Origin of the sequence: Xanthocytophaga agilis, assembly GCF_030068605.1 — a bacterium.
GTDB classification, from domain to species: domain Bacteria; phylum Bacteroidota; class Bacteroidia; order Cytophagales; family 172606-1; genus Xanthocytophaga; species Xanthocytophaga agilis.
Genome location: NZ_JASJOU010000017.1, coordinates 57,672 through 173,014, shown reverse-complemented (window position 1 = coordinate 173,014; position 115,343 = coordinate 57,672). Strand labels below are relative to the sequence as shown.

Annotated in this window: 75 protein-coding genes (1 of these 75 only partly in view); 38 read left to right on the top strand and 37 right to left on the bottom strand. The window is 40.2% G+C overall.

Annotation, left to right across the window (positions count from 1 at the left end):
- The 4 genes from QNI22_RS33700 to QNI22_RS33685 form a co-directional block, all read right to left on the bottom strand.
- Window positions 1-5,232: the 5' portion of an Ig-like domain-containing protein gene (locus tag QNI22_RS33700; protein ID WP_314517984.1), read on the bottom strand. The gene continues 654 nt to the left of window position 1, outside the view; the window shows 5,232 of its 5,886 coding nt (coding positions 1-5,232); the start codon lies at window positions 5,230-5,232; its stop codon lies off the left edge, out of view.
- A gap of 487 nt (window positions 5,233-5,719) precedes the next feature.
- Window positions 5,720-7,177, bottom strand: a complete 1,458-nt coding sequence (locus tag QNI22_RS33695) for a DUF5712 family protein (protein WP_314517982.1) — start codon at window positions 7,175-7,177, stop codon at window positions 5,720-5,722.
- A gap of 114 nt (window positions 7,178-7,291) precedes the next feature.
- Window positions 7,292-7,903, bottom strand: coding sequence for a BfmA/BtgA family mobilization protein (locus QNI22_RS33690; RefSeq protein WP_314517981.1), 612 nt, complete (start codon window positions 7,901-7,903; stop codon window positions 7,292-7,294).
- Window positions 7,904-8,474: 571 nt separating this feature from the next.
- Window positions 8,475-9,374: a DMT family transporter gene (locus QNI22_RS33685; protein ID WP_314517978.1), complete on the bottom strand. Its 900-nt coding sequence runs from the start codon at window positions 9,372-9,374 to the stop codon at window positions 8,475-8,477.
- A 928-nt stretch (window positions 9,375-10,302) separates the two neighbouring features.
- Here QNI22_RS33685 and QNI22_RS33680 point away from each other — a divergent pair.
- Together QNI22_RS33680 and QNI22_RS33675 are read left to right on the top strand one after the other, a co-directional pair.
- Window positions 10,303-13,317, top strand: coding sequence for a fibronectin type III domain-containing protein (locus QNI22_RS33680; protein WP_314517976.1), 3,015 nt, complete (start codon window positions 10,303-10,305; stop codon window positions 13,315-13,317).
- A 326-nt stretch (window positions 13,318-13,643) separates the two neighbouring features.
- A complete protein-coding gene (locus QNI22_RS33675; protein WP_314517974.1) occupies window positions 13,644-15,647 on the top strand; it encodes a mechanosensitive ion channel family protein in 2,004 nt (667 codons plus the stop codon).
- Window positions 15,648-15,730: 83 nt separating this feature from the next.
- Here the strand turns inward: QNI22_RS33675 and QNI22_RS33670 are convergent, their stop codons facing one another.
- The 10 genes from QNI22_RS33670 to QNI22_RS33625 all read right to left on the bottom strand — a co-directional run bounded on the left by QNI22_RS33670 (window position 15,731) and on the right by QNI22_RS33625 (window position 27,985).
- Window positions 15,731-16,018, bottom strand: a complete 288-nt coding sequence (locus QNI22_RS33670; RefSeq protein WP_314517972.1) for a zinc-binding dehydrogenase — start codon at window positions 16,016-16,018, stop codon at window positions 15,731-15,733.
- A gap of 92 nt (window positions 16,019-16,110) precedes the next feature.
- Window positions 16,111-16,461, bottom strand: coding sequence for a hypothetical protein (locus QNI22_RS33665; protein ID WP_314517970.1), 351 nt, complete (start codon window positions 16,459-16,461; stop codon window positions 16,111-16,113).
- A 216-nt stretch (window positions 16,462-16,677) separates the two neighbouring features.
- Complete coding sequence (locus QNI22_RS33660) at window positions 16,678-18,345, bottom strand: tetratricopeptide repeat protein (protein ID WP_314517968.1); 1,668 nt, start codon at window positions 18,343-18,345, stop codon at window positions 16,678-16,680.
- 185 nt (window positions 18,346-18,530) lie between these two features.
- Window positions 18,531-18,845: a hypothetical protein gene (locus QNI22_RS33655; RefSeq protein WP_314517966.1), complete on the bottom strand. Its 315-nt coding sequence runs from the start codon at window positions 18,843-18,845 to the stop codon at window positions 18,531-18,533.
- Window positions 18,846-18,968: 123 nt separating this feature from the next.
- Entirely contained in the window at window positions 18,969-20,354 is a 1,386-nt protein-coding gene (locus tag QNI22_RS33650; RefSeq protein ID WP_314517964.1) for a HAMP domain-containing sensor histidine kinase, read from the bottom strand.
- A 47-nt stretch (window positions 20,355-20,401) separates the two neighbouring features.
- Window positions 20,402-21,079 carry a response regulator transcription factor gene (locus tag QNI22_RS33645; RefSeq protein WP_314517962.1) on the bottom strand — a complete coding sequence of 226 codons (678 nt, stop codon included), beginning with the start codon at window positions 21,077-21,079 and terminating at the stop codon, window positions 20,402-20,404.
- A 180-nt stretch (window positions 21,080-21,259) separates the two neighbouring features.
- On the bottom strand, window positions 21,260-22,351 hold the full coding sequence (locus tag QNI22_RS33640; protein ID WP_314517960.1) for an efflux RND transporter periplasmic adaptor subunit: 1,092 nt from the start codon (window positions 22,349-22,351) through the stop codon (window positions 21,260-21,262).
- Window positions 22,352-22,415: 64 nt separating this feature from the next.
- Window positions 22,416-25,697 carry an efflux RND transporter permease subunit gene (locus QNI22_RS33635; protein WP_314517959.1) on the bottom strand — a complete coding sequence of 1,094 codons (3,282 nt, stop codon included), beginning with the start codon at window positions 25,695-25,697 and terminating at the stop codon, window positions 22,416-22,418.
- Between the two features lie 18 nt (window positions 25,698-25,715).
- Window positions 25,716-27,050: a TolC family protein gene (locus QNI22_RS33630; protein WP_314517957.1), complete on the bottom strand. Its 1,335-nt coding sequence runs from the start codon at window positions 27,048-27,050 to the stop codon at window positions 25,716-25,718.
- A 143-nt stretch (window positions 27,051-27,193) separates the two neighbouring features.
- The gene (locus tag QNI22_RS33625; RefSeq protein ID WP_314517955.1) at window positions 27,194-27,985 is read right to left on the bottom strand and encodes a hypothetical protein; all 792 of its coding nucleotides are present in this window, start codon (window positions 27,983-27,985) and stop codon (window positions 27,194-27,196) included.
- Window positions 27,986-28,334: 349 nt separating this feature from the next.
- Between QNI22_RS33625 and QNI22_RS33620 the strand changes: the two genes are divergently transcribed.
- Window positions 28,335-29,402: an NHL repeat-containing protein gene (locus tag QNI22_RS33620; RefSeq protein WP_314517953.1), complete on the top strand. Its 1,068-nt coding sequence runs from the start codon at window positions 28,335-28,337 to the stop codon at window positions 29,400-29,402.
- Window positions 29,403-29,696: 294 nt separating this feature from the next.
- On the opposite strand, the gene QNI22_RS33615 is transcribed toward QNI22_RS33620, so the two are convergent.
- Window positions 29,697-31,682: a DUF4476 domain-containing protein gene (locus tag QNI22_RS33615; protein ID WP_314517952.1), complete on the bottom strand. Its 1,986-nt coding sequence runs from the start codon at window positions 31,680-31,682 to the stop codon at window positions 29,697-29,699.
- 324 nt (window positions 31,683-32,006) lie between these two features.
- Between QNI22_RS33615 and QNI22_RS33610 the strand changes: the two genes are divergently transcribed.
- Complete coding sequence (locus QNI22_RS33610) at window positions 32,007-36,338, top strand: hybrid sensor histidine kinase/response regulator transcription factor (RefSeq protein WP_314517951.1); 4,332 nt, start codon at window positions 32,007-32,009, stop codon at window positions 36,336-36,338.
- Window positions 36,339-36,504: 166 nt separating this feature from the next.
- On the opposite strand, the gene QNI22_RS33605 is transcribed toward QNI22_RS33610, so the two are convergent.
- Complete coding sequence (locus tag QNI22_RS33605; protein WP_314517950.1) at window positions 36,505-36,687, bottom strand: hypothetical protein; 183 nt, start codon at window positions 36,685-36,687, stop codon at window positions 36,505-36,507.
- Between the two features lie 309 nt (window positions 36,688-36,996).
- On the opposite strand from QNI22_RS33605, the gene QNI22_RS33600 reads away from it, so the two are divergent.
- The 3 genes from QNI22_RS33600 to QNI22_RS33590 are packed head-to-tail and all read left to right on the top strand — an operon-like array spanning window position 36,997 to window position 43,308.
- Window positions 36,997-40,212, top strand: coding sequence for a SusC/RagA family TonB-linked outer membrane protein (locus tag QNI22_RS33600; protein WP_314517949.1), 3,216 nt, complete (start codon window positions 36,997-36,999; stop codon window positions 40,210-40,212).
- A gap of 34 nt (window positions 40,213-40,246) precedes the next feature.
- Window positions 40,247-41,890, top strand: coding sequence for a SusD/RagB family nutrient-binding outer membrane lipoprotein (locus QNI22_RS33595; RefSeq protein ID WP_314517948.1), 1,644 nt, complete (start codon window positions 40,247-40,249; stop codon window positions 41,888-41,890).
- Window positions 41,891-41,943: 53 nt separating this feature from the next.
- Entirely contained in the window at window positions 41,944-43,308 is a 1,365-nt protein-coding gene (locus tag QNI22_RS33590; protein ID WP_314517946.1) for an aryl-sulfate sulfotransferase, read from the top strand.
- Window positions 43,309-43,352: 44 nt separating this feature from the next.
- Here the strand turns inward: QNI22_RS33590 and QNI22_RS33585 are convergent, their stop codons facing one another.
- Window positions 43,353-43,538, bottom strand: a complete 186-nt coding sequence (locus QNI22_RS33585) for a CBS domain-containing protein (protein ID WP_336620948.1) — start codon at window positions 43,536-43,538, stop codon at window positions 43,353-43,355.
- A gap of 88 nt (window positions 43,539-43,626) precedes the next feature.
- Window positions 43,627-43,818, bottom strand: a complete 192-nt coding sequence (locus QNI22_RS33580) for a hypothetical protein (RefSeq protein ID WP_314517941.1) — start codon at window positions 43,816-43,818, stop codon at window positions 43,627-43,629.
- 758 nt (window positions 43,819-44,576) lie between these two features.
- Between QNI22_RS33580 and QNI22_RS33575 the strand changes: the two genes are divergently transcribed.
- Window positions 44,577-45,467 carry a glycosyltransferase family protein gene (locus QNI22_RS33575; RefSeq protein ID WP_314517940.1) on the top strand — a complete coding sequence of 297 codons (891 nt, stop codon included), beginning with the start codon at window positions 44,577-44,579 and terminating at the stop codon, window positions 45,465-45,467.
- Between the two features lie 159 nt (window positions 45,468-45,626).
- On the opposite strand, the gene QNI22_RS33570 is transcribed toward QNI22_RS33575, so the two are convergent.
- On the bottom strand, window positions 45,627-48,263 hold the full coding sequence (locus QNI22_RS33570; RefSeq protein ID WP_314517938.1) for an ABC transporter permease: 2,637 nt from the start codon (window positions 48,261-48,263) through the stop codon (window positions 45,627-45,629).
- Window positions 48,260-48,595, bottom strand: a complete 336-nt coding sequence (locus QNI22_RS33565) for a PadR family transcriptional regulator (protein ID WP_314517936.1) — start codon at window positions 48,593-48,595, stop codon at window positions 48,260-48,262. The genes QNI22_RS33570 and QNI22_RS33565 overlap by 4 nt, the downstream gene beginning before the upstream one ends.
- Before the next feature lie 454 nt (window positions 48,596-49,049).
- On the opposite strand from QNI22_RS33565, the gene QNI22_RS33560 reads away from it, so the two are divergent.
- Window positions 49,050-52,463, top strand: a complete 3,414-nt coding sequence (locus tag QNI22_RS33560; protein ID WP_314517933.1) for a VCBS repeat-containing protein — start codon at window positions 49,050-49,052, stop codon at window positions 52,461-52,463.
- 564 nt (window positions 52,464-53,027) lie between these two features.
- Here QNI22_RS33560 and QNI22_RS33555 read toward each other — a convergent pair.
- On the bottom strand, window positions 53,028-54,884 hold the full coding sequence (locus QNI22_RS33555) for a glycoside hydrolase family 2 protein (protein ID WP_314517931.1): 1,857 nt from the start codon (window positions 54,882-54,884) through the stop codon (window positions 53,028-53,030).
- A 283-nt stretch (window positions 54,885-55,167) separates the two neighbouring features.
- Between QNI22_RS33555 and QNI22_RS33550 the strand changes: the two genes are divergently transcribed.
- Together QNI22_RS33550 and QNI22_RS33545 are read left to right on the top strand one after the other, a co-directional pair.
- The gene (locus QNI22_RS33550) at window positions 55,168-55,626 is read left to right on the top strand and encodes a leucine-rich repeat domain-containing protein (RefSeq protein WP_314517928.1); all 459 of its coding nucleotides are present in this window, start codon (window positions 55,168-55,170) and stop codon (window positions 55,624-55,626) included.
- Complete coding sequence (locus QNI22_RS33545) at window positions 55,587-56,492, top strand: leucine-rich repeat domain-containing protein (protein ID WP_314517926.1); 906 nt, start codon at window positions 55,587-55,589, stop codon at window positions 56,490-56,492. Before QNI22_RS33550 ends, QNI22_RS33545 begins: the two co-directional genes overlap by 40 nt.
- Window positions 56,493-56,538: 46 nt before the next feature.
- Here QNI22_RS33545 and QNI22_RS33540 read toward each other — a convergent pair whose 3' ends face one another.
- Window positions 56,539-57,774 carry a hypothetical protein gene (locus QNI22_RS33540; RefSeq protein WP_314517924.1) on the bottom strand — a complete coding sequence of 412 codons (1,236 nt, stop codon included), beginning with the start codon at window positions 57,772-57,774 and terminating at the stop codon, window positions 56,539-56,541.
- A 334-nt stretch (window positions 57,775-58,108) separates the two neighbouring features.
- Between QNI22_RS33540 and QNI22_RS33535 the strand changes: the two genes are divergently transcribed.
- Window positions 58,109-59,020, top strand: a complete 912-nt coding sequence (locus QNI22_RS33535) for a hypothetical protein (protein WP_314000817.1) — start codon at window positions 58,109-58,111, stop codon at window positions 59,018-59,020.
- A gap of 135 nt (window positions 59,021-59,155) precedes the next feature.
- On the opposite strand, the gene QNI22_RS33530 is transcribed toward QNI22_RS33535, so the two are convergent.
- Window positions 59,156-59,572: a DUF1761 domain-containing protein gene (locus QNI22_RS33530; protein WP_314517920.1), complete on the bottom strand. Its 417-nt coding sequence runs from the start codon at window positions 59,570-59,572 to the stop codon at window positions 59,156-59,158.
- 451 nt (window positions 59,573-60,023) lie between these two features.
- Here QNI22_RS33530 and QNI22_RS33525 point away from each other — a divergent pair, with 451 nt between their 5' ends.
- Window positions 60,024-60,713, top strand: coding sequence for a helix-turn-helix transcriptional regulator (locus tag QNI22_RS33525; protein ID WP_314517918.1), 690 nt, complete (start codon window positions 60,024-60,026; stop codon window positions 60,711-60,713).
- Window positions 60,714-61,380: 667 nt separating this feature from the next.
- On the opposite strand, the gene QNI22_RS33520 is transcribed toward QNI22_RS33525, so the two are convergent.
- From QNI22_RS33520 to QNI22_RS33495, 6 genes are all read right to left on the bottom strand, one after another.
- The gene (locus tag QNI22_RS33520; RefSeq protein WP_314517916.1) at window positions 61,381-61,782 is read right to left on the bottom strand and encodes a hypothetical protein; all 402 of its coding nucleotides are present in this window, start codon (window positions 61,780-61,782) and stop codon (window positions 61,381-61,383) included.
- Between the two features lie 716 nt (window positions 61,783-62,498).
- Window positions 62,499-62,777: a hypothetical protein gene (locus tag QNI22_RS33515; RefSeq protein ID WP_314517914.1), complete on the bottom strand. Its 279-nt coding sequence runs from the start codon at window positions 62,775-62,777 to the stop codon at window positions 62,499-62,501.
- Between the two features lie 71 nt (window positions 62,778-62,848).
- Window positions 62,849-63,397, bottom strand: a complete 549-nt coding sequence (locus QNI22_RS33510) for a dihydrofolate reductase family protein (RefSeq protein ID WP_314517911.1) — start codon at window positions 63,395-63,397, stop codon at window positions 62,849-62,851.
- Between the two features lie 138 nt (window positions 63,398-63,535).
- On the bottom strand, window positions 63,536-63,814 hold the full coding sequence (locus QNI22_RS33505) for a hypothetical protein (RefSeq protein ID WP_314000885.1): 279 nt from the start codon (window positions 63,812-63,814) through the stop codon (window positions 63,536-63,538).
- Window positions 63,811-64,128, bottom strand: coding sequence for a hypothetical protein (locus tag QNI22_RS33500; RefSeq protein ID WP_314030551.1), 318 nt, complete (start codon window positions 64,126-64,128; stop codon window positions 63,811-63,813). The genes QNI22_RS33505 and QNI22_RS33500 overlap by 4 nt, the downstream gene beginning before the upstream one ends.
- Before the next feature lie 115 nt (window positions 64,129-64,243).
- A complete protein-coding gene (locus QNI22_RS33495; protein ID WP_314517908.1) occupies window positions 64,244-64,825 on the bottom strand; it encodes a dihydrofolate reductase family protein in 582 nt (193 codons plus the stop codon).
- 224 nt (window positions 64,826-65,049) lie between these two features.
- On the opposite strand from QNI22_RS33495, the gene QNI22_RS33490 reads away from it, so the two are divergent.
- The 7 genes from QNI22_RS33490 to QNI22_RS33460 all read left to right on the top strand — a co-directional run bounded on the left by QNI22_RS33490 (window position 65,050) and on the right by QNI22_RS33460 (window position 73,188).
- Window positions 65,050-66,084: a ligand-binding sensor domain-containing protein gene (locus QNI22_RS33490; RefSeq protein WP_314517905.1), complete on the top strand. Its 1,035-nt coding sequence runs from the start codon at window positions 65,050-65,052 to the stop codon at window positions 66,082-66,084.
- 176 nt (window positions 66,085-66,260) lie between these two features.
- Window positions 66,261-67,352, top strand: a complete 1,092-nt coding sequence (locus QNI22_RS33485) for an alkaline phosphatase (protein WP_314517902.1) — start codon at window positions 66,261-66,263, stop codon at window positions 67,350-67,352.
- A gap of 23 nt (window positions 67,353-67,375) precedes the next feature.
- Window positions 67,376-67,684, top strand: coding sequence for an immunity 53 family protein (locus QNI22_RS33480; protein WP_314517899.1), 309 nt, complete (start codon window positions 67,376-67,378; stop codon window positions 67,682-67,684).
- Between the two features lie 264 nt (window positions 67,685-67,948).
- Window positions 67,949-69,034 carry a Gfo/Idh/MocA family protein gene (locus tag QNI22_RS33475; RefSeq protein ID WP_419836260.1) on the top strand — a complete coding sequence of 362 codons (1,086 nt, stop codon included), beginning with the start codon at window positions 67,949-67,951 and terminating at the stop codon, window positions 69,032-69,034.
- Between the two features lie 323 nt (window positions 69,035-69,357).
- On the top strand, window positions 69,358-70,359 hold the full coding sequence (locus QNI22_RS33470) for an aldo/keto reductase (RefSeq protein WP_474004538.1): 1,002 nt from the start codon (window positions 69,358-69,360) through the stop codon (window positions 70,357-70,359).
- Between the two features lie 256 nt (window positions 70,360-70,615).
- On the top strand, window positions 70,616-71,902 hold the full coding sequence (locus tag QNI22_RS33465; protein ID WP_314517892.1) for an XdhC family protein: 1,287 nt from the start codon (window positions 70,616-70,618) through the stop codon (window positions 71,900-71,902).
- A gap of 386 nt (window positions 71,903-72,288) precedes the next feature.
- Window positions 72,289-73,188, top strand: a complete 900-nt coding sequence (locus QNI22_RS33460) for a helix-turn-helix domain-containing protein (protein ID WP_314517890.1) — start codon at window positions 72,289-72,291, stop codon at window positions 73,186-73,188.
- Between the two features lie 153 nt (window positions 73,189-73,341).
- On the opposite strand, the gene QNI22_RS33455 is transcribed toward QNI22_RS33460, so the two are convergent.
- Together QNI22_RS33455 and QNI22_RS33450 are read right to left on the bottom strand one after the other, a co-directional pair.
- Window positions 73,342-75,582, bottom strand: a complete 2,241-nt coding sequence (locus tag QNI22_RS33455) for a xanthine dehydrogenase family protein molybdopterin-binding subunit (protein WP_314517889.1) — start codon at window positions 75,580-75,582, stop codon at window positions 73,342-73,344.
- A 37-nt stretch (window positions 75,583-75,619) separates the two neighbouring features.
- Entirely contained in the window at window positions 75,620-76,075 is a 456-nt protein-coding gene (locus QNI22_RS33450) for a (2Fe-2S)-binding protein (protein WP_314517884.1), read from the bottom strand.
- Window positions 76,076-76,324: 249 nt separating this feature from the next.
- On the opposite strand from QNI22_RS33450, the gene QNI22_RS33445 reads away from it, so the two are divergent.
- The 10 genes from QNI22_RS33445 (at window position 76,325) to QNI22_RS33400 (ending at window position 91,989) form a co-directional block, all read left to right on the top strand.
- A complete protein-coding gene (locus tag QNI22_RS33445) occupies window positions 76,325-76,975 on the top strand; it encodes an RNA polymerase sigma-70 factor (RefSeq protein WP_314517882.1) in 651 nt (216 codons plus the stop codon).
- A 76-nt stretch (window positions 76,976-77,051) separates the two neighbouring features.
- Window positions 77,052-78,119, top strand: a complete 1,068-nt coding sequence (locus QNI22_RS33440; RefSeq protein ID WP_314517880.1) for a FecR family protein — start codon at window positions 77,052-77,054, stop codon at window positions 78,117-78,119.
- A gap of 101 nt (window positions 78,120-78,220) precedes the next feature.
- The gene (locus QNI22_RS33435; protein WP_314517878.1) at window positions 78,221-81,805 is read left to right on the top strand and encodes a SusC/RagA family TonB-linked outer membrane protein; all 3,585 of its coding nucleotides are present in this window, start codon (window positions 78,221-78,223) and stop codon (window positions 81,803-81,805) included.
- Window positions 81,806-81,896: 91 nt separating this feature from the next.
- Window positions 81,897-83,516, top strand: a complete 1,620-nt coding sequence (locus tag QNI22_RS33430) for a RagB/SusD family nutrient uptake outer membrane protein (protein WP_314517875.1) — start codon at window positions 81,897-81,899, stop codon at window positions 83,514-83,516.
- Window positions 83,517-83,594: 78 nt separating this feature from the next.
- The gene (locus tag QNI22_RS33425) at window positions 83,595-84,737 is read left to right on the top strand and encodes a SusE domain-containing protein (RefSeq protein ID WP_314517872.1); all 1,143 of its coding nucleotides are present in this window, start codon (window positions 83,595-83,597) and stop codon (window positions 84,735-84,737) included.
- Window positions 84,738-84,754: 17 nt separating this feature from the next.
- Window positions 84,755-85,900: a SusE domain-containing protein gene (locus QNI22_RS33420; RefSeq protein WP_313982170.1), complete on the top strand. Its 1,146-nt coding sequence runs from the start codon at window positions 84,755-84,757 to the stop codon at window positions 85,898-85,900.
- Between the two features lie 180 nt (window positions 85,901-86,080).
- Entirely contained in the window at window positions 86,081-87,256 is a 1,176-nt protein-coding gene (locus QNI22_RS33415; protein WP_314517870.1) for a glycoside hydrolase family 76 protein, read from the top strand.
- A gap of 129 nt (window positions 87,257-87,385) precedes the next feature.
- A complete protein-coding gene (locus QNI22_RS33410) occupies window positions 87,386-89,683 on the top strand; it encodes a GH92 family glycosyl hydrolase (RefSeq protein ID WP_314517868.1) in 2,298 nt (765 codons plus the stop codon).
- 903 nt (window positions 89,684-90,586) lie between these two features.
- A complete protein-coding gene (locus QNI22_RS33405) occupies window positions 90,587-91,360 on the top strand; it encodes a recombinase family protein (protein WP_314517866.1) in 774 nt (257 codons plus the stop codon).
- Window positions 91,361-91,470: 110 nt separating this feature from the next.
- A complete protein-coding gene (locus tag QNI22_RS33400) occupies window positions 91,471-91,989 on the top strand; it encodes a cyclase family protein (protein ID WP_314517864.1) in 519 nt (172 codons plus the stop codon).
- 202 nt (window positions 91,990-92,191) lie between these two features.
- Here QNI22_RS33400 and QNI22_RS33395 read toward each other — a convergent pair whose 3' ends face one another.
- A complete protein-coding gene (locus QNI22_RS33395; protein WP_314517862.1) occupies window positions 92,192-92,647 on the bottom strand; it encodes a lipocalin family protein in 456 nt (151 codons plus the stop codon).
- Window positions 92,648-93,106: 459 nt separating this feature from the next.
- Window positions 93,107-94,078, bottom strand: a complete 972-nt coding sequence (locus tag QNI22_RS33390) for a glycosyltransferase family 2 protein (protein WP_314517859.1) — start codon at window positions 94,076-94,078, stop codon at window positions 93,107-93,109.
- A gap of 754 nt (window positions 94,079-94,832) precedes the next feature.
- Between QNI22_RS33390 and QNI22_RS33385 the strand changes: the two genes are divergently transcribed.
- From QNI22_RS33385 to QNI22_RS33350, 8 genes are all read left to right on the top strand, one after another.
- Window positions 94,833-95,150: a hypothetical protein gene (locus QNI22_RS33385; RefSeq protein WP_314517856.1), complete on the top strand. Its 318-nt coding sequence runs from the start codon at window positions 94,833-94,835 to the stop codon at window positions 95,148-95,150.
- 157 nt (window positions 95,151-95,307) lie between these two features.
- Complete coding sequence (locus tag QNI22_RS33380; RefSeq protein ID WP_314517854.1) at window positions 95,308-96,789, top strand: leucine-rich repeat domain-containing protein; 1,482 nt, start codon at window positions 95,308-95,310, stop codon at window positions 96,787-96,789.
- An 81-nt stretch (window positions 96,790-96,870) separates the two neighbouring features.
- Window positions 96,871-97,695, top strand: coding sequence for a hypothetical protein (locus tag QNI22_RS33375; protein WP_314517852.1), 825 nt, complete (start codon window positions 96,871-96,873; stop codon window positions 97,693-97,695).
- Between the two features lie 12 nt (window positions 97,696-97,707).
- Window positions 97,708-99,324 carry a hypothetical protein gene (locus QNI22_RS33370; RefSeq protein ID WP_314517851.1) on the top strand — a complete coding sequence of 539 codons (1,617 nt, stop codon included), beginning with the start codon at window positions 97,708-97,710 and terminating at the stop codon, window positions 99,322-99,324.
- A gap of 144 nt (window positions 99,325-99,468) precedes the next feature.
- Window positions 99,469-99,822 carry a hypothetical protein gene (locus QNI22_RS33365; protein WP_314517849.1) on the top strand — a complete coding sequence of 118 codons (354 nt, stop codon included), beginning with the start codon at window positions 99,469-99,471 and terminating at the stop codon, window positions 99,820-99,822.
- A gap of 26 nt (window positions 99,823-99,848) precedes the next feature.
- Complete coding sequence (locus QNI22_RS33360) at window positions 99,849-100,475, top strand: hypothetical protein (RefSeq protein ID WP_314517846.1); 627 nt, start codon at window positions 99,849-99,851, stop codon at window positions 100,473-100,475.
- Between the two features lie 446 nt (window positions 100,476-100,921).
- Entirely contained in the window at window positions 100,922-102,259 is a 1,338-nt protein-coding gene (locus QNI22_RS33355; RefSeq protein WP_314517845.1) for a hypothetical protein, read from the top strand.
- Window positions 102,260-102,357: 98 nt separating this feature from the next.
- Entirely contained in the window at window positions 102,358-102,882 is a 525-nt protein-coding gene (locus tag QNI22_RS33350) for a hypothetical protein (protein WP_314517842.1), read from the top strand.
- 177 nt (window positions 102,883-103,059) lie between these two features.
- Here QNI22_RS33350 and QNI22_RS33345 read toward each other — a convergent pair whose 3' ends face one another.
- The 4 genes from QNI22_RS33345 to QNI22_RS33330 form a co-directional block, all read right to left on the bottom strand.
- On the bottom strand, window positions 103,060-104,646 hold the full coding sequence (locus QNI22_RS33345; RefSeq protein ID WP_314517839.1) for a glycoside hydrolase: 1,587 nt from the start codon (window positions 104,644-104,646) through the stop codon (window positions 103,060-103,062).
- A gap of 252 nt (window positions 104,647-104,898) precedes the next feature.
- Window positions 104,899-106,587 carry a RagB/SusD family nutrient uptake outer membrane protein gene (locus tag QNI22_RS33340; protein ID WP_314517837.1) on the bottom strand — a complete coding sequence of 563 codons (1,689 nt, stop codon included), beginning with the start codon at window positions 106,585-106,587 and terminating at the stop codon, window positions 104,899-104,901.
- Window positions 106,588-106,653: 66 nt separating this feature from the next.
- The gene (locus QNI22_RS33335) at window positions 106,654-109,752 is read right to left on the bottom strand and encodes a SusC/RagA family TonB-linked outer membrane protein (protein WP_314517836.1); all 3,099 of its coding nucleotides are present in this window, start codon (window positions 109,750-109,752) and stop codon (window positions 106,654-106,656) included.
- 803 nt (window positions 109,753-110,555) lie between these two features.
- The gene (locus QNI22_RS33330; RefSeq protein ID WP_314517833.1) at window positions 110,556-114,758 is read right to left on the bottom strand and encodes a hybrid sensor histidine kinase/response regulator transcription factor; all 4,203 of its coding nucleotides are present in this window, start codon (window positions 114,756-114,758) and stop codon (window positions 110,556-110,558) included.
- Window positions 114,759-115,343 lie beyond the last annotated feature (585 nt).

Sequence of the window (115,343 nt, the reverse complement as noted above, 5' to 3'; positions counted from 1 at the left end):
GCCTGTATTCTCAATAGTAAGCCAGGCACGAATGGCACTGGAAGCCGACGTATTCCTGTTTTCTGAGTAGACTTTCAGGGTTGTATCTGAAGCAATGTTTCCAGGTTCTGTACCCCACCAAAGTTTTCCATTGCGATAGAGAGTAATAGCTGGATTGGCAGTATAGGTAGTTGCATTAGAATAGGAGTAATCATTGCCTTCTGAAAGCGGTTGCCAGTCCGTATTGGCAAATCTTGACTTGATCTGGCCTGAGTTGCTACCAGGTAGAATGCCTCCTGCAGAAGGATCAAATCCATATTCGATATACCCTAACGCACTGGTACGTGGATTAGGCAGCTCTACGTATTTCATCGATACCTTGTTATTTCCCAGCTGAGCATAATCAATCCAATGGCTGATACCTGCATAGTTTTCGGCTGTAAACCAATACCGGATTGTCAACTCATTATATGGCACTGTAACACTGCTTTCATTGACAACCTTGAGATAAGGGCGAGCACTGTTATTTGTCAGTTTACCTGTATCACCATCCATGTACAATACTTTTAAACCCGACAAGACTGTTAACGTGCGTTGTACCGAAGCAGCTGCCAGATATAAGTTATTTCCGCTTTGTGATGCAGTAATGATGCTGCTTCCCGGTCCCACAATCCGGATTTTTCCATTTGTAATGGTGGCAACTAAGGTATCCGAACTTGACAAAGTGATAGGAAGACCTGAGCTTGCTGAGGCAACAGGAGCAAAATCTGCATCACCTACTGTTTTTACACTAAGGGAATCAAACGAAACCGTTTGGGAATCCTGTGCAATAGTAAGACAGAAATCATCCAGGTATAGCTCACCGTAAGGACCTGCCTTGGCCGCCCAAACACCTGCATATGCTGTATTGGGAGGAGTTACTCGGGTTACCGAAAAGCGGGTAAATGTACCAGGCGTTGCAGAAGGATAGGCCTGAAGCTGGTTACTTGCGTTGGCAATTTTATTGCCATTCGCATCGTAGTAATCAATGCCGATTCCTGCCCAGTAGGGATTCTGAAGCTGGTTGTAAGGATCGGGTGTACGTTCTATTCTTGCCCAGACTTCAAAGGTAATTTCTTTCCCTCCTCCAACAATCAGATTACTTCCATAATTAATAGCCGAGTTATCACCCATAACGGCAACACTTTTGAGTCCACTATGTGTAATGGTTTCACTTACTTTTGTTTTACTGCCATTGGGAAGTATCCAGTTAACGAATCCACTTTCAAAACCATTGTTGGTCATTAGACCACATGATCCCGCACTAACAACAGTAAGCTGAGCCGTAGAGCTAACCCCACCAGCATCCTGTGCAGTTGCAATGATATTCGCCGTTCCAACACCAATCGCCGTGATCTTGCCATTGGCATTTACAGTGGCAACACCGGGTGCGGAGGAAGACCAGTTTACATTTTTATTGCTTGCAGTAGCTGGAAGTACTGACGCTTTTAACGAGGTTGTATCTGCCACTCCTACTGTTAAAGCTGATTTGCTTAGAACAATCGAAGAAATTAAGATATTAGATACCGATACGGCACAAGTGGCTGTTTTATTTCCATCCTGAGTAGTCACAGTAATAGTTGCATTACCAGGAGAAATCCCTTTCAAAAGTCCATTCTGGCTAATAGTCAAAACCGTTGTGTCTGATGAGCTCCAGGTATAAGCTTTATTGGTTGCATTAGCAGGTTGCAAGGTTGCTGTTAATGTAACGGTGTTATTGACACCTACACTAGCCGTTGTGCTGCTTAGAGTAATCCCGCTTACTGGAATATTAGCTGCCGTTACCGTAGAACTAGCTGTAAAACCACCTTCTTCTGACGTTGCAGTAATGATAGCATTTCCAGGAGACATTCCTTTTACCAGCCCTTTGCTATCAACAGTCACAATGGCAGAATTGGAAGAACTCCAAAGTACACGCTGATTGCTTGCATTGGCAGGAGTAGCTGTTGTGCTAAGTCGGGTAGTATCACCTACACCTACAAAAAAGGAGGTCGGTGTAATGGCAATAGAAGTTAATGGAGTGAGCAATACTTCGATTGCACTGACAGCAGGATAACTATAATTTGCGATAGGACGGAAAACGACAGAAATCTGACCTGCACCATTCGAATGTATTTCAAACTCCCGAATAATGGCTTTGAATCTGCCCCCTGCCTGTGTATAAATGTCAAAGTTTTTCAATAACGTATCCGCTACTGAGTTTCCTGTGACATTAAATCTCCGTTGTCCTGCGTTTATAGAGGTGCTGATTTCTGCAAAATGTAATCGTACTTTGTATTTGGAATTAGGTATTAGTCCTTTGTATGTATAGGTCATTGGCTGTCCGCTTTGGCGTTGAGAGAGATAAACCTGTGCCGGTGCAGGATTTGTAAGGCCGGTTGTACTTACAGGAGTGGTAGTACCAGTAGTCCACATAGACCCAGACGAGGGGGTGTCTGCGATAAAATTAAGAATCGAAGGTCCACCACAGTTATTGGCGATAATACTCGTTCCTATGGTCACTGTACTGGTCGCTGTTTTTGCACCATCTACTGTTGTTGCAGTAACTACTGTTGTACCAAATTTAAGTGCAGACAGCAATCCACTGGAATTGATCTTCGCTACAGTGGTATCGGATAAACTCCAGTTTACTGCTTTGTTGGTTGCATTGGCAGGAGTTATTTTAGCAATCAGATTTTGTGACGTTCCCAATCCCATAATAATGACCGAATCAAGGGAGATACCTGAAACAGCTACCGTTGGTGTTACTTTTAAGGTACTTTGTGCTGTCTTACCACCATCCTGAGTAGTTACAGTGATAGTAACTGTTCCCGGAGAAATTCCTGTTACCAGTCCGGACGCGTTTACAGTAGCAATTGAAGTATCAGATGAACTCCAGGTAACAGCACTGTTTGTTGGATAGGTAGGAGTAAGAACAGATTTAAACTGTCGGGTAAATCCGACAATCACAGAGTCAGAAGCAGGTGTAACTGAAACGTTGACTACAGGACCACCTGCAGGTTCTCCTACAAAGATACCATTGCCGGATGCACCCAGAAACACTCTTCCATGGTAGTCAGCAGCTAAGTTTGCCACTACATCAGGAACAGTAGTTAGAATAGTTGTCCAGTTTTGTCCATTATCATCTGATCTGAAAACACTATAGGTACGATTGTCTACAGTACCAGACTCAGAGGTTACAAAAACAATAGGATTGGAAGAAGCTGAAGTGTCAGCTTTTCCAACTGCCACCCACTTAGGGTTTTTTACAACATTCGGATTTACTTTGGTAAATGTTTTTGCTGTATCTGTTGAATGATACAATCCGGTGGTAAAGGCAATCCAAAGGTCACCTGTCTTTCCTGGGGTTGTCTCTACATTCATCTGAGCAACATTCCCTACATTGGGAAGATTGGTAGCAGCAGCAGAAAAACTGACACCGCCGTTCGTACTTACATATACTGTACCACCAGAGTATACATAAAAAATATCCCCGTTAACTTTGTCAGCAGCCAATGGATTCATCCCTGCCCAGATGGTATAAATATCTCCTGGTTTGAGAATTCCAGAAGGAAGACCTGTACTGGCAGTCCAAGTGGCACCCAGATTTGTTGAATAATAAGTCAAACCTCCTGTTATCATTCCCTGTGTAACCCAAACTATCCTCTGGCTATTAGCAGACACAGCAACCCTTCCTCTTGCCGAGCCACTAGAAGGAACAGTCGGAAACTTCGTGTAACTAAGTCCGCCATTAGTAGAATAGCCACCAATAGCAACCCCATTCCATCCGTCGCTTCCTACCCGTGCAATAAAATCAGGGTTTGTTTGCTGAAAGGCAACTCCGGATGTATTTACTCCATTAAAGGTACTAAAGAAGCTTGCCATCCCTTTTGCAGGTGGGCTGGTAAATGACTTATGATCAAATCCTCCTACATCACCAGTAGTAGATAACAAAAAATTACTTCCACTTGGTGGACAAACCATGTTTCCTGAAACCACAATTTCTTCTAGGCCAGCATCGCGAAGTTTCCAGTGAACCGTAGATGCCCATACATTGGTAGTCTGCCCAACATCGAGCATATCTGTAAACCATACATGACCTGCATTGAATGGATCAAACATAAACGCACAGATATTGTGGCCAAAATTTCCATTCGCTCCATTACCCAGTGAATGAGGTGCTTCTGACGCATCCCGAGTTGTAGGCACTAAAGCAGTCCAGCTACCTGGTACTCCGCCTAGCAGGCTACGATAGGCAACATCATTATTCCATGTTCCTGTTGTAGTAACAATCACTTCATTGCTATTGTGCGGGTTAACGGCTATACCTCCCAGTTCTTTTCCTGCCACAGGCGCTATCTCACTCCATGAACTTCCATTCCATTTATACAAGCCCTGACCTCCTAATGGCCTTGTTGCTGATTGCCCCACTTGGGTAACATATAGTGTTCCATCGTTGCTGAAAGATGAACGCCTCGGTTCTCCCGGACTCCCATTCATCAGTGCAAAGGTATTTCCGCCATCAGTACTCCTATATACTCCTTGTGAGCCTCCGATTAATATATTTCTGGTGACTCCATTGATAACTCCACCCGTTTTATCAAAAATGACAAATCTTCCTATATCTGAATCAGGAAAAGATGTATTTACCTTAACCCATGATCCTACAGCACCCGCTGATGTGCTTTTGTATGTACCATTGTAGGTGGTTGTTACATACACTACATTACTATTATTGGGATCAACAGCAATTCGGTCGGTATAAGCTTTATCTGATGCGTTAGGCGTAACTTTTATGGATAATTGACAATCTGTCCAGGTTTGACCTCTGTCTGTCGACTTCATCAGAGTTCCCATTGACGTTCCCCCTCCTGGTACTGTACCTTTTCCTGTAGCAATAGTAGCATAGAGTATATTACCTGTAGCATCACTGGGATCAAAGGCAACTTCTGCACATTTTGCGCCCCCTTCCCAGTTCCAGTAAGTAGTAGGAATTTTACCAAACAACATCATCTCTTCCCATTTTTGGGTAGTGGCATTCCATCGGTAGGGAGTTCCGACATCTTTGGTAATAAAAAACAGATTAGGCACTTTGGGGTGTGCTTTGATACTTGTTACAAACCCTCCACCACCTATTGGAACTGTATTCCAGTTGTAGGTCTGTGCGGTTGTGATACCGATAAATGCACCACTTACTACCATTGCAAGCAGCATCATTCGCATTAATTTTCTCATAGGAATTGTTTTGAATAAGAATGAAAGATGACAGAAGTACTCTTCCAAAAAGTGAGAGGAGAGTGCATCCTATGTAAGTAGTATTACGCCTTCTTATTTATCAAAGCAGAATATTGCTTATAGCAGATAAATAACATCCTTCAGACAAGTCAAATGGTACAATCCCCATATCCTATTTTACTTTTTTTATTTATTAGTCAATATTTTTTAGAGGAATATAGGTTTGATCAGACAATGTGTGTTTAAATTGTAGACTGATATATGGTGCATACAACTGGGATTGGCGCTTCCTATATTTGTGGAACTCCCAAGTGTCGAAATTATATAAGTATTTAGGGGCTTTTATATCAACCAGGTATATCTATCACTTTTGAAAATGTGAATTTAACCTGATATTTTCCTCTTGTAGCCATCAGAGTAGAAATCAATTGATAGAAGGATACTAACCAGTAAGCCTTTTGAGAAGATCTAACCTGGTTATTTGGAATTAATCTTCCAGATTATACTCATGCTCTTCCTTCTTGTTTTGTTGTCTGGTTTTACCTTTTTGCCTAGGTCTTTCTCCCCAGTCAACATCTTTTGTTGTCTCTCCATCTCTTACTCCTTGTAAAAACCGTTCAAATAACAGTAGGTTTTTCTCTTGATTAGTTGCTTTTTGTTGTTGGTCTGCAACTTGCGATTGAATACTATTGTCTATTTCAACTGTATTCTCTTTTGATGTGGTTGTTTGGCTTTTTTGTGAAGGTTTATGTCCTCTTTGTTGTTGAAAGTACCCTTCAGTTTCTGCTTCTGTTGCAGGCTGTGCCAAAAGTTGCTGAAAATCTTCTGGTATGGCTCCTTCTTTCAAAATCAGTTCTTGTAATTCATTCAGATTTTCATAAAACTTCCACTTATGCATGTGCACACTATATAGTTTCTGAATGGTCTCTGTGGGAAGGTCCAGTTCAGTTAAAGCTATCCCATACGCTTTTAAGTATGCTGATCTTAGCTTGAGAACCTGCCGATTGACTGTCCGCTGAGCTTTATTATCTGTTTGGTATTCTCCTTGTCTGGTATACCGTCTATCTAATTTTCGCCGATCCAGGATGTTGTATGGATCACGTGGCTGGATTCCTTTCTCAATTGTATTTTCCAGCATCTTCAGATTTCGGTAAAATATCCGGCCAAAGTCTTGCTCTTTCCCTATTGAAACAATACGATCTATTGATAAGTAATTTTCTAGTTCATGTTTTTCAACAAAGGCTTGTACACGCTCACTCAGTTTCTCTGCTTTATAGACATCATTGGGAAAATGTGTCTGTTGGGTATAGCCATACATTTGCTGAAAGTCAGCAGCATTCTTCTCCTGCCACGACTTGATCGAAAACCGGGTTTTTGCTCCTGTCGGTGTAAGATTGACTGTTTGTTCTTTGTCCCTTCGGGAAACAATAATATGAATATGGGTTTGATCGCCTTTTTTTCGTTCTCCTGATCGAGCTTTTCCTTCCCGAACCATTGGGTCTGAACCACTATAGTCTCGTTCACGATGAATTATAGCAAACCAGACAACATCTGTGCTTAATACTATCTGCCCATCAGCGAGCTTGAAATTAGCTGCATAGTTTTGCATCACCTGACGAGTATAGACTTTTAGGGTTTGACCATCACTGCTGATATGCGATAGCTCTGTCTGACTGGGAGCAATAATAAGAGAATAAAACTTGCTGTCTTCCTTTTTAAGCCCTTTTACATTTCCATCAATCTGAGCAATCACCTCCTGTTTCTCTATTTGATCTGAGACCTGTGAAAAATAGGCTCCAGTTTCTCCTTGTTCTTTCGCCTCATGTTCCATATAATTAACAAGGCGGGCCGCCGATCCCTTGTTATCATATACCGAACCAGATTTACTGGCCGCTTTACTGGTCGGTTTGCCATCCGATTGAGCTTTTAATACTTTACTGATCATAGCCAATACGAACTAATCGTGATGAAAAAATACCTGGCAGTCCCTTCATTATTGCTTATAAATCATGGCTACTGCTTTATTTTCAGATCTATCAGATCAGATAGATCTGCCAGTTTATTTTTGATCTGATTCCAGCTTTTTCATGAACTCACTTACGTGTGTTTCCACAAAAGCCTGATTCTTTGCTTTAATATCATTGATTGTTTCTGCTGAAAGGTCACTCACATGCAACATAGTCGATGTAGATACATGTATCATCTGTTGAATCCGAAATAAAAGTACAATCATCTTTTCCATTTGTTCAAGCATTGTATCTACTGACTGCTCGGCATTCTTACCCTGTGTAAATACCTCCTTGTATAAAGGTAATACATACTGTTGTTCCTGCTTTTGAAGAAAAGAGAAAATATGATTACGCATCCGCACTACTTCTTTCGATACTTCTTCACTATGCAGTTGCTCACAAGGATTCATTCCATTTTTTACAAAATAAAGCAAGGCATTTTCCGTATACTCTTTCAGTGTTTTGATGCCTAACTCTTTTGCGTGCTGTTTACAGCGTTTGAGAATACTGGCATTGACATTTATAGGTTTGATAATAGCCTCATCTTTTTCTTCTATGGAACTTTTACCCAGAACACTAGCTTGAGCTTGTTTATTTTTTTGTCCATCTGTTTTACGGCGGGCCGGACGTTTGGGTGTTGAATTGGTTTTAGGTGGCTTCATAGTTTTTTTGATATACTCCTTATTTGTTAGTTTACAATCTGTTACACTCAATAATTATAGCAGATGAATTATAAAGGTGTTGATGGGCAGGAACTAAACAAATGAATCGTTGCATTTTGTAGTATCAAATCAAAAAAACAACAAATCTAAATGCCGATGAGACAAAAATAGAAAAATGTGCTCATTATTATAGTGGAAACGGACTAGAAAAATATTTACACAATCACTGAAAGTATTTCTACAGTAAAAGACGAAAGAATAACCAGACAAGTTACAATAGAAAAGGGGAGAGGAACTTCATTCTAAATTTTGGATAGACTCTTGATACCCGAGTAATGTCCTGGACTTATAATAAGTCTTACTCTTGCGGTTAATTCACCACAATATGCTGTTTGCCCTGAACTCCGATCAAGAAATTTTTTTGCGGTGAGTTATGCGCAGCAGGAAAAATGATCGGAGTTGCGGTCAAAATCAAAAATGCAGTGAATTAAACGCCATCTCTCTGTTAGTCAAATAGATTTTTGTGACCTTACTAAAAAATAGTCTGCCGTGAATAATGCGCAAACTTGACTCAACAGCTTATCTCTCTTTTTGATTCCTCAGTGTCTTTATTACTGGCAAAGACGATACTGATTAGGACACCCGCAAGAATACAGGTGATACCGACAATCAGTTGAAGCGTCAACAACTCATGAAATAAGAACACACTAATCAAAACAGCTACTACTGGCTCAAGTGCTCCCAGAATTGCTGTGGGGGTTGATCCAATATAGCGAATGGCGTATACCAGTGTTGTAATTGATACAACTGATGTCAACAAACCGAAGATAGCGATGTCAAGCAGTAGATTTAGGTTCGGTAATATCAGCGATTCCTTCCAAAGGAGTGACTTCAAAAGGTAATACATAGCAGAAAATAAAAGTGAAAAGAAAGTGGTTTTTACTCCAGAAGCCTTCACTTTTGCTTTATTGACCTTTACGATATATAATGAATAACAAAGCGCACTTGCTAGCGCAATAGAAAGACCAGTAAAATTGATATCAAATGCCCTACCCTTCGTACTGAGGATATATACACCTGCTAATGTGATAATGAGCGAGATTGCAGTAACCAAAGTAATTCGTTCCCTAAAGAAAATTGCCATGATTAGTGCTACAATAACTGGATAGACAAATAAGATGGTAGATGCTATGCCTGCAGAAAGATAATCGTAAGCCAGGAAAAGAAAGTCTGAACTCATGGCAAACAAACTCCCCAGAACCCCAAAAGTCATCAGTTCTTTTCGGTTAATTTTCAGGCTCTCTTTTTTGTATTTCAACAAAATCAGCAGAAAGAGGGATGAAATAAAAAAACGATAGAATAAGGCGACATTCAACGAGAAATGAATTTGTTTGATTGGTAAAATAAATAGCGGAATCAGCCCATATGTGATGGCAGATATAATTGCATATAAATAACCCTTAACTTTCATTTGAACATTTACAGTTTGCTAACACATAACCAAGCTAATCCTTATTTTAACTAACAAATGTATCTGTTTTTTGATAGTAGGAGTATAATAAATATAAAATCAGACCCTTTACAAACAACAATACTATCTTATTCTGACAAAGTATGCGATATTCTGCGCAATAAATTACTGCTCTGCATGACGAAGATGGACAAGTAATTGGATTTACCAAACTGACTCGTGAAGTGAGTGGAAATGAGACACACTAAAATCAATTCTATCCATATACTTACTCAATTAATCACTATATGATTTAAAAAATCGCATAGTCAGCTGTAGAAACCGACAAACAAACCTATAAAGTTATAGTGATTTTCCTTGTTTATAGGTCTTTCGAGTTACGTCTCAATACATTTTTATTGTCAGAGTACTAATATAAACCGTTAGTGCTCTGGTATTTCCGTGGAGAAAATATAGGAGGTGTGGCATAGATTTTTTTCGATTTTTATATTCAAAACAGCCCAGTTTATTTTTGGTCCTTCATTTAATGTATTTTTACTATGCATACAACTACTTTTGTCCCTTTATTGAGATTGGGTATCATTTGGTCACAAATGTATTACGCTTTATTTATTTATCTTTCAGGAATAATAACACTCTTGTGGATTGCCTCTCTAAAAAATATCTTTAATAGGATAAATGTCTGAAAGGTTGTCTAAAAATATTTATAATGGTTACAAGGCATCTTTTGTACTACGATTTCATGAGGTTACGCAAGTCACAATGGTCTCATCTCGCTACAAAATCTGCTCGTTGAGCTTTCTTATAAATAATTTAGACAACCTCTAATGCAACACTAGTCATTTTTAATAAACCTGACTGGTATTTTTTTATTTCACCTCTGGTATAAATTGATTATACGTATTACAATCTTTACAACCTTTTTAATATGAAAACACTTCTAACAACCCTAAGTTTATTTCTTTTGGGCTTAGCTAGTTCATTGGCAACCAGCTATTATGTTCGTACTGATGGTAACGATAGTAATACAGGCACATCTAATAGTGCCTCTGGAGCTTTCAGAACTATAACCAAAGCCTGTGCAATTGCCCAGCCCGGAGATGTTGTTAACATCAATGATGGGATTTATGTTGAAGGAGAAATTGGTGTGAACAATAAAAATGGCTCTAAAACGAATGTACTCACCATTCGGGCTATTAATAAACATAAAGCTATTATTCAAAGTATCTCAGGTGGCAGTGTCATTTCCATTTCTAACTGTACTGGTATTGTGGTAGATGGATTAGAGGTAACCTTTCAAAACCCCAGTAATAGTTATTACTTCGGTATTCTGGCAGATAATAGTGCTTGGGTTACTATAAAAAATTGCTTCGTACATGATATAGGTTCAACTGGTATCCAAGTTAATAACGGTGAATATTATATTGTAGAAAATAATATTGTCCGTGATAATGCTAAGAATACAGGTAATCCGAATGGGAGTGGAATATCTGTCTATCACCCCAAGTATACTTCCAGCTATGTGGCTGGCGATTGGGGGATTATTATACGCAACAATATCTGTTTTGAGAATATTTGTATCTATCCACTGCAAGGCTACAGTACTCCGGTAGATGGCAATGGCATTATCCTAGATGATTTCGAAAATGAGCAGGGGGGTGGACAAACTGGTGGATATACCCATCCAAGTCTGGTAGAAAATAATTTATCTTTCAATAATGGGGGACGTGGAATTCATATCTATCACAGCGATAATATTACAGTTCGCAACAATACCCTGTATCACAATAATACAGAACTATCCAAATACTATGCATTTGGATGGAACGGTGATTTGAATATGGATGTGAGTGCAGGTTCTAAAGTTTATAATAACATTGTTGTGATGAACAATTCCAATGCGAGAGGATATGCTTTTCTGGTTCCTTCAGATGCAGATGTTCACAATAACTTAATTATCGGACCTGCGGGAAAAATGGTAAATGGAGCGCCGCAGGAAGGGATCCTACCTTCTGATAATCAAGTACAGCAATTAAACAATCAATCCTACGTACGATTCGTTAATGCCACTACCAGTTTCGGTTCTATTAATACAGTCAATCCTCAATTTAGTAACTATTTTGGTTTAGCTTCTGGTAGCCCTGCTATTAATGCGGGTACAACCAGCAATGCGGCCAGTGTTGATCTGGAGTACAAATCTCGGCCAATCGGCTCTGGGATAGATATTGGTGCTTTTGAGTCAGGCGCTTCTACTACAGATACACAAGCTCCCAGTACTCCAACCAATTTATCAGCTTCAGCCATCACTACTACTAGTTTTACGTTGGCTTGGACTGCATCTACAGATAATGTTGGCGTTAGCAGTTACGAAATATTCCGGAATGGAACATCTATTGGTACCTCTACCACTACCAGTTTTTCTGTTACAGGATTAACAGCTAATACAACCTATTCCATGACTGTTAAGGCTAAAGATGCAGCAAACAATGTATCTGCTGCTAGTACTGCTTTGTCTGTAAAAACAGCGACTGCTTCTGATACTCAGTTGCCCAGCACACCAACCAATCTGGCTTCACCAAGTAAAACACAAACAAGTGTTAACCTTACCTGGACAGCTTCCACTGATAACGTAGGAGTTACTGGCTACAATATTTACAGGGGTACTACACTTGCGGGTAGTTCTACTACCAACTCGTTTACTGTTACTGGTCTAACCGCCAATACTGCCTATAGCTTTACTGTCAGAGCCAAAGATGCAGCTGGAAATCTTTCTGCTGCAAGTAGTGCCTTATCTGTCACTACATTACCTTCTTCGGACACACAAGCGCCAAGTGTACCAACCAACTTAGCTGCTTCAGCCATCACTACTACTAGTTTTACGTTGGCTTGGACTGCATCTACAGATAATGTTGGCGTTAGCAGTTACGAAATATTCCGGAATGGAACATCTATTGGTACCTCTACCACTACCAGTTTTTCTGTTACAGGATTAACAGCTAATACAACCTATTCCATGACTGTTAAGGCTAAAGATGCAGCAAACAATGTATCTGCTGCTAGTACTGCTTTGTCTGTAAAAACAAGTACTACATCAACTGCTGGCACAGGTCTAAAAGGAGAGTTTTTCACTCAGTTTGGTTATGGTGTAAGTCCTGCCCGTACAGCTATTGCAGGAAAAACACCTTTATTCTCCTTTACAGCTACCAATATTGATTATCCCTCAGGTGCAACTACTTCCAACTCAGCCAACTGGAATGTATGGTTGGGAAGTGATGGATCTGGAGCACCATCAGAGGCAATCGAATCATCTACTCTCCGTTTGAGTGGGTATATTCAAATCAAAGCTGAGCATGATATACAATCTGGTAATTCTACTATTGAAGTCGATTTTGCTGTTAGCTCTCAAGGCTTTATGGCTTTGACAGTGAATAATACACAAGTATTGATCAATGAAGAAAACTGGTCATTTGGCACGCGAAGTGCACGGGTAAGTTTCCCTTCTGCAGGGTATTATTCAATAGAGTTACTTCATAGTACTGGTTTTGATGCTAGTGGAGTAGAATTATACAGCAGCATTGCAGGTACGTCCAATCCTGGACATGGAAGTGGACTGGCAACCTACATTATTCCTAAAACAGTATTGTTCCCACAAAGTCCGGGAGCAAGGATATCTGCTGAAACACCAGTCGTAAATACAGAATTGAGTATTTATCCGAATCCGGTTTCATACAATCAGTCTGTTTTACTTTTATCAGATAGGTTTAAAGATAAGAAAACCCAGATTTATGTACAAGACATGACTGGTCGTACTTTTCTTCAACAAACACACATATTTGGGGAAAATTCATTGCCATTGTCTTTACGTTCACTTCCAGCAGGATTGTATGTAATTCTGATTACGGACGGGAAAAATACCCAGCAAGGAAAACTGGTTATATATTAATAGAAATCTTTAGATCTGAGCAGCCTTACTTAGTCTATCTAAGTAAGGCTGCTTTTTTTATGTAGTCAGAGTTAAGAACGTAAGTATGAGAATAATGTAATTTCTGCTATCAACAAAATAGGGAAAAACAAACCTCATAAATCAAGGAACAAGCAGATGGCATCAATTTTTACTCCAACATGGAGAATAAATATCTCATATATAAGAGTTGCTAAGTAATAATCTGGCTTACCTGTACATATATAGGTTTGTCAGATAGCAATCTAGTAGTAACCATTCAATCTGTGATACTAACCTGTAAGTCTGTTTTGATGAAACTATCTGATTTGAAAAAATGTATTTCTGCTCCAAAGCTATATACTCAAACTGCGGATTTTACCAGCTTGTTTTCTATGACATTGGAACAGTTAAAGAATTCTATACTACGAAATAATTTGTTCGGAACTTCTTTCCTGATGTTTCTTATCGTATCATTTGTTTGCTTTAGTCCAGCTGCTGCACAGATACCAGGAACCGGATCAGATACTGCCGGTATCTTGAAAGTACAGCCACAATGGGAAGAAGACTCTTTGGGTAGGCGCAATCCTCGGGGTACGGTTTCTGGATTTCTGGAAGCGGTTGGAGAGCAAAATTACATTCGGGCTTCGCGCTACCTGAAAATAGACAATGCCATTCTCGGGTTATCCAGCGATAAAACATTAACTACCAGAACACATACTAAAAAGAAACCGAGCCGTACGATATCCAAAGATGCTACACTTCCTACTACTATTGACAGTGTTGAATTAGCACAGAGGCTACAGCGTATATTGGATGAAAATGGAAGCCTTCTACCTTACTCGTGGATCAGTGATGAATATGGCGGTTCACTTACGGATAACCTGGCACCCAATCTGGAACGGGTAGGAAAGGCTAACGTTGCAGGAAAAACCTTTGATCTGCTCCTTGAAAAAGACCAGGGTCCGGATGGTGCTCCGATTTGGTTGCTTTCTACTCAAACCATTGCCCAGATTCTGCTTACCTATCAACCCGAACAGGCCTCTCCACTGATCGATAAATGGTTGCCTGCTTACCTGAAAGAACATACTCTGGCCGCAGTTCCGATTGGTTATTGGCTGGCTCTGCTGGTATTGGCAGTAATGGCTTATCTATTAGCATGGCTGTTAACAAAATTTATTATCTATCTCCTGCCTTTTTTCTGGTCTCAAGCCAGACAGGAGCCCACAACGGGTGTAATCAAAGCTCTTGAATTGCCACTCCGTATCCTGATTGCGGTCTGGTTTTTTGGCGGACTCATAAAGATGGCAGATATTTCCATTATTATCCGTCAACGCCTTGGTGAAATTACTGCAGTTATCGGAATGGTTGCTGTAATACTGCTGTTATGGCGGGTTACTATTGTCTTCACTCAATTCAGCGAAAGGCGTATTGCCCGTCGTGGCAATATGGCTGCGGTTTCTGCCGTATTGTTTCTGAGTCGCGTAGCCAAAACGGCTATAGTGGCGTTTGGTTTGATCGCTGTACTGTATACTCTCGGTTTTGATGTGACAACCGGATTGGCTGCTCTTGGTATTGGAGGTATTGCCTTGGCTTTGGGTGCACAAAAAACAGTAGAGAACTTTGTAGGAAGTGTAGCACTGATTGTAGACCAGCCTATTCGTGTTGGTGATTTTTGTAAAGTAGGAGAAACTGTAGGTACCGTTGAGCAGATCGGAATGCGATCAACCCGTATCCGAACACTGGACCGCACGATTGTAACTATCCCCAATGGAGAATTTGCTTCACTCAGAATTGAGAATTATGCACATCGGGACCGATTCTGGTTTCATCCGATAATAGCCCTGCATTTCCAAACAACACCCGATCAGATCCGGTATATACTCACAGAGCTGGATGCAGTCTTGAAGGCTTATCCTACTATTGATAAAGATTCAGCACGAATTCGCTTTGTTGGTATTGGATCACAGGCACTAAACCTGGAGGTTTTTGCGTATATACTGGCCACAGATTACAATGCCTTTCTTACTGATCAGGAAAGTTTGCTGTTGCAGATCATTGATACTGTTAAAGCAAGTGGCAGTAGCCTTGCCTTTCCCACTCAGGCTTTGTATGTCAATAGTGCTGGTAGTGAGGAAAATATTGCAGGAGAATTTAGTGGTGATGATCTTACCAAAGAGAATAGTCACAAGACCATTACTCAGGTAGAACGTATGACCAAGGCTAGGGCTAGTACGCATCCCAACAGCAAAGATACCGGGATAGTCTACAGTAAATCTGGAAGCAATAAAATAGACGGCAACAAGCCGGGTAGTGACAAAAAAACGCACTAAACAGCTGCGGGCCGGATTCAGGTGTAAAACTATGTAACAGTTTTTTTGTTGTCAGTACTATTCCGTACCATTGTTACTTTCCCTCAGGTAAGCACAGTTTTAATATAACGTATGGCTACAGGGATCTCTGTATATGGGTGGGTCTTTTCTATGTGCACTTTGATTTTACCATCCTGAATTAGTAGTGCCAGTTTTTCCAGATCTTCTAATTTAGCTTCGGCTGTAAACTGAGTGAGAAGAAATTTGTTGATTTTTGTTTTCAGAAGTACCGAAACTATGTGATCTACTGTTGTAAAACCGACCAGGGCACCTCTGTCTCCCATACGTTGGTAGTCTTTGGAAGATAAACTACCATGTGTCCAGTGAAACACTCATTAGAATTTTCAGATTCTATTCATCAGACGTAAGATAACAGAGGAGGCGCCCATAAAAATAGCCTGTTTCATTTTTCTGAGTTTACTATCTATAACGAATAGGTAGTCGTTATTGTCTGATTAAGTATATCTATATATTCACCCGATGAAGAGGCTTGTTTTGCCTGACCTATTAGTTTGACCAATAAGTTTTTTTTCCATTCGTACTCTTCTGCCTGATACAAAACTACCAGTGTGAGAAGGATCTGATCTTTCACAATTTGCCCTAGTCTGCCAATTTTTTGTGGATTTTCTCCATTCTGCTCCGCTTCTATCAAATCAATCATTTGGCTGGCATTAACTATTGGGTTCTCATTAAAGGAAAACTGCTGTATATTGTTATTCAAAACCCAGTTGATAAAGGCTTCATAAAGCTGGCCATAGGTTTGGTAAGAACTCATTTCATATCCATTTATAATCTTATATCTGAGGTAGGTTATATTCTATAAAAATGACTAGCCTACATGGTATTGGGCAGGTTATCTTTTACCTTTTCCAATAACATGTAGGGATAGTCTCATATTCTGAAACTGTTTTAGATGCTAATATCTCTTGCAGTACTGTCAGTAAGACCTATCTGCTAATAGTTTACTGTGCCAAATAGTAGAAAGCTTTTACTATTTGTTGGCCGATGCTCTGGCAGGAACTGCCTGAGTAACTTTTCCAGGCTGAAGGTCTTTTTCTGTAAAAGAAAGTACATTTTTCGCTCTTTTATCTGCTGGATCTATGGCCAGCATTTTATTCGCATACTCATGGGCTTTTGCCAGGTCTTTATACTTTTTCAGATTCAGGATAGCCATATAAAAATATCCGTTGGCGACTTCCCGGTTATACTTGGTTTTGTCAGATTGCCTTTCGACCAGTTCAAATAATGTTGTATAATCCGATTCTGCTGTCCCCAAAGTTCCATCATTATCCTGCTTGGCCCGTGTTTTAGCCCGCCACTGATAACCTATTATCTGTTTGGTAGAATCCAGCTGCTCAATCATAGAAGTAAACGATGAATCAGCTCCATCAAGGTCTGCTGTAAAATAGTCGGCAAGTCCAAGCAGATAATAATCGTTGGCATTTGCCTTTTTACCTGCCAGACGAATATACTTTTGCAAAACCTGTGCGGATTTGTCATAGGATTTGCTGTCAAAGAACTTTTGTGCCACATCTCGTAACCCTTCCAAACGATTTGAGTCCAGTTCTGCTCCCTTTACTATATTTTCGATGGCTTTGGTTGTATCTGCCCCAGTACATATCTGCAATTTTCCCAGATACTCATAGTCCGTCCCTAGTACAGCTTCTGGTTTTGCCAGTGTAAAGTATTTATTGATAAACTCCAGACCCTTCGGACATTGGTTGGTTTCATAATAAGCATATCCCATCAGTCGATTATACAAGGCACTGTTGTTATATTGTCCTTGTAAAGTACCCAGAATATCGAGTGACTCTTTGTATTTACCTACCAGAATCAGAAAACCTGCATATCGAAACTGATTGGCAGGGCTTTGATCTGCCAGAGAAATATACTTCTCCATATTTTCCAGAGCTTTGGGATACTGTCTGGCCAGATAGTACAAATCGGCCAGCTTACGATAGGCCGGAGCATAATTGGTATCACCCGTAATAGCTTCATTGTATTTGTCACGGGCTGCATTCAGGTTCTTACTTCTGACAAACAAGTCTCCCAATTTGATGTGGGTTTTTAGAAGCTTTGGGTTCAACGCTAACGCTTTGTCATAGTTATTAGCAGCTGTAGTGCCATCCAGTTTCAACAAAGCTGCATCACCGAGTACTACATACGCATCAGCTAGTTTGTCATTTAATTTGAGTGCTTCCTGTGCATGTGTCACTGCCTCAACGGGATCTGTGTTGCCTTCATGCATCAGATAGGCTTCTCCTATCCGATAAAACACATCTGCTTTTTTTGCCTTGTTTTTCGTAATAGATTTGGCTTTTTCAAAAGCGGCTTTGGCTTCTGCTTTTTTTCCCTGCTTCAGCAACAGTGAACCTATCCCTACGTGGTTGATCCCATTTTTTTCGTCAGCAGCTATGCCTTTTTCAAACTGCATTTTGGCTGAATCCAGTTCATCTACCTGCATATAATAATAGCCAAGGTAAAAGTAATTTTCGCCTCCAGGCTTGTCTTTAACCAAAGTCTTAAACACTTTGCCTGCACTGGCATATTTTTCCAGTTCCAGATTGTTTATCCCTTCCTCAATTGTCTGAGCCGTTACCTTTTCTCCCAAAAGCATCAGAAAGAACATTCCGACAAACAAAAGAACGATTTTACGCATGATATGAATGATTTAGTTGAATGAATAGAATAAGCTAAGTTTAATCGTTGTTTTAAGAACTAGTGAGGATTGCTGCTGATTATCTCTACCTTATCTTTCCAGAAGGTAGCTGGTTTTGATTTTCTTATGCAGGTAGTTTTTAAATCCTGGAAACATCTTGTCAGACAGTAGCTGACACAAATTTTTTATTTGTGCCTTTTATGGAATGGAAACTTATCCAGGCGGTAAATCAGACTATCTTTACGACGAATGAGGCTATCCTTTTTTTCATGTTCCTGCTGACATTCTATTAACTGATTCTCTATCTGTCCTGCCTCCATATACTCATAGGAATTCTGAGACTCCTGCATGTGTTCCCCCAGTTCATATTTTAACTGAAAGTCGTTTTTTATATTCCACATGTATAGGTTTGTGACTAGTGAAAGCAAAAGCAAACCTGTCAGTAAATACAACAAGAATGGATTTTGTCCATAGCCTGGCATTTTATTAGACGATTGCATAAAGAATTTTTGGGTGTCTTACGAATCCTTTCTATAGTAAAAAAAGGATGTAAACATTAAAATCAGATTAAAAGAATATTAGAAAAAGATTAGAGAGGTTGTTAAACAGGGAAAGATGTTACCTTAGAGAGAGTTGTCAGAAAATGGGGCAGCAGGTATTTCCACCGTAACAATGGTACCTTCATCAGAATTTGAATCTATTGAAATCGTTCCTTTAAAGAGATCAATAATTTTTTTGGTGACAGCCAGTCCTATGCCAAAGCCTGGGAAGTTACGGCTATTAGTGGCACGGTATAGAGGAAGAAATACCTTATCAACCTGCTCTTTTTCAATTCCTATGCCTTGATCTGTAACTGTTACCAGAAAAGTAGAATTGTCTTTCTTTTCAAGAGTAAGGCCAACAGCTTGTGTTGAATATTTGCACGCATTATCAAGGATATTCACAAAAGCAGTACGAAGCAACTGCATGTTAGCTTCCACTAAAAAAGGCTCACTATCTGCAGGTATGGATTCAGGAAAAGAAATAATAATCTCTCTTGTTTTGTATTTTGAGTAAATAAGAGATAATGCATCCAGTATACATTCGTCAAGCCGAATAGGAGTTAGTGAAGAAAAGGTTGCATCTGCTTTAGTAAGAGAAAGAAGTCCATTGGTTAGCTCAATGATATTGTTGAGCTCTTCGATGGCGGAAGCCATACTAGTCTTAGCTACAGTTAATTCCTTGTCATAGATGAGTGAAGTCTCCAGTGTTCCGAGCGCATTGGTCAGTGGAGTACGTAGCTCATGAGAAGCATGGGAAACAAAGCTTCGTTGTGATTCAAATGCCTGCTGTACGCGATCCAGCATGCGATTAAAAGTGATAGCCAGTTTGGCAATTTCATCTTCCCCATTTCCTTCATTGACCCGAAGATCCAGTCGGGAAGCCGTAATGCTATCAACCTGTTGCACTACATCTGATATGGGAGCCAGTGACTCTGAGGCAAAATACCAGCCGGCAAATATAATAAATACCAATACAACCAGATTACCCAAAAGCAGAATCATTGCCATATTTTCCAGCTTGGAAAAGCCAGACTGATCATACCCGGATGCAAAAACAAAGTAGTATTTCTCGTTGTAGGTATAAACAATTCCTGCCAGTTCGAATCTGTCTGAGGTATAGGTAAAGGGAAAGTCTGGCTTTAGTTTATCAATAAAGAATGCATGTGATTGTGCATGCAAACTATCACCATTGGTAAAGATTAATTTTTTATCAGATGAAAAGATACTGATTCTTTCATCTGATAGGGTACTTAGATCACCTTTTGCCAGCAGGTGCTTCTCATTAATTGACAGGAGATTTCGTTTGATGAGTAAGCGGGCTGCCAAACGTGCTTTACCCTGTAACCGACTGTAGAATTCCTGCTGCCGATAAACAGAATTAAAATAATAGATAAAGATGGAAAAGAAAAGCTGGATACCTACAACCAGAACGGTAAAGCGCAAAGTGAGTTTGTTCCGTATCAGCATCTACTGTTCGTTCATAAATAAAGTTGGCATATATTCCTGCTCTGGGATTATTCAATACGCATGACATATCCCATTCCTACTACTGTATGAATCAGTTTGGGTGTAAAGCCTTTGTCGATTTTCCTTCTCAGATAGGATACATATACATCTATAATATTGGTATTGGTATCAAAGTTTACATCCCATACCTGTTCGCTGATTGTAACACGGGAAATGACTTTGCCTTTGTTACGGATAAAATACTCCAGTAGCGCATATTCCCGTGTAGTAAGATCTATTCTTTTTCCACTTCGGGTTGCAGATTTTGAGAGAAGATCCAGTTCCAGATCTGCAATCTTGAGTACATGGTTGTCATTTACATAGTTTGCACTTCGTTTAATGAGTGCTCTAACTCTAACAAGCAGTTCATTAAATGCAAAGGGCTTAACCAGATAATCATCTGCACCTGTATCGAACCCTGTTATTTTATCATTGATACTATCCAGCGCTGTCAACATCAAAATTGGGATTTGTATATTTTGTTTGCGGATAATAGCACACAGTTCAAATCCATTGATGTAGGGTAAATTGATATCAAGGATAATCAGATTATACTCATTGTATTCAAAATACGATTTGCCCATGCGTCCATCATAGGCAATATCAATCTGATAGCCTTCGTTTTCAAAGCCTTTTTTTATAAAAGACGCCAATTTGGGTTCATCTTCTACAAGTAGTATCCGCATATACCTTTGTTGTTGTCATAAGAAAGAGAAAACAAATTGTACTGAACTCAAATTAATGCCAGATCAGAAACGCAGCTAAATGGCAAATATATCCACTTCATAAGAGAATAACGATCTTGATTGTTTTTTCCGTCTTTACAAAGGAAACAAAACATTTTTATCCGTATAGTCTTTCTTTTATTAAATGTTGATCTGATCACCGTCTTTGATATCCTCTCCCGGATTGACAAGAATCCTGTCATTAGGGGCCAGATTGCCGAATACCTCAATCTGGCTGCCTGCCTTATTGCCTTCCTGTATATGTAAAATGTGTGCTTTTTGATCTTCTACACGTATAATATATTTTCCCCCTGTCGAGGTAACAATGGCAGAAGAAGGAACCATAAACGCTCCCGGCGTTCCTTGTGCCGTTAACGTAATTTCAGCAAACATACCCGGCTTGAATTGCTGGCCAATGTTGTCTACATCGATCTCAACGGTTTCTGACCGAAATCGCTGATTCAGGCTACCAGACGTACGGGCGACTTTGCCTTTGAATGCACGCCCTGGCAAGGCATTGACATAGTACATCACAAGATCTCCAGGCCTGATCTGTGCGCTGTATGTTTCCGGAACATCTACTACCAGACGAAGTTTGGTTTGTTGTTGCAAAACCAGCATCGCACCATCGGCTCCTTCTCCCGGCCCTACCAGAGTACCCGGATGCACGTTACGTTGTGTAATCACTCCATCAAAAGGCGCTCTTACTATCAGATAGGATTTTATTTTTTCAAGAGAACGAAGGTTGGCGCGTTCTCCCACAACGGCAGCACTATCCGAGATCATACGCGAATAGGCAAGCTTTAAATCCAGCGCTGCTACTGATCCTGCCAGCTGGTTACTGTTTACCATTCGCTGATAATTATCTTTGCTGCCTACAAATACAGCTTCAGCCTGCATCAGTTTGGAACGGGCTGCTACCAGTTGTTCTTCTGTTTCAGGGGCTTCGATAGTAAGCAGAACCTGATTACGACGCACGGCAGATCCACGATCTACCAGGACTTTTTCTACAAACCCCGAAACCTTAGCATACATACTCACTTCCTGAAAAGGTTTAAACTCAGCTGGCAGGTGGATTTCCTGAGCAATCCCTTTTTGTTCAACAGAGGTAAGATGAAACGTACGGATAGCTTTTTTTTCTTCCGTTTTTTTCTCCTGTTCTTTTGACTGACAGGCTCCAAGGGCTACTAAGCCCAGTGTGTATATATATACCAGCATTTTATCGGTTCTCATATGCTTAGCATTTATCTCTTTTAAATGAATCAATTACTATTTATCAACATTCAGTATATAGGTGTCAGTGTCCATTAACGCCAAGGTTATTTACACTTGATTTGTGATTTACCAGAGCAGTTTGGTGGAGAATGGCAACATCTGCAGGCAGATCTGCTGGCTCTGGGAGTAGTGACGCCCCTTTTAGTGACGCCCGCTCCTGAAGCCAGGTATACACTAAAGGAACAATATACAACGCAGCCAGTGTAGAGGCGATTAATCCGCCGATGACAGCCCTTCCCAAGGGGGCGGTTTGCTCTCCAGCTTCTCCTAATCCACTTGCCATCGGAATCATGCCGGCTGTCATTGCCAGACTCGTCATCAGTACAGGGCGCAGGCGAGCAGAAACGCTTGCTTTGGCAGCTTCTCTCGCGGGATGAAGGCCAAGCCGGAAGTTTTCGGCATTAGTTACAATCAGAATGGCATTCGCCACCGAAATCCCTACAGACATAATCATACCCATATACGATTGAAGATTTAAGGTATCTCCTGTGAGTAACAGAAGACCCACAGACCCTGCAATAACAGCAGGAACAGACGTCAACACAGCCAGTGAGAGTCTGAAAGACTGAAAATTAGCTGCCAGTAACAAAAAGATAACAACAACCGCCATTCCAAGGCCAGTTTGAAGACTGGTTAGGGTTTCTACCAGCAAAGAGGACATTCCTTTGATCTCAGTGAGTAAGCCTTTGGGTGGTGCACCTAATGCGTCGATGGCTTCTTCTACCTGGTTTGTGGCCGTTGCCAGATCGGTATGATGGACATTGGCACTTACCGTTACATACCGGCGTGGCCCTATGCGGGAATATTCACCAGGCACTGTATCTACTGCAAACTCAGCTACATCAGATAAGACCGGACGCATTTGTCCGCTTACTAGTGGAATTTCACGCAACTGACTCAGATTTCGCATGGCAAACTCCGGCACTTGTACCTGAATTTGATAGGTATAGGCGGCGGATTCATCTAGCCATTGATTTTTGGAAATGTAGCGGCTTGAAGAAGTTGCCGTAGTAATAGAGCGTGTAATCTCATCCAGTTTTAGTCCCATCTGAGAAAGCTTGATTCTGTCAAGTGAAATAGAGATTACAGGAAACTTAAGCGGTTGAGTGATCCGTACATCCCGCAAGGAAGAAATCTTTTGCAAAGCGATTACAAGTTCGTTTGCATAAGTTTCAATCTGATCCATATTTCGTCCGGCTACCTGTACCTCAATAGGCGTATAGGCTCCCTGACTCATGAGTTTGTCAGTCAGATCGGCAGGTTCAAAAGAGATTCGTAGCTGAGGCATCTGCTGACTGGTTTTCTGGCGAATCTTTTCCTTCAGGTCATCGAGATTCGTATGGTAGCCTTCTGTGAGGGATACTTTGATGACTGCATCATGGGAACCACTCGTTGAAATATACAGGTTTGTGGTAGCGTAGTTGGTAGGGACTACCCCTACATAGGCAGAAGTGATGGCTACATTCTGATCTGTAAGCTCATCCAAAATGGTAAGAAACTCGCGTACACTTTGTTCGGTGCGCTCCAGCCGGGTTCCATCTGGCATTTGCATCCGTATCACCAGCTGACCTGAATTTACTTTTGGCATCAAATCTTTTCCAATCAGAAGGAACCCTGTAGCTGCCAGTCCAAAGGCAAAAAGAACATACACAATCACAATACTTTTTTTATATCCAAGCAGCCATTCTACCTGTCTGAGAAATACTTGCCGGAATCGTTCAAAGCCAGTTACTTTCGTTGTTTGATAAACCTGTTGTTTTGAGTTTTCTTCTGTGTGTATCGTTACCTCGTCAGATACTATTGGAGGAGTTGAATGGTTGTCATGTGGTTCGTCCTTTATCCACCAGTTGGTCAGTATGGGTACCAGGCTCTGTGCCAGAAAGTAGGCGGCAGTCATGGCAAAACCAATAGAAAGAGACAAGGGTAGAAACATAGCTCTGGGTACTCCGGACATAATCAAGGCTGGAGAGAATACAGCCAGGATACAAAGCAAAATCAGCAACAATGGCAGTGCTATTTCCTGACATGCTTCCAGTACTGCCTGTTTCTTGGGCTTGCCCTGCTCCAGATGCTGGTGGATATTCTCAATGGTTACTGTTGCCATATCTACCAGTATACCGATGGAAAGAGCAAGACCAGAAAGTGTCATCAGATTCAGAGTCTGACCAGAAAGCAGCAGGCAAAGAATGGCGACGAAGACAGAGACTGGAATGGTAATGATTACGATCATGGAACTACGCAAATCACCCAAAAACAACAGTACCATCAGTCCAGTAAACAAGGCACCGATTCCCCCCTCTATTAATAGACTTTTGACAGCATTGATCACAAAAACAGACTGGTCAAACTCATAGTTTACTTCAATATCATCCGGTAACAGGCTGCGCATTTCCGGTAATTTGGCTTTTAGTGCACTTACAACAGACCAGGTAGAGGCATCGGGTGTTTTTACAACCGGAATATAGGAAGATCGTTTTCCGTTTACCAGGGCATATCCTGCAGTGATATCGGAAGCATCCTGAACCGTGGCAATATCTTTAAGAAAGATCATATTCCGTCCACTGGTCACGACAGGAATCTGGTTAAAATCCTCTACCTCTTTTTCCAGCGAATTTAAGGTAGTTACATACATGGTATTCTCAATCCGGATATTGCCCGATGGAGTCATAGTATTGTTTCTGGCCAAGGCATCTATTACTTCATCTGGAGAAATGCTTAGACTCCGAATTTTCTCCGGATCAAGGTTCACAACAATGGTTCTGGAGTTGGTGCCGATAGGGGGTGGGGCTGACAATCCAGGCACAGTAGAAAACAACGGACGGATACGGGTTACAGCCAACTCATGTATTTCCTGTAAAGATCGGGTTTTACTACTAAAGATTATATCGCCTACAGGAAGAGACGAGGCATCGTATCGCACCACCTGAGGTGGCAAGGCTCCTGCAGGAAAAAATTTCATAGCCCTGTTTACTTGAATAGCTACTTCAGCGGCTGCCTGAGCCATATCTGTATCTTCATAGAAGCTAAGCTTAAGAATGGTCAATCCCTGTACACTCCGGCTCTGAATACCTTTGATTCCGGAAACATACAGGAACTGATCCTGCATACGTGTAGCAAAGAAGCCTTCCATCTGCTGAGCAGACATACCCCCATACGGCTCAATAACATAGATGGTAGGCAGATTAAGTCTTGGAAAAATATCAATTGGAATCCGAAGTGCCGATAAAACAGAAAACAGAAGTAACCCGGATAGAATCACAATCAGTGAAACAGGCCTTTTCAGAGAAGTTGTCAGTAAGGACATAATGTCTTTGTGTAAATATCAAGGTTGGAATAAGCGTAAAAAGGAATCTATGTCATTTGTAGCTAGTGCTTTTCTAAGTACCTGGCGAGTGGTACGATCCCGAAGTTCTTCATACTCTTTTTCTGTCTGGTAGACCATCTGAAGCGAGCTGGTTAAACCAATGATAGTTTCCAACCCATTGTTGTATAAGTTAAGTCGTTGATTGTATACATCCTGTCCGGCACGGATCAGACGTGGAATCTGATTAAGTTGTCCTTGGAGTGCAGTTAATGAGGCATCAGTTGTCATCAGTTCGTTTTCCAGTTGCATTCTGGAAAGCGTCAGCTCCTGGCGGGCTTGTTCCAGATGGTATTGCTGTACCGAGCGTTTTCGATGCATGCGCTCAATATCAATCAGATCAAAGCTGGCAACAGCACCAAGCAGAAAGTTTTGTCTCTGAAACCCGAGTCCATTGGCAAGTGGTCCAAATGTGCTTTCGGTTGTTATGCTCGATCCCCTCATCCAGACAGCTCCCAAGAGTGAAAACTTAGGCATAATCTCTTTCTGAAGGAAAGTGTTTCTAGCCAGTTGTAGATCAATATTTCGTTGATAGGGAAGTAAAGACGGATGGTCGGCAGGAAGTACGCCTGTGGTAGATATATTTTGCAATCTACTTGTATTGAGAGTTGTATCTGCCTGCCAGGTATTTGGCGTCAGTCCGCAGAGCATGGAAAGATATAAGTAAGATTGCTGATATTGCTCCTGCAAACGGAGAAAATTTAGGTTTGCCTTTGTGAGTTCGGCAATAGCCAGTGAACTATCTAGACTGGGCTTTAATCCGGTTCTGACCAGGTTCTCAATGACCTGACTGATTTTTTGAGCTCTGGTCATATTCTGCTGTTCAATCAATGCCAGCCGCTGATATTTAAGCAGATTCAGGTAGGCTTCAATGACCGTTTTCTGTAATAGAAACTCCTCCTTTTGTAGAGATGCAACTGCTCCCTGCCATTCGGCTTTGGCTACGTTTTGCTCAGCCTGAAAACCTCCGAAATTAAATATCTTCCATTCGGCAAAGGCTACTGCAATATTGCCTGTTGCTACTTCACCTGTAGCCTCTGTCTGATTTCGACCCGAAGTAGATACATTGACACCTGGTGAAAAGTAAGAACCCTGTCGGCTATTGGCAGTACCTAGAGTCAGCTCTTCCTGTAGTCTCAGAGTAGGAAGTTGGTTTGCCTTTACTTGTTTGATATAGGCCTGGCTGGCTTGTGTTCTGGCAGATTGTATTGCCATAGCGGGATAACTGGCACGGGCTTTTGAAAGCAATTGTGGCAGTGTTATAACATCTGTTGAAGATTGACCTTTTATGCTCACTGATTTGAAAGCGAGTAAGAGGCAGAAAATAGTCGTGTGCAAGATTGTATTCCTGAGAAGAGCACGACAGATTAGATAATTCATAGGTACTTTGTTCTTGGACTACTAAATAGGAAGGAATATGTGTACAGGTCAGGATCTACTTAGGGTTGTATAGTAAAACTTATATGGTACAAGGCTGCAATCCGAGGTGGACCGCCAGTATAGGCTTCATCACTTAGCCAAGAGTTTCCTTTTGGTGACTGGAGCAATCTGAGAAAACGTGGGTTATCTGCATACACCTGTTGCAGATAACGACGATTCAAATAATAAATATCCGAAGATGCTGTCCGACTGAAGAAGTATAGATAATAGGTTGACTCACCTATTACCTGTTGTTTGTAAACATATATTCCATTATGATAGATACACTCATAGGAATCATTTTTGAAAAAGCGCCAATCTTTTCCGTCACTGTGAAAACCCCAAAACTGGCCAGCAGTAAAAGAAAACAGTGTGTCTGGATTTTTCAGACGAAATCTCTGACTAAAGACCTGCTTATGTATCCAGTTACTTTTTTTCTCGGGAAAAGAAAATGCTAAACGATGTGATTCAAAATCAGAAGCGTTTCGATAAATTCCATTAATGGTACTTTGGTTAACTCTACATTTGGAAATCTGACCAAAGCTTTCTCCGTAAAAACATCCCAGGGCACAAAAGAAAAGTAATAGCAGACCAAGTAAAAACATTCCGGCAAAACATAAAGAGCCAATGCAATAAGCTTTGATAAGCTTGTAGATTACTTTCGTACCTGTTGAATTGCCAGATAGTGTAACCTCCTTTTTCCGATATCTTTCTGGTTTTGTCCTCTCTACAGGAGAGAAATAAAAAGCAGATAAAGGAAATAAACCTTTATGGCAGCTATACGTAATCCAAAATGTAATAACAAGTAGCATCTTTCAAACTTTTCATTACCAAGAAAGGATGCCAACATTAAAACGAGATTAGAAGGAGATTAGAAAAAAATTAGAGATGGATATGGACGTTGTCCAAATGATCAGATATACCGCAATTTCCTGGAAACAATCTACAATCGGTACTAACTACAGAGGCCAATACGGGTAACTGATTTATAGGAAATAATCATGAGAAGTTAACAGCTATCACACAAACTTCTGCCTTTCAGGTAATTAATTTAACCTTTCAGCCAGATTGTGTTGAGAATCTGAGAGTAAATCAATTTCTTTCTTTACCAACAGGACCAAAGTTTTTTTTTGATTGTCTATCCGATTTACTACAACTACCATGGCAATAACTTTTTCAAGAAAACTTCTGTGGACAGGGTTCCTTTTACTTCTCTCTATTGCCGGTAAGATACTGGCTCAGACAGGCGTGAAACTAAGTAAGCCCAGAGTATTTGTCCAGCTTGATAGCACCTGTATGACTCCTGATGCTATGGCATTTGATGAATCAGGTAATTTTTATCTCTCTGTTACCAATGCTACTACCTATGATCGGTTTGGGGCCAAAATTATAAAGCTTAATCCGGAAGGGAAAATACTGAACACCTGGACTTCGCTGCCTAAAAATCCTCTCACAGGTAAAGTACACCCAATGGGTATGGCTATCGGGTCAGACGGTTATTTATACATTGCAGACAATCAAAACTTTGCTTCTGGAAAACAGGCATCCAGAGTACTTCGTGCCAGGCTTGAAAAGGGTGCCATCCAAAAAATTGAAACGGTTGTATCCGGATTGCAGGTTGCCAATGGCCTAAGATTCTATAACGGATATATTTATATTACGGATGCCTGGACGGATCACGCCCGAAAAAGTGGAGTTTATCGCTTCCCCATTAGTGAGCTTGCCAAACAACCTATACTACTCAATCCACAGAATAGAGCCCGTTATCTGGTTTATGAAATGCAGCTCGATGACGCTACTACCGATGGAGTAGGAGTAGATGGGATGGATTTTGATCAGAATGGAGATCTGTATGTAGGAAATTTCAGTGATGGCAAATTAATCAAAATTAGTTTTGACAAAAACTCTCAGATGCCTGCTATTACACCTATTCTCAAACAAGCTGATCTGGTAGGATGTGATGGTATTTTCTTTGACAAAAAATCAAATTCGTTGCTGATTGCTAATTTTCTGGAAAATAGCATTCTACAGTATAGTTTGACCGAGAAGAAGTTGGTGATGTTATGGTCAAATAAAGATGCTGCTTGTGGGGCAGAACTGGATTGTCCCTGTGATTTGGCTGTGATAGGGAATCAGTTGGTGGTAGTCAATTTTGATACCTATACTACCAATGCCAATAAGACCATAGATAACTGCAATACATTATCTGTTTTTGAGCTATTCAGATAAGATATTTTTTATATCCTGTTTCGTTTTTTAGAATACAAATACATGAGTGACCCCAAATTTGGGATGTGAGTAAAACCCGAGCTTATGTTTTTGAGATGTATAGGCTCGGGTTAATTTTTGAAAAATCTCTCTTCCTGCGTTTGTTTATTGTCTCAATCATCACTCTTCTTGTAGACTCTTCATTTTTTGCTTGCCCAAAAAACACGGGACCCAATGAGAATTTGGTGAGCCAGATTTGTGTGTTTACAAAAAAGCAAATTCTGATGAAGCAGATGGTTAATGCTTCATCTACTATTATTTGCTATTCAGGTATTTATTTAGCTCATCTACACTACTTGAAAATGAAAATGCAGCATTCACCTTATAGTAATTTTGCTGATCATAGGTGAAGTCATACAGCCATTTTGCCAGTTTAAGCTTATCCTGTTCAAACGACATCAGATTCATCAATTCAATGTCCTGGGCAGTACTCAGAGAGCGGTTTTTCACAGCTTGCTGAATAATGGTAAGTTTTGTATCAGAAAAGCTTTGTTGCTGTACATTACTTTTTAAAACTTCAAACTCGGTATCAGTAAAGGCATTGGGTGCATAGGCATCCGAAGTATAACCAGGAAGTGGCTGAGGTACAGCACTGCTGGCAGACGATGAATACCCTCTGGGTCTTCCACTTTGTCTGACAGGAGGGACCGGACGGCTTTGTGCAACAGATGGATTCTTCTTTTCCAGAAAGGCATTGAATTCTCTTTCATGACTCGCTGTTGTCAGCACCTGGCCTACCATGAAATAATTATGTCTCTCACAACTATAGTCATATAAATACTTAGCCATTTCCAGACGGTGCTCTCCCACAGTGAGAAGGCGTAACAACTGGACTGACTGATCTATTGTCAGGTATCGTCCTTTAGCTGCTTGTCTGAGCGTAGACACTCGTACATCTTCCACAGGTTTGCTGCGTATCAGATTATACGTTTTCTTAAAATCAACCTCATTAAAACCATACAGAGAACACATACCAGATGGCAGAGCTACAGATTCAGAGGTATTGGATTCAGGAAACGTAGTGTTAGGCTTTCCTGAAGCCACAGGCTCATACCTTCCCGGTCTTGTGGGATTCGCTGGAGTATTGCGGCCCGGAGCAGGCTTATTATCCGATGAATTATTGGTTGATGTATTGTTACTAGCTCCACTTCCATTTACATTGCTTCCATTCATATTACCACCTGTAGTGACAATGGTTGTGTTATTGTTTACAATTGTTGTAGTATTGTTGACTACATTGGTGTTATTCGAATTGGTGTTTGTTGTTGTGTTGTTGGAATTCGTATTTGTTGTATGGGTTGTATTATTGGAGTTGGAATTACTTATAGAAGTATTCTGGTTGTTAACAGAGTTGGAAGTATTATTTGTACTAGTATTGTAGCTATCATTAATGTTTGTATTAGTCATTGATCCGGATACGGGATTAGATGGTTGACTTATGGGCGACACAACAGAACTGGCAATAGAAATAACATTGTTTTTCTGAATAGCCTCAAAGGGACTTGCTGAAATAGAAAAGAGTACATCGTTAAAGTCCTGGTCACTGCCCTGATCACGCCGAAGATCTTCAAATCCCAGAATCAGCTTGTTTCGCCCTTTGTCGTGTAACAAAACTGTATGTGGTTTATCTGTCGTGCTGGATTCCGGATTAAAGGCAGGATTGGAATACAGAATGTAATTACCACTTCCTACTCCATTTTCTTTCCATCCATCCGCTATCAGAAACCATCCTATACCTGTGTTAGCTTTAAAGTGTCCTATTTTTACCTTGCTTCCGATGGCTAATCCTCCTCCGCTTCCAGCGGTGGAAACATTGGGGAAAATAACGGTTTTGCCAATAATCTGATCAGCCGTTGCCGGAGGATTGTTCAGATCATAGGTGTAAAATCCCAGTACATTTCTGAATCCTGCCATCTCACCGACAAATGTGACCCAGACGTCTGCCTCTTTTGTCAGTTTGAGCTCTGTTTCAGATTGTACTGCGATATATTCCGGATGGAATTGGGGTACAGGTTTACTTTCTGGTAGTGCCACAGCAATATCCCTAAGTTGCAGGCTATCTATCACATCCTTCTGAGCTTCCAGATAGTTAGGTACTCCCTGACTGGAATAAGATCCCAGAAACTGAAACAATGCCTGGCCTGATGCACCATTCTGGGCAGACAAGCCTGCAGGCATAAGCAACAACGAAGAAACAAAGGCCAGTCGTTTGAATACTGGCAAATACCTGTAGGTACCCATACTATAGTGTTGGTTTAGATCGGTGTGACTGAGGTAAACGCTTTCAGAATCCAAACTGGCTAACTTACAAGAATCTGGATCTGAAAAGGTTCGTAATCAGTATAGTACAAAAGAAAGCATTTGTTGGGTTATGGATTTTTCTTTTTCTGCAGTTCTATTACATCTGTGTTGAGAATACCTATTCTCACGATTTTAGGATAAAAATAGTAGCCTTTCCAACCCTGTTTTGATCCATTTCTGTAAATAGGGTATCATATCTGATGAATAAATAGTATATTGGATCCTATTAGCCTGGTATACCTTTCTATTTACAAGACAAACCCGATGCAAAAGAAGATTTGTATCTTACTACTGCTTTTCTCTTTCAGGATTATTTCCGGTTTCTCCCAGATTTCCATTGAGCCAACCTCTGTTTCGTCTGTCAAGAATGCTTCTTCTCACTATCGGTTTATGAAGCTGGACGCTGCCAATGGGTTGTCCAATAATCAGGTTATCTGTTTTCTTAAGGATAGTAAAGGTTACTTATGGTTCGGGACTATTTCCGGGCTCAATCGGTTTGATGGGCATACTATCAAAGTATTTCGTCATCAGATTCGTGATAGTACCTCTTTGCTCAATAGCCACATCATCAAACTTTTTGAAGATCCACTTGGAAAGATTTGGGTAACTACTATTGAAGGTGTATGTATTTATGACCCTGATAAAGAGAATTTTATTCGCAATACAAGACAATATGCTGCTCAGTTTTCCCTTCCGGACGGAGCTGTGAGGGATATTGTAAAAGATAGTAAGGGTAACTATTGGTTTATACACACCACGACCGGGTTGTATGTCTATCAGGCAAAAGAGGATAAGAAAGTTATTCACCTAGACCTTTCCTCTTCTCCGGACAAGTCTTTGAGCCCCAAAGCTACTCTCCCTCCTGACCAACAAATATCTTCATTTGTGGAAGATAAACAGGGTAGGCTCTGGATTGTCTATAAGAGTGGGGTGTTATGTCAGCTTGATCCGATTTCTTATCAAATACTGTATCGGAATACTTCTTTACGAGATGATTATAAAGCTCATGCTCTGCAGAATGGTCAAAATTTTAACCTGATTGCTGATCGTGACGGTGATCTGTGGCTATATGTGCTCCGGGCTAATCTGGGAGCGTTTTATTTCAACACAAAAAGCAGAACATTTCTGAAAGCAGATAAAGATTCTCCACATATCAGACTCAAATCAAATATCATTCAAGGTATTGTAGAAGATAATCAGGGACTGATCTGGATTGGAACCGATCATGGTGGGATTAACCTGGTCAATAAACAAAACTGGCAGATGAGCTATTTGCTCCATGATCCCGACAACAGTAAAAGTTTGAGTCAGAATACAATCAACAGCCTGTATAAAGATCAGACAGGTATCATCTGGGCTGGAACCTATAAGGATGGCGTGAATTACTACCACGAGAATATCTTTCGCTTTCCACTCTATCAGACCAACCGTTCCATGCCCAAAGGGCTACCCTACAATGACTTCAACCGTTTTGTGGAAGACGAAAAAGGAAACCTCTGGATGGGAGCTAATGGAGGAGGACTGATTTATTTTGATCACAAGACCAATACGTATACCTCTTACCAGAGCGGACCCGGCAGTATTGGCAGCAATGTAGTGGTGAGCTTGCTGATAGATAAAGAAAAGAAGCTATGGATAGGAACATATTATGGGGGATTGAGTTGTTTTGATGGAAAAAAGTCTATAACCTATCGTCATCAGGCTACCGATAAAAACAGTATTTCGGATGATAGTATCTGGGAATTGTTTGAAGATTCCAAAGGTCAAATCTGGATTGGTACCCTGGATGGAGGATTGGAGCGATTAGATCCTAAGACAGGAAAATTTACCCATTATGCCAGTGGTGCACCTCACTCCATCCATGCCAGCTATGTAAGTGAAATCGTTGAGGATCGACATGGGTTTATCTGGGTAGGTACTTCGTATGGACTGGAAAAGTATGATTATACTACAAATCGGTTTACCCATTACCTGAGCAACGCTCAAAATACTACAGCTCTAAGTAATAATCTCATTCATGCACTTTACAAAGACAGTCGTGGATTACTTTGGGTAGGTACGCATGAAGGCCTCTGTGTTTTGGATGAATACACTAATAGTTTTCGTGTCTTTCGAAAAGAAGAGGGACTTGCACATAATACCATTCTATCCCTTGTAGAAGATAAGGCAGGTAATCTCTGGTTTGGTACACCCGCTGGTATAACCTGTGCCCACATTGTTAAAACAGGTGTAAAAGGTAATGCGTGTTTTACGAAAGACCTTACCTTGACTTTTGCCAACTATGATGAATCAGATGGTTTGCAAGGTAAAGAGTTTAACGAAAATGCTGCATTGAGAACCCGGTCGGGAGAGCTTCTCTTTGGAGGGGCCAGAGGTTATAACCAATTTTATCCCGAGCAGATTGTAACTTCTGCCCAGGCACCAGTTGTTGTACTTTCCGATTTTTATCTGTTCAATAAAAAGGTAGGAATAGGAGAGACATTTGACAGTGGTATCATTCTTCCTCTGCCACTTGATAAAACCAGGGAAATTACACTGGATCATTCTCAAAATGTATTTGCTATTGAATTTGCAGCTATGGACTTCTTTCATCCAGGAAAAAATCGTTATCGGTATAAGTTAGAGGGCTTTGACAGGCAGTGGACATATTCGGACCTTTCGCGCAAGGCAACTTATACCAATCTGAACGCTGGATCGTATGTATTCAAAGTGCAGGCTTGTAATGAGGTAGGGGAGTGGGCTTCAGGCATTACCCAGTTAACAATTACCGTTTTGCCTCCTCTCTGGCTTACCAAAACCGCCTTATGTATATATGGCTTTTTGTTTCTTCTACTATTGTATCTATCCAAACGACTGGTAGAGCAACGGCAGCGAATCCGGTTTGAATATGAACAACAGCGAAAAGAAGCACTTCGGATGCATGAGTTGGATCAGCTTAAAATTCAGTTCTTTACTAATGTCAGCCATGAGTTTCGTACACCTCTGACTTTGATCCTTTCACCTCTAGAACGATTGTTACAGCACTCGACCGATCCACATCCATATGAAGTGTCGGGGTTGCATAACCAGTTACGTTTGATTGATCGAAATGCCAAACGATTATTGAATCTTGTCAATCAGTTGCTGGACCTGCGAAAAATCGAACTGGAAAAGATTAAACTTGCTCCCAGTAGAGGAGAGGTGATTGGTTTTATTCGTGATACAACCCTGGCTTTTTCAGATCTGTCTGAGAAAAAGAGGTTGAGCCTCTCTTTTCATTCAGAAGTAGAGGAACTGTATATGGATTATGATGCCGATAAGCTGGAAAAGATTCTTTTTAACCTTTTATCCAATGCTTTCAAATTTACTCCTGAAGAGGGAAGGGTATCAGTCTATACGACGATTAACTATAAAGATGCTGTTCCTTTTCTGCAGATTGATGTTCAGGATTCTGGCATAGGTATTAGCCCAGGAATGGAAGAGAAGATCTTTGACCGCTTTGTACAAAATGAAATTCCTACCAGTATGATCAATCAGGGGAGTGGAATAGGTCTTTCTATTACCAAAGAGTTTGTGAATCTGCATGGTGGTAAAATTTCTGTACAGAGTAGCCCTCAGCAAGGAAGCTGTTTCACTGTTTGTTTACCCTTTACAAGAGAAATTAATAAAACAGTTCAACATGACAAGTCACTTAAAGAGATTTCAAAAAAAGGGACTGTGGCTTTTGAAGATATGCAGTTAGTTTCAGCACCTGTCTCTGAGAATAAGTCTATACCAAATCGTAAAATACCAGCCGATACTGTGCTGGATGCTACAATCAATTGCGAAAGCACAACCAGTGATGAAAAGGCTACAATTTTGCTGGTAGAGGATCATGAAGAGTTTCGTGAGTATCTGAAAGAGAGTCTGTGTGACAGGTACCGGATTGTAGAGGCGAAAAATGGGGAGGAGGGTTGGCAGAAAGCCTTAAGTGAATTGCCAGACCTGATTATTTCCGATATTATGATGCCACAAATGAACGGGCTTGAGTTGTGTCAGCAAGTAAAATCGGATGTAAAAACAGCCCACATTCCTGTTTTATTGCTTACTGCCCGAAGTGAGGAAGAGCAACAACTGGAAGGTTATCAGACAGGGGCACAGGATTATACAGAAAAACCCTTCCATTTTGGAATTCTTGAATCAAAGATCAAAAGTCTGCTTAGTCAGCAGCAAGCCGCACGCAATGCCTTTACTCAGCAGATTCGCATTCAGGGCAAAGACATACCAATTACCCCACTGGATGAAAAGCTAATCCGAAAAGCCATTGGAATCGTAGAAAAGAATATGTCAAACCCGGACTTTTCTGTGGAAACGCTGAGTCTGGAGTTAGGTATGAGTCGCATCCATCTGTATCGTAAATTGCAGGCACTAACCGAAAGATCACCTCTTGATTTCATTCGGGTAATTCGTCTGGAAAGATCCCGTCAGCTGCTGGAAGAAAGCCAGTTGACCATTGCAGAGATTGCCTATCAGGTAGGATTCAACAATCCCAAGTATTTTGCAAAATACTTCAGGCAACATTTTGGAGAATTACCTTCTGCCTATCTGACACGTAAGCGAAGTCTTGTGAATGGATAGTGGCAAGTGAAAACTCATCTTGTTATTTTTTGCATGTTGATTGTAACTGTGGTCTGTGAATAGATTGACTGGTATTCGGATAGTTGTCGATTTTGAACAGAATACCAATCACTGACAAAAATGACTGGAAGTACGTTCATTCTGTAGAATGTACTTCCAGTCAAAACTAAAAGCGAACAGAAGTATGGTCAAACCCAAAACTGAACAGCGTTTTGGCCATTTTGTACCTGATTAAACTCTGGTCACTTTTTCCGCTGAACATTTTTACAATCACTTTGCCATTGATTAGGAAAATGACCGGACTTCCAGTCAGTGACCCATATTGATCATAGTTTGGATATTTTTTCAAATTAACCGGAGTTATAGTCAGAGTTTATTCCCCTATATAAGCATTTACACAACTTTTCCTGGATTTCTTTCTAGATGGGCCCAATGCTAACAGGACACAGTTGCTTTCAAAATTCTCTGCTGTCTTGCAGATAAGATTCTATGTAACATTTGAATACCTATTATGTAACATTTGGATACCATCCTCAATGCCTCTTCCAGTTAGTTTTGCATAAACAGCCAGCCAAATAAAAACATTGCTATATAGATATATGTGAAACTATCTTTTAGTAATGAAGTGTGATGCGAAATTTTATACCACTAATTCTTTATGAAGAGAAATTTTACGCTTTTCTGCGTCATGTTACTTACTTTGTGTATATCCATACCATTTGCACAAGCACAAAGCACTTCCCAGACATTCTCCATTCAGGGAAAAGTTACTGAGGGAAAAAGCAATGAACCCTTGCCGGGTGTGTCTGTCCTTCTAAAGGGCACCAATCAGGGCACCACTTCGGACACAGAAGGTCGCTATTCTATTGAGGTAACCAAAGGAGCTGTTCTTGTATTCTCCTTTATCGGCTATAGCTCAAAAGAGATTACAATTACCAATCAGACTACCATTGACATCGCACTTTCTACCGATGAGCAACTTCTGTCAGAGGTAACAGTTACAGCTCTGGGGATTAAGCGTGAGAAAAAGGCTCTTGGATATGCCGTTTCGGATGTGGGAAGTGAAAACATTGCCAATAATGGTGAGACTAATCCGATTGCTTCCATTGCTGGAAAAGTAGCTGGGGTAAATATTTCCTCTACTACAGCTGGTCCTACAGGGTCAAGCCGGGTAGTGATACGGGGAATTCGGGAGTTACAGGGGAGCAATCAGCCTTTGTATGTAATTGATGGGGTACCGGCTGTAAACGGAAACATAGGAAGTGCCAGCCAATGGGGAGGATTTGACTTGGGAGATGGCCTTTCGGATATAAATCCAAATGATATTGAGTCTATTTCTGTATTGAAAGGTTCTGCCGCGGCTGCACTATATGGAAGCCGGGCACTGAATGGAGTTATTCTGATTACTACCAAAAACGGAAAAGCTAACAAAGGTATTGGAGTGGAATTTAATAGTTCATTTACACTGGATCAGATTTCTACCCGTATGGATGCTCGTCAGAAAACGTATGGGCAGGGGAATGATGGTATCTTTCCTACAGATCCTTTGCAGGCACGTAATATCACCAGTAATTGGGGACCACGTTTTGAAGATTTTGAAACTATCACTCAAGCCGATGGTACAGTAAGACCTTATCGTTATATGGATGATAACATTCAGGGATTCTTTCGGACAGGTAAGACATTTATGAACACACTTGCCGTCTCTGGCGGAAAAGATGGCAACACAGCTCGGTTGTCCTACTCCAATATCACAAATGAAGATATTGTACCCAAAAGCGGATATGATAAAAACATTATTGCTATCCGGGCTACTTCCAAGATCACAGAAAAACTTTCGGTAGATACTAAGATCAATTATGCTCTTGAGCAGGTACGTAATCGTCCGGCACTGACTGATGAGGTAACCAATATTGGCAATGGCTTGCTGGGACTGGCTGCCAACTTTGATCAGGCCTGGCTCCAGGATTATATGAATCCGGATGGCACCTACAAAAACTATACAGGCAATATCTATCGTGCCAATCCTTACTGGACGCTGAACAAAACGTTCAATCGCAGTTCGAAAGAAAGAACCGGAGGGTATATCAATCTTACATATAAACTCAACCATCTGTTTAGTTTGAATCTGCAGGCCGGAACGGACTTCTTCTCATTTACTCACGAAAACTTCTATGACAAGTATACCCCTGCTTATGATGGAGGTGCGTTGAATCAGCTTTCAATGAATACCAAAGAAACCAATTTTCAGGGGTTATTGAATTTTAACAAGGATCTGAGTTCAACTCTGAAGCTTTCAGCTATGCTTGGAGCCAACCTGATGAAATACCGCAGTAAGGGCAATAACATTTCAGGTACTCAGATCATCGAACCAGGCACAGCCAATTTGGTGAATTTCTCAGAGAAACTCATTCAGCCGTTTGATAACCGGAAAGAAATTCAGTCAGTCTTTGCCAGTGCTCAATTGAGTTATAAGGAGTTTTTGTTTTTGAATTTGCAGGGAAGAAACGATTGGGCTTCAACATTACCACCTCAGAACAATTCATTCTTCTATCCTTCGGCTGATGTTAGCTTTGTGCTTTCTGATGCCTTTCAAATCAGCTCGCCTGTCTTATCTTTTGCCAAGCTGAGAACTTCACTTGGGCAGGTGGGAAGTGATTTTGATCCGTACAAGACTACCTTTGCTTATAGTTTAACAGGTCGTACCATACGAGGTTATCCAATGGGCGAAATTCTGGGAGGTTCTATTCCCAATGCCCAGTTAAAACCTCAGATCAAAACTTCCTTTGAGGTCGGTGCCGATGTTCGTTTGTTTCAGGACCGGATTGGAATTGATCTAACCTATTACGATGAAGTGACCAATGATGTATTGCTGGATATTACAGTTCCTGAAACAACAGGCTTTAACACCGCTTCCCTGAATGCCGCCAAACTTAGAAACCGCGGCGTTGAATTATTGCTGACTACCACACCTGTACGTTTGGATAACGGTTTCCAATGGGATCTGTCTCTGAACTTTGCGAAAAACGTTAATAAAGTGGTCGAACTTAGTGATCTGCTGGAAACCTTTACAGTGGCAGAAGCTCGCTGGGCAGGGGCTACGATCATTGCTGAAAAAGGCAAGCCTTTTGGTACTATCAAAGGCAATGGCTTTTTACGGGATGAGAATGGAAACCGTGTCTTTAACAGCAGCAATGGCGAGCCACTGCCTACTACCCAGCCGATTTCATTAGGTAATACACTGCCCAACTGGACAGGAGGAGTGATTACATCTGTGTCCTATAAAGGATTTCAGATCAAAGCTGCTATTGATATCCGCATGGGAGGAGATATTTTCTCTATGAGCAATATGACCATGCATATGAATGGCTCTCATGCCAACACAGAGGCAGGTCGTGATTCATGGAACGAATACCAACAGGAAAGACAGGCGGCACAGCGCGCTGCGCAACAAGCAGGACAGGAAGCAAATGTAGATGATCCAACCAGCCCTTACTATGTAGACCGCGCCAACCGGGGATATATTGGGGTAGGAGTGAATCAGGAAGGTGACGTAAATAACATTGCTATCAGTCCGGCTGCTTACTGGCAGAGCATTGGTAACAATATTCCTGAGCCATTTATTTACGATGCCAGCTATATCAAGCTTCGGGATCTGGGTTTGAACTATACTTTCTCAAGCAATCTGCTTAAAAAGACTCCTTTTAAAACCGTCACGCTGGGAGTAATTGGACGTAACCTATGGATTATCCATAAAAATACGCCAAACATTGATCCTGAATCCAATTACAACAATGGAAACGGACAGGGATTTGAATACGGTTCACTACCTGGACGCAGACGGTACGGATTCAATCTGATTGTGAAGTTTTAACGTTATCCGAAGGTTTTTAAAGAAAGATCCTATTATGAAATCAATATATTATACTCCACTTATTATACACAGACGTTTTTTGCGTTTGTGTGCTTTACTGGTGCCTGTTTTATTTCTGGCAGCCTGTACCGATCATTTCGAAGACCTCAACAAAAATCCGGCAGGATTCCCAACTATCTCTCCAGGCGTGCAGCTGACAAAAATCCAGGCGGATTTGTCCGGAAACCGTGAAGATGTGTGGCGCTACGATCTGGCTATCAGTTCTCCACTGATTCAGCACCTGGCTGGCTCATGGTGGACGCAGCATGGCGGACAGTACCGTATTCTGGACAAAGGACAATGGTACACTCTGTGGGAGACTACCTATCCGCGCGATCTGAAAAACGTTCAGGATCTGGTTGACAGAACGGCTGATGATCCTGCACTGGTGAATATTCATTCGGCAGCCCGTATCATGCGGGTGTATATCTATTCCCGTCTGACAGATGTATATGGTGATATTCCTTACTCGCAGGCAATTAAAGGGTATACTGAAAAAATATTCCTTCCTAAATATGATAGTCAGGAAGAGATTTATACCAATTTCTTTCAGGAGTTAGATGAGGCTGTGAAAGCGCTGGACCCTGCCAAAGGAAATGTACAAGGGGATGTGTTCTATGATGGCAATGTCGACAAATGGATTAAGTTTGGTAACTCACTACGGTTGCGACTGGGATTTCGTTTGACGAAGATCAAACCTGAATTGGCTCGTCAACAAGTAGAAGCGGCGATTGCCGGAGGGATAATGGGTAGTAATTCGTATTCATGTGTTATGCGTCATGAGCCGATCAATTTCACGATTGGCGATAACCGTGGCAACGGACGTTCGCAGGTATTCCAGGCAGATGTTTCTTCTTCCGGTTTTCGTCTGACCAATACGCTCGTAGACTATATGAAGGCTACAAAAGATCCAAGATTAACTATCTATGGTGGCACCTATCTGCCTGTGAACGGAAGCGAAGCGATTGATAACAGTAATAACCTGGATATAACGCCTTATTTACAGGAAGGTCTTGCTTATGGCGCTATGTCCTGGAATGTATGGATGCCAGATCAAACTATTACACTGGCCTCTGGAGATAAGGTAGTGGTACCAACGGCGTATCGCAGAATGCAGCCAAGCAAATATGTAGCTGCATTGAATGCTCCTTTCTTCCATCTTACGTATGCAGAAGTAGAATTATTGCTTGCTGAAGCTGCTGCCAGAGGATGGGGCGGACAGACAGACGCAGAAGAACATTTTATGAAAGCTGTTCAGGCTGCCTGTGAAAGTATGAGCAGTTATCCAAATGCCCCAACCATTTCACAAGCTGCTATTGATGAGTTAAAAGGAAGCTTTACACCTTTTCCAACAACATTTGATGACCAGATGGAGGCCATTCATGGACAAATGTGGGTGAATTTCTTTCTCAATGGCACAGAAGCCTATGCCAACTATCGTCGGACAGGCTACCCCAAGCTGGTTCCTTTTACCTCTGTAGACTGGTATACCAGTGGTACAAATGGTGTAATGCCTCGCCGCTTCTTCTATCCCGAATCCGAGGCCGTACAGAACCCTACCAACTATACAGATGCAGTTGGTCGTTTGGGCGGACAGGATGACTGGCTGAAACGGGTATGGTGGGATAAGGAAGAATAATCATCCAACAAACGTTGACCATACTTTAATTACCTAATTTGTTTGCCGCATCTATGCGATCTGTATTTGCTTTCTTCTGTAGTATCTTATTGACATTTGTCCCTGGTATAACCTTCACAGGTTGTACCAGGGACGATACAGACCCAGCCAGTAAACTGGAGTCGACCCATGTGCTTACCCATGAAACATTGCCTCTTTCAGTGCACATAAAGTGCAGCTTTGCTCAATCTGCCAGTGCCAGGATAAAGTACTGGCCAGCTACAGAGAATGAAGCAGGTGCCATGGTATCAGCCATTTCGGATGTAAAAAGAAATCATACCCTTTCCATTTTTGAACTTAAGGAAAAAACGGATTATCATTATAAAGTGATACATGTTTCCGAAAACGGGACAGAAACAGAAGTTGGACAGGTTCAGCATTTTACAAGCGGTGCCGTGCCTACCTGGCTGACAGCTTATTACACACTGGATCAGAATGTTTTGCAGGAGAATTTGCCAGGTTATTACCTGTTTGTGCCTGCCAGCAAACCCAATGGATTGTTTCTAGTCGATAAGGCAGGAAAGATTGCCTGGTGCTGGTCACCTCCACCCAATACTATGGTGAAAACTGCCCGATTCACACCAAAAGGATCACTACTAATTCTGATTGACGAAAATTCTAATCCAATGGCAGATGGTAATGTTTTGCTGGAAACAACGCTGGCCGGAGATACCTTGTCCTATTTCCGGATGGGCGAAAAAGGATTTGACAAGTCTGTGCATCATGATATGCAGATGGATGAGAACGGCAATATTATCGCAATCACCAATGAAATGCAGAATAGTCTTCCCGGAGATGGAATTATTGTACTCAATGGCCAGGGGCAAAAAATATGGGAATGGTCAACCTTTAGTGAACTGACACAAATTGATCCTGCTACCTATGCCCAGCCATGGGGAAATTCGCTGGTGATTGATAAGGACCATAATTACATTGTTTCTTTTCGTGCGCTTTCTCAGGTATGGAAGATTAATGCTAATACAGGAAAAGTGATGTGGAAGCTGGGTAAAAACGGAACTGTAAAAATGCCAGAGAGCAGTCAGTTTATGTTCCAGCATTTTGCCCACCGTAATGCCAGTGATGACATTATGCTATTCGACAATGGGGCAGCTGCAAGGCCTCATTCCCGTATTCTTTCCTTTACACTCAATGAATCGACATTGGAGGCGACTACCAAGATCAACCTGACACTACCCAATGATGCCTATTCTGCTATTATGGGAAGTGCCAGCTTGCTTCCGGATGGGAACGTGCTGTCTGCAAGTGCGATGACTGGTAAACTCCTTAAAACAGATCTTACAGGAGCTACTGTCTGGACATTAAAGACTGCAAGCCCTATTTACAGAGCAGAATATATTGCCAATCCTTTTGGAAAATGAAAGAGTAGGATATGCAACCTGCTCTTTCAAAATTAATATCCCATTTAGGCAGGTTGCTTCTTTCTGAAAAGTCTAAGAGCCTTATTTCGAATAGAGATGTGTTGATGAATGTGTTTATCTTCAATGAAACGCTTCAGAATATCCCATTCGGTAATTACACCCAGCAGTTCCTTTGTATCTCTTTCTACAACGGGCAAAAATACATTGGTTTGATACAAGCATTTGTGCAAGGACTGTTTCAAGGGGCATCCGCCAGAAGGCTATCTAGTGGTTTCCAGACACAAATATGTTCTGTTACAAGGTTTGTTTGCTCCTGAATTATTTTTTGCCTGACTTATCTTTGTTTGTAATTCCGATTAGAGAAGGATCTATACCCGCCTCTTTTAAAGTGATTTCAGCTCTGATGGTCTGTTCAGTTTTATATCTTCCTTCAAAATAGTTTTGGTTCCAGTAGTCCATAACAGCCATAGCATGACGGATTGTAGGAGTAATTTGTATAGATTGTTTCATTGTGTTTTAGTGTTATGTTTTAGTATTTTGCTTTAGAGTATGATACAAAAATATAACACACTGGCTAGTAGTGCATTGTGTTTTAGTAGTGCACCTGACCTATGTAAGAAAAACAGGTGGAGAAACGACCTGTTAGACCCTGGATAGGAAATAGCGGCGTAGAATGGGCGATTTTAGATTTTATTGTCGCTTTTTAATAGGCGTATAGGAAAGAGAAAGTGGAAATAAATTGATAATCAGATACTAAAATTCGGCCTTTTATAGTAAATATAGACAAGAACTGCTCTCAGAGTTAGATTGAATCAATTAAAATTCGGTTACCTATATTGCTTTTGCCTTCCATAAAAAGATGGCCACAAGCCACTACCCGACTAACCATTGGCTAACAACTTTCTGAAAGCTTGTACAGCCTGTATACTTCTACAAACGAACATAACTTTTACACATCTATCCTATCCCCAATATCTTGTTTTATATGATTTTTCAGTACAGGATCAAAAAAAGCTTTTAGAACAACCAAAACAGAATCTATTCAATCTGATAGACTTTTGTGAACCTTGGAGTGTCTAACAAACTGAAGTTTAATCATACATTTGACTAAGGCTTCATTATGGACCCTCGTTACTTATTCTGAAGTTTTTTATAATAATTTTGTAAACTGCAAAAGGTATATTTTAGGTTGTGATTTGCTATTTAAAAATTATACTAAAAAACTCTCTGTTAAACAACTTCAGAAACGAAAAAGATCTTAATATTTTATGAAACCTTATGTTGTAGGATTTACCATTGCACGCAATGCACAAAAGTACGATTATCCATTGGTAGAATCTATCCGTTCTATTCTGCCTTTGTGTGATGAGTTTGTTGTAAGCGTGGGAAACTCTACAGATGATACATTGAAATTGGTTCAGTCCATACAGTCAGATAAGATTAAAATTGTACATTCTGTCTGGGATGACTCTCTCCAAAAGGGAGGAAAAGTACTGGCAGTAGAAACTGACAAAGCCTTTGATGCGGTTAGTCAGTTTGCAGATTGGGCCTTTTATTTACAAGCAGATGAAGTGGTGCATGAAAAATATCATGCAAACATTCGGGCGGCTATTGAAAAATACCATACTGATCAACGGGTAGAAGGATTATTATTTAACTACAAACATTTTTATGGTTCCTACAAATATGTAGGTTCATCACGTCGGTGGTATCGTCATGAAATCCGCCTTATTCGTAATAACAAGCATATAAGAGCCTATCGGGACGCACAAGGGTTTCGGCTGGATGGTAGAAAACTAAACGTGAAGCTGATTGACGCCGAAATATATCATTACGGATGGGTGAAAAACCCTGTTACTATGGCCACAAAAGACAAGGAAGTGTATAAGCTTTGGTCTGCTGATACATCGGATAATCCTTCTGCTAGCACACCCATTAAACAATATATATCATATGATTACTCAAATATAGATGTACTGGAAGTATTTAAGGATACTCATCCTGCTGTGATGCAGCAACGGATTGCTTCTGTGGATTGGGACTTTTATTGGGATACTACCAAAAATCAGTCAAAGTTGTCCTATCGCGTTTTACAGTTTATAGAAAAACTGACAGGCAAACGTTTCTTTGAATATAAAAATTATTCTCTTCTCAGATAGTAGGATCTGTTTTTAAACTAACATTGTTGAAATAGTTTCATAAGGTAGCAAAGGCATAGCCAAAATATGCCTTTGCTGTTTTTTGTTTCATATTATCAAACTAAAAGCTTTACTGGTTGACAAAACCAAAAGGTACCCTTCTGCTAGTTTATTTTGCAACTATTCTCCTTTCAGTACTCGAGCAGGATTGATTCGTGCTGCTATAAATGTTTGAGAACTAATCAGTCCCAGTGCTAATAGAATAACAGCTACAACACCACCTGCCATTTCCATCCATCCAATGGGAGAGTGGTAGGCAAAATGTATAAGGACTACCCTGTCAAAAAAGAAATAGGTTACAGGTAAGGCAATCAATGAAGCCAGTAGCAGCAGAAAAAGAAAGCTTTTTCCCATCTGATACATGAGGCCTGCTTCACTAGCTCCTAATACTTTGCGAATGCTAATTTCTTTTAAACGTGTTTCTGTTGTAAAGACTACCATTCCCAGTAGCCCCAGGGAAGCAATACAAACAGATAAGAACGTAATAAATCCAATTACTCTGATCATAACTGAAAACTGACGATAGGCCTTTTTGATCTGATCATCATAGAAGTCTGCCTCCAGGGGATGGACTTTATCGATTTTTTGCCAGGCATTCTCTATATGTGTCATAGTAGCAGACAGATCCGTTGACGTGATTTTGACATTCAGATAGCCATTCTGTCCGTCAGCTGAATAACGGAACATTACTGGTTCTAAGGTGTTCATAACTGTACCATAATGAAAGTCTTTCACTACACCCGCAATTACCAGTTTTTTGTTTTCAACAACCAGCCATTCTCCTATGGCTTTTGCCGGATTGTTGGGTGAAATGTTAAAACGCCTGAGAAGTTGTTCATTGACAATAATTTCGCTTTCCTGTGCTGTGTTTGCTTTAGATGTAAAGTTTTTCCCAGCTATAAGATGATGATCGTGAAGTGGCAGGTATTGCTCATCTACCATGTTAAGCCAGGCCATGGATGAGTCCTGAGTATCTTTGTATTTCACGGATGTACCATGGATACTCCCAAGACTGGTTATCATCATTGATTTGGATATGGCCTTGACTTCAGGAATTTCTCTTAGTTCTTTTTCCAGCAAAGCCGCTTTGTTCCCTTGCATACGGATATTAAGAATATTTTCAGTTGTAAATCCGAGATCAAGTGTAATAAAACCCTGATACTGTTTGTAGCCAACCAGAGTAGTTGTAATGAAAATGAGCGAAAGAGTATACTGAATCAGAATCAGCGCTTTTCGGAGATTTACATGACGGAACAATGTCCAGCCGGAAGCACCTTTGAGAACTTGTACAGGATTAATGGCAGAAAAAAACAGTGCTGGAAATAAGCCTGCAGCAATACCCATTCCAACCGAAAAAAGAAGAAAATATACCAATAACTTAGGTGAAAACTCTAACGATACCAGATTGGAAATAAAAGGGTCCAGATCCAGAAACTGCTTCTGCAAAAAATAAAATAATACGAAAGCAAAAACGAAAGCCAATAGTGAGATCAGTGTGGATTCAATAAGAAACTGGCCTACTACATGGCTTTTCATAGCACCAATCAGTTTTCGAACACCCACTTCACGGGAACGACGCAATGAACGGGCAATGGACAAATTGGTGTAATTGAAACAGGCAGACAGAATAACGACCAGTGCAAATCCACTCAATACCCAAATCACTACAGGAGAAATATGAGGCCCAATGGAGTTTTGTAGCATAGGGCCAAGAGCAATCTGTTTAAGCGGTTGAAGTGATACCGAGATTTTTTGATTGATCAGTTGTTTATTCTCTGTTACATTCAGGTGATCCAAAGTGGTCTGTACAGAAGTTGGATTTATGTTAGGATTCAATAGCATATAAACGTAATTCTGCCAGATATTACCCCAACTGTAAAACGCTGCATCTTTACTGGGATGGTTCCGTTCTATACTGGCAAAAGAGACCAGTGCATCAAACTGTAAATGAGAAAGTTTAGGAATGGGATTGGTAATGCCTGTTACTTTATAGTAGGTGGTATCAAAACGGACCAGTTGTCCCATAGGATCTGTTTCTCCGAAGAGTTTCTCTGCCATTTTGGGTGTTAGGACCAATGAATAAGGATCTTTCAGAGCTGTAGCTGGATTTCCTTTGAGTAGAGGAAAGGTAAAAACATTGAAAAAAGAAGAGTCAGCCCACATAGCTCCCATAGGAAGTGTAACCGAACCTACAATGGCATCTCCCCAAAATCCGCTTCGCAAAATGGTCAGATGCTTGATGGCAGAAGTGGTTTTTCCTATTTGTTGGCCTACTTTAACGGAAGTAGAAGCCAGATCAACAGTAGGCTGGTCGGCAGGGGTATAATGGGTAATGATGCGATAGATGTTATCCTTATCTGCATGAAATTCATCGTAAGAACGCAAATCGTGGATAAAGGCAATAACCAGTAACCCAACCGACATACTGACGGCCAGTCCAATGATGTTGATGACAGAAAACAGCTTATTACGCACCAGAGTGCGGCGGGTGGTTTTCAGATAACTATTCAGCATAAGATAGTGAATAAAGAGATTGAAAAAATCAGGTTTCCGAATGGTATAAGGCCGGCAAAATTTTACTACATCCAGACAATAAATGATTTTGGCCCACCTGGTTCCATGTGTCTTGAGATTTCGCTCAAAGTATTTATTCAAATCACCCTCCAGATCTTCTACAAGATCTGTCCGGCAATACCAGTGAAGCAGGTTCTGTGCCCAGCGAGGTGGCGTAGGAGTTAGTTTGTTACGTGTGCTCATATAGAACCTTCCAGATTAAAACCTTTTATAAGTTGCCAAAGCGTTTCACGTACTTGTCTGGTTTTGGTCAGAGCCAGTTTGCCTGCTTGTGTTACTTCATAATAACGTTTCCGCTTCCCTCCACGGGTAGCAGTTGCCTCACCCAGATGGCTTTTGAGCAGTCCTTTTTCTTCGAGTCGGTTTAATACCGCATGGACGACCCCCAGTTTTGCACTACGGTCGGTATGCTTTTCCAACTCATCACAAATGGCTACACTATAGGCTTCAGAGGCTAAGGCCGCTACTGTGAGTAAGACCAGTTCTTCATATTCTCCCAGATTGGTTCCTTTCATAGTTTGGTTTAGCAGATTGGAGTAAAAGCTGATAAATAGTTAATTCATTAAATGTATGTAAAATAAAAGTTATTTCTTCTATTTTGTATGTAAAATATTTTTTCGACCTATTTATAGATATATTCCAGTTGAAAGAAAGACTTCAATAGTTGGTTTCGGTGTCTCAAAAATTCGATTTCATTTGAGATATGCTTGTGTTCCTCTTTTATATAGGAAATTGGAATCTTAATTAGCGTGATTTGTGCTGGGTAAAATGTATAAGTTAACTTGTCTGTATACAAACTAGATAATGAGAAGAGCTTCTTTCCTGCTATTTTACTAAATTAACCCGGAATTCTGCAAGTGAACATGGTGCCTAAGGAATGACTTCCTGGAAAATATTTTCATGTTATACTGAACAGAAAAGCTAAAATACACCCTATTCTACTCTACCACTGTTATTAACTCTAAACGAATGCATTTCCAACAACGACTTATATCTGTTGTGATTAGTTCGTTGTCATTGTTCCTGATACAATGCCAACCCCAGACAGAATTGTTCACCAGGCTCTCGGAAAATAAAACAGGTTTGGATTTTAGCAATCAGATTATCGAAAGTGAACACAACAATATCATGACCTATGAGTATACCTACAATGGAGGAGGCGTGGCAACAGGTGATATTAATAATGATGGACTAACAGATGTGTATCTGTCAGGAAACACTGTACCTAACAAGCTTTTTCTAAATAAAGGCAATTGGAAATTCGAAGATGTTACGACCACCTCTCATCTTATAGAGAAGCAGGGATGGAAAACCGGAGTGACAATGGCAGATGTAAACGGAGACGGCTGGCTGGATGTATATATTTGTTATTCAGGCAATACAGAAAGAGAAGGTAAAGGAAAACCAGTGATCCGGGACCATCCCATGCGTGCCAATCAGCTCTTTATTAACCAGGGTTGTGAAAAGGGAGGAATACCCGTTTTCAAAGAGCAAGCCAAAGAATTTGGATTAGATGCTAGTGGGACTTTCTCTACCCAGTCTTATTTTTTTGATATGGACAGAGATGGTGATCTGGATATGTTTCTGCTCAACCATGCCAATACGTTTTATTCTTCTCTTTTTAATGTAAAAAAGCTTCGTGGCTTACGTCATCCCTATTTTGGTAACCGGCTCTACCGAAATGATAACAACATCTTTACCAATGTGAGTGATAGTGCACTGATTCATGGCAGCGGTTTGAATTTCGGACTAAGTGTCTCCATAAGTGATCTGAATCAGGATAACTGGCCTGACATCTATGTGACCAATGATTACGATGAACAGGATTTCTGCTATATCAACAATGGAAACGGAACTTTCCGTGAAGTATCTCATACGATATTTACCCATCTGTCCAAAAATGGTATGGGATCAGACATTGCTGATATCAACAATGATGCATTGCCAGAGATATTTGTCGCGGATATGTTACCGGAAGACAACCACAGACAGAAGCTTTTGAAGGGACCTGATGAATACGACAAATATTCACTGGCTGTTGATAGTGGATATCATCATCAGTATATGCGCAATACCCTGCAACTCAACCGCGGATTTGCTCCTGACACACTGCCTCGATTCAGCGAGGTAGGACAACTGGCGGGTGTCTCAAATACAGACTGGAGCTGGGCTCCTTTATTTGCTGATTTTGATAATGATGGATTTAAAGATCTTTTTATTACCAATGGCTACCTGAGAGATTACACCAATCAGGATTTTATTCGCTATACGGTTGCCGATGCTGTGGCTCAAGCCAAGGCATCTGGCAGGGATATTCCGGTTCTGAAGCTGATTCAGGAAATGCCTTCAACCAAACTGACCAATTATTGTTTTCGCAATACAGATGGGCTACATTTTGAGAACGTTACCAGGCAATGGGGATTTACGCATTCCTCTGTCTCCAATGCTGCTTCCTACTGTGACCTGGATAATGATGGTGACCTGGATCTGATTGTCAATACACTGAATGATAAGGTGAGTGTATTTCAGAACCAGCAGGAAAAATTTGCCAAAAATAATTTTGTAAAAATCAGACTCATCGGCAAAAAGCCCAATACTTTTGGTATAGGGGCAAAGGTGTGGATTACATTACAGGATAAAACCATTTATCAGGAAGCCTATTTTAGCCGGGGGTATCAGTCGTCTGTAGAACCATTGCTCACCGTAGGTATTGGCCAGTCTGCGGTGAAAGAGATTCGTGTACAGTGGCCAGATGAAAAAGTCACTATCGTATCCGCTCCATCCATCAATCAACTTATTGAGATAGAGCAAGAAAAGGCACAACCCAACTCTAAGGTAGATGACTTGCTGACACATCGCATAAAGGAACCATTACTCAGTCCGGTTAAAGGGGGCATTGACTTCAGGCATATTGAGAATGGCTTTGTAGATTTTAAAATGCAGCAACTTCTTTCTTACCAGCTTTCCCGTCTGGGAGGCAAGCTGGCAGTAGGTGATGTAAACAAGGATGGGAATGAAGATGTGTTTCTGGGTGGAGCAGCTGGTCAGTCCGGACAATTATATCTGGGAACAGACAATGGTACACTAGTAAAGTCTGCTTCTGAACCTTGGCAAACAGATCGGGTAGCAGAAGATATAGGATCTGTATTTTTTGATGCGGATGGAGATAAAGACTTGGATCTGTATGTTGTGAGTGGAGGCAATGAGTTTTCTCCCTCGGATCCGGTTTATCAGGATCGATTATACCTCAACGACGGCAAGGGGAAGTTTGAAAAATCACCGGATGCACTGCCTGCTGAGCAAACCAGTGGAAGTTGTGTAATTGCCATAGACTACGATAAAGATGGTGACCAGGATTTGTTTGTGGGAGGACGAATTGCTGCCCAGCAGTATCCAGGAACTCCCAAAAGCTTTTTGTTACGAAATGATTCCCAGCCAGGCAAGGTTCGTTTCACAGATGTAACCTCTGTGGCTTCCGATCAATTGTCAAATGCTGGTATGGTTACTGGCGCCATATGGACAGACCTCAATGCAGATACCTGGCCTGATCTGGTAGTGGTAGGTGAGTGGATGGGAATACGGATGTATATCAATCAGAAAGGCAAACTTAAAGAGTCTACCAGCAGTTTGGGTCTTCCGGATAGCAGGGGATGGTGGAGTGCTATTGCCCAGGCCGATGTAGACCAGGATGGGGATATGGATTTGTTACTGGGTAATGCAGGCATAAATATGCAACTGCGTGCTTCTGAAAAGCAACCTTTGCGTTGTTATGGTGTAGACATCGATCAGGATGGGCGACTTGATCCACTGGTATCCTACTATGTTCAGGATAAGAGTTATCCGTTGGCAACACGTGATGAGTTGCTGGGACAGGTAACGCCAATGCGAAAACGGTTTATCAATTATGGTGCCTATGCTGATGCTACGGTAGAAGATATCTTGTTTCCTGAATTGCGTGCACAAACTCAGTTGCTGGAAGCTGTAGAACTTCGTTCATGCTGGCTGGAAAATAAAGGCAATACCAAGTTTGTCTTAAAACCACTGCCAGATTGGGCTCAGTTCTCGTCTATTAATGGTTTTCTTTCCAGTGATTTTGATGGCGATGGAAAAGTAGAAGTGTTGGCCGCAGGCAATTTTTTCCCTTACAAAGTGCAACTGGGAAGATCAGATGCCTTAATGGGTATACTGCTTCGGTTTGAAAAGGGTGAAGTACAACCCATTTTAGACAAACCTCTCTGGTTGACAGGTGATATACGGGATATGGCCTTCATAAAATTCAAGAATACCTCTTCCAGAGTATTGGTGTCGCGCAATAATGATTATGCCACCTTGTATGACTACAAATCTGCAAATGCCAGTACTAAAATTGTGCACTGCAAATAGAATGGGTGGTATAGAAATAATGTACCTGTGGAACATGAGTCATCCCGAATTTTGAGGTCTTATCTTTTCTCATATCTTTTCTGGAAAAGAGGTCGTTGTTGATAAACGATGGAAAAAAAGCGAAATAGATAAGCTACAAAGAGAGTGGTATTGATTTTAAACGCGAACCGTTGTATCTGTGTGTTGGCTTTCTTTCTGCCGCGAGGTTAGCCCATGGCTTTGCGGGTGGGAGGTTCGGCAGAAAGTGTCCTTTTTTGCAGCTGGCACACATCCTGGCCCAACAAATGAGAATTTGTTGTCCTTTTTTGGACAAGCAAAAAATGAAGAAGCTTGTGGAAGAATGATGTAAGGGACAATAAACAAACTCGGAAATTTGTAAAAAATAAACCAGCGTCTATGCTTTTGAAAAGAGTATAGACGCTGGTTTCGTAAAACAAACTCACATCCAAAATTCGGGATGACTCATGTTCTATTCAATTTAATGAATAACTATCTGATAAAAACGCCCCTGTCGATTAAGCAGAGGTGTTTTTTATTTAGATACAAAAATGAGAATTAGTTGTTCTAGGGTTTAATTTTTCCCAGTGAAGGGTTATAGAGTTTACTATGTATTTGTTTCAACTGAGCTTCTGGCATTTTTATCACTTTCCGGTCATAGGTCATCAAACCATTGGTTTCTACTTCTACATCAGTGGTCTGGGTATATACGGCTGCTGATAACCCTTGTCCAATCAGCTTTTCCAGGCTTTCAATAAAGGACTTGTACTTATCAAACATTTCCTCCTTGTTTTTAAAGGTTTGGTAACCCCAGTTATCTTTCTTTTGCCAGGTATGACCTTCCAGTGGTAGACCCAAACCACCAAACTCTCCCAATACAATTATCTGTTTGGCTCCAAACAAATCCGGACGAGGCATTGCAGGCTCAGGATAGTTGTGCAAGTCGAGAATATGGCCTGCATCGTAGAAGTTGCCTCCACTGGCACTATTTATAAGGCGGGAAGGATCATATTCTTGTGTCCATTGGCTGATCTCTACTGTCTTGAACTGTCCCCAGGCTTCGTTAAAGGGTACCCATACTACAATAGAAGGGAAGTTATAGGTAGCATCCATGATAGCTTTCCATTCTGTACGGTAAATTTTTTCCGAATCGGCTGTACGCTCCTTCTCTGTAGCCCGACCTACAATCCCTGGTCTGGAATCCCATTCATTGCCCATGTCTCCGCTAGGCATATCCTGCCATACAAGCATACCCAATTTATCACAATAGTAATACCAGCGGGCAGGCTCCACTTTCACATGTTTACGGATCATGTTGAAACCCATCTCTTTGGTCTTTTCAATGTCAAACTTAAGCGCTTCATCTGTAGGTGCTGTATATAAGCCATCCGGCCACCATCCCTGGTCTAGCGGTCCATACTGAAACAGAAACTGATTATTAAGCAGCATTCTGTGTACATTCTGACTAGCTGTTTGCATGGAGATTTTCCGCATGGCAAAATAGGTTTTCACTTCATCCACTACCTTGCCTCCCCGGATCAGCGCCACTGTCATATCATATAAGAAAGGGCTATCAGGAGACCACAGTTTGGGATTGCTCAGTTTTAGTACTGCATCGGTTCCTGCCGCGACCTCCTGTTGAGCAACAGATTGCTTGCCATCATAGGCTATTACACGCACCTTATCATTGGGCTGTGCCTTTTGCAGTTGAGCTTTAACTATAAGTGTTTGCTGGTCAATATTGGCTGTATGACGAGTTGATATAATATACGAGTTGGGAACAGCTTCCAGCCATACTGTCTGCCATATACCGGTTACAGGTGTATACCAGATACCATGCGGATTTTTTATCTGCTTACCTCTGGGTTGTGGCCCGTCGCTGGTAGGATCCCAAACCCGAATCGTGATCTGCTGTTGGTTACCTTTGGCAAGCAGAGCGGTAATATCAAAGGAGAACGGATCATAGCCTCCCTGATGGGTACCTGCTTTTTTACCATTTACATATACATCGGTTTGCCAGTCTACCGCTCCAAAATGCAGTAATACTGTGCCTTTTCGGAGATTAGCTGGGACAGATACCGTACGATGATACCAGAGCACACTATCTTTTCCAACTGTTTTACCTACCCCAGACAAAGCAGATTCAATTGCATAAGGCACCAGGATTTGACCGGAAAAGGCGGTAGGTAAATTTTCTGCCTGCCCTTTAGGTTGAAGGGAATAGTCCCATAAGCCATTTAAATTGAGCCAGCTGTTACGAGTCATCTGAGGGCGGGGATACTCTGACAAAGGAGTAGAAGAGTTTACTTTTTCTGCCCAGGGAGTAGTGATCTTACCTTCTACTACTTTCCAGTTACCTGATTGTGCAAGCACAACGGCTACCTGAAAATGCAGTAGACAAAGAGTAAAAAATATTCGTTTCATAAAAGATTGTAATGAATGAAAAGTGTTAAGGGATACAGGCAAAATGCAACTATAAAACGAATAAATAAAATTTTAATATAGAATATAAGGCCAGGAATGGTGGCAGATTATCATTGGAAATCAGATGAAGTGTAACAGTATAAAAGATAGTTTTTGAGATTATATTACTAAAAACAGGTCAGAAGTAAATTGAAACATCTTTATACAGAATTTATGCTCAACTTACAATTTCAATCCTATCTAGTCCCAACCCATTAACTGAATACAACTTTTACCTGTATCTATGCAAACTGCTGAAGAAGAAAATCTTTACCGCCTACTGCGTTCTGAAGAAATTGAAAACGTTATGCTGGGGCTGGAACTAGCTAAATCACTACAAATCAGTATAAAAACGTTTCTTTCGGAAATAAGACTGTTAGCGGAGTGTAGTTATGTTGAAAAAGGGATATCTATAGAAGCACAGATACTTCATGTGAATCAATGCACAAATCTGAAACTATATCAAAAAAAGTTGAAGAGTTTGCCTGAGTCAATCGACAAGCTTTTCAAATTAATGCAATTAGATATATCCTCCAATAATCTTACGACGCTACCTGACTCAATTGGGAATCTTACCCGGTTGTGGTACCTATCTGCTAATAATAATCAACTTATCCAGCTTCCGGAATCCATAGGTAGTTTACGGAATCTCGCGCGTCTTTTTTGTCAAAAAATCAACTTACAGCCCTTCCTGATTCAATAGGGCAGCTTATAGGACTGCAAGAACTACACCTGGATAGGAATCAGCTTATGGTACTTCCTCCTGCAATTCAAAAGCTAAAGGATCTATACTCTTTAAATGTAGAGAAAAATCAGCTGAGCGAACTTCCTGAATGGATGAGTAGTTTGCAAAGTCTAAGGCAACTGATTCTGGCTGATAATAAACTTACTATACTGCCTGAATGGATAGGGCAGCTAACTTTGTTAACCAAATTAAATATCTCCAAAAATAATTTTACTCTACTTCCTAATTCCATTGGCAATCTTATACAGTTAATGCAGTTGTACCTAGGGAGTAATCAGTTAATAGAACTTCCTGATTCAATAGGAGAATTTACTCATCTAACCTATTTTTCTATATACAAAAATCAGCTTACTCAACTGCCAGAATCCATCGGAAAGTTAACCGAATTGACAGAATTAAACATTTCCAATAATGAACTTACCTGTCTTCCGGAGTCTATTGGTAGCCTGAAAAGTCTGAACTATTTAAACATTTCCAAAAATCAGCTTACTACCTTTCCTGAGTCTATTGGAAATCTTACCTATTTATGGCATTTGAATGCTTCTGAAAATAACCTCACAATCCTTCCTGAATCGATTGGACAGCTTAAAAGATTAAAAGGCCTGGATTTGTCAAAAAATAAACTGACTGTACTGCCCGATTTGCCAGGAATACTGAATGGATTGAAAAAACTGGACCTATCAGACAATCAGCTTACTGAGCTTCCCGCATGGCTGGGAAAACAAAAACGGTTAACCGATTTGGATGTATCAGGCAATCCACTCTCTACAGAGATGCAACAACAACTCAAAGCATGGTTACCTAAATATAAAATTACTTTCTGACAGGATGTGGTTTGTAGATCAAATGTTATGCGCAACTATATAACTACTAGGGAAACATACTGAATATGACTTGTTTGTTATCAGAGAGTTTGATGTTTTTTACTGCGCCACCTCCTTCAAAACCAAAGGCAATGCCTACCACTTCAAGATCTTGTGAGGGAAGATCCTGAGTATAGGCAACCTGGCTGTCAACAAGAAATTCGAGTTTGTTGGTTGTGGTTCGTATATCAACTTTTACCCAGTGAGACAGATCTGCTCCAAATCCGGAAAGGTCATGAACTCGACCATCTACTAGTCCACGACCATCATATAGATGAGATGTAGACACACAACCCTTAGCAGTGATGGGTATATTGAATGGTATTCCGTTTGTTACCAAAAATACAATGGCTTTTCGGCAGCCTCCCATATTACTTATGGAACTACCCTTTACCATTGCGCTGAAATTAACTTTGGTAGCCTTTAAAGGCTGAAAATTACCTACATTATATAGTTCTGCGCGATAAGGTTTGACATCTGGTCGTAGAGAACGGCGGGTATAACTGCTAACAGGAATCTCAAGCCTGTCTTTATAGACAAATTCGTTTGATGGTAAATACAGTGGCTCTGATCTCTGGTCAATAAGTCCTAGCCACCCATCTGATTGTATGAGTAGTGGGTGTTTCCTGAGTAGCTGATCCCCCATTAAAAGCCTGGCTTCGTAGAATCCAGGTTTATAATAGATTGAAGTAAATGTATTGCCTTTGGCACTTACTTCTCTTTTGGTTTGCGCATCCCATGATTGTTGAATATATAGAGGTGTTGTGGAACTATCCACTTTATAGTTAAAAATAACGGTGTTAGGAATAGAGTGAGTCAGTGGTCGGCTACTAAAAACGGCGTGTGGTATTTTAGTTTTTTTGGTAAATGGCTTATAACTCACAACACAAAAAAGCAGGATCATCGCAAGCAGAACTCCTGTCCCCAATACTATCGGTCTGGATGGTCTTTTAGTAAGTATGGGCTTTGAATCTGGTAGGGTTGGTGCTGCTTGTTTGAAACTTTGCCAGTCTGGATACCCTGCATATACAGCCAGTGCATCCAATGTCGTTTCAGTTGGTAAATGAGGGTAATGTACTTTACCTAGTACTCGTCTGAGAGTGCTTTCACTTAGATTTACACCCGTTTTCTCCAGAATAGCTTGGTTTAACCGACTGAAATTCTTTCCAGTCCATTCGTTAACAGGGCCCCAGTCGAGACTATCTGTAATGGTTTTGACTAATCTTTGGCAATGTATGTCCATCAAAATCTGCTACAGGAAAAATAGAAGATGTTGGAAGTTACCAAATGCACTATTCATTTCCAACATGTCTCTCTACCCAGACACATGTTTGCTTCATTACTTCTTATCACAATTGGCCTTTACATTCTATATATCTGACTGTTGAGGGGAATCATATATTTTTAGGAGCAGCTAAGATATATTTTTTAATTATTTGAAAATCAGTGTGATATATCTTGACGGAATTTGATTGGTAAGAAAGAAAAGGCTTTCATGAGAAGAAATTAGCTTTGGCAGTGTAGATCTATTCTCATCTTTTATCAACCACTGTATTACTATTCAAACTATTCTATCTATGCGTATTATTTTCAGTATTTTTAGTTGTTTAATGTTACTGGCTTGCTCTAGCCATAAAGCACAATCCGACTTCTGGGATGGTCCGAATGCTTACCTTGGTCAATCACAACCAAGTGATACACCTTTGTGTTTTGCTCCACACTTGTTAACCGACTCTGGCTATTTTGTTCTGGCCAGAGTTGCCTTTTCACCTGATGGAAAAGAATTCTTTTATGGCAGTAACAACGAATGGTACAGCAATCAGCACCAGCGGCTCAATTACTTTCGTTTTGACAGTATTGCAGGAAAATGGGAGGGACCTTTTTTGCTTGCCAATCAATATGGTACACCTACATTTAGTATGGATGGGAAAACTTTACTTGTTACTGACAATACAGGTATTCAGCAAATGCAGAAGAATGCTTCTGGTTGGAGTTCGCCTCAACCCTGGCTTAAGCGGTCATATGTTTTATATAACTATATGCCAACTCTAAGTGGAAGAGCTTATGTAGGTAGTAATGGTACCTGGGGTTCGTCGAATGATTCGAATGCCTGGAAATTTGCTGTATTGCCTGCTGATCCGAGAGATACATCCATTCACAACCTCGGAGAACCATTAAATTCTCCAGGCTTTAATGGTGATTTGTATATAGCACCAGATGAATCCTATATGATTATCAGTGCCAAAGAAACTAAGGACTTTGAAAGTGAACTATGGATTAGCTTTGCGAGAGCAGACAAAACATGGACCACTCCACAAAGTTTAGGACCTGCTATTAATAATGGACTGGCTCATCGTTTTGGACAGTATGTTACTCCTGATGGCAAATTTCTGTTTTATACCAAAGGTACTAGTGAAAAAGACTGCGCTGTATACTGGGTTCGATTTGACCATTTGTTAACAGAATTAAAAGCTAAGGCAGGACTGTAGCCCATATTTACCATCACTCATATTTACTGATCTGTTATTGTGCTCGATATCTATGAGATTTGATTGTAGTTGTAAGTAAAAGGCCTGTAGAGTGAGTTTACAGGCCGTATTATCTACTCCTTGATTAACTAAAATCTATTTCATAACAAGCAGAATGAGACTTACAATTATAATCCCGACTAGATGGTAGCTCCCACTAATTAGTCCATACAGAATGGGACGAGGTATGTTGGGATTGATGGCAATGTTAACAGTATTGGAAAACAGATAGCCCACTCCAACAATGACAGCAAACTGGAAAGCGCTTTGATAGGTTTCGATATGCAAAGCATATACTAACAGCGCACTGGCAATGGTAATAACCAGACAACACAAGGCCGGCCCTACAAAGAAAATAGGGTCTGTGCTTTGTGTTGTATCGTTTTCTTTACCCAGTGAAATCTTATATAGTTTAGGAAAAAAGACAGTAAACCATAGTGAACCCAGAATGAAATAGATAATAAATGCAAGTAGAACACTCAACCAGGAAATATCTGTTAGTACATGTAACATAGTAGTTTTTTATTTTATAATGGTTTTTGGAAAAATTTTGTTTTATACAGGGCTTGAGAAAGAAATAGTCCAGACAATTACGAAAGGATGCGATGTGAGATTGGATACTTTTGTTCAAACCGATTTTTGTAGTGTATCCGTAAAGGATTAGTAAAGAAGGTTAGTAGATTTTGCGATACGCTTAGCTGACTTGTGCTTTTCATTGGTGACGATTTTAGTGATAGAGAATTATATATTACTGCTGCAAAGAAAAAGCTTCTGGTGACAGCCCTATGTCAGAGGTGAACTATACGAATACAATAATTTTCCTATCGTATATTTGTCCTTGCTTCATACAAAACATTAAGCAGGCTTAACATTAGGTGTAGTATCCTCTCTGTAATGATTCAGAATCAGTGATACCTCATTTTGTAATGAGACTGGCAAGTAATAATCACAAGTACTACTAATCATGGAAAGCACCGATACAAAACGAATTGCACGGTTAACTGCCATTCTTACTCAGTTGCAGACGAAACGACTTTTAACAGCATCCGAACTGGCACTGAAATTTTCAGTCAGTGTAAGAACGATTTATCGAGATATTCGGACGTTGGAAAAAGCGGGAGTACCTATTTTAACCGAAGAAGGCAAAGGATATATGCTTATGGAACATTACAGGCTTCCTCCTGTAATGTTTAGTGAAAATGAGGCAAATGCACTTATTCTTGCTCAGCAATTAGTTCTGAAAACAAAAGATGCTTCGTTCATCAACGATTATTCAGAAGCTGTTGAAAAAATTAAGGCAGTATTAAAACATAACCTGAAAGACAAAGCAAATTTACTGACTCAGCGTACACATACTCCCCAACTCAAGGCTATTGAAAGAACAAGTAATAATCTGTCTGCCTTGCAATTTGCCTTGACCAATTTTTATCTGGTAAAGATAGACTATATAAATGAAGAGGATACAACCTCAAGCCGAACCATTGAACCCTTCGCTTTATTAAGTACTGAAAACTGGTTGCTGGTTGCCTGGTGTCGTTTGCGTAGTGATTTTAGGTACTTTCGTCTTGACAGAATACAAAAGCTGGAAATACTCACCGAAAAGTTTACTCCTCATACGATGACTTTGCAAGAGTTTTTTGACCGATATCATTAGCTGTGATCGTTTCATTTGTAGGCGTAGCATTAAGGAAAAGAGTTGGATGCCTCTACAGGTCTTACACTATTTTAATCAGTTGGAGAGCAGGAGCAGTGCTGATTTGTTACTATACGACCGGAACTCTGGTCACATTGAATAAATATCCGAAGTATGTTCAATACAAATGACTGACTGGAAGTATGGTCAAAATGGTAATCGATGACTGAGTGATCGGAAAACTGTTCAGCAACACAAGTGACCATACTTCGAATCACTTTTACTTTTGACTGGAATACCAGTCGTATTTCAGAAATATTCGAACTCTGTTCACTTTCAACTTTGACTGTAAGTATGGTCACTGTGCTGAATAACTGTAAGTATGTTCAAACGTGACAACTATCTAATTATTAATCATGACCATACTTTCGGTCAACAGATAAACAAATTAATACATACAAGACCAAAGATATTGTGCTGCCTAATTCAAAAAACTGGTAGATGCAGCCGATGACTACCAAAGTCTGTCCGAGTTTCTCTGTGCCTGATTGATTGAGGAAATTAGTAAGAGGATATTGAGCAGAAATATATTTGAATAAAAGAAATGCCCCAAGAAAGTAATGAAATAAAACTACAACCAAGCCACAAGTTTGAAACAGATACATTCCTAACCGTTAATACCTCAACATTACCAACTACTACCAGAGTACCAAACAATATTTTTATCTAAAGGGGCTATATGTTGTTCTCTTGATGCAACAATTCCGATGGATCTGATCTTATTGTACCAGATTCGATAGGATTTAAATGCTGTTTGTATTGTTTTTTCTTCGTTTAGAGTATTGGTATTTTTGTCCAGTAATAATGGAAATGGAGAATATATATATGGATCTTCAAAATATATCTGATTGATCAAAAATAAGGCTTCTACCTGAAGTGAATACTCGGTTACTACACCTGTATAGACTTTAGATATCTTAGGATTATAACATTGTACAGGCAATGCAGATAGTGATTTGTCATTTTGATAGTTTAATAATTCCTCAATCATCTGAAGCTTTTGGCTTTCTGAGAAATCAGCATAGTACATATGACCTAAGTATCTGCATTTGTACATTTCTGTCGTATCCCTGGCAAGAACTATATGGTGTGTACCATTCTGTTTTCTTGAACTACAATTTGCTTTAATTTTTCTGAAAAATCCTGACTGAGTAATGCTATTGCCCATGGATAAAAGACAAAAAGACAAACAAAGAGCTTTCTTCAGTAAAGGAGAATAAATAAAGACAGAGTTACTCATTCATTCAAAATCTTTATGTTTTATTGGTGCTAGTTTTCGTAAAACTGTGGAAGGAATTATCGATTTGTTGAATAGTCTATAATTTTTCTGTCAACAAATCTATATACGGTGCCACAATCAGTATATTCTTCTTTGATTCTCTTATTTGAAAGTTCTCCATAAACCACATAGTTATGCTTTCTGGTGGTATCTTCATAATCCCTTTTACTGGTAAGTAAATAAATTTGCTTATTAGTGTCATACTTATTACCTGTAATTACAGAATCAATCCTCCATATAAGCTTATAATCATCACATTCCTCATTGGATGGTTCAACAATAAAAACACACTCTCTGCTATTCTCACAAGAGACTAATAATATAAATGCTATTAGTAGTAAAAATCTATTTAAGATTATCATATATATTGTATGCCTTATTAACACTAATGGTGGGGATGATCTTTTCGCATTCTGTCCTAATTATTTGAAGAATATCTCCGGTTTTTATGTATTATTTGGAGATTGTTATTTATTGGCATACTCTACCATCTGCTGTGTGTATGGAACTGAACACACATCAAAATATTCATAGATATCTCGGGCATTGTAAATTTGAATTGCTTTGTCAACTGCAGGATTTGAGATTAAAAATTGATTTCCATTTATCAGTTCTATTAAAATATCATTAACTGACCATGAAATCGCGTCTGCTGTAGGAAACGGATATCTATTGTTCAGGGTTACACTACTATTTTTTTTGAAACCGAGCTGCTCTAAAATTTCTGGTGTTAGTTTGTAGACCATGGAGTAATTTCTATTATCTGGTATATATTTGCTTGACTAGATTGCTCACTTATGCCTTTAAAATAATACCATCATTTTTTGCGGGTATAGTAAAGTAGTACAGCTCCACCACCAAAGGTTTTAGTCTTGATGAGGTTAAAAATAGTGCTGTTGTTTACATTTTCAAATAATGGCAAACCGCCTCCTGCCACAACCGGATGAATACACAGTTGGTATTCATCAATCAGATTCAGTTTCATGAGCTGTATAATCAAACTCCGGCTACCCACTAAAATGTCCCCATCTGATTGTTGTTTGAGGGCTAACGCAACTTCTTCAATAGGCTGACTGGCTAGTTGGGCACTATCCCATTCGGTTTCTTTGAGCGTATGTGAAAAGACGATTTTTGGAATTTTGTCTATCGCCGAAGCAAAGTCGTCCATTGATTTTTCACCGGAAGGACTTTTTACCAGATCTTGCCAGAATTTCATCAGTTGATACGTTATTCTGCCATATAGAATCACACCTGAGTCGGTTAACAGTTCCTGATAATGTTGATGTATTTCTTCATCTGGCTCTGATGCTGTATGATCACAAAATCCATCAATTGTCATATTGATTGCTGCAATTATCTTTCTCATATCTGTTTTAGTTATTTTACATTAAGAGTCATTTGTGAACATAGTATAATGCCGGGTTGCAGCTATCGCAATCTAATACGATAGCTGCAACCCGGCATTATATAAAGTTTATTGAAGGAAAAACTTGTCACCTGCGAATCAACACTGAAATACAATATGTTGTAGAGGATCAATTATTTCATTCACATAAACTTCTATATCAGCTATATTATTTTCTCCCTGTTGTGCTTCAAATTCGCTCAATAGATCACCTATATACTCTTCTTCTACTTCTGTCTTGTTTTTTAAAATTATTCGTATCCGGATATCTTGATTTTCTGCTAGCTCAAAGGAAACACTTAAAAAATTGTCATTTATATTTCTGTGTAATGCATCACAAAGCAGACATGCCTGATATTTCATATATACATCTTTCATATAACCTCGCTTTTGGAAAAAAGGAGATAGTGCAGCCATGTATAATATTTAGGCATCCATTCCCCTTTTGTTTCATTGAATTTTTCCCTTGTTAGATATATCTCTTCAAAAATTATAGTATAGTCAGGCAAGTCCTTGTAAATTTTGCCTTTATTATGCTCTCCAAGTTCGGTTTCTGCCAGTAACACAATCTGAATGGTAAGGTTTTTCTTTTCTACTACATAGCTTACGTCCAAAATATTTGATCCGGCATTAATCATAAATGCCTGCATTAAGGCATAATGGATACGTATATATTCAGTGTTATATTCCATACTATTAGTGAAAATCCAAGTCTACTTTGTAGTATGTTAAAAGAACTTAAGCAATTAAGTGATTTTGCAATGTAGACCCATCTTTAGAGTATTTTTATTAGTATTAGTGGGTGTGTTATTGTCTCTCTACTATGTAATTTAGTTCCGTTACTCCACAGCCAAAGCGATGAGTAGTTAATAATTTCAGGTTTACTTTGTCTTTGATACCGGTAAACAGTGGAATACCTTGTCCAAGAATAACAGGATTCACAAATAGCCAGTAGCCGTCAAGTAAGTTCTCCTGAATAAGCGCATGTGTGGCTGTCGGACTGCCAAAAACCAGTATGTCTGCACTTTCACCATTGCTGGATTGTTTTAGTTTATGTATTTCGTTCGCAAGGTTATCACTAATAACTTTTGTATTCGTCAAATCGGTGTCTTTCATTGTTTTTGATAAAACAACCTTGCGAGCTTGGTTATACCACTTTGCATGTTCAATATCGTGTTTAGATGCATCTGGCTTGTCTCCTGCAGTTGGCCAGTAACTTTCCATCATCTCATACGTTACCCGTCCATATAAGGCAGTATCGCCTTCACCTATCCGCTTCCCGACATAATCAAAAATTTCTTCATCAACCTTAATCCAGTTCATCTCTCCGTTTGGTCCTGCTACAAAACCGTCAAGTGATATGTGCATAAATGAAATAATCTTTCTCATTTTTTCATGATTTGTTTAGGGTTGTAAAATTGGGTATTTAAGTGGTCGAACGCGAGTGTAAATACGACATTTTATAGGGCTATTTACGGCAAAAATTAATCAGCAACTTTTACCCTTCATTAACAAGTCATTAACCTGAGACCAACACAAAAACTTTTAAGTTTGCTGATCTTCACATATACCCAAATCATCATTTGTCCAGAACATTAATGACAACTTCAATAATGAAAAAATACTTCTCGAAACTCCAGGCTTTTACTTTCCTAACCATATTACTTATGAGCAATCACTGCTTAGGACAAGCTCAAGCAAACATGCCCAAGAAAAAAGAAAGTGAATCCAACACACTATCTGTCAACAGCCAAAAATTTATAAAAACTCAGAGCCTGAATAAAGGTGATAATGTTCATTGTAGCCTGCAAGACAAAGCGGGTAATCTTTGGTTTGGCACCACAGCCGATGGTATTTATAAATATGACGGAAATTTTTTCACCCATTTCACGATGGCAAATGGACTGAACAGCAATACGGTTTGGTGTATGTTGAAAGATAAAAGCGATAAGATTTGGATAGGCACCTCCGATGGTATTTGTCTTTACAATAACAATAAATTTACTAAAATTCAAATCGCTCTACCAACTGATATGCTAAGTAGTAAATATGATGTATGGAGTATTATGCAGGACAAGAGTGGAAAACTATGGTTTGCAACAGGTGCTGGTGTTTATGTATATGATGGAAAATCATTCGTTTCGTTTACTGTTACCGAAGATGTAAAAGATTGTAGTTTTAAAATAGAAAAGATTTTAGAAGATAAAGCTGGTAACTTCTGGTTTGGTGGGCGTTGTAATCCAGGCGTATATTGCTACGATGGAAAGACCATAACCCATCTTAAACCAAATGGCGATGATTGGGTTTGGCCCGTTTTGCAGGACAAAAAAGGAAATATATGGTTCAGTAGTTGGAAAGGAGCCTACCGTTATGATGGCAAATCATTTAGGATCTTTACAAAAAATGATGGCTTAGCTGATAATGTTGTTACTCGAATTATGGAGGATAAGAAAGGAAACCTTTGGTTTGGTGGTGGACTTAGCCGTTACGATGGTAAATCTTTCACCCGTTTTACAACAGAAGATGGGATAACGAATAGTGGTATCTGGACAATTTTGGAAGATAATTCTGGAAATTTTTGGATAGGCACAAATGAAACAGGTTTGTACCGCTACGACGGAAAAACATTTACTAAATTTTCGAAATAAACACTTCAATAACATATCTTCAAATGTGAATTCACATTTTGATAAAACTAAAAATTCTGATTTTTAGATGACAGGTTCTACTTTTGGCCTTTTGCAAAAATGAGTTTTCAATGTAAGGTAGATTGCCCTGTTTCTACTAGTAATCTCTTACATTTTCATTTAACCACTTAATCCGAATGAAGATACGTTTTTTCTCAACCCTACTAGTTACTATCCCGTTTCTTACTCTTTGTCCTTCTTTTGCTCAAAAAAATGCGAAGTCCAAACACCCTAAGAATGTTATTCTGCTGATTGGGGATGGCATGGGAACTGCACAGATTTATGCTGGCCTTACGGCCAACAAAGGTTCTTTGAATCTGGAACGATTCCCCTATGTAGGCTTTCATAAAAACCAGTCTGCCGATGATTATGTAACCGACTCAGGGGCAGGGGCAACTGCATTAGCTATTGGCTATAAAGCCAATAACGGAGCTATTGGAGTCGATTCTACCAATCAGGCCCGGCCTACCATACTGGAAATTGCGGAACATAATAAGTTGTCGACAGGACTGGTGGTAACCTGCTCAATGACACATGCCACACCAGCTTCTTTTATTGCCCATCAGCCGAAGCGGACTATGGTAGAAGAAATTGCTGCTGATTTCTTGAAAACAGATGTAGATGTATTCATTGGTGGTGGCCGAAAACATTTTACTCAAAGGGCAGATGGAAAGAACCTGGTAGATAGTCTTCGGGCCAAAAATTACCAGATTGCCAGTTCACTTCCTGAGGTGACCAAAACTACATCGGGCAAGCTGGCAGGTTTTCTGGCAGATGAAGAATTGCCTAAATTTTCAGAAGGCAGAGGCGACCAGTTGCTTCAATCTACCCAAACAGCTCTTCAACTGCTGACTCAGAACAAAAAAGGGTTCTTTCTGATGGTAGAAGGATCTCAGATTGACTGGGGCGGACATGCCAATGATACTCAGTATATCGTTAATGAAATGCTTGATTTTGATAAGGTAATCGGAGCAGTATTGGATTTTGCTCAGAAAGATGGCAATACCCTGGTAATTGTTACAGCCGATCATGAGACAGGTGGTTTTGCACTGGTAGGGGGTGATATGAAAACCGGGAAGGTAGAAGGTCAGTTTGTGACCAAACACCATACTGGCGTGATGATTCCTGTATTTGCCTATGGACCAGGATCTGAAGCATTTTCGGGAATCTATCCGAATACGAAGATTTTTGATAAGATGCTAAATGCTTTTGGGTTCAAAGCTTACTAACTCTCAAATTAATCATTTGTCATATGAATGTTTTAAAATGGCTTGAGGACTGGTATGCTAATGAATGTAATGGGGATTGGGAGCATACCTTTGGAATTAAAATTGAGACACTGGATAATCCGGGATGGATTATTAAAATAGATTTAGAAGAAACATCTTTAGGAGATGTAGTCATTCCTTATCAATACTTTGAAAAAGAGGAAGGTGATTTCTATGGTTTTAAGATAGAGAATAAGCAATATAATGCATTTGGCGATCCATCCAAACTAGAGTTTCTATTACTTAATTTTCAAAAGATTGTTGAGGATACTATAAGAGACCCTGAGATGTAATACCCTTTACAGACCAGGAGCGAAATAGCTCCATTCACTTCTGGTCTTTTATGCTATGACCTGCATCCAGCTATCACTATAAAAATAGTTGGCTCAGAGAAAGTGTATACGCTAATTGAACTGCTTTGAAAAAAGTTAGTTGGAAATGATGTGATCTATCGCTTAGTTCAGTTTAATTTACAGTGTCTCAATAGAACCTGCTATTCTGGTTCCTGTTTCAACGTATCTAAACTACTCCCGATAACATCACCACTCATGAGCCGTATGAAGTATGTATTGATTATTCTTTTTTCAGCTATGGTTGTCATAGAAGCTACTGCACAAAACCCTGTTCGTTTGGCTATTGCCGGATTAAGTCATGGGCACGTGGATTGGGCATTTAATCGTCAGAGTAAAAATGATACGAAAATTGTAGGTATCTACGAGCCCAATCCCAACCTGGTTAGTCGCTATATGACTCGGTACAAGCTTGATAAGAGTCTGTTTTTTGATGATCTGACTAAAATGCTGGACCAGACAAAGCCAGAAGCTGTGTCAGCTTTCGGTGCCATTAGTGATCACATTGTGGTTGTACGTGCCTGTGCTCCCAGAAAAATCCATGTAATGGTTGAAAAGCCGTTGGCAACTACTTTGGCAGATGCAAAGGAAATTCAAAGTCTGGCAGAGAAAAACAATATTAAAGTGCTGACCAACTTTGAAACTTCCTGGTATGCCAGCAACCAATATGTCAACGATTTGTACCAGGCAGGAAAACTAGGGGAAATCCGAAAAGTAATGGTCAATGACGGACATCAGGGGCCTAAGGAGATTGGAGTGAGTAAGGAGTTTTTTGATATTCTAACCGATCCTGCTAAAAATGGGGCAGGTGCTTTGTTTGATTTTGGTTGTTATGGAGCCAATCTGATGACCTGGTTGCTAAAAGGGGAGAAGCCTGTTTCTGTGACAGCTGTTACTCACCAGAACAAACCCAACGCTTATGAGAAAGTAGATGATGAGGCTACCATTATTTTACAATATGCCAAATCCCAATGTATTATCCAGGCATCCTGGAACTGGACTTTCTCACGTAAGGATATGGAAGTATATGGAACGATGGGGTATGCAGTGGCAGTAGATCCTGTAACGATCAGAGAACGTTTGCAGGAAAAAGCACCTGAAGAAAGAAAGAAAATAGAACCCCGTCCGGCTCCATTCACAGATCCTTTCTCTGTTTTGGCAGATGTAGTACGAGGCAGATTAAAACTGGACAAAAATGATTTGTACGAATTGCCTGTCAATGTAACGGTAGTTGAAATCCTGGAAGCTGCTAAAAATTCTGCCCAGTCAGGAAAGACTGTTTTGTTGAAATAAACTAATCACTTTCGTTGGTTTTTGTCCTTCTAAAACAATCTTTCCGCTACGGTGGGACAGGTGTGACAAGACCAGCGGCCTTTGGATCTGGAGTGTGCTTTTGCTCGGAAACCGAACTTTATTTGCCATGAGGTCCTAACTCATACACAATCTGACTTACCGATTGACTGGAATCAAAAATTTCTCCTAAGCTATAGCAGTAATTTTGCTCTGATTAACTTCCTACGAAAATTATTCGATTTCCGTAGGAAGTTATTTGATTTTCATTGTTTTGTGTTCGGAGGTGAAGTTACTTTTGTACCATCATTTTAAATCTATAGGTTATGTCTGCACAATTGCCAATACGTAGATTAGGAACCAGCGGACTGGAAGTCTCCGCAATCGGTTTGGGTTGTATGGGGTTAAGCTTTGGATATGGCCCTGAAACAAGTAAAGAAGATGCTATCAAATTACTACGCAAGGCGTTCGAACTGGGTGTTACTTTTTTCGATACTGCCGAAGCCTATGGCCCCTTTGTAAATGAAGCGCTTTTAGGCGAGGCACTGGCACCGTTTCGGGATCAGGTGGTGATTGCAACCAAATTCGGATTCAAGAATGGAAAAACGGATTTGGGCCTGGACAGTAGCCCACAGAACATCCGGAATGTGACAGAGGCAGCGCTCAAACGATTAAAAATAGACCGGATTGACCTTTTGTATCAACATCGTGTAGATCCGATTGTACCCATAGAGGATGTAGCCGGAACAGTGAAGGAGCTGATCAAAGAAGGAAAAGTAAAATATTTTGGTATGTCTGAAGCAGGGGTAGAAAGCATCCGCAGAGCACATGCCGTACAACCTGTGACAGCTCTGCAAAGTGAATATTCTCTCTGGTGGAGAGAACCTGAAAAAGAAATATTGCCTACGCTGGAAGAGCTAGGGATCGGTTTTGTTCCCTTTAGTCCGCTTGGCAGAGGCTTTCTCACAGGTACCATCAATGCAAACACAAACACCAAATTTGACCCAACGGATTTTCGCAATATAGTGCCCCGATTCAATGAGGAAAATCGAAAAGCCAATCAGATTGTGGTAGAGAAGCTGACGGAGTTTGCCAAAAAGAAACAGGTCACTCCTGCACAGATAGCTCTGGCTTGGGTGCTGGCTCAAAAGCCCTGGATTGTTCCGATCCCTGGTACTACCAAAATTCATCGGTTGGAAGAAAACCTGAAGGCTTCGCAGATAATTTTAACTAAAGAGGATCTACAGGAGATTGAGGATGTATTTTCAACTATACAGGTACAGGGAGCCAGATATCCTCAACACTTACAACAAAGAGTCGGTAAGTGATCTACCCGAGGTTGGCCTTTGGCCTTTGGGCAGGAGGATCGGAGAAAAGTGCCCTTTTTTCTAACACACAAATCTGGCTCACCAAATTCTCATTTGGTGCCCCTATTTTGGGCAAGCAAAAAAGTGACATGGTAGGAAGAGGGATGAAAGAGAGAATAAATCAACGCAGAAAGATAGATTTTTCAAAAGATAACCAACATCCATACTCTTTTAAATTCACAGGCGTTGGTTATAAGGCTCACCTCCAAAATTCAGGATGATCCATGTTACTTTTGATTCCTCCTATTCGTTTGATTTTCGTAATGATTGGTTTGATTTTCGTTGTTTTCTTAGGAGTTATTCCTATAGTTTTGTATCTGTGTTAAAGTGGAATCTGGATAACAGTACTATGAATGAACTGCATACTATCTGTGAAACATACCGTAACCTGGATCTGGGTAAACAAAATGTGGCTCTGGCTACTGTTGTTCAGGTAAGAGGTTCTTCTTACAGAAGCCCTGGTGCCCGTATGCTTATTATTGATGATGGCAGATGGTTTGGCTCTATCAGTGGAGGATGCCTGGAAGGAGATGCCTTGCGTAAAGCCCGCCAGGTTATGCGGGAGAAAACACCTCTATGTGTTACATATGATACGAGGGATGATGAAAATAAAAGCCTTGGGATTAATTTAGGGTGTAATGGGGTGATAGATGTGCTCTTCGAAGCGGTAGACCCTGATGATATGGCTAATCCCATTCATTTTTTTGAGCAACTGATTAATTTACAGCAGGAGGTTGCTGTAGCTACTATCTTTTCAGGTAATGAAGCATTTCTTGGGAAAAAAATGGTAGTGAAACAAACTTTTGCCATAGATGAGAATATTCAGTATCCAGACCTTTGCTTCCAGCTTGAGAAGGACCTGATAGAGCTGCTGGGAACCAAAAAATCCAGAGCCCAACAGTATACAGTCGGAGAAGAGACGTTTGATATATTTCTAGAATTGATACAACCTCCCATTCGGTTACTAATTTTTGGAGGTGGATTTGATGCCCGTCCTCTGAGTCAACTGGCTAAGAACCTGGGATGGAACGTAACGGTTACTGACGAATGTGTAGCCCATATTGCACCCGTTTTCTTTCCTCAGGCAGATACGCTTTCACTTTGTCACAGAGAATTTGTAGACCAGGAATTTGTAGTCCAGTCCAACACTGCCTGTGTACTTATGTCTCACAATTATGAGTATGACAGGGATATCCTGAAAAAACTGCTAAAAACTACTACTCCCTATATTGGTATCCTGGGACCGAAAAAGCGGTTTGAGAAAATGATAGCTGAATTTACCGATCAGGGTATATATTTTTCGGATAAAGATTGGGACCGGATTCATGCTCCGATAGGACTGGACATAGGAGCAGAAACTCCTTATGAAATTGCTGTGGCCATTACAGCTGAAGTCATGGGTAGATTTACCCGCCGGCAGGCTGGTTTTCTCAAATTGCGGCAGGGACCTATCCATCATCGTGATACCCAAAGCGATCAGGTTTTTAAAGAGGCTACTCTTTGAAATAAGTATACCCCACTCAGTATCTCCTTATGCCAGAATATAAATCTGGCCTACCTTCTCTTATCCGCAAACCGGATATTCTTTCGACAAACAACTTATTTTCTCGCCCAACTGCGATAAACAGGCACCCAATGTTATATCGTAGGGGCAATTTGTCGATTGTCTAAAATATATATTAGTGTAAAATAGATTGACGATCTTTAGTCTGCTGTTTTACCACTTTTTAATTTCTACCTGATATGAACCGAAACCAAACCTTTATAAACCAGCTACTGCCATCTTTCTATGGCATACAATCAATGTGGGCTTTAGCCATACATAAGCAATTACTCCAGAGATCATTGCAGCTACACTAGACTATTGTTATACAGTTTAACATTGATCCTATGAACAAGGTAGAAACCCTGGAAGAATTATATAAGCAAAAGTTTAACCGATTGCCTGCTCGTATAGGTAATGGCATCGGGCATTTCAATCTGTTTCGCTTAGAGCCTTTAGTGGAAGGACAACCCACTTCTATTCCCTACAAAAGACGTGACTATTATAAAATTATGTTCGTTTTTGGTAAAAGTAAGGTGCACTATGCTGATAAAGTAGTGGAAGTACACAAACAAGCTTTATCTTTTTCCAATCCTCAAATACCCTATAAATGGGAACATCTGGACAATATCCGGCAGGGTTTTTACTGTATTTTTAATCAGCAGTTTTTTCATCAGTTTGGCGATCTGGCTCAGTATACCATTTTTCAACCGGAGGGCACACATATCTTTGAACTGACTGACGAACAGGTAAGCAGAGTACATGCAATCTATGAACGGATGTTTGAAGAAATCCATTCAGATTATACACACAAGTATGACCTGCTACGCAATCTGGTGTTTGAACTGATTCATTTTGCTATGAAAATACAGCCCGCAGCCCGAAGTGAAAAGCAACAATTAAATGCCTCTCAACGAATTGTATCTCTATTTTTAGAACTGCTGGAACGACAGTTTCCGATTGATCAGGCCCATCAGCAGGTAAAGTTGCGGGCAGCCTCTGATTTTGCCAATCAACTCAATATCCATGTGAACCATTTGAATCGGGCAATTAAAATGATAACTCAGAAAACGACTTCGCACCTGATTGCCGAACGTATTTTGCAGGAAGCAAAGATTCTTTTAAAGCACAGCAATTGGCAGATATCCGAAATTGCCTATGCATTACGATTTCCGGAGGTGACCCATTTTGATAACTTTTTTAAACAACATGTAGGTGTCAATCCTTCCAGATTCAGAAATAGTTAGCAAACTATTTACCTGGAATACTACTTTAGATTACAGTTGCATTGGGATGTCTGTTTATTCATAGGAGAAGAAGGGGGGGTATCTGCTAAGTAGCTTTCTACATAGATTTTATCAGGATTCTGAATTATTATATTCAGAATCCTGATGTGTTTTCTACGAATTGGAAAACTCTGTACTGAAGGGTTGGTTATAAAATCGTTTACCTATGCTTTTGTACAAAGCGTTGGCTACAGCCCCAAATACAGGTGGAAAGGGTGGCTCTCCCAAACCTGTAGGGTCAACTTCACTCTGAATAAAGTGAACCTCTATTTTTTTAGGAGCTTCATTATTGCGAATAATACGGTAATTATGAAAATTACTCTGTTCCGGAGCCCCTTCCTTGTGAGTCAACGCCCCATACAATGCATTGCCAATACCATCTACAACGGCACCCTGTACCATATTAGTGGCAGCATCCGGATTGACAACAATGCCACAATCTACCACGCTGGTTACTTTTTCGACATAAGGTTGTCCATTTTTGATAACCATATCTACAACATGAGCAGCATACGAGTTGTGGCAAAAATAAGCTGCTACGCCTCGACCGTATTTGCCGTTTTCAGATTTTCCCCAACCCGATTTTTCCCTCAATAATTGCAAAACAGCTGCATACCGATCCACATCATATTCGTTGTTTTTTCCTACCGGATTTTCCTTTGCCCTTTTCAATAGTTCCAGACGCATCTCAATAGGATCTTTTCCCATTGCTTCTGCCAGTTCGTCTAAAAACGATTGTTCAGCTGCTGCATTAAAGTTAGAGCCGGGAGCACGAAAAGCTCCAACAGTTATATTGGATGGAATCTCCCAACCTTCAACCATATAGTGATCCACGGCTCCAGCCGGAAAGCGGTTGGCATGCACCGGATGTTCAGGAATACCTCCTCCTTTGATATGAAAGGCTATCAGGTTTTTATTGGCATCCAATGCTGCACGATAAGTGGCCGTATACATGGGGCGATAGATACCATAGGTCATATCATCTTCACGGGTATAGATGAGTTTAACAGGTGCTTTCGCCTTCTGAGAAATCAAGGCGGCTTCTACCAGATAATGATCATAGGCTCTGCGTCCAAAACCACCACCCATCCGGGTCATTTGTATGTCGATTTTATCTATTGGCAAGCCTAATCGTGCTGAAAGAGTTCTTTCTGCAAATTCGGGAGCCTGAAGTGGTCCGGCCAGTAATGCTTTTTCGGTAGTGACATGGGCAAAGAAGTTCATAGGCTCCATGCAATTATGAGCCAGAAAAGGTGCTGTGTACGTGCGTTCGATTACTTTTGCCGCATTTTTGAAAGCCGTTTCCGGATCACCGTCTTTTCGTAAAAGCTTGGCAGATTTAGCACTCATCTCTTTCATTTTTTCCAGATGCCCCTTTGTGTTTTCAAGCCCGGCCGGAACCAGTTGTTCGACTTTACGGCCAAATGAATTTACAGTTTCTTTCTTTTCAGGAGTGAGTGTCCATTCAGCTTTCACCTTTTTACGGGCATTCATTACCTCCCATGTACTTTTACCCACTACAACTACCAGTTCATTAAAGGAGCATGTGTCAAAACTCTCCTTCGCATAGGTATCCGGAAATACATCAATGGTGAAAGCTGCCGTAATACCTGGCATTTTTAGCGCTTGCGACGCATCAAACGATTTTAACTGCATGCCAAAAGCAGGTGGGTGAACCATCATCGCAATGAGCATACCTTCCTGCTGATAATCTAAACCAAACAAAGGTTTGCCGGTAACTATTTTTTTTCCTTCAACATTCTTCTGTGCTTTGCGAACAATGTCAAAGGATTTCACTTCTTTCAGTTTAACATCTTTGGGTACAGGAATCGCTGCTGCTTTGCTACTCATCTCTCCATACGTAGCAGTTTTTCCGCTTGCATGCGACAACACACCTGCTTTTGTCATTACTTCGTTTACTGGGACACCCCAGGCTTGTGCAGCAGCTTGCTGCAACATCTGACGGGCAGCCCCTCCTACTGTACGCAGTGGCTTCCAGGCTTGCCGTACCGATTGGCTACCTCCACTAAACTGGCGAGCATACAGGGAAGAGTCAAATGGTGCGATCTCAACCACTACATTTTTCCAGTCTGCATCCAGTTCCTCTGTAATCATCATGGGTAATGAGGTCATTACGTTTTGTCCAAACTCTGGATTAGGACACATGATTTTGATCACATTGTCTGGGGTAATTTTAATATATCCACTTAGTTGATTCCATTGTTCGGAAAGCTGTAATTCTTCCATTTTGTCAGCAGAACGAAAGCTTGACAACCAGCTAAAACTTAACAGTAAGCCACCACTGGAGAGTAAGGAAGATTTCAGAAAGGAACGCCTGCTATATGTATTTTCCATCTTTTTTCGATTATGAGCAAAATGCAAGACTATAAAACTATTTTTTAGCAGCTGATTTAATGGCTTCCCGAATACGCAGATATGTACCGCAACGGCAGATATTGCCACTCATAGAGGTTTCTATCTCTTCATCGGTAGGATTGGGATTACTTTTCAATAATGCCGCTGCACTCATAATCTGACCAGTCTGGCAATACCCACACTGAGCCACATCGTGGTCAATCCAGGCTTGTTGTACAGGATGATCACCCGTAACAGACAATCCCTCAATCGTTGTAACTTCCTGTTTGTTTACTACGGAGACCGGGAGTTGGCAGGAACGAACGGCCACTCCATCCAAATGAACAGTGCATGCTCCACACATTCCGATGCCACAGCCATACTTGGTGCCTGGCAAATTCAGATGATCTCGCAAAACCCAAAGGACAGGCGTAGTAGGATCAAGATCTACCTGTCGGATTTTTCCATTAATTTTCAGACTAAACTTAGCCATAATTACTTGTTTGATAAATAGATAGGGTACTATAAAAGTACTTCTCTGATAGGTTTTAACCTTACAGAAATCAAACAATAAGCTATGATTTTCAAACTATTGAGTTAGAAGAAGATGCTAAAAAGCTGTCAGGATTCTAGGATGAGAAATGTAGTGAAATAGATTTTATGCAATTATTTCCATTTTTAATTTTATTTTAGAGATATTGCAGCGTTTTAGTTGATACAATTCGTTTGTCTTTGGCTGCATATGAAACTTAACGCGATACAAATCAGAGATTTGCAGGAACGACTCTGCAATAACGACCAGGAAGCTTTTGCCGCTTTGTACCGTTTGTTTTTTATGCGTTTGTTCCAGTTTACCAAGATGTATGTTCACAGTCGGGAAACAGCCGAGGAATTGGTAAATGACATCATGCTAAAATTGTGGCATCGTCGTAGCGAAGTACTTAAAATTCAGAATCTGGAAACATATCTGTTTGTATCTGCTCGTAACCGATCTCTTAATTACCTGTCTCAGCATTCTCCTTTTCACATTTCACTCGAGCCTGAAAGTGGTGAGATTGAGATTGTCAACACAGACGATCCTGAAAAGATACTGGAATGGCGTGAAATTTATGAATTGCTCATGCAAGCCGTTGAGGAACTACCTGATCAGTGCCGTACCGTTTTTAAACTTATCAAAGAAGAAGGTATGAGTTACAAACAGGTAGCAGAAATACTGGATCTGTCTCCTCGTACTGTAGAAACTCAGCTATTTCGGGCTATGAAAAAATTGCACAAGGTGTTGGGTAATTATATGGATACCAATACAAAGTCGTCTAAGCTGCCTGGTTCTCCGTCTATACTGCCTCCAGAAGGTTCTATTGTACTTTTGATACTATTTTTGGATTTTCTTTAATTTTTTTTCGACTGCTTGTAAGTAATCTTCTTCGTTTCCCTGTCTATACTAATGGACGTCCGCCATTTACCTTAGTATGAACGAAGAACGAATACTTTATCTCTTTACCCGAAAACTTGCGGGTACCCTTACCTCTGACGAATCAACTGAACTGGAATCATTGCTGATACTTTATCCGGCAATGGTGCAGAAGCTACAGTTACTTGAGCAATTCTGGAACGACCGTACACAAACCAGCACGGTTAATGTAGAAGTGTCGTTGCAAAAAGTACTAGGTCAGATTCGCGATTTACCAGCTGAAGGAGAGCCTTCAGAAGAGAATGATAATATACTTGTGATAGGCAAATCTCCATGGTCAGTGTGGAAATGGCTATCAGCTGCTGCTATTATCGGACTTATATTGGTTAGCGCATGGGTAGGATATCAATATAGTAATTTGGGTAGTCATATTTCTTTGATTGAAAAGAAAAATGCGAAAGGGGTAAGAAGTACCATTGAATTGCCAGATGGTAGTAAGATATGGCTCAATGCCGATAGTCGGATAACCTATCCACAGGCATTTAATGAAAAAACACGGGAAGTACATCTGTATGGAGAAGCCTTCTTTGACATTCGGAGAAATCCTTCCAAGCCTTTTATTATTCACCTGACGCAGGGTACAGTGCGGGTACTGGGTACCTCGTTTAACATTCGTGCATACGAAGATGAAGACAAGATTGAAACCTCGGTAGCTACCGGAAAGGTGGCTTTCATTCCCAAAGCAGTAACACAGTTAACCAGTGATACAGTTTTTCTTACACCCAATCAGAAGGCTCTTTATAGCTTTCGCTCAGGTAGACTTATTACACAGGCTACCCAGAGTACTGACGATAAAGCCTGGATTGAGGGTCGCTTGATTTTCAAGTCGATGACACTGGAGGAGATTGCACAGCAGCTAGCACGTAACTTTGGTAAGAAAGTCATTTTCCGCAGCGAAGGGCCTAAAAAGTATCGGCTTACAGGAGCATTTTCCAATAATACATTGGAAGAAATCATGTTCTATCTCTCTAAAACCAGGGATTTTAACTATCAGATTACCAATGAAGAACTGGTGATTGGTGAAAATCCCAAGCAGCCTGGTATATCTGAAGAAACAGACCAATGAGACATACGAAGAGAATTTCATTAAAGTATGAGATATCATTGCTAAAAGACAACTCTTCAAAGTTGCTCTACTTAAAAATCACTTCTTAATCCTTACGAAAGATGCTACAATTTTCTACTCATCCCCGTTATCACTTACTCCGGTGCAGCTGGTTTGGGTGTTTTCTGGGTTTTGGCTTGCTGACCACACATGCACAGATAGCCTCATCGGCACCCTTGCGAAAGTATAGTCAAAGTAGTATAACGCTACAAGGTAATACACCATTACAGGAATCTACCATTACTCTACAAGTATCCAATGAAAAGTTAAGTTCGATATTTGACAGAATTGAGAAGCAAAGTCATTTTGTGTTTGTCTACTCAAATGATGAGATAAATACTACACAACGCATCAGCTTGCATATACAGCAAAAGCAATTAAACGAAGTTCTCAATGAGTTGTCTGGAAAGTTTGGGTTTACATTTGAGATTCTGAAAGACAAAATTATTCTAAAAGGAAATGCAGAGTCTAAGGCTAATGATCAGGCACACACCATATTGCCTGGTGAAATGCTCAATTCCCTGGAAGCTCGGCTTAATGCTACCCGTTCACAATTTGCAGATATTACCATTACAGGAAAAGTTACCAGCGAAAATGGAGAAGGAATGCCTGGGGTAAGTGTTTCTATTAAAGGCACGACCATAGGTGCGTCTACTACCGTAGATGGTTCATATACGCTAAAAGTGCCTGACAGCCAGGCGAATGGTGTATTAGTGTTTTCCTTTATTGGCTATGTGTCCGAAGAAGTGGCTATTTCTGGCCGTACAAAGATTGATGTTACGCTACTTCCAGATATTCAGTCACTTAGTGAAGTGGTAGTGGTAGGATACGGTACTCAGCAACGGAAAAACCTAACTTCTTCAGTAGCTACACTTGGAAAAACAGATATTGAGAATCGTCCAACCACCAACGCGTATCAGGCTATGCAAGGGTTGGCAGCTAACGTGACTATTCAGCAAAATACCGCTGAGCCTGGATCTGTACCCGTATTTAATATTCGTGGTGTGGGATCTTTTTCATCCAACAATGAACCACTCATTATCATTGATGGACTCATTGCAGGAAGTTTGGGAATGGCCAATCTGAATCCAAATGATATTGAAAACATTACTATTCTGAAAGATGCTTCTTCCGCTGCTATTTATGGTTCACAGGCTGGGAATGGCGTGGTATTGGTTACAACCAAACGAGGAAAAACAGATCAGAAACCCACCGTTCGATACAGCACACTGATTGGCTGGCAAAATCCAACTACATTGCCCAAAGCCGTAGAAGGATGGGAGTTTATGACGCTGAAAAACGAAGCATTGGTAAATAGTGGTCTGGCTCCTCAGTTTTCTCCTCAGCAGATTCAGGCGCAACGTGACAGAGGCTCCTATCCCTGGATGCTCGATGAAGAGTTTCGTAAAAATGCTCCTCAGATCAAACACGATCTAACGGTGAGTGGTGGTGGAAAAAATACTACCTATCTGGCTTCATTTGGTTATCTGGATCAGGATAACATGCTCAATAACAAATATGTGCGTGATGCTGGCAATGAGTTTTACTACAAACGATACAATGCCCGTCTGAATCTAACTACACAAATCAATAAGATGCTCTCGATAACAGTGAATACTGCTTATGCTAGAGCAGCTACCCGTAGCACCCCATTTTCAATGGGAAATATTATTCGTGATGCCTTGCGGACACCTCGTATCTATCCATTAGTGAATGAAGATGGTACATTTCCTACCACTGCCAGTCTGTCCAACAACAACCTAGCCTTATTATCTCAAGGTGGATTTAATCTGATGGAAACGGATAACCTGGTAGGTACACTGGATGCTACACTTACTCCACTGGAAGGATTACGTTTTAATATGAATATGTCTGGAAATTTCTTCCAGTATAATCAGCAGACACAAATTCGAGCATTTACGTATAGTTCACCCTATCCGTCTGATCCGCCACGAAACAACGAGCAGGTGAAGCAAGCCTGGAGAGACTATAATACCAATATTTATTTCACAGGTGAGTATGAAAAACAGATAGGTAAACATACTGCTAAATTACTGGCAGGCTATCGGAGTGATTATTCTTCATCAGGTAGCTTTAGTGCAAATGGAATATTTTATCCTGAACTTTATTCCCGTCAGTTGAATGGTGTGCCTTTGAATAATTCACTGGTATTGCAGGGAGATTTTCTACGAAATACTGGAGGACAGATTCAGGGAGGCATAGTAGATTATGCACGTATGGCAAACCCCCAATTGGCTGTATTGAATTCCGTTTTTGGCCGTTTGAATTATGGGTATGCTGACCGTTACCTGTTTGAGTTTACCTGGCGTTATGATGGATCTTCCAAGCTGGCTCCTCAAAACCGTTGGTTATTTTACCCGGCAGCGTCAGTTGCCTGGCGATTGACCAGTGAGCCATTTATGGGAGATATTGCAGACCGCTTTGGAACTGTTAAATTGCGTGCTTCTTACGGCAAAGTGGGTAACTCAGGTATTGGTGGCTATCTGTTCATTCCTCGTATATCACCCGTAAGTGGTGCCTATACTTTTAATAATGTAAGTGTGGGAGGTGTGGATATTCAGTCATATAATCCTGAGCTACAATGGGCTTCAGTAACCAATACAAGTGTTGGGGCTGACTTTGAGCTTTTAAAAAACAGTCTGACACTTTCGGTAGATTATTACCGGGCACTCAATGAAGGGATTTACTATTCTCCTGTAGTTCCAGGTACATTCGGACAAGGGTCGCCTGTGCAAAACTTTGCATCAGTGCTCAACCGGGGTTGGGAAATTGCGGCTACTTACAATTTGGTGACAGGGCCAGTGAAACACTCGTTCTCCGCTAATCTGGCAGACAACTTTAATACCATTCAGAAAATAGGTGCTGATAACATTACTGAGGTGGATTCTCGTACCATTCAGCGCGAAAGATTTCCTATTTCCTCGTACTACATGTATAAAAGCGATGGATTGTTCCAAACCTATGAGCAAATCCAGAACTCAGCATCTCAGCCTTTTGCACAGAATGGACAACCACAACCTGGTGATATTAAGTTTGTTGATAAAAATGGGGATGGGGTGATTGACGCCAATGATCGGTTTGTTATGGGTAATCCGTTTCCGCGATATACATATGGCTTTACCTACCGTGCAAATTACAAAGGCATTGATCTGACGATCTTCTTACAAGGTGTTGGTCAGCGCTCGCAGTATTTGCGTGGTGATGCAGTGGAAGCTTTTCATAATAACGAAGAACATCTATATGTGCAACACAAAGATCGCTGGACCCCTACCAATCCGGATGCTACATATCCACGTCTGACAGCTACTGTAGCAGCCAATAGCAACAATGTAGTGTATTCGGATTATTGGTTATACGATACGCGCTACTTACGGGTGAAAAACTTACAAGTTGGTTACTCATTTCCGAAGGAATGGCTAAATAAGATAAGTGTAGGCTCAGCACGTATTTATGTGTCTGGACAGAATTTACTTACCTGGGTGCCTCAGCGCTATCGCCGATTGGGTATTGATCCTGAATTTACTCAATTCAGTAATAATTTGTCTTTTTCCAATTACTCTGCCATTGCGGGGCGTAGCTATCCGAACAGCCGTGTCATCGCCGTTGGTTTGGATGTAAGCTTCTAATTCAGGCATGCCGGAAATAGTATCGCTAAAAAGCGAAAAACGGCAGCCTTTTCTTGCAATGACTATTCATTTTTGTAGACATTCTTACGACATGAAAAAATATATTCTGTTAACTACTTTTGCGCTGTTTGCCTTGCAGAGTTGCCATAAGCTGGATGTTGGCCTGGCAAACGAACTAAATGAAAAGGATTTCTGGAAAACAGATGCTGATGCACAGGCAGTGTTGGCGTCATGTTATGCTAGTCTGGGTAGTGCCGAAGGTTTTTTCTATACCGAATCACTAAGTGATAATTCATTTACTCGGCAAAGCGATCGTTATGGTGGAGCCAAACAAGTAGCTAGTGGCAGTTATGACCCCTCACTACCTCTGTTAAAGAATGAGTGGAATGATCGGTATACCGCTATTCGGAAATGCAATCAGTTTCTGGCTAATGTATCACGGGTAACTACACTATCAGAAACCCAACTGAAACGGTATCAGGCTGAAGTGCGGTTCATTCGGGCTTATTCCTATTTTTTACTGGCAACCTGGTATGGTGATGTTCCGTTTTTTACCAATGTATTGACCATTTCCGAGTCGCAAAGTATTGCTCGTACTCCCAAAGCTGAAGTGATTGGCTTTGTGATCAGCGAACTAGAAGGCATTCAAGCCGATCTACCAATTAATACAGCTTTGCCTGCTGCTGAAAATGGACGGGTAACGCGTGGGGCAGCCATTGCATTGAAAGCACGTGTAAATTTATTTGAGGGCAACTGGCAGGCAGCAGCAGCAGCTTGTGAGGAGTTAATTGGTAAACCGGAAAATGGAACATACAGCTTGTTCCCTTCCTATGCGGGCATTTTTACAGTTGCCAATGAATACAACTCTGAAGTCATTTTTGATTTGCAGTATGGCGCCAATCGGTTGTATGATATCCAGCGTTTCTTTGTTCCCGTAACCATTGGCCTGCGCACAGATATTATGCCTACACAAGCTTTAGTCGATAATTATATCACAACCAATGGAAAGACAATACAGGAAGCAGGTTCAGGCTATGATGCCAGCAATCCATTTGCCAATCGTGACCCACGACTGGCAGCTACCATTGCTACAGACGGTTCCAAATATCCTAACTTTGCTTTTAACTCGCCTGCTGAAATTGAAGTAAAAACGTTGCCCAATACATCTCCTAACGATGTGCTTCAACCATTTGCTTCCGCTACAGGCTATTACTGGCGTAAGTACTTTGATCCTACTGCCACCTCACCAGGTAATTCGGGGTTGAACCTGATCTATTTGCGTTATGCGGATGTGTTATTGATGTATGCTGAAGCTAAAAACGAACTGAATCAGTTAACAGCTACTGTATGGGATCAGACTATTGGCGCACTCCGTCGCCGGGCTGGGTTTACAGATAGTGGTGCATTAAACTTCCCTAATGCACAGCAGGCCGCTTTGCGGGATATTGTACGACGGGAGCGTCGTTCAGAACTAGCCTTTGAATCACTGCGTGTATTTGATATTCGTCGCTGGAAAATTGCTGAGACTGTACTGAATACTCAGGTCAAAGGTATTGCCATTCCGGGAAATGAACTGCCTAAAGATGCCAATGGCAATATTCTGGTTGAGTCCCGGGTATTTGATCCTTCCAAGCATTATTTATGGCCTATTCCACAGCTGGAACGAGACCAGAACAAAAACTTACAACAAAACCCCGGCTGGGGACAGTAAACAAATCGGCAGATATAACCTTGTTTCCTGTTGAGCAAGCTTTATCTGCCTAAACTTTACCTTTTGAACCGATCGTTTATGACAAAAATACATTCGTTTCTTTCGTGGATTGTTTTACTGATGCTGGGAGCCATGATGAGCTGTCAGGATGAGTCAAAGGATCTGGATCTGACGCTGACACCAGCAAATATTCTATTTACACCAGCCGACAATATTTCGGTGAAATTACAGCCAACTACTTCAGCCTCTGTAGTATTTGAGTGGGAGCAGGCCAAAGCGGAAGATGGCACACTGGTATTATACGAAGTGTTATTTGACAAAGAAAATGGCGATTTCTCCAATCCGGTAGCTGTCGTTTTATCTGATGGAAGTGGCGCTCAAAATCGTTTGACACTGAGCCACAAAAACCTGAATAAGATTGCAGCAACAGCGGGCATTGCCTCACTAACAAGTGGCAAACTGAAATGGACAGTAACTTCTTCCAAAGGGCCTAACATTGTGCAGTCTACCAATGCACGCACCTTATCAGTGGACCGTCCTGCTGGTTTCGCAGAGGTTCCAACAACGGCTTATTTGACAGGTTCTGCTACAGAGACAGGGACTGATATTTCCAAGGCTTTGCCATTAAAGAAGACCAGCGAAGGTACATTTGAGATTTTTACTTCGCTTAAGGCAGGAAGTTTTAAAATTGTAAGTGGTACTACTAATGATGCAAAAGTTTTTTCGGCAACCAATAACTTGAGTGCACTTGCAGAAGGTGGCGAAACTACCATTGAAGGTGATACCAAGCTATACCGGCTGGAGTTTGACTTTAATAATGCAGCTATGACAGCTACTGAAATTACGGAGGTAGGCTTATGGATTGCTGCTCAGAATAAGGTGACAGTAACGCTGCCTTACGTTGGTAACAGCACCTGGAAGATAGAAAATACGCCTATTGAATTCTTTCAGTTTGACTGGGGTCGTGATGAACGGTATAAGTTTCGTCTGAAAACAAAAGCTAATGGAGAGGAGAGCGAAATCTGGTATGCCAGTCAAAGTTCAGATAATTCCCGCCCGGTAACAGGAACACCTGCCTCATACTTTTATCTGACACCCAAACCTGCCAGTCAGTGGGATTACAGTTACAAGTTTGCCTCAGAGGTGGATAAAAGTAATGTAGATATCACGGTTTATTTTCAGCCTACTGCAGAATACACACACAAGGTGGTTGTGCGGTAATTAATTCTAACAGAACAATGCTTAGAAAACAATATATATCCCTACTATTTACAGGAATACTGGCAGTGCTTATTGGACTGCCATCCTGTAACAAAGATGACGATCCCAATCTGAATCTGACTGCACCAGATAGTTTACGGGTACCAACTGACAATGCTTTTGTCAAGTTAAATCCTACTACTAATGCATCAATCATATTCGAATGGAAGCCGGGTGTGGCTGCTGATGGCTCTCTGGTGATGTATGAACTCGCGTTTGACAAAGAAGATGGCGATTTTTCCAATCCGGTTTATAAAATGGCTTCGGACGGGAATGGTGGACAGAACAGAGCTACGCTTTCACACAAGGATTTGAATAAGGTGGCCAATCTGGCTGGTATCGCTTCGCTTGCTAAAGGAAAGTTGAAATGGACGGTGCTGGCTTCCAAAGGAAATAATGTGCAGAAATCATCTGCAAGTCGGGTTCTGGAAGTAGAACGTCCTGCCGGTTTTTCGGAAATTCCTGCGGATGTATATATCACAGGTGATGCCACTGAGTATGGTGCCGAGCTAAGCCAGGCAGGTCGTTTAAAACAGATCCGGGCTGGTGAGTTTGAGATTTATACAGCATTAAAAGCCGGTACGTATCATTTTGTCAATAAGAAAAGTGGAACACCAGTGTCTTTTTCTATTACAGGCAACCTGATTCAGGAAGATGGCGAAACTACAGTAACGGGTGGTACCAAAGTATATCGCATCAATCTGGATTTTAATAATGCTGCTGCCAAACTAACCGAAATCAAAGAAGTTGGATTGTGGTTCTCGCCTAAAAAACAGGTGATTGTCACACTGCCCTATATAGGAAAAGGAGTCTGGAAAGTTGCCAATACCCCAATTGAGTTTTTTCAGGAAAGTTGGGGTCGTGACGAACGATATAAGTTTCGCCTGACAACAAAAGAAGGAAGCAGTGCTGATGCAATGGAATTTATGGGCAGTGTCAATGCAGATAATCAGCGACCTACCTCCAGTACGCCAGCTAGTTACTTTTATCTGGTGCCTGTCAATAATTCGGATTATGATTACGCCTTCAAATTCCGTAGTGAAGCAGACAAGTCAAATGCTGATGTTACTGTTTTTCTGAGTCCGGATGTAGATGCGTATACTCACGAAATAACCGTGAAATAACATTTTAGACTACATATAATCACAAACGGTATCCAAAGGCAACAACGAACCTGTTGTATTTGTCAATGGAGCTTTATTACAAGGGGTTACCCAAGTGAACATCGGGCAGCTTGTCCGATGTTCCTTTTCCCTTATCTGTTTTATTATTTGTCTTTACTTAGCATCTCTTTCTTTTCTGGTATGGCAATTTTCCCTAAATCATTTATATATAAAGCTGTTTTTGCTGCTTCTTTTCTTTTGTTGGGTTCACTAACGTCTTGCTTTAAGGCACCTGACGACCCAATGACCAACACAGGTGGCAATTCAAACAATAACCGAACCTACAACTGGACGGCTATTGCCGATAGTGCCCAGTTAGGACTTAACTCGCATTACTGGTATGCTTCTGGTAAGTTTTTTACCATGCAGATGGGAGGCGCTGCCTTTAATAGTAACTATTGGCCTAATGCACACGCACTCGATGTACTGACCGATGCCTATCTTCGAAAAGACAAAGATGCAAACATCAAACAACAAATGGATGCGTTGATTGAAGGGGTAAAGGCTGCCAATGGCAATAGCTACATCAATTACTATTATGATGATATGTCGTGGATGATGGTGGCTAGCCTGCGCGCTTATATGGCTACAGGTGATGAACGTTTCAAAAGTGTGGCGGATGTTTTGTGGACCGATGTGAAAGGAGGATGGGATAATGTGACTGGTGGAGGTTTATACTGGCGCAAGGATAGAGCTAATAAAAGTACTCCTGCAAGTGGACCAGCTTGTGTCTTTGCCGCACGACTATATCAGGTTACCAAAAATGCAGATGATCTGGCATGGGCAACTAAGCTATACAACTGGCTGCGGACAAATATGATCCAGTCCAATGGCGATGTATGGGATGGTATTAATACAAGTGTCACTCCTTATGAGCCCGATACCCGGTTGTTTACTTATAACTACGGAACTGTGCTTGGGAGTGCCCTTGAACTCTACAAAATCACTAATGACATTAGTTACCAAAGCGATGCTATATTAATTGCCGATGCCGCTCTGGCTCGCCTTACCCGTGAGAATGTACTGGTTAATGGTGATACTGGCGATGGTGGGTTGTTTAATGGGATCTTTGTGCGCTACCTTACCCGTTTGATTATCGAAGGAGACTTGCCTTCTACCAAACGAACCAATTATATCAATTTCTTGAAAATTAATGCACAAACGCTTTGGTCTAAAGGAACTACTATGCCTGACATTCTTTTTGGTCCCGATTGGAAGGTAGCACCTGGGTTAACGACCAGCCTAACACCTCAACTTAGTGGAGTTATGCTGATGGAGGCTATGGCAGAACTGAAAAAACAAAATCTGGTGAATTAAAATAGGTCGTTCACACCAATGCAAAGTAAGGTTAGTGAAATGGCTACAAAACATCGCAATTGATGGTTGTGAAGGATACTTTACAATCATCAATTAAATACTTTTAAAACGGAAATACGCTTTCAAATCATGCATAAATTTAGTAAAACTATTTCTGGTAGCTTACGGGTAGCTATTGTAGTGTGTTGGATGGGGATGGTGGGATTTATGCCTGTCATAGCTAACGGCCAGACAAAAAGTAAAACCAAGCTTACCATTAGTGGTAAGGGACAGTCCGGTAGTAAGTCAATAGGTAAGGGGCAGACAACAGGGGTGACTCGCTATGTAAATACTTTTGTAGGTACTGCACCCCTCACTGATCCAAAAATTCTTGGATACAAGCTCCCTGAAGGTTGGCGGTCTTGGGCAGGATTGACTTTTCCGGGTAGCTCTCTTCCCAATGCCATGGTTCAACTGAGCCCAATGACCCGCTACCAGCCAGCTGGCGCCGGTTATCAGTACGAAGACTCAGTGATTGTAAGTTTTACTCATACCAACAAAGGGCACTGGAACCTGGGTAATATTCCTATTTTGCCACTTCCCCAATCTGCTTCTCCTTCTATCGCTGGAAAGGTAGGCGAGGATAAGAATAATACGGAACTGATTTATGGCTCCAGGTTTACCCACAGCAATGAACATTCTTCACCTGGTTTTTATCAGGTCTATCTGGAAGACTATCAGATCCAAGCTGATTTGACCTCTACCTTGCGGTGTGGCTATCATCGGTATACATTCAAAAATAATACAGGCAAAAAGATCCTATTTGATCTTTCCAAAGCTCTTAGTCGGGTATCAACCTGGGCTATCGAGCAGGCAGGACCCCGAGCTTTGCAGGGGTTTCAGAGTGGAGAAAATGTGTATTTTTATGTTGTGCTGAACACCGATATTGAAAAGCTGGAAGTTAAGGATGCCGGTACTAAATCAGGTTTTGCCATTGTACATTTAGCCAATGGTAGTAAGGGTCCTGTCGAACTTAAAATTGGCTTATCCTTCGTGAGTGCTGCCAATGCTAAACAGAATCTGGAACAGGAGATTGGTACCAAATCATTTGAAACCATTCGCCAGCAGGCAAACCAGCAATGGGAAACACTCCTGTCTCAGATACAGATAAAAGGAGGGACACCCGCACAGAAAGAAATGTTGTATTCCTGTCTGTACCGTTCCTTGCTTTGGCCTGCACTACGTAGCGATGTAAACGGTGAGTATACTGATGCCAAAAGACAGAAATCCAAAGCAGACTTTGATTACTACACAGAACCCTCTCTGTGGGATACCTACCGCAACAAGGATGTATTGCTTGGATTGATATCTCCCAGGGTAGCTTTGAATGTAATTAAATCCATGAAAGATGTAGGGGAGAAAACAGGTGTGATGCCTACCTTTTTTCATGGAGATCATGGTACTTCATCCATTGCCGGAGCCTACCTGCGGGGCATTGATGGATTTGATGTAAAAACAACGTATCAACTATTGTTGAAGAATGCTACTGTGCCTGGACCTGCACGCCCCTATCTGGCTGAGTATATGGAAAAAGGATATATTTCCGACCCTGACGTTGCTAATCCACATGTAGAAACTAAGGCTAAAGCAGGAGTATCCAAAACACTTGAATACTCCTATGACGATTACTCATTGGCTCAACTGGCAAAAAAGCTAGGAGATTCTGCTAATTACAAAATGCTGATAGCCCGGTCAAAGAACTATAAAAACATGTTTGATCCTTCCACCCGTTTTATGAGAGGAAGACTGGAAAATGGAGAGTGGATCAAAAACTTTAATCCGAACTATCCTTATTATGAGTATATGTATCGGGAAGGTAATGCCTGGCAACTATCTTTCTTTGCTCCACATGATATGCAAGGTTTGATTAGCTTGTATGGAGGGGCGAAAGGATTTGAATCCAAACTCGATTCCTTATTTATTGTACCCTGGAATCCAATGTATATTGCACGAAACGTAGAAACAATGATTGGTCAATACTGCCATGGCAATCAACCCGATCATGAAGCACCTTTTGGGTATTACTTTATTGGCAAACCTGAGAAAACCCAGAAGATACTTGATTATATTTTGAATAATCTATATGGTATAAAGGACGGACTAACGCTGGCAGGAATGGATGATGCTGGTGAAATGTCTGCCTGGTATGTACTCAATGCGTTAGGGCTATATACATTTTCGGCCACTGATCCGGAGTATTTGGTTACTGTGCCACTTTTTGATCAGGTCAACTGGAAAACCTCTACTGGTAAACAACTGGTAATTAATAAACCAGCTTCAGGAAGGGACTTAACTTCCATACAGGTTAATGGAAAAACACATCAGGGGTACTTTGTATCTCATGATCTGTTTACCAAAGGAGGTACAATTACGATTCAGACAAAATAAAAGAGTACCTTTTAGTGAAAGCCTTGAGTAGGTCTTGTCTATAAATTTAAAAACTTTACTGATAAGACTTTACTCTTTATTTCATTTCTTTATCTGATTTTGTTACAGTTCCTGATACGGAATAAAACATCAATAGTCGACAATATTTAATTTATCATTGGCAACAGGTTGCCTAAGAATTTCAGTAAGATGTCTTTTCATAAGTGGAGCGAATGAATTTCTATATGGATAAGATACAGTAAGAAATGCATCTGAAGATTGAAGCACTAACAACCCTTACAAATAACCTCATTTGTGGTATTTTTACTATCCACTCAATAAAAGTTATCCCATATTTTAGGAAAAGCTGTGACTTTCTTTGTAGAAAGGTCTTATCTGCGCATAGTTCACCGCGATCTGTTTTTTAGCAATAGCAAGGCAGTCTCACTGATTAATGAACAAATTGCGTTTTATTCATAGCACTTTTGCTTTTGAATAGAACTCTAATCACTTTTTCCAATGCGTTTAATTCACGGCAGGTTGCATGTTGCGCATTATTCACGGCAGATAGTTGTTTACTGTGAATTAAACGCAAAGCTTTTTTTCATGAATACCAATCATACTACTTAGTGCGACCAGCTATGCCCCAGAGTAAAGTAGTTTGATAAATCTAAAATCTAGAATTGGCTATACTTTCAACATCCACCCCAAAGGCAGCTCAATAGCATCGGTTACTTTCCTATTGAAATATGTCCTGCCAACTACTATTGCTAGGGCCTTACTATTTGGCATTTATAATGGCATCCATCATAAAAAACCGATAAAATAAAAAATCTGTAACGCTCGTTAGGGATTTTTTACCCCTTATTTTATAGCTTTGTAAAGTAAGACAAAATGTCAGTTTTAGCTATTCTTCTTTACTTTATGCAAACCTTTGTAGCTTACTATCGTGTTTCCACCCAAAAGCAAGGGCGTTCAGGGCTGGGATTGGACGCCCAGCGGTCGGATGTAGAAAAATATGTAACTGGAAAAGGCATTTTGATCGCGGAATTTACAGAAGTAGAAAGTGGTCGAAAGAATAACCGACAACAATTACAGACTGCTATTGCCAAAGCAAAAGAAAATTCAGCAGTGTTGGTAGTTGCTAAGCTGGATAGGCTCAGCCGTGATGCTGGGTTTACCATTCAATTATCAAACTCGGATGTGAACTTTGTCTGTGTCGACAATCCTCATATCAACAAAATGACTATTGGTATTCTTTCACTTGTCAATCAAGATGAAGCTGAGCGAACCAGCTTACGTACCAAAATGGCTTTGGCAGAAAAAAGAAAGAAGATTGAGCAAGGTAATTATACCAATTCTACCCTCGACCCTGTAACCGGCCAGCATCGTATGATGAAGCCTGATAAAAAAGGGATCTATCGGTTAGGAAATCCCAATGGGTATAGCCTTCAGATGAGTCGACTTGGTGTGGAGGCTATTAAACGTATAGCAGCTAACAATAAAAATACAATTCGTGCAAAAAATGTAATACGTGATGCCCTGAGAGCCGACCCTACAGTATCTCTTTCCTTTCTGGCAAATCGGCTTAATGCATATGGGCTAAGTACCACCCGCAATAAAACCTTTACCAAATACAATGTGGCTTATCTAACTAATGTAGTCAGAGAGGAGTTAAAAAAAGATGGGGTCAAATAGAAGTATCTTGCTTGTGTGTAACTACAATCTATTTTTTTTCATTTATAATGAACAGAAGTGAAAAGTCTCAGGTCAGATCTCTCTAGTTTATTTTTTTAACACATTTTCTAATGACAATCATTGACCTTTCTTCTACTATTTACTCCAATATGGAAGTGTATCCCGGAGATCCTCAGGTAAAAGTTAAGATCTTTCATTCACACCAGACGCACAGTTGGGAACTGCGTGAAATTTCAATGGGAACACATACAGGTACACATGTTGATGCATTTTCACATATGCATAGTGGCGGCCAAACTATTGACAAAATTTCCCTGGACAAATTTTGTGGCAAAGCGTGGGTAGTTAATCTGCAGGATATTTTTCCAAAACAATGTGGGCTGGTGTTTACGGAAGAGGCTGGCATAGACTTGCTGGAAAAAATTATTGTAGCCCAGCCGCCTTTTGTTGCAGGATTTATCACCACTGATCTGGAAAGAGAACTACTTCGACAGGAAATTATCACTTATACAGATTTGGTAAATCTGGATCTGTTACCTGTAGATACATCTTTCCTGTTTTATGGATTTCCATTAAAAATAAAAGATGGAGATGGTTCACCTGTACGGGCTGTTGCTATTCTGGAGTAAAGTTGTATGCTACAACTACATCTGACTTAGTGGTGAACACATTAGTAGAATGGAAATTAACCTCTGGAAGTGGGGAACTTATACTGAGGACAATTCAATGTTGTGTGGTTGCCTCTGAACATGTTTAGTTTATCAACCTGTGTATAAATAGTAGTATGGCTAATCTGTAGAGTAGTTCGTGGATTAGCCATACTATAAAGTATTATTTGCTATAAGTAGCTGTTTGTTCAGCTGTACTGGTTACACCATTTTTTGTATATGATCCGGAATTGGATAAAACAAGAGAAGTGGATGAGATTTCTTTTATTGTATAGTATGATGGATTAGTTAAGCTTATAATTGTTAGCTTCTTATCATTTGAAAGCGTCCATGCGCCTGTTGATGAAGTTTTATTGCCCTCTCCATCTGTAATTGTGGTTACTACAGTTCCATTTTCACTAAACGTTTTGGTAGTATTTGTAAGAGATTCTGTAGAGTCAATTAGCGTTTTTCCACCAGCAGTAGAATAAACCCGATAATTAACTCCTTTCCAGGTACCAGTAGTGAGTAAAGCCTTTGTTGCAAGAGTAGCATCATCGTCTTTTTTACAACCTGCAAAGACAAGTGAAAATGTCATTAGTACCAAAACGATCAAAAAAGAGGAATTGTATTTTTGCATAAAACAGTTAAGTAAAAAAGTACAAAATCATTAGAAATATTATCTACAAAATTGAATAATCTGTCAGGGAGTTAAAAGCCTTGAAAAAAAGTTGACTTACTTATGTAAGGTTTTTGGAAAATGTCTGGTAAGAACTTCAATGCCAGTCTTGGCAGTAATACAGGCATATATTTTTGTCTTAGCCTGTAGTCTATACAGGAATAGAGATACCAATTGGTGTGGTATTTTCTAAGGGGGAGTAGTAGATCATAGTATATATTTGATAGGTTGCTTCTTATCAAATACTTTATTTAAACAGGTCATGAGTATTTTGTCAGCAGTGATCATTACCGACACAAGAAATATCTATTCTATGCAGATGCTCTACTACATAAAAACAATTCTGAGGACTATTCTGGATTTAGTTGCCTGATCAGGATGGGTTTATTTACTCGAAAATGGAAAGTGGTAGTTCTATATTCACTGTATTGTGAAAAATAGCTTGCAGCAGTAGGCTAATTTTCTAAATGTATTTCTGTGTTTGTGGGCAAGTATCTGCTCCCGATAGGTGAAGAAAAGCAGCATCCGATTCCAGTTTCTAAGAAATGAAAAACTTTGGTAGGATTCGGATAAATTCCTTAGAATCTTTTTATACTCTTGGAGCTCAGCAGGACACTTTTCGTACATAGCATTAATTCTGATACGAGCATTTGCTTGTCTGATTTGTCTGGATTGCTTCATGCGTTTAAATTTTTTTCCTGTCTTGTCCTTACTATTAAAGGCTCCACATACATTGTTTTCATGCTGGCGATACTGTACATGTACCTCATCCAGATAAGAGATTCCATTTGAGAAGGTTGCCACAAATCCGAGCCAGAAATCATGAGATGAGCATGCTAGTAAGGGGAGTGCCTTCTCTGCTACCTGCCGTTTGATAAGCATGGCATGTCCGGGAGCAGAGTTCCCAACTGTGAAGTTAAGCACACTACTAAAACTGGTAAATCTTCTGATTTGTGATAATCGTAAACCCAGTGGCTCACCTTCTGCAGAGATTAGCTCTGAATCACAATAAACAATGTCACTAGTATTGATTGCAGATACAAGTCTGGTTATTTTCTCAGGTTTCCATATATCATCCTGATCGCTGGGAGCAATAAGAGATCCTGTGCTGGCAATAATTCCCCTTTCAAAGTTTTTTACGTATCCTACATTTTCATAATGTAAGAGAAGACGTATATTTTCATATCTTTTTGCATAGTTCTGTAGTATTTCCTGTGTATGGTCTACAGATGCGTCATCAGAAATAATAATTTCAATATTTGGGTAGGTCTGTCCTAGTATACTTTCCAGTTGTTGTGCAATATACCTGCTACCGTTATAGGTTGCCATTACTACCGAAACCAACGGTAATGTCTCTGTGTTTGGTCTCTGTTCTAATTGATGAATTTCCATGTTTCTCGAGTACATAATGACACAAAAGGCTATCTATCACAGGAGATGATAACCTTTACTAGTTTAAGCAAGCTCTAACAATAATTATAAAATATATAACAGTAATAATCTGCCGAGACCAGCAAAATAAACATAGCTGGCTCTATTATATCTATAACTTTCTAGTATTAAAAATGACTCTATATTACTAAAAGACTTTCAACACCATCACAAAAACTCCGACAAGCAATTACTGGAAAAATACTGCTTTCATTCGGAATTTCTTTTCGTTTTCTGTAAAAAAAATGGCAATATCTGTGTTCAGCCAGATATTAATATTGCCTTACATAAAAAAACAGCCATTTTGTTCATATTCTCACTTACACCAAAACTCAAAATAATTGCACTATAAAAAGCAGACTTTATTTAAATGGACAATTAAGATCTGAATAGATACCTAAAGTGCATTCGAATTCGGTTAACTGATCCCAAAAAACATTCATCCGGAACAGTAATTTACTTTTTTCAAAAAGTAGAATCTTTACTACTGAATCCAACGTAAAAAAACAACAAGGGTAATATTTATTAAGACTATGCGGCAGAAAGGATACTGTGATCATGATTTTAACTCAGGTTGTAAAGAAAACTATAACCTATTTCTGGGATGAACTCGAATATGTTTTTTGCCTGAACTGCATAGGTTTGCTTATGATGGCAGCTTTTCAGGCCTTGATTTGAGCTAATGATGGAAAAACTAAACCTTACTAAATCAGTAATGGACACAACGCCCCGAAAGCTTCGGATGTATCAGGATTGCTTTTCGGCTGAAAATTTTGATAAAGCCTGTTTCTATCTGTCTACACTGCCAACCCCTTTTACTGAGTTCAATGGCTTTGAAATAAGTATGATAGAAGGTGACCAAAATAGTCGGCTTGTTTTTAAGAAAAAGGGATACAACTTAGGTTTCATTAGTAAAGAAACAGGAGTTATGTCATTGGCTAAACGTCAGCAGGACAATGATCAAAACAGAAAGGCTATTGAGCAAACGTTTTGTAATCTGATCAATTTTATAGAAAGGGATTGGATAGTATAATTTTTGAAGAATCTTTGCGTCTCAATTTTGGAGTAGTCATAATAGAATAGGGTAGATAAACAGGAGAGGTAGGAACCCAAAATATGTCTGTGGGCCTTTATATGGTATACCAATCAACTTGAGTAGTTTAGGTTAAACTTTTTACTTTTATTCATCTGTGCACGAAGAAAATATTTACCGGCTGTTACGTTCCGGACAGCTTGAAAATGTAACAATTGGATTGCAACTAGCTGAATCACTGCAGGTGAACATTGATACACTTACTGACCAGATTGAGCAATTGTATCTGCTACACTGGCTAGTAGAACATTCTGAGGTTTCACTTGAAGAAAAGATTGTCGATATCTATTCAAGAAAGACATTGGATTTAAGTAATAAAGGTCTGACCCAACTGCCTGATATACTTGCACAATTAACAGAATTGGAAATGTTGCGTATCAATCAGAATCAGTTAACGGAATTACCTGATTTTATCCGAAAGTTAACAGCATTGAAACATTTGAACCTGTCAGGTAACCAACTAATGTCACTTCCGGAATGGATTGGAGAATTAACCAGCCTAACTTATCTCAATTTAGATAACAATAAATTAGTTAAACTTCCTGACTCAATTGGCGATCTGAAATATTTGGAGAGTTTGTCTTTACAAAAAAATGCAATCCAGTCACTATCTAACTCTATTGGAAATCTGAAAAATTTGACATACATAGATTTGTCAAGGAATCAATTTTCTGAGTTTCCAGAGCCAATTACAACACTTTCTCAACTAACCTATTTGAGCCTTTATGAGAATCACTTATCTACCTTACCTGGCTCTATTGGGAATCTAACAAAGCTGCAAACGTTGGGATTATCAAATAACCAACTGATTTCATTACCAGAATCGATAGGCAAGTTGAAAGACTTAGTTTGGTTGTATCTGGAATACAATCAACTTGTTGCACTGCCCCAATCTATTGGTAATCTAACAAGTTTGGTAGGATTTTATATGAATCATAATCAGTTGACAGAAATTCCAGATGCCATTTGCGAATTAGTCGAATTGCTGTATATGAGTTTATCAAAGAACTACTTTACTGTGGTTCCAGAGGGTATTGGAAGGTTGTGTAAACTGGAAGAACTAGATTTATCAGATAACCAATTCTCCTACCTACCTGACTCTCTTGAGAATTTAACTGTGTTAAGTGTTTTGGATATATCAGATAATCTTTTTTCAGAACTACCGAAATCTATTTGTCAGTTAATTGACCTATCAGAACTAAATATTTCTGGTAACCTGCTTTCTACATTACCAAAGTCGCTTAAAAATCTAACATATCTAACCAAGCTGGATATGTCCTCTAATAGATTCAAGACATTGCCAGTCTATATAAAAAGTTTGAGGAACCTGAGAGAACTGCAATTACAGCAAAATCAGCTTACTGAATTGCCTGAATGGATTTCTAATCTGTCTATGCTAGACAAATTAAATTTATCTGCAAACCAACTTAGATTCCTTCCGGAAACTATTGGCAATCTAAACTATTTATCATATCTGAATTTAACCAATAATCAATTTAACGGAATACCAGCTGTGATTAGAAAAATGCCCAGACTAGTAGAAGTTGACTTAACAGGTAGTACAGACAATGTCCAATAAGATAGGATCTTACAAAATGTTCGAAAAAGGAAAAAGCTTCTTTCGGAAAACTGATTTTATAAATTCTATTCAATCAAGTCTATGAGTTCATCTTCATTTTTTACCACCCTGCCTAAAAACTCTAAATTTAAAAGTTTTCGGAATCGAACATTGACAATGAAGGAATTTTACAAATCAGCCGAACAAGTAAAATTACCTCAACTACAGCAAGCGTTACTATCTGTTCCGAAGAATCCTGGCATTCAATCATCTAAAGAACAAGATATTGTTATCCATAAAGGTGATTTACATATAGAAGGTAATTTTTCCTTGTGGAATTCCGGTGTCCGTATTTTGATTGTTGAAGGTGATCTGACAACAAGCGGATATATGGAACTGGTCAATTCGGGTGACTTACTCTTTGGAGAAGAATGGAGCCAGCATTTTCATTACTATCCAGGTAATCCTGCTCCGACAATTCATCGTCAGGTACAGAGTTATGGTACGGATTGTTATTGTATTGTAACAGGTAATGTACATGCCGATGTTCTAATCTGTGGGGATCATACCGAAATCCAGGGAGACGTTAGAGTTGAAAAGTTAATGTATGGAAGAGGGACTGTATGGGGTAATGTATATGTTCCAATTCTTTTTGTATCTCATTTTGATTTTGCCATAGAAGGCCAACTGACCTGTGAATGGGGTATAGGTGGATACTATTCACATAAAACTAACCAAACTACACAATTGCCTGATCCTGACTACAAAACATTGTTTGAAAAATTTGGCAAAGACGCCTTTGATGAATCTGCATCCTGGCAGTTGTTATCAGAAAAGGAACAGCAAAAGATACTCACATCTGGTCAGGAATACAGTTACCATATAGCTGATTCTGCAAAATTATGGCAATGCTTATTGGGTCAATAAATAGTTTTTTACATGAGCGAAACACAGAAATTTAAACAATTGTACGTCTCAACTAATAATGCCTGTCTGAAGCTAAATGGTCAGATAACTGAAAAATCGGTAGATATAACAATGGTTGAGCAGATTATTCAGAACATTGAGGTGTTGATTATCCTATTGCCCTCGTTGTCCTATGTCAAGATAGATGACCGGAATATGGGACTACCTATTAATCTGGATGATGCCGATAATATACCTAAGTCACCATACCCTGAAGGAACAAATATTATCTATCCGTATAGTGCCCAACTTGTTCTCGAAGACTGGAAACTCAGGGTTTGGAATGCTATTCTGGATAAAGAACCTGGTATTGTAGAGGATGAGCAACGTTATCTGGAACCTGCTCTAGCCCAAGCCGAAAAATGTATAAATATGTTGCTCTCTCTAGAAAGCCATATATGGGCAGAGTGGCAAAAAAATATGTTAAGTCAACAAGCCAATACTATAGGATGGCTTTCATATCTATACATCAAAGACCAAAACAGGCTGGAACATGCTCTTACAGTTCTGGACAAGGGATATGTATTTGCTGGTTTCCATCATTTAGACTGGGATAATCGCAAATACATACATGATACCAAAGTACGTCTGCTCCTTAAGTTAAATCGTGAAGATGAAGCCTATGCTATTGTGTATCAGATGCTGACTGCACATCCTGAACATACAGATTTTGATGATCTGAAAGATACAGAGCCCTACCTGCAATGGATAAAAAAGAAGAAGCAACAAGAGAAAGCTGCCATCAAAAAAGCAAAGGAAGACAAAAAAGCGTTTGAAAAGCTAGTCAAAGATGAACAGACAAAGGTAGTAAACCAGTTTTTGAATCCAGCACATCCACTGGTAGTACAACATGCAGATGTGCTTAACCTGATTAAACAACGAATGGTGGCTGTACGACTGCGAAAACAATATTACGAGTCAGGATGGGAAAAGATGCGAAACCAGGTAGATAGTGCTCCAGAAACAGATTACATGCTCAAGCCATGGTCTGAAAAACAAATCACAACCTATCAGACCAAACACGAGATTCAGCTACCTGATGAACTGAAGGTGTATTTGATGGAAATAGGAGAAGGAGGAGGGAGCTATTTTTGCTGGAGGAATCCGATTGTGATGGAAAAAAAGAAGAATGCCATTCAGATCTTGAAAACCCCATTCCCTATTACAGCTGATAAAATACATGACATTAATCATTACTGGAAAATTAAGGCGTGGGTGATGCTGGATTCTTATTTTGCAGGAGAAGAAGAGGAAGAAGAAGGAGTGAAAGAGCTAATCAAATACTTGAAAAGAAAGAAAATCCTGCACAAAGGGAATACACTACAAGAGTTATTTGCGATTGATGGCTCTCATGAACTGGGATGTCTGTTTCTGGGCTATAGTGATAGCCAGGATGGGTTGTATTTAGTCATGAATGGGGTATTTGAAGGAGAAGTATGGGTGGATACGCTACAATACAGTATTGAAGAAGGAGGATGTTTTGGTGCTGCGACTCCTGAACGACGGAAGTTTCTGTCATTTATGGCCGGTAGCTTGCTGGCAAATGCAGAAGGATATGCCGATGCCTCTGAAGAAGGTGCCTGGTTGTAGATAACTAAATGATTAGTAACCATTCATTAACTAATACTATTTTTTACTTCTCTTAGTCAAAGGAATGATACATGAATCTGTTTTTACTGCCAGTTGTCTCCTTCTCTTCGATAATTTGATGTATAGTTGAATATACTACCAGGCATGGGTGAAACTGCAGAATCCATTTTTGCAAAACATGACCTTCCGGATTATGGAGGACGAGTAGCTATGTTCATAAAAGTAGACTTGACCAGGCAAACAATATATCTGCATACTGATACAGTTTACAATCCAGTAGAAGCTTATCCTAATTGTTTGGTAGAGTTAGGGCAATGTGTAGAAGATTGCACCTTTGCATGGATGTACAGAGAAGAGGATTATGAGAGAGATATTTGTTATGTAATCAATCACTATCAGATTGCGGATGGCAAATTGACTTTTACCAAGAAATACACAGCATTCGGTGTCGAAAGTCCTCCTGATTGCCAGGATTTGCTATCGCTGAATTGGATGTAAATACACTGTTGAACCAAGTAATCAATATGTCAGAACCTCGTTTTATTACCTTGGAAGAAGCCTTTGGTTTGCTAGAAAATAGTCCAAAATCGACTGTGCAACAAGAGATGTCTGTTCATCTGGAGGCATTTGCTGAATTTGTAGAAGATGAATCTTCCCGGATTGCTCTTTACGAAGGTGATATCACTTTACCCTATCTGGCAGTGAAAGATGACATTGTGATCGTAAATGGTAACCTGACTGTTCCAGGTATTCTGGAAGATTGCCTGGAAGTAAATATTTCACTTTTATTAGTTCTGGGTAATGTCACTACAAACCATTTATTTACCTTCTCCCAGATTTGCATTGCTGGCAACCTTACTGTTTCCAATACTATTGTAGCAGATTCTGCCTGTGATTATAGTCTGGATGTTGGAGAGAATCTTAAGGCTCACCTGATTATAGAATCGGGGCATTGGTTTGATATAAAAGGTAATATTACAGCTGATTATATCTATGGGTGGCACTCTTCAAAAGAACGAAAGGGCATTCTGGCGACTAACCTGACAGAAAAAGATTTTATTGGGGAAATTGACAATGATAGTAGACTGGAACTGGGTACAGCTATGCAATATCTTATGAGAAACCAACCTATTCTCCGAAATGCTCTCTGAGGGTTCCAAAAACATCTATGAATCTATTTAACTTCTTGTATGAATAATAGATAACGGATAGTCGTACTAATTTACATGATGGTGTTTGTCCTTCCATCCAAATAAGACAGACACTGACTGCATTCATAAGAATATTTCTTAGGGCTTTGCAGCAGATTTCCTGGCAGTCTGTTGAAGGAATCTTTCTTTTACTTTTTAGCGCATAAATGAGTTTAGGCTGCTACTTATAATTCCGATCTCAAAAGTATGGTAAGAGAGTGCAGAATGAGGAATGTTCTTCTCAGTATATACAAGATCTCTAGCTTAAAGAAACTGAAAACAACCTATACTAAAAAATAATACATATTTACTTCTAAAACCTTTACTCGTTTGTAAGTTTCTGGAATAAAATCGTATTCTTAACAGGTTTTATATGTTTAGCTTTAAGTCACAATTACCTGATCTTAATGGCAACTTATTTTAACACAATTATCATTCGCTCACAGCCCTTTGCTGATGCCAGTAGCGTTCTCAAAGCACTTAATCCTGCTTCCTGGCCAGTGGATTATACTACTCAGCGAATTTGTGAGCAGGGTATTGAGTATAATTCAGCAATCAACGAACATGGAATTTCGATTGGTTTCTGGAAAGGTTTTACCATTTTGTGTGGAGATTACATTATTCATTCACTACATGAGTCTCTTGGAGAAGGACATTTTTCTGCGAAAACAAGAAGTAAATGGGAAAGCTGGTTCCCCAATGCAGACATGCTCTTGGTATTTGGCAATGATACCGCAATGGACTTTATGATTGTTAAGATTCATGCAGGCAAAGTCATACGACATAAGCATGTTCGCAGGTCAAAGATTGTTACTGATAAAGGTGATCTATTACCTGAAGAGCAAGATTGTTATGATACCTCTATCCCTGATCTGGATATTCGTACTTTGAAAGAATATAAACAGGGGATTGCAGACACAAATGTAGGTTTGGGTCTCATCGAATCATTCTGTGGCGAGATGCCAGATCTGGATAATTTTCGTATGAATATAGGAATAAATGAAGGCTTTGGAATAAGCCAGATCCAGACAATCAATGAATCGATGGGAGCAAAGGAGGAGTGTCTGGAAATGATTATTAACAGGATTAATCAGCCTTTTAGCGACTTAAAACTCAAAATTAGAAAGCACAAGGATATTGCAAAAGAAGAGGGGTATTTGAGTTTCTGGAAGCAACCAGGAGTGATTCTGCGAAAAATAAATAATCTTCACATTATACTTGTACCTGTTATACTGTGTAGCTATGCCGTTCGTATTGAAATAAAACTAAAGATACAGGTTGCTGATCCATTGGTACAGGAGCAGTTTTCGTATACGAGTGGAGAGTTTTCGTGTATGTGTTATCAATCATCAGAACTGAAAACCCGTGCTGAGCTGGACGAAGCAATAAGTCAGATGGATGCTGTTTTAAGTCAGATTTGTAGACCTGTTTTTGAAAGTACCGCAGAAAATGTCTTTGAAGTATTGGGACAAAAGTTTGTCACAGTCGAATATATAACCCATTTGATAAAGCAAATAGAACAGATTCGTATTAGACTGGGTTTTCCAGTTCCCTCAGCAGTACGCTTCAAAACCATACAGGATATTGTCCAGCTGGGAAAAGCAACAAATAGCCCTTACCTGACGCAGCTAAAACAGGAAGTATATACTTATTTGCTTTCTTATAGAGAGAAGATAGACTTACCCGATAATAAATATTTAACACCAGACAGTTACAAAGCACTTCTGGCTGAATTTTCGGAATGACTGTGTGAACAGCTTTTTTCGGAGAATAAAGATTTGACAAATTATCGTCAATTTTTCCTGCCTCTGGTATAAGTGTCCAGTATCAAAGTAACCACCCAATGGAATTACGAAAAGAGATCGAACCACAATTTAACATAGCCGAAGACCGATATTCACATATTCTCAGGCTTATTCTGGATTATGCCGATTATTGTGAGAAAACAGGCGATGAACAGTCAATTGAATACAAAAAGCTGGAGGCGAAACTACACCTCATTACTGGAAAGGAAATGTCATCATTTAACCTTTGGGAATGGTGGGAAGAAGAAGGTGCCGAAAATCTGGCATTTGACATCAGCTTGCCAGACCCTGGCAGAATAAATGATCTGAACAAAAAGGAGCTTACAGAAATTGTCAGACGTCTTACTAGGTTTGAACTACCAGATGAGAAGGAAAACAGTTTTAATGCTACTTTTTACTTTCGAACTACTGCAAGTGGGAGATATTTTGACAAACTTCTCAAGCTAAACTTTAAAACCTACAATCAAAAGTTATTTCTGCGTCAGAAAGATAAGAGCGGAAACTACTTTGAATACACTTCGGAAGAGATTGTAGAAAAGCTCTGGAATAATGGAGATCATTGAAGAAGGTGAATTTTTAGCTTTACCTAACTTCTCATGAATGAAATATATACAGTAAATTTGAGAAATATTGTTAAGGAATATTTCAGATCTAAACATAGGTGAGTCCAAGCTTTTATTTTTACAAGCCTCTCTTATCGATAAGAGAGGCTTGTAAAAATAAAAGCTTGGACCATCATTCTATATATCACCTATAAGAGTCACAATTGACTTTTTGGGAATTGTAATGGATTGTCCGGCTGCTATGGTAGCCAAAGGTTTAAGCGTTTCATCTGTCCCTGAGCCAGTCAGGTAAGGTTTCCATTTCTGAACACTGCCTCCTTCCGTTTGAGGTAGAATATTCGCATCACTATTGGAGTTATTGACCAGGACAGTAATAAGTTGTTTTTCATCCGCAGACACATAAGAAGAAATCATCACACCATTTACATTGTTTACATCCCGGTTATCAGATGTGACAGTTACACGTTGTGAGCCTGGACGAATGAATCGGCTAAAATTGCCTACTGCCCACATCAACCGGGTCTCCTCTACTTGTCCATCTGTTTTGTTTTTAGTGGCATAGATTAGTCCGTCTTTATAGTCATACGCTGTAACTGCCAGCCACCAATGCCAGGCCGAAGCATTGGCTATCGCCAGATCATGATGTATCAAACGTGCTACATACAAGGCTGGTGTCATACCCGTATCTTTGCCGGATGGGGTTACTTCTTCCTGATCTCCCAGTAAGCAATATTCACTTTGCCAGAACTCAAGGGGCACACTGGCTGTTGGAATTGCTGTGGCAACTTTCTGACGTACACTTTTTAAGATTTCCGCTGGAGCTGATGTAAAGTAACTATGTCCAGATATAACTTTGTCTACATGAGAGAGATTACCTACATACAAAGGTGACTGATTATTGAAAAACGTATAAATCTGTTCGCCACGTGTAGGTTTATCCGCTTTCTCATACAGATAATTCAGTTTGGCTGCTTCTGCCAGTTTGATCTTTACTGAAAGGTTTTGTGCTGTCAATACAGAGTCAAGTATTTTTGTGATAGCTGTTATCTCTGTATTGGTATAAGGCGTGCCTTCCTGTCCGTTACCTGTCCAATCCCATTGGGGTTCATTGAATGGACTCAGATAAGTGAAAGGTACTCCATCACTGGAAAATTGTCGGGATACATCAGCCAGAAACTTAGCAAACGCAATATAGTTTTCCGGTGCAATATTAGCCTGTTCTCCATTGGATGAAAATGCCTTACCATTTTTGGTTAACTGAACAGGTGGGCTATTGGTAAATCCTATAAACTGTTCTACGCCCCGTTGTTTAGCGGCCAGCATAAACCAACGTTGACCAGACTGCTTCGACCAGTCATAACTCATATCTGATTTTAAAAAGCCTTCTGTTTGTCTCCATTCATCTGAAATATTATTCTGGGTCATGCTTCCGGCTCCAATATTAAATCGCCAGCAGCTTAAACCAATTCCTTTGGGTTTGCCGTTGGCATCATTTTCCATACTAAATAACCAGTCCGCAACTTGTTCTTTTTTTGCCTGAGGCCAGTTGCCAATGAATTGGCATGTCCAGGCATCAGAAGCACCAAAGTTACGAATGTATTGCTGCCGTTGATCCAGATGGATAATGACTGAGTTTTTTATACTTGAGGTTTGCGGTTGTTTCTGATTGTGGATCGAACAACTTGCCAGAAGTAAAGTAAAGGATAACAAGCTTATGAGGGTCCACTGGAGGCTCTTTTTCAGAGATAGTAAAGAAATATTCATAACCAGGTTTAATTTAAAGCTTGTTAAGAGCTATTTTAGTATTGGTTTGATTGATATAAAAGTGTTTTCAGAGGCTTCTTTGAGCTATAAAGCTAAAGGTGAGTAAACAGTTTCTTCTACTATAACAATACTCTACCCGATCTTTTTGAAAATATATTTTGAAAAGACCGGGTAGAATACTAAAAAATAAGCCTTATCAGGCTATAGACAAGGATGAAGGCTTAAAATGAGCTTCATCCTTGTTTATATTAATTAGTAGTTGGGACTTTGTTGTAGCTTGCCGTTGGAAGCCTGTATTTCTGCAAGAGGGATCGGAAGCCAGTAATGCTTCTCTTCAAACTTACGACCATCCAGTGCCACTTTGCGTGTATAGGCAAATGTGCCATCTGCATTTTTAGTAATAGTAATTCCATAAGCTGGCTGGTTCTCTGTATCCATCGCTATTTTCCATCTGCGCACATCGTAGAAGCGATGTTCTTCAAATGCCAGCTCAACCTGCCGTTCTCTCTGAATAGCTGTGCGCATAGCGCTTTGTGATAATCCTATAGGCAAGTCAGGCATTCCTGCTCGACTTCGGATCTGATTGATGGCTGAATATACAGAGGCATCAGGACCTGCTGCTTCATTTTGTGCTTCTGCATAGTTTAACAGAATCTCTGCATAACGCATATAGATCCAGGGTTGTGTCCCTGCCACATCCCAAGGATTGTTAATAGGCAGTTTCTCATCAATAAATTTCCGTAAATAATAACCTGTTTTCGATGTATTCCAGTTGTCTTTCCCATCTTTGCTGTCCTGACCACCTGGCGTAAAGGTCTCAACCTGACGATCCCGGTAGGTGGCGCCATTGTACAGGATGGTAGCATAAAAGCGAGGATCACGATCGGTATAAGGCTTGGATGCATGTGCACTATTATTCCAGTCAAAAGGAACCGCAGTGTTTTCATCTTCTACTACTTCATAACTATCAACCAGGTTTTGGAGTGGTGTGTTACCTGCCCAACCGCCATAACCGTTTGCTCCATTGGAAATTTCAAGACAAACATGTCGTGCTCCAATTACATATAGCCTTTCAAAGATAATTTCATTGCTGGATGGAGTCAGGAATAGTGACTGGTAATTGTTATGTAGTGAGTAAGATCCCAGATCCATAACATCTTTTGCTGCTTTTGCTGCTGTTTCCCAGGACGAAGCTCCATAAAGGGGACTTGCCGCATACAGTAACAACCGGGATTTGAGTGCAAGTGCAGCTCCTTTGGTAGCACGACCCAATGGCCATGCAGAAGTGTTACTCGCTGGCAAACCTGCTGCTGCCTCTTCCAGTTGGGATACCACATACGTAATTCCTTCTGCAATGGTACTTCTCTTAAAAAGAGATTCGTCTGTAAGATTATCGCTCAGATAATATACTTTATCTCCCATCAAAACAACAGTTCCGTAATTTCGGATGAGGTCATGATAGCGGAATGCCCGGATAAACTTTAATTCAGCAATCAGCATTTGTTTGCGGGATGCGCTCATAGGAACATTTTCTATGATCTGAAGTGCATAGTTACATTCACGGATGCTTCTATAACTACGTGACCATAAAGTTCCTGCTATGCCTGTTGCTTCTGGTGAGAGCAGACCCCGATGAATAGCCCATGTATTGTCATCACTGTTATAAATAGCCTCATCAGTAATTGATCCCCACAGGGCATATTCGAAACCACGTCCAAAGCCGGGATTTGTACCTTCTGCTTCCTTATCCTGTAGTTTAACTCCCATATAGCGGTTGATAACATAGTCTTCAAATAAAGAAGAGTCAGAGGTAATGGCATCATCCGAGATTCTGTCTGTTGTAGTCACATCCAGAAAATCTTCATTACAACTACTGAGAAATACAGTCATGCAAACAATCAATGTCAGCCAGATGTATGTGTTTTTTATATTGCGTTTCATGTAGTACTAGTTTATTTTTTAACAGAGATCCTTGAATAGCTAATAGATGAGATAAAGTCCAGTCTTTTAAAGCTGAACATTTACTCCCAGGTTAATAATCCGTTGTTGAGGATAGAACTGTCCACTTTCGCTGCTACCTTCAGGATCGTAATCTTTTACTTTGGATACTGTGAATACGTTAAATGCATTGGCATATACTTTAACCATGCCCAAGCCTAGTTTAGCAACCAGTGGCTGTGGGAGAGTATATCCTATGGAAACGTTTTTCAGACGTATAAATGAAGCATTGTTCAACCAGAAGTTATTAGCATATAAGCCTCCATTCACAGAAGACGAAGCTCTGGTATCTACCCGGGGATAGCTGCCATTTGGATTGGAAGGACTCCATCTGTTGTCGGCCCAACTGCTATAAAAGTTACCTACATTTCCGGCTTCAGGCAATACATATTGACTAACTCTGGCCTGACCAGAAAACAGCAGGGATATATCAAAGTTCTTCCAGCCTGCATTGGCATTAAACCCATAAGTAATCTGTGGAATATTTCCATATTTAGTACGAACACGATCATCGGCAGTGATTTGTCCATCATTGTTATAGTCCTGGATAATCAGGTCACCAACTTGCGCAACGGAAAGGTGAGGATATTTTGCCAGGTCAGCTTCTGAACGGAATATACCCACTGTATTGTAGAGTAGATAGGTGTTCAATGGACGTCCTGTTTGTTTTTGATAATCCAGTACTGAGCCGGCTTCGTCGATGAATACAATCTCGCTTTTAGCAAGCGCCATATTCGCAGAGACACTATACCAGAAGTTGCCTCTGTGCTGATAGCCTACTGTAGTTTCAAACCCTTCACTATTTACCTTACCAATATTCTCAGAAGGTACCAATGAACCACCATAAGGATTTACAATACCTGTTACACCAGGTATAGAGGCATTACGGGTAGCCAGAATGTTGGAACGGTTTTGTTTAAAATAAATAAATTCCAGAGTGAAGTTGCGTAGGAATGTAGCATTGAAGCCAATGTCGGTTTTCTTTGCTGTCTCCCAGGTAATTGCTACGTTGGCAAGTTTAGTTAGATCAATGCCGGCATGTTTATCACTTCCAATAACATAGGTGCTGTTAAAAGAATAGTTATTGAAGTATTGAAACATATCTACGTTATCATTCCCTAATTGTCCATAAGAAGCTCTGATTTTTAAGTCATTGATAAAGGAAACATTCTCGCTGAACCAGTCTTCTTCTGAAACACGCCATCCTGCTGAAATAGCCGGAAAGTATCCGTAACGGTTACCTCTGGGGAAGGTAGAAGAACCATCAATACGCATCTGTACTTCTGCCAGGTATTTTTCTTTGAAGTTGTAGGCTATTCTACCAATGTAGCTTCTTCTGGCAAAGTTATAACTTGATCCTGAGTTGTTTCTGTCGGTAGCTGCAGATCCACCCTGTGATAATTCTGGTGTTTGAACGGTTGGATAATTTAGGCGTGAGGCACCAAATGTCTCTTTGTGTATTCTACTTTGTTCATAAGCAACCAATGCATTAACAGAATGGCTACCGAACTGTCGTTGAAAATTAACCTTAAAATTGGCAGTATACATGGCTGTATTCTCCTGGCTTTGGGATAAGGTAGCTGCTCCCGATGATCCTCCTGTAATGGTAGGCTGGTATGTATTGGAAGTATTATTATAGGAGTACAGCGTATAAGGCTTGTTAAATGTTTTGGAGAAGTTCCAGGTTCTGTCTCCAGCATAAAATCCATCTACTGATAATCCTTTTACTTTGGGTATAGTATAACTGGCTTTAAGAATACCATTGAAAACGTATATCGGATTGACATTGGTACCACCAAGATCGGTAACCATAACAACCGGATTGTTGTTCTCTATACCTGTAGAAGGTAATCCATTGGGATAAGTTGCTATAGCAGTAGGATAAGCTCTGTAAATAGCACGGAAAATATTACCTGCACTGGCGATAGGATATTGACGATCTTCCTGACGACCAGCAAGTGACAAGGATACTTTAAAATTTTCTGTTATATCCGCATCTATATTTGACCGGAAGTTATACTGATTGTATTTGGTAGCTCCTTTTTTATAAATGCCATCCTGATAAATTTTTCCCAGAGACAGGTAATACCGCACATTTTGTTGTCCACCGGATACAGACAGGTTATGTTGGTTCTGCAAAGAAACTTTTTTCAGTGTTTCCTTAGCCCAGTCTGTATTGGGATAATTGATAGGATCTGATCCATCACGGAATTTTTGAATCTCTTCTTCACTGTAATGCTGAAACATACCACCTGATTTGTTATTATAGTAGTCTATTTCGTTCTGAATAGTAGCATAAGTGGCAGCATCTGCCATTTTAGGTAGACGGGTGGGAGAGGAGAATCCCTGATTATAACTATAGGAAATGGTTGGTTTGCCAGATTTTCCGCGTTTGGTAGTAACCAGTATTACCCCATTAGCAGCACGACTGCCGTATACTGCCGCAGATGCATCTTTTAAGATAGATATACTTTCGATATCGTTGGGGTTGAGGCGCTCAAGACCACCAAGTTGTCCGGGAATACCATCAATAACTATCAGTACATCGTTATTTCCGGTTGTTGCCAACCCCCTGATTGTAAAGCTACTTCCATCATAGCCAGGCTCTCCACCACGGTTACTGGCAACTATACCCGAAAATCGTCCAGCCAGAGTGTTTGACACATTGGGCTGGGGGCTTTTAATCATATCTTCTCCTTTGATTTGTGAGATAGAGCCTGTAAGAGTTTCTTTCTTTTGTTCACCATAGCCGACTACAACTACTTCTGAAAGGGTTTGCAGATCACGGGCCATGTTAACAGAAAGATTTGTCTGCTGTCCTACAGTTACTTCTTCTGTGGTAAAACCAATCGAGGAAAAAACAAGAATAACATCAGAGCCGGGTACTTCAATGGAAAAGTCACCAGTTGCATTGGTGGTAGTACCCTGTGTGGTACCTTTAATGATAACCGATACGCCAGGAATTTCTTCTCCTGTTTCTGTATTTTTTACTTTACCCTGTATACGCCTTCCTGACTGGGCCCAAGTTGAATTGGAACCCAGATACAGAATTAATAACAGCAGCAATAGGGTAACTTGCTTCAATTTTTTAGGTAGATAATAAATCATACATGTGTTGATTAGGATGAATAAACAAACAGATAGCTATCTTAGGAAAAAGGCTATCTTGTAAGGGTTATATAAAATAGTGTATGGTTTTTCAACTTTTGAGTTATAGCCAGAGGAGCCAGCTTTCTTATCTCTAAGAGGTTATCTGTTATTCCATATGTCATCGCCTATACATTGCTTCGCCGATTCTGGAAGAAGGATGATACTAAGTTTTTCAGGTAAGAACACCTGCTGACAATGAAGATGAAAAACGGTGGTGCCAAAAAAGACAAACTGGCCTCTTCTGACCCCACCTCACCCCTTAAACACCTCAAATGTCAATGAAAATGATTGGTTGCAGAGGGGGATAATTAACGAAAAAGAGGGGGTATATGTGGATTTATAGTAAGATTTGGGGTAATCTGATAAAAATTACAACAGTTGTACTATATCGGGAGAAAAATAGGTGATTTTAAGAAGGCGGAGTAAATGTAGATTTTATAGAATATCAGACAGATACAGGCATAACGGTAAACAGACTCTGTCTTTTCTTTATTAGAATTCCGGGATTTTCTATTTGAGTCATGAAGCATCAATAGCTTTATTTCATCTGTTTTGGCAGTAAGGGATATTTGATTTGAAGAAATGATCCGCTTTTTGGCTTTTAATAACCCTGTAGAAACAGAGTATAAGATCACGACTGAAGAACTATATGAGGTTCAAGAGTGACTTACAGAGTATGGTCAGCGAATACTACATACTACGGAAATAGTTTTTACAGCAGATGCAAGCTCCCTTACGAAAACTATTTGCGAGTCAAATATCTACTCTTGTTTGATAAACTCAGAAGGGGAACAACCAAACTCTTTGGCAAAACATTGTCTGAAATACTTCAAATCCGTAAATCCTACCATATAAACTACCTCAAACACCTTGTATTGCCTGCTTTTCAACAGGCGTGCTGCTTCTGCCAACCGAAAGGAACGTACATATTCGTTGGGAGATAGACCTGTGAGCATTTTAACTTTTTTATATACCAGCGAACGACTCATATTCAATACATCCGATAGCTCTTCAATAGTAAATTCCGGATTATCCAGATTGGATTTCAGCATTTCGTTAATTGAGTTCAGAAATTTCTCATCCAGTGGATTAATCCCCTCATTTTTGGCAGATCGCTCTGTTTGACTTCCTTCTGATGCAAAGTAATTGCGATAAAATCGCATAAGTCTTTGCTGGGAGTCAAGTAGGTTATGTACCGTCAGGCGCAAAATATCCGTACTGAAAGGTTTTGTCAGATAAGCATCAGCCCCAATTTCCATACCTTCTTTATGACTGGATATGCCTGAACGGGCTGTTAGTAAGATCACAGGAATATGGCTGGTACGTATATTCTCTTTTAACTTCCGACAAAGTTGAATGCCACTCATTTCTGGCATCATAATATCGCTGATGATCAGGTCTGGGTGGCAGCTTAATGCCAGATTATAACCCTCTTTGCCATTTGGAGCCTCAAAGATTCTGTATTCTTTTTCAAAAAACTCCCTCAGGAAAAGCCGTATTTCCTCATCATCTTCTATGAGAAGCAGGCTGGGAAAACCTTTCTTTTTTCCCGGTAACTCTGAGTCACTATAGAAGGACGCCTGCCATAATGGATTTTGCCAGTGAGGTTTGAGGCTATCTTGAATCGAATCCTGCCTGTATAATGTATCATCAAAATAGGTTTGCCCCTCTGATACATCAGGAACTGCTATTTCTTCAGGTCTGAAATGCTCATTCCCTAGGGGAATCGTAATGCTGAATGTAGAACCTGCCCCTTCCTGACTTTCTACATCTATTTCACCATTATGCAAATGGACCAACTTTTTGGCTAAAGATAAACCAATACCGGAACTCATAGAGCCAGAAGATTCTCCCTGATGAAACCAGTCAAAAATAGCTTGCTGATATTTCTTGGGTATTCCTATACCATCATCCTTAATTGAAATAAGGGCACAGTCTTCCGGATATTTTTCATTTGTCTGAACAGAAATGCCTACTATAATATGATTTCCTTTGCCTATGTATTTGAATGCATTGGATATCAGATTGTTTAATGCCATCTCCAGTTTCTCTTTATCAAACCAGGCTAAAATAAATGGCTGTTCAGAGTCTACTTGAAACAAGATATTCCGGTGCTGAGCCAATGGACGAAAGGTAGCTGCAATATCCTCTACAAAGCTTACCAGATTATCCGGTTTTACCTTCAGTACTACTTTTCCGTTTTCCAGCTTGCGGTAATCCAGCAATTTATTGATCAGATCCAGCAATTTATGGGCATTGCGATGCATCATCTGAAGCTTTCGTCCGGTTTGAGAGGATTGAGGCTCTTCTGCCAGCATTTCCTCCAGCGGACCCAACATTAGGGTTAGAGGTGTTTTGAACTCGTGAGAGACTTCTGTAAAGAAAGTCAGTTTTTGTTGAACCAGACGACGTTCGTACCTACGTTGCTTTCGTTCAACTGTTAATCTTTTCTTAAGCTTGATCTCCCGTCTGATCACAGAAAAAACGATCCAGCCAACAGCTATCAGTAGCAATACATAGAAAAGATAGGCCAAAGGCGATTGCCAGAAAGCGGGCTTCACAGTGACAGAGATGCTGGTAAAGTCTTCATTTCGTATATTGGCATTCGCAAATACTTTGACCTTAAAGACATAATCACCAGGTTTCAGATAACGGTAGGTAGCTGTACGAGCATTGCCAACAAAGTTCCACTCTTTATCAAGCCCTTCCAGCATATAACTATATTTGTTTTTTTCAGGGTAATTGTAATTGACACCTGCAAATTCAAATGTTAATAGATTCTGATCGTGTTCCAGTGTAATGTGTTTAGTTTGGCTAATAGCCTTCTGTAAAATTGGATTGCCATCTAATGTATCACGGATATGAACGGGTTTGTTAAAAAGAGATATTCCTGTGATTAAAATGCGGGAGCATTGGGTACTTTCCTTTACCTGATCAGGATAAAACATATTCATTCCTTGGCTTCCCCCCATACACATATACCCTCCTACTTGATTATATAAGGCTGAACCGGGATTAAATTGCCCTTCCTGTAATCCGTCGGATATATCATAGTTAAAAAACACATGCTGAGACCTATCAAATTTTGATATACCCAGATTAGTGCTAACCCATATATTTTCGTCTTTATCACACAAGATAGAATAGATCGTATTATTCGCTAATCCATTTTTCTCACTATACCGTCTGAGTGTATTATGTTGAGGATCAAATACACATAATCCGCTACCTCCTGTTCCCATCCAGATTCGTCCGCTTCTGTCAGATTTAATGGCAAAGACAATGTCGCTTTTAATTTGCTCTCTTTCCGGAGAATCTGTGAAATAACGGTTGTACAAACGAGTAACAGGATTGTAAGAATAAACGCCATCGCCATAAAAGCCAATCCATAGATTTCCCTGCTGATCTTCGGTAATCGAACGCACATCGCCTTCTCGCAAAGCTCCTCTAAAATACGGAAGGTTGGAATAGGTTTTATTTTTCTCATCAAGTAGGCAAAGACCTCCGCGATTGGTACCAATCCAGATACGATTTCTCGAATCTTGAAAAATTATCCGAACATCATTACCTCCCTGCTTTAACGGATCTTCAGTCAGATACTGATAGTTTACAAATGAATCATTGGCTGGATTATATAAGAACACCCCATGTGCATAAGAGCCTAACCATAAACGTCCCTGTGCATCCCATAGGGCTGCCAAAATAGCATTATCAGTAAGTTTACCAGGGCCTTTACCTGCTATGAAATGTTTTAGTGTACGGCCATATAAGTCAGTTTTATAGATACCATCCCCATCCGTTCCCAGCCATAAGTTCCCCTCAGGGTCATAACACATACCATAAAAAGGTACTTTGCTGGCAGTTGAACTGGTATACATGTTTTTTTCTACACGTACAAAGTTTTCCTTACTACTACTAACCAGATAAGCCCCATCCCCATAGGTTCCTATCCAGATATTTTTGTCTTTGTCTTCATAGATAGACTGAATGGTTCGTTTGGAAATATCTGAAGAGCCAATAGTCTTCATACTGATAAACTTACACTCTTCTAGTGACCGCGTTTGAAGCTGACGTAAATCAAGTTGATAGATACCTGCTGCCAATGTGCCAATCCATAGATTTTCTCCTGAGTCGATCAACAGAGAGTTTACTGGAATGGAGGCAATAGAGGTTTCAGGGGAGTCAAAGAAGAAAAATTTATTTTCGAGTCTTTTATATATTGCCAATCCCACACTGGTGCCTATCCAGATATTACCCGCTTTATCTTCCTCAAAACAATAGACATTGGCAGATTGGAATTTGGGAATCGAAAGGGAGGAGATCTTTTTTATAACTTGCCCACCACTGACCTGAAATACTTCCAGACCTCCTTGTTGTGTCCCTACCCATAAAAGACCAAACTTATCTTCCCATAAGCTTATTGTTTTGGTATTCTGCAAATCTGGATAAGTTTCAGGAATATAGGGCGTAAATTTCTTACTTTTCTTATTAAAAGAGGCAAAGCCTCCACCATACCAGGCTATCCATAGGTTATGGGCACTCCCCTCTGTAATAAAGCTTACATCATTATAAGCATGTTGCTGATAATTGCCAAAGTCGTATTGATAGTGTAGAAACGTTTCATGAGTTGCATCAAATTGTAACAACCCTTTTCGGGAAGAAATCCAGAGTGTGCCTTCGGAGTCAGTAAACAGACTTTGAATAAAGTTGTCTGCAATGCTGATTTTTGAGTCAGGGTTATAGCGAAATACCCGAAAGGAATAGCCATCGAACTGATTTAATCCATCTTCAGTGGCAAACCACATACGTGACTGCTGGTCTTGAGTAACGCTGTTTACCACTCCTTGGGAAAGTCCATTTTTACTAGTCCAGTGTCTGATAAGGTTTTTGGGATGAAACTGTGCGCAAACACTTTGTAAACCTATGCAGAAAATAGCCACTCCTATGCAAAATCTCCCCACCATATGTATTGGTATAGAAAATAGTCAATATTTTGTCTGAAAAATTCTATAATGTATGGTGCAAACATACACTTTCCAAAGCATAATCAATAGCAGAAATTGTATATTATAGAGGGGGGATTGAGTAAATAGTAGAGGGTAAGTGTATTCTGTGATGAATTTTTGTTAGTAGAAAGGGTAAATTATCCGAAAAGCCTGTACAAAATCAAATTCTTTCAAGTAGGTAGGCTAGCCTTGTGATAAATGGGTAGGCAGGATTGGTAATATACACTAGGCTGAATGAGAATAACCCAATTGATATAAACTTTAATTTATTGTTGCTCAGATACTAAAGTTTGGGGCACGGGTATATCAGGTATAGTTTATATCTAAATAACTCGTATAGTTCCACTTTCATACCTATTAGAACTCTTATCTGTTAATTAATAAGCTATCTTAGACTTTTCTCGTTCTTTTTCCACCATTCGCAATCTCTCTTTTCTTGAAAGTGAAAGAATAATGCCTTGATCGGATTTACTAAAATCTGTGCATGTGCTTCATTGACTTCACAAAAGAGTTGTGCATAATTCACTGCACCCGCTGATTGCG

Coding starts and splice junctions, on each gene's coding strand:
- QNI22_RS33610 (WP_314517951.1), top strand. CDS start 32,007: ATGCAAAAGAAGATTTGTATCTTACTACTGCTTTTCTCTTTCAGGATT.
- QNI22_RS33615 (WP_314517952.1), bottom strand. CDS start 31,682: ATGGGTACCTACAGGTATTTGCCAGTATTCAAACGACTGGCCTTTGTT.
- QNI22_RS33570 (WP_314517938.1), bottom strand. CDS start 48,263: ATGAGCACACGTAACAAACTAACTCCTACGCCACCTCGCTGGGCACAG.
- QNI22_RS33520 (WP_314517916.1), bottom strand. CDS start 61,782: ATGTACTATGCTGATTTCTCAGAAAGCCAAAAGCTTCAGATGATTGAG.
- QNI22_RS33680 (WP_314517976.1), top strand. CDS start 10,303: ATGAAAACACTTCTAACAACCCTAAGTTTATTTCTTTTGGGCTTAGCT.
- QNI22_RS33450 (WP_314517884.1), bottom strand. CDS start 76,075: ATGGCTAAGTTTAGTCTGAAAATTAATGGAAAAATCCGACAGGTAGAT.
- QNI22_RS33390 (WP_314517859.1), bottom strand. CDS start 94,078: ATGGAAATTCATCAATTAGAACAGAGACCAAACACAGAGACATTACCG.
- QNI22_RS33430 (WP_314517875.1), top strand. CDS start 81,897: ATGAAAAAATATATTCTGTTAACTACTTTTGCGCTGTTTGCCTTGCAG.
- QNI22_RS33560 (WP_314517933.1), top strand. CDS start 49,050: ATGCATTTCCAACAACGACTTATATCTGTTGTGATTAGTTCGTTGTCA.
- QNI22_RS33635 (WP_314517959.1), bottom strand. CDS start 25,697: ATGTCCTTACTGACAACTTCTCTGAAAAGGCCTGTTTCACTGATTGTG.
- QNI22_RS33345 (WP_314517839.1), bottom strand. CDS start 104,646: ATGAATATTTCTTTACTATCTCTGAAAAAGAGCCTCCAGTGGACCCTC.
- QNI22_RS33650 (WP_314517964.1), bottom strand. CDS start 20,354: ATGCTGATACGGAACAAACTCACTTTGCGCTTTACCGTTCTGGTTGTA.
- QNI22_RS33465 (WP_314517892.1), top strand. CDS start 70,616: ATGATCCATGTTACTTTTGATTCCTCCTATTCGTTTGATTTTCGTAAT.
- QNI22_RS33470 (WP_474004538.1), top strand. CDS start 69,358: ATGTCTGCACAATTGCCAATACGTAGATTAGGAACCAGCGGACTGGAA.
- QNI22_RS33420 (WP_313982170.1), top strand. CDS start 84,755: ATGCTTAGAAAACAATATATATCCCTACTATTTACAGGAATACTGGCA.
- QNI22_RS33490 (WP_314517905.1), top strand. CDS start 65,050: ATGAAAAAATACTTCTCGAAACTCCAGGCTTTTACTTTCCTAACCATA.
- QNI22_RS33595 (WP_314517948.1), top strand. CDS start 40,247: ATGAAATCAATATATTATACTCCACTTATTATACACAGACGTTTTTTG.
- QNI22_RS33455 (WP_314517889.1), bottom strand. CDS start 75,582: ATGGAAAATACATATAGCAGGCGTTCCTTTCTGAAATCTTCCTTACTC.
- QNI22_RS33425 (WP_314517872.1), top strand. CDS start 83,595: ATGACAAAAATACATTCGTTTCTTTCGTGGATTGTTTTACTGATGCTG.
- QNI22_RS33475 (WP_419836260.1), top strand. CDS start 67,949: ATGAAGTATGTATTGATTATTCTTTTTTCAGCTATGGTTGTCATAGAA.
- QNI22_RS33510 (WP_314517911.1), bottom strand. CDS start 63,397: ATGAGAAAGATAATTGCAGCAATCAATATGACAATTGATGGATTTTGT.
- QNI22_RS33600 (WP_314517949.1), top strand. CDS start 36,997: ATGAAGAGAAATTTTACGCTTTTCTGCGTCATGTTACTTACTTTGTGT.
- QNI22_RS33400 (WP_314517864.1), top strand. CDS start 91,471: ATGACAATCATTGACCTTTCTTCTACTATTTACTCCAATATGGAAGTG.
- QNI22_RS33335 (WP_314517836.1), bottom strand. CDS start 109,752: ATGATTTATTATCTACCTAAAAAATTGAAGCAAGTTACCCTATTGCTG.
- QNI22_RS33410 (WP_314517868.1), top strand. CDS start 87,386: ATGCATAAATTTAGTAAAACTATTTCTGGTAGCTTACGGGTAGCTATT.
- QNI22_RS33655 (WP_314517966.1), bottom strand. CDS start 18,845: ATGCAATCGTCTAATAAAATGCCAGGCTATGGACAAAATCCATTCTTG.
- QNI22_RS33685 (WP_314517978.1), bottom strand. CDS start 9,374: ATGAAAGTTAAGGGTTATTTATATGCAATTATATCTGCCATCACATAT.
- QNI22_RS33660 (WP_314517968.1), bottom strand. CDS start 18,345: ATGCGTAAAATCGTTCTTTTGTTTGTCGGAATGTTCTTTCTGATGCTT.
- QNI22_RS33590 (WP_314517946.1), top strand. CDS start 41,944: ATGCGATCTGTATTTGCTTTCTTCTGTAGTATCTTATTGACATTTGTC.
- QNI22_RS33460 (WP_314517890.1), top strand. CDS start 72,289: ATGAACAAGGTAGAAACCCTGGAAGAATTATATAAGCAAAAGTTTAAC.
- QNI22_RS33340 (WP_314517837.1), bottom strand. CDS start 106,587: ATGAAACGCAATATAAAAAACACATACATCTGGCTGACATTGATTGTT.
- QNI22_RS33665 (WP_314517970.1), bottom strand. CDS start 16,461: ATGAGTTCTTACCAAACCTATGGCCAGCTTTATGAAGCCTTTATCAAC.
- QNI22_RS33620 (WP_314517953.1), top strand. CDS start 28,335: ATGGCAATAACTTTTTCAAGAAAACTTCTGTGGACAGGGTTCCTTTTA.
- QNI22_RS33375 (WP_314517852.1), top strand. CDS start 96,871: ATGAGTTCATCTTCATTTTTTACCACCCTGCCTAAAAACTCTAAATTT.
- QNI22_RS33330 (WP_314517833.1), bottom strand. CDS start 114,758: ATGGTGGGGAGATTTTGCATAGGAGTGGCTATTTTCTGCATAGGTTTA.
- QNI22_RS33625 (WP_314517955.1), bottom strand. CDS start 27,985: ATGCTACTTGTTATTACATTTTGGATTACGTATAGCTGCCATAAAGGT.
- QNI22_RS33370 (WP_314517851.1), top strand. CDS start 97,708: ATGAGCGAAACACAGAAATTTAAACAATTGTACGTCTCAACTAATAAT.
- QNI22_RS33440 (WP_314517880.1), top strand. CDS start 77,052: ATGAACGAAGAACGAATACTTTATCTCTTTACCCGAAAACTTGCGGGT.
- QNI22_RS33365 (WP_314517849.1), top strand. CDS start 99,469: ATGGGTGAAACTGCAGAATCCATTTTTGCAAAACATGACCTTCCGGAT.
- QNI22_RS33445 (WP_314517882.1), top strand. CDS start 76,325: ATGAAACTTAACGCGATACAAATCAGAGATTTGCAGGAACGACTCTGC.
- QNI22_RS33580 (WP_314517941.1), bottom strand. CDS start 43,818: ATGAAACAATCTATACAAATTACTCCTACAATCCGTCATGCTATGGCT.
- QNI22_RS33515 (WP_314517914.1), bottom strand. CDS start 62,777: ATGGTCTACAAACTAACACCAGAAATTTTAGAGCAGCTCGGTTTCAAA.
- QNI22_RS33555 (WP_314517931.1), bottom strand. CDS start 54,884: ATGAAACGAATATTTTTTACTCTTTGTCTACTGCATTTTCAGGTAGCC.
- QNI22_RS33500 (WP_314030551.1), bottom strand. CDS start 64,128: ATGGAATATAACACTGAATATATACGTATCCATTATGCCTTAATGCAG.
- QNI22_RS33355 (WP_314517845.1), top strand. CDS start 100,922: ATGGCAACTTATTTTAACACAATTATCATTCGCTCACAGCCCTTTGCT.
- QNI22_RS33530 (WP_314517920.1), bottom strand. CDS start 59,572: ATGTTACATGTACTAACAGATATTTCCTGGTTGAGTGTTCTACTTGCA.
- QNI22_RS33690 (WP_314517981.1), bottom strand. CDS start 7,903: ATGAAGCCACCTAAAACCAATTCAACACCCAAACGTCCGGCCCGCCGT.
- QNI22_RS33695 (WP_314517982.1), bottom strand. CDS start 7,177: ATGATCAGTAAAGTATTAAAAGCTCAATCGGATGGCAAACCGACCAGT.
- QNI22_RS33350 (WP_314517842.1), top strand. CDS start 102,358: ATGGAATTACGAAAAGAGATCGAACCACAATTTAACATAGCCGAAGAC.
- QNI22_RS33485 (WP_314517902.1), top strand. CDS start 66,261: ATGAAGATACGTTTTTTCTCAACCCTACTAGTTACTATCCCGTTTCTT.
- QNI22_RS33495 (WP_314517908.1), bottom strand. CDS start 64,825: ATGAGAAAGATTATTTCATTTATGCACATATCACTTGACGGTTTTGTA.
- QNI22_RS33535 (WP_314000817.1), top strand. CDS start 58,109: ATGCGTATTATTTTCAGTATTTTTAGTTGTTTAATGTTACTGGCTTGC.
- QNI22_RS33505 (WP_314000885.1), bottom strand. CDS start 63,814: ATGAAAGATGTATATATGAAATATCAGGCATGTCTGCTTTGTGATGCA.
- QNI22_RS33435 (WP_314517878.1), top strand. CDS start 78,221: ATGCTACAATTTTCTACTCATCCCCGTTATCACTTACTCCGGTGCAGC.
- QNI22_RS33550 (WP_314517928.1), top strand. CDS start 55,168: ATGCAAACTGCTGAAGAAGAAAATCTTTACCGCCTACTGCGTTCTGAA.
- QNI22_RS33565 (WP_314517936.1), bottom strand. CDS start 48,595: ATGAAAGGAACCAATCTGGGAGAATATGAAGAACTGGTCTTACTCACA.
- QNI22_RS33415 (WP_314517870.1), top strand. CDS start 86,081: ATGGCAATTTTCCCTAAATCATTTATATATAAAGCTGTTTTTGCTGCT.
- QNI22_RS33385 (WP_314517856.1), top strand. CDS start 94,833: ATGGACACAACGCCCCGAAAGCTTCGGATGTATCAGGATTGCTTTTCG.
- QNI22_RS33640 (WP_314517960.1), bottom strand. CDS start 22,351: ATGAGAACCGATAAAATGCTGGTATATATATACACACTGGGCTTAGTA.
- QNI22_RS33405 (WP_314517866.1), top strand. CDS start 90,587: ATGCAAACCTTTGTAGCTTACTATCGTGTTTCCACCCAAAAGCAAGGG.
- QNI22_RS33395 (WP_314517862.1), bottom strand. CDS start 92,647: ATGCAAAAATACAATTCCTCTTTTTTGATCGTTTTGGTACTAATGACA.
- QNI22_RS33480 (WP_314517899.1), top strand. CDS start 67,376: ATGAATGTTTTAAAATGGCTTGAGGACTGGTATGCTAATGAATGTAAT.
- QNI22_RS33575 (WP_314517940.1), top strand. CDS start 44,577: ATGAAACCTTATGTTGTAGGATTTACCATTGCACGCAATGCACAAAAG.
- QNI22_RS33540 (WP_314517924.1), bottom strand. CDS start 57,774: ATGGACATACATTGCCAAAGATTAGTCAAAACCATTACAGATAGTCTC.
- QNI22_RS33645 (WP_314517962.1), bottom strand. CDS start 21,079: ATGCGGATACTACTTGTAGAAGATGAACCCAAATTGGCGTCTTTTATA.
- QNI22_RS33525 (WP_314517918.1), top strand. CDS start 60,024: ATGGAAAGCACCGATACAAAACGAATTGCACGGTTAACTGCCATTCTT.
- QNI22_RS33360 (WP_314517846.1), top strand. CDS start 99,849: ATGTCAGAACCTCGTTTTATTACCTTGGAAGAAGCCTTTGGTTTGCTA.